General features: G+C 50.3%; 113 protein-coding genes, 3 tRNA genes, 2 pseudogenes and 1 riboswitch (2 of these 119 running past the window's edge). Of the genes and pseudogenes, 63 read left to right on the plus strand and 55 right to left on the minus strand.

Annotated elements, in window-relative coordinates:
• Both BMZ51_RS05130 and BMZ51_RS05135 read right to left on the minus strand, forming a co-directional pair.
• Positions 1-152, minus strand: the 5' end (the start) of a protein-coding gene (locus tag BMZ51_RS05130) for a DUF2794 domain-containing protein (RefSeq protein ID WP_068008091.1). 253 nt of this gene lie to the left of the window's left edge; only the first 152 of its 405 coding nucleotides appear in the window; the start codon lies at positions 150-152; the stop codon falls past the left edge of the window.
• A 470-nt stretch (positions 153-622) separates the two neighbouring features.
• A complete protein-coding gene (locus tag BMZ51_RS05135; RefSeq protein WP_068008135.1) occupies positions 623-1,219 on the minus strand; it encodes a hypothetical protein in 597 nt (198 codons plus the stop codon).
• Positions 1,220-1,356: 137 nt separating this feature from the next.
• On the opposite strand from BMZ51_RS05135, the gene ppa reads away from it, so the two are divergent.
• Positions 1,357-1,893, plus strand: coding sequence for an inorganic diphosphatase (gene ppa / locus BMZ51_RS05140; RefSeq protein ID WP_068008094.1), 537 nt, complete (start codon positions 1,357-1,359; stop codon positions 1,891-1,893).
• Between the two features lie 85 nt (positions 1,894-1,978).
• On the opposite strand, the gene BMZ51_RS05145 is transcribed toward ppa, so the two are convergent.
• Together BMZ51_RS05145 and BMZ51_RS05150 are read right to left on the minus strand one after the other, a co-directional pair.
• Positions 1,979-2,506 carry a disulfide bond formation protein B gene (locus BMZ51_RS05145; protein WP_068008098.1) on the minus strand — a complete coding sequence of 176 codons (528 nt, stop codon included), beginning with the start codon at positions 2,504-2,506 and terminating at the stop codon, positions 1,979-1,981.
• Between the two features lie 107 nt (positions 2,507-2,613).
• Positions 2,614-3,192, minus strand: a complete 579-nt coding sequence (locus BMZ51_RS05150) for a YqaA family protein (protein WP_068008100.1) — start codon at positions 3,190-3,192, stop codon at positions 2,614-2,616.
• 306 nt (positions 3,193-3,498) lie between these two features.
• Here BMZ51_RS05150 and BMZ51_RS05155 point away from each other — a divergent pair.
• A tRNA-Leu gene (locus BMZ51_RS05155) sits at positions 3,499-3,583 on the plus strand.
• A 63-nt stretch (positions 3,584-3,646) separates the two neighbouring features.
• On the opposite strand, the gene BMZ51_RS05160 is transcribed toward BMZ51_RS05155, so the two are convergent.
• Together BMZ51_RS05160 and BMZ51_RS05165 are read right to left on the minus strand one after the other, a co-directional pair.
• Entirely contained in the window at positions 3,647-4,078 is a 432-nt protein-coding gene (locus BMZ51_RS05160) for a GNAT family N-acetyltransferase (RefSeq protein ID WP_068008103.1), read from the minus strand.
• Positions 4,079-4,179: 101 nt separating this feature from the next.
• Complete coding sequence (locus tag BMZ51_RS05165; RefSeq protein ID WP_068008105.1) at positions 4,180-5,103, minus strand: site-specific tyrosine recombinase XerD; 924 nt, start codon at positions 5,101-5,103, stop codon at positions 4,180-4,182.
• A gap of 774 nt (positions 5,104-5,877) precedes the next feature.
• Between BMZ51_RS05165 and BMZ51_RS05170 the strand changes: the two genes are divergently transcribed.
• The 3 genes from BMZ51_RS05170 to BMZ51_RS05180 are packed head-to-tail and all read left to right on the plus strand — an operon-like array spanning position 5,878 to position 8,917.
• Positions 5,878-6,501, plus strand: coding sequence for a shikimate kinase (locus BMZ51_RS05170; protein ID WP_068008138.1), 624 nt, complete (start codon positions 5,878-5,880; stop codon positions 6,499-6,501).
• The gene (gene aroB / locus BMZ51_RS05175; RefSeq protein WP_068008108.1) at positions 6,498-7,622 is read left to right on the plus strand and encodes a 3-dehydroquinate synthase; all 1,125 of its coding nucleotides are present in this window, start codon (positions 6,498-6,500) and stop codon (positions 7,620-7,622) included. The genes BMZ51_RS05170 and aroB overlap by 4 nt, the downstream gene beginning before the upstream one ends.
• Positions 7,619-8,917 carry an HlyC/CorC family transporter gene (locus tag BMZ51_RS05180; RefSeq protein ID WP_068008111.1) on the plus strand — a complete coding sequence of 433 codons (1,299 nt, stop codon included), beginning with the start codon at positions 7,619-7,621 and terminating at the stop codon, positions 8,915-8,917. The genes aroB and BMZ51_RS05180 overlap by 4 nt, the downstream gene beginning before the upstream one ends.
• 171 nt (positions 8,918-9,088) lie before the next feature.
• Here BMZ51_RS05180 and BMZ51_RS05185 read toward each other — a convergent pair whose 3' ends face one another.
• Positions 9,089-9,349, minus strand: coding sequence for a BolA family protein (locus BMZ51_RS05185; protein WP_068008114.1), 261 nt, complete (start codon positions 9,347-9,349; stop codon positions 9,089-9,091).
• A gap of 131 nt (positions 9,350-9,480) precedes the next feature.
• Here BMZ51_RS05185 and BMZ51_RS05190 point away from each other — a divergent pair, with 131 nt between their 5' ends.
• The 4 genes from BMZ51_RS05190 to BMZ51_RS05205 all read left to right on the plus strand — a co-directional run bounded on the left by BMZ51_RS05190 (position 9,481) and on the right by BMZ51_RS05205 (position 14,188).
• On the plus strand, positions 9,481-10,101 hold the full coding sequence (locus BMZ51_RS05190) for a J domain-containing protein (RefSeq protein WP_068008117.1): 621 nt from the start codon (positions 9,481-9,483) through the stop codon (positions 10,099-10,101).
• A gap of 85 nt (positions 10,102-10,186) precedes the next feature.
• Complete coding sequence (gene cobS / locus BMZ51_RS05195; RefSeq protein ID WP_068008120.1) at positions 10,187-11,173, plus strand: cobaltochelatase subunit CobS; 987 nt, start codon at positions 10,187-10,189, stop codon at positions 11,171-11,173.
• A 10-nt stretch (positions 11,174-11,183) separates the two neighbouring features.
• Positions 11,184-13,070 (plus strand): cobaltochelatase subunit CobT, encoded by a 1,887-nt coding sequence (cobT, locus tag BMZ51_RS05200; RefSeq protein WP_074881848.1) that lies wholly within the window; start codon positions 11,184-11,186, stop codon positions 13,068-13,070.
• Positions 13,067-14,188, plus strand: a complete 1,122-nt coding sequence (locus BMZ51_RS05205; protein ID WP_068007807.1) for an esterase-like activity of phytase family protein — start codon at positions 13,067-13,069, stop codon at positions 14,186-14,188. Before cobT ends, BMZ51_RS05205 begins: the two co-directional genes overlap by 4 nt.
• 61 nt (positions 14,189-14,249) lie before the next feature.
• Here BMZ51_RS05205 and BMZ51_RS05210 read toward each other — a convergent pair whose 3' ends face one another.
• Together BMZ51_RS05210 and rpmB are read right to left on the minus strand one after the other, a co-directional pair.
• Positions 14,250-14,852 (minus strand): queuosine precursor transporter, encoded by a 603-nt coding sequence (locus BMZ51_RS05210; RefSeq protein ID WP_068007969.1) that lies wholly within the window; start codon positions 14,850-14,852, stop codon positions 14,250-14,252.
• A 69-nt stretch (positions 14,853-14,921) separates the two neighbouring features.
• Positions 14,922-15,209, minus strand: coding sequence for a 50S ribosomal protein L28 (gene rpmB / locus BMZ51_RS05215; RefSeq protein WP_068007810.1), 288 nt, complete (start codon positions 15,207-15,209; stop codon positions 14,922-14,924).
• Positions 15,210-15,548: 339 nt separating this feature from the next.
• Here rpmB and BMZ51_RS05220 point away from each other — a divergent pair, with 339 nt between their 5' ends.
• The 4 genes from BMZ51_RS05220 to BMZ51_RS05235 all read left to right on the plus strand — a co-directional run bounded on the left by BMZ51_RS05220 (position 15,549) and on the right by BMZ51_RS05235 (position 19,856).
• Positions 15,549-16,412 carry a DUF3108 domain-containing protein gene (locus BMZ51_RS05220; RefSeq protein WP_082825665.1) on the plus strand — a complete coding sequence of 288 codons (864 nt, stop codon included), beginning with the start codon at positions 15,549-15,551 and terminating at the stop codon, positions 16,410-16,412.
• Between the two features lie 178 nt (positions 16,413-16,590).
• Complete coding sequence (locus BMZ51_RS05225) at positions 16,591-17,547, plus strand: acetyl-CoA carboxylase carboxyltransferase subunit alpha (RefSeq protein ID WP_068007812.1); 957 nt, start codon at positions 16,591-16,593, stop codon at positions 17,545-17,547.
• Between the two features lie 404 nt (positions 17,548-17,951).
• Positions 17,952-18,956 carry a L,D-transpeptidase family protein gene (locus BMZ51_RS05230; RefSeq protein WP_208979313.1) on the plus strand — a complete coding sequence of 335 codons (1,005 nt, stop codon included), beginning with the start codon at positions 17,952-17,954 and terminating at the stop codon, positions 18,954-18,956.
• Between the two features lie 90 nt (positions 18,957-19,046).
• Entirely contained in the window at positions 19,047-19,856 is an 810-nt protein-coding gene (locus BMZ51_RS05235; RefSeq protein WP_068007817.1) for an FkbM family methyltransferase, read from the plus strand.
• A gap of 112 nt (positions 19,857-19,968) precedes the next feature.
• Here the strand turns inward: BMZ51_RS05235 and pdxY are convergent, their stop codons facing one another.
• Complete coding sequence (gene pdxY / locus BMZ51_RS05240; protein WP_082825662.1) at positions 19,969-20,886, minus strand: pyridoxal kinase; 918 nt, start codon at positions 20,884-20,886, stop codon at positions 19,969-19,971.
• Positions 20,887-22,164 (minus strand): flavodoxin-dependent (E)-4-hydroxy-3-methylbut-2-enyl-diphosphate synthase, encoded by a 1,278-nt coding sequence (gene ispG, locus BMZ51_RS05245; protein ID WP_068007976.1) that lies wholly within the window; start codon positions 22,162-22,164, stop codon positions 20,887-20,889.
• A gap of 370 nt (positions 22,165-22,534) precedes the next feature.
• Between ispG and BMZ51_RS05250 the strand changes: the two genes are divergently transcribed.
• The gene (locus tag BMZ51_RS05250; RefSeq protein WP_068007818.1) at positions 22,535-23,317 is read left to right on the plus strand and encodes a 3-hydroxybutyrate dehydrogenase; all 783 of its coding nucleotides are present in this window, start codon (positions 22,535-22,537) and stop codon (positions 23,315-23,317) included.
• Between the two features lie 51 nt (positions 23,318-23,368).
• Positions 23,369-24,409 (plus strand): patatin-like phospholipase family protein, encoded by a 1,041-nt coding sequence (locus BMZ51_RS05255; protein ID WP_068007978.1) that lies wholly within the window; start codon positions 23,369-23,371, stop codon positions 24,407-24,409.
• 562 nt (positions 24,410-24,971) lie between these two features.
• Here the strand turns inward: BMZ51_RS05255 and BMZ51_RS05265 are convergent.
• Together BMZ51_RS05265 and BMZ51_RS05270 are read right to left on the minus strand one after the other, a co-directional pair.
• Entirely contained in the window at positions 24,972-25,406 is a 435-nt protein-coding gene (locus BMZ51_RS05265) for a L,D-transpeptidase (protein ID WP_068007823.1), read from the minus strand.
• Positions 25,407-25,709: 303 nt separating this feature from the next.
• A complete protein-coding gene (locus BMZ51_RS05270) occupies positions 25,710-26,492 on the minus strand; it encodes a MipA/OmpV family protein (protein ID WP_068007826.1) in 783 nt (260 codons plus the stop codon).
• 442 nt (positions 26,493-26,934) lie between these two features.
• On the opposite strand from BMZ51_RS05270, the gene BMZ51_RS05275 reads away from it, so the two are divergent.
• Positions 26,935-28,350, plus strand: coding sequence for an L-serine ammonia-lyase (locus BMZ51_RS05275; RefSeq protein WP_068007828.1), 1,416 nt, complete (start codon positions 26,935-26,937; stop codon positions 28,348-28,350).
• A 4-nt stretch (positions 28,351-28,354) separates the two neighbouring features.
• Here BMZ51_RS05275 and mnmC2 read toward each other — a convergent pair whose 3' ends face one another.
• Positions 28,355-29,056, minus strand: a complete 702-nt coding sequence (gene mnmC2 / locus BMZ51_RS05280) for a tRNA (5-methylaminomethyl-2-thiouridine)(34)-methyltransferase MnmC2 (protein WP_068007831.1) — start codon at positions 29,054-29,056, stop codon at positions 28,355-28,357.
• Positions 29,057-29,124: 68 nt separating this feature from the next.
• On the opposite strand from mnmC2, the gene BMZ51_RS05285 reads away from it, so the two are divergent.
• The 3 genes and pseudogenes from BMZ51_RS05285 (at position 29,125) to BMZ51_RS24720 (ending at position 31,124) form a co-directional block, all read left to right on the plus strand.
• Positions 29,125-30,243 (plus strand): NAD(P)/FAD-dependent oxidoreductase, encoded by a 1,119-nt coding sequence (locus BMZ51_RS05285; RefSeq protein WP_068007834.1) that lies wholly within the window; start codon positions 29,125-29,127, stop codon positions 30,241-30,243.
• A 265-nt stretch (positions 30,244-30,508) separates the two neighbouring features.
• A complete protein-coding gene (locus BMZ51_RS05290; RefSeq protein ID WP_068007838.1) occupies positions 30,509-30,799 on the plus strand; it encodes a YggT family protein in 291 nt (96 codons plus the stop codon).
• A gap of 3 nt (positions 30,800-30,802) precedes the next feature.
• Positions 30,803-31,124, plus strand: a pseudogene (locus BMZ51_RS24720) (DUF167 family protein).
• A gap of 13 nt (positions 31,125-31,137) precedes the next feature.
• Here BMZ51_RS24720 and BMZ51_RS05300 read toward each other — a convergent pair.
• From BMZ51_RS05300 to BMZ51_RS05320, 5 genes are all read right to left on the minus strand, one after another.
• Positions 31,138-31,329 (minus strand): Trm112 family protein, encoded by a 192-nt coding sequence (locus BMZ51_RS05300; protein WP_068007839.1) that lies wholly within the window; start codon positions 31,327-31,329, stop codon positions 31,138-31,140.
• Between the two features lie 30 nt (positions 31,330-31,359).
• Positions 31,360-32,040: an LON peptidase substrate-binding domain-containing protein gene (locus tag BMZ51_RS05305; RefSeq protein WP_068007842.1), complete on the minus strand. Its 681-nt coding sequence runs from the start codon at positions 32,038-32,040 to the stop codon at positions 31,360-31,362.
• Between the two features lie 43 nt (positions 32,041-32,083).
• On the minus strand, positions 32,084-33,082 hold the full coding sequence (gene trxA, locus BMZ51_RS05310; RefSeq protein ID WP_068007846.1) for a thioredoxin: 999 nt from the start codon (positions 33,080-33,082) through the stop codon (positions 32,084-32,086).
• Between the two features lie 120 nt (positions 33,083-33,202).
• The gene (locus BMZ51_RS05315) at positions 33,203-33,730 is read right to left on the minus strand and encodes a prolyl-tRNA synthetase associated domain-containing protein (protein ID WP_068007849.1); all 528 of its coding nucleotides are present in this window, start codon (positions 33,728-33,730) and stop codon (positions 33,203-33,205) included.
• A 163-nt stretch (positions 33,731-33,893) separates the two neighbouring features.
• Entirely contained in the window at positions 33,894-34,307 is a 414-nt protein-coding gene (locus BMZ51_RS05320; RefSeq protein ID WP_068007852.1) for an NUDIX domain-containing protein, read from the minus strand.
• A 375-nt stretch (positions 34,308-34,682) separates the two neighbouring features.
• Between BMZ51_RS05320 and BMZ51_RS05325 the strand changes: the two genes are divergently transcribed.
• Positions 34,683-34,757, plus strand: a tRNA-Gly gene (locus BMZ51_RS05325).
• Positions 34,758-34,805: 48 nt separating this feature from the next.
• A tRNA-Gly gene (locus BMZ51_RS05330) sits at positions 34,806-34,880 on the plus strand.
• Between the two features lie 90 nt (positions 34,881-34,970).
• Here BMZ51_RS05330 and BMZ51_RS05335 read toward each other — a convergent pair.
• A complete protein-coding gene (locus BMZ51_RS05335) occupies positions 34,971-36,086 on the minus strand; it encodes an FAD-dependent oxidoreductase (RefSeq protein WP_068007855.1) in 1,116 nt (371 codons plus the stop codon).
• 173 nt (positions 36,087-36,259) lie between these two features.
• Here BMZ51_RS05335 and BMZ51_RS05340 point away from each other — a divergent pair, with 173 nt between their 5' ends.
• The 3 genes from BMZ51_RS05340 to BMZ51_RS05350 all read left to right on the plus strand — a co-directional run bounded on the left by BMZ51_RS05340 (position 36,260) and on the right by BMZ51_RS05350 (position 39,621).
• Positions 36,260-36,667, plus strand: coding sequence for a YchJ family protein (locus BMZ51_RS05340; RefSeq protein ID WP_068007857.1), 408 nt, complete (start codon positions 36,260-36,262; stop codon positions 36,665-36,667).
• A gap of 454 nt (positions 36,668-37,121) precedes the next feature.
• Positions 37,122-38,507: a lipopolysaccharide biosynthesis protein gene (locus tag BMZ51_RS05345; protein WP_208979315.1), complete on the plus strand. Its 1,386-nt coding sequence runs from the start codon at positions 37,122-37,124 to the stop codon at positions 38,505-38,507.
• Positions 38,494-39,621 (plus strand): GNAT family N-acetyltransferase, encoded by a 1,128-nt coding sequence (locus BMZ51_RS05350; protein ID WP_068007864.1) that lies wholly within the window; start codon positions 38,494-38,496, stop codon positions 39,619-39,621. The genes BMZ51_RS05345 and BMZ51_RS05350 overlap by 14 nt, the downstream gene beginning before the upstream one ends.
• A 3-nt stretch (positions 39,622-39,624) precedes the next feature.
• Here BMZ51_RS05350 and BMZ51_RS05355 read toward each other — a convergent pair whose 3' ends face one another.
• From BMZ51_RS05355 to ccrA, 6 genes are all read right to left on the minus strand, one after another.
• Positions 39,625-41,274: an AMP-binding protein gene (locus BMZ51_RS05355; RefSeq protein ID WP_068007866.1), complete on the minus strand. Its 1,650-nt coding sequence runs from the start codon at positions 41,272-41,274 to the stop codon at positions 39,625-39,627.
• Between the two features lie 107 nt (positions 41,275-41,381).
• Complete coding sequence (locus BMZ51_RS05360; RefSeq protein ID WP_068007868.1) at positions 41,382-41,894, minus strand: CAP domain-containing protein; 513 nt, start codon at positions 41,892-41,894, stop codon at positions 41,382-41,384.
• A gap of 149 nt (positions 41,895-42,043) precedes the next feature.
• On the minus strand, positions 42,044-43,303 hold the full coding sequence (locus BMZ51_RS05365) for a quaternary amine ABC transporter ATP-binding protein (RefSeq protein ID WP_068007871.1): 1,260 nt from the start codon (positions 43,301-43,303) through the stop codon (positions 42,044-42,046).
• Positions 43,304-43,310: 7 nt separating this feature from the next.
• On the minus strand, positions 43,311-44,180 hold the full coding sequence (locus BMZ51_RS05370) for an ABC transporter permease (protein ID WP_068007916.1): 870 nt from the start codon (positions 44,178-44,180) through the stop codon (positions 43,311-43,313).
• A gap of 73 nt (positions 44,181-44,253) precedes the next feature.
• Entirely contained in the window at positions 44,254-45,288 is a 1,035-nt protein-coding gene (locus BMZ51_RS05375) for an ABC transporter substrate-binding protein (protein ID WP_068007919.1), read from the minus strand.
• Between the two features lie 576 nt (positions 45,289-45,864).
• Positions 45,865-47,160 (minus strand): crotonyl-CoA carboxylase/reductase, encoded by a 1,296-nt coding sequence (gene ccrA, locus BMZ51_RS05380; protein WP_068007921.1) that lies wholly within the window; start codon positions 47,158-47,160, stop codon positions 45,865-45,867.
• 298 nt (positions 47,161-47,458) lie between these two features.
• Here ccrA and BMZ51_RS05385 point away from each other — a divergent pair, with 298 nt between their 5' ends.
• Positions 47,459-49,456 carry a protein meaA gene (locus BMZ51_RS05385; RefSeq protein ID WP_068007922.1) on the plus strand — a complete coding sequence of 666 codons (1,998 nt, stop codon included), beginning with the start codon at positions 47,459-47,461 and terminating at the stop codon, positions 49,454-49,456.
• A gap of 20 nt (positions 49,457-49,476) precedes the next feature.
• Here BMZ51_RS05385 and BMZ51_RS05390 read toward each other — a convergent pair whose 3' ends face one another.
• Positions 49,477-50,409, minus strand: coding sequence for a LysR family transcriptional regulator (locus BMZ51_RS05390; protein ID WP_068007925.1), 933 nt, complete (start codon positions 50,407-50,409; stop codon positions 49,477-49,479).
• Positions 50,410-50,519: 110 nt separating this feature from the next.
• Between BMZ51_RS05390 and BMZ51_RS05395 the strand changes: the two genes are divergently transcribed.
• A complete protein-coding gene (locus BMZ51_RS05395) occupies positions 50,520-51,500 on the plus strand; it encodes an MBL fold metallo-hydrolase (RefSeq protein WP_068007928.1) in 981 nt (326 codons plus the stop codon).
• Between the two features lie 35 nt (positions 51,501-51,535).
• On the opposite strand, the gene BMZ51_RS05400 is transcribed toward BMZ51_RS05395, so the two are convergent.
• Entirely contained in the window at positions 51,536-52,033 is a 498-nt protein-coding gene (locus tag BMZ51_RS05400; RefSeq protein WP_068007930.1) for an SH3 domain-containing protein, read from the minus strand.
• A gap of 659 nt (positions 52,034-52,692) precedes the next feature.
• Between BMZ51_RS05400 and xth the strand changes: the two genes are divergently transcribed.
• Positions 52,693-53,496, plus strand: coding sequence for an exodeoxyribonuclease III (xth, locus tag BMZ51_RS05405; RefSeq protein WP_074881854.1), 804 nt, complete (start codon positions 52,693-52,695; stop codon positions 53,494-53,496).
• An 82-nt stretch (positions 53,497-53,578) separates the two neighbouring features.
• Here the strand turns inward: xth and BMZ51_RS05410 are convergent, their stop codons facing one another.
• Positions 53,579-54,553 (minus strand): NADPH:quinone oxidoreductase family protein, encoded by a 975-nt coding sequence (locus BMZ51_RS05410; RefSeq protein ID WP_068007932.1) that lies wholly within the window; start codon positions 54,551-54,553, stop codon positions 53,579-53,581.
• Positions 54,554-54,724: 171 nt separating this feature from the next.
• On the opposite strand from BMZ51_RS05410, the gene BMZ51_RS05415 reads away from it, so the two are divergent.
• From BMZ51_RS05415 to BMZ51_RS05440, 6 genes are all read left to right on the plus strand, one after another.
• Positions 54,725-55,285, plus strand: a complete 561-nt coding sequence (locus tag BMZ51_RS05415; protein ID WP_068007935.1) for an RNA methyltransferase — start codon at positions 54,725-54,727, stop codon at positions 55,283-55,285.
• 581 nt (positions 55,286-55,866) lie between these two features.
• Positions 55,867-56,376, plus strand: coding sequence for an invasion associated locus B family protein (locus BMZ51_RS05420; protein ID WP_208979316.1), 510 nt, complete (start codon positions 55,867-55,869; stop codon positions 56,374-56,376).
• A gap of 301 nt (positions 56,377-56,677) precedes the next feature.
• Positions 56,678-57,934 carry a dual-specificity RNA methyltransferase RlmN gene (gene rlmN, locus BMZ51_RS05425; protein WP_068007985.1) on the plus strand — a complete coding sequence of 419 codons (1,257 nt, stop codon included), beginning with the start codon at positions 56,678-56,680 and terminating at the stop codon, positions 57,932-57,934.
• A gap of 135 nt (positions 57,935-58,069) precedes the next feature.
• Positions 58,070-59,191, plus strand: a complete 1,122-nt coding sequence (locus tag BMZ51_RS05430) for a class I SAM-dependent methyltransferase (protein WP_068007938.1) — start codon at positions 58,070-58,072, stop codon at positions 59,189-59,191.
• A gap of 139 nt (positions 59,192-59,330) precedes the next feature.
• The gene (locus tag BMZ51_RS05435; RefSeq protein ID WP_068007940.1) at positions 59,331-59,870 is read left to right on the plus strand and encodes a translation initiation factor 3; all 540 of its coding nucleotides are present in this window, start codon (positions 59,331-59,333) and stop codon (positions 59,868-59,870) included.
• 142 nt (positions 59,871-60,012) lie between these two features.
• Positions 60,013-60,324 carry a TM2 domain-containing protein gene (locus tag BMZ51_RS05440; protein ID WP_068007942.1) on the plus strand — a complete coding sequence of 104 codons (312 nt, stop codon included), beginning with the start codon at positions 60,013-60,015 and terminating at the stop codon, positions 60,322-60,324.
• A 68-nt stretch (positions 60,325-60,392) separates the two neighbouring features.
• Here the strand turns inward: BMZ51_RS05440 and BMZ51_RS05445 are convergent, their stop codons facing one another.
• Positions 60,393-62,804, minus strand: coding sequence for a heavy metal translocating P-type ATPase (locus tag BMZ51_RS05445; protein WP_208979317.1), 2,412 nt, complete (start codon positions 62,802-62,804; stop codon positions 60,393-60,395).
• 144 nt (positions 62,805-62,948) lie between these two features.
• Complete coding sequence (locus BMZ51_RS05450; RefSeq protein ID WP_068007949.1) at positions 62,949-63,395, minus strand: MarR family winged helix-turn-helix transcriptional regulator; 447 nt, start codon at positions 63,393-63,395, stop codon at positions 62,949-62,951.
• A 94-nt stretch (positions 63,396-63,489) separates the two neighbouring features.
• Here BMZ51_RS05450 and BMZ51_RS05455 point away from each other — a divergent pair, with 94 nt between their 5' ends.
• The gene (locus BMZ51_RS05455) at positions 63,490-64,011 is read left to right on the plus strand and encodes a cytochrome b (protein WP_068007953.1); all 522 of its coding nucleotides are present in this window, start codon (positions 63,490-63,492) and stop codon (positions 64,009-64,011) included.
• A 62-nt stretch (positions 64,012-64,073) separates the two neighbouring features.
• Here BMZ51_RS05455 and folK read toward each other — a convergent pair whose 3' ends face one another.
• The 5 genes from folK to BMZ51_RS05480 all read right to left on the minus strand — a co-directional run bounded on the left by folK (position 64,074) and on the right by BMZ51_RS05480 (position 68,945).
• The gene (folK, locus tag BMZ51_RS05460; RefSeq protein ID WP_068007955.1) at positions 64,074-64,565 is read right to left on the minus strand and encodes a 2-amino-4-hydroxy-6-hydroxymethyldihydropteridine diphosphokinase; all 492 of its coding nucleotides are present in this window, start codon (positions 64,563-64,565) and stop codon (positions 64,074-64,076) included.
• A gap of 54 nt (positions 64,566-64,619) precedes the next feature.
• Positions 64,620-65,255 (minus strand): hypothetical protein, encoded by a 636-nt coding sequence (locus BMZ51_RS05465; protein ID WP_068007957.1) that lies wholly within the window; start codon positions 65,253-65,255, stop codon positions 64,620-64,622.
• Between the two features lie 438 nt (positions 65,256-65,693).
• Positions 65,694-66,518: a dihydropteroate synthase gene (folP, locus tag BMZ51_RS05470; protein ID WP_068007959.1), complete on the minus strand. Its 825-nt coding sequence runs from the start codon at positions 66,516-66,518 to the stop codon at positions 65,694-65,696.
• Between the two features lie 129 nt (positions 66,519-66,647).
• The gene (locus BMZ51_RS05475) at positions 66,648-67,883 is read right to left on the minus strand and encodes a multidrug effflux MFS transporter (RefSeq protein ID WP_068007961.1); all 1,236 of its coding nucleotides are present in this window, start codon (positions 67,881-67,883) and stop codon (positions 66,648-66,650) included.
• 171 nt (positions 67,884-68,054) lie between these two features.
• Positions 68,055-68,945 (minus strand): AraC family transcriptional regulator, encoded by an 891-nt coding sequence (locus tag BMZ51_RS05480; RefSeq protein WP_208979318.1) that lies wholly within the window; start codon positions 68,943-68,945, stop codon positions 68,055-68,057.
• Positions 68,946-69,174: 229 nt separating this feature from the next.
• Here BMZ51_RS05480 and BMZ51_RS05485 point away from each other — a divergent pair, with 229 nt between their 5' ends.
• Positions 69,175-69,555: a hypothetical protein gene (locus BMZ51_RS05485; RefSeq protein ID WP_068007964.1), complete on the plus strand. Its 381-nt coding sequence runs from the start codon at positions 69,175-69,177 to the stop codon at positions 69,553-69,555.
• 307 nt (positions 69,556-69,862) lie between these two features.
• Positions 69,863-71,683 carry a translational GTPase TypA gene (gene typA / locus BMZ51_RS05490; protein WP_068007966.1) on the plus strand — a complete coding sequence of 607 codons (1,821 nt, stop codon included), beginning with the start codon at positions 69,863-69,865 and terminating at the stop codon, positions 71,681-71,683.
• A 777-nt stretch (positions 71,684-72,460) separates the two neighbouring features.
• On the opposite strand, the gene BMZ51_RS05495 is transcribed toward typA, so the two are convergent.
• The 3 genes from BMZ51_RS05495 to hisC all read right to left on the minus strand — a co-directional run bounded on the left by BMZ51_RS05495 (position 72,461) and on the right by hisC (position 75,340).
• The gene (locus tag BMZ51_RS05495; protein ID WP_068001228.1) at positions 72,461-73,066 is read right to left on the minus strand and encodes a superoxide dismutase family protein; all 606 of its coding nucleotides are present in this window, start codon (positions 73,064-73,066) and stop codon (positions 72,461-72,463) included.
• 222 nt (positions 73,067-73,288) lie between these two features.
• Positions 73,289-74,224 (minus strand): prephenate/arogenate dehydrogenase family protein, encoded by a 936-nt coding sequence (locus BMZ51_RS05500; RefSeq protein ID WP_068001231.1) that lies wholly within the window; start codon positions 74,222-74,224, stop codon positions 73,289-73,291.
• An 18-nt stretch (positions 74,225-74,242) separates the two neighbouring features.
• Positions 74,243-75,340, minus strand: a complete 1,098-nt coding sequence (gene hisC / locus BMZ51_RS05505; protein WP_068001395.1) for a histidinol-phosphate transaminase — start codon at positions 75,338-75,340, stop codon at positions 74,243-74,245.
• 806 nt (positions 75,341-76,146) lie between these two features.
• Between hisC and metX the strand changes: the two genes are divergently transcribed.
• Both metX and metW read left to right on the plus strand, forming a co-directional pair.
• The gene (gene metX / locus BMZ51_RS05510) at positions 76,147-77,403 is read left to right on the plus strand and encodes a homoserine O-acetyltransferase MetX (RefSeq protein WP_068001234.1); all 1,257 of its coding nucleotides are present in this window, start codon (positions 76,147-76,149) and stop codon (positions 77,401-77,403) included.
• Positions 77,404-77,436: 33 nt separating this feature from the next.
• Positions 77,437-78,060: a methionine biosynthesis protein MetW gene (gene metW / locus BMZ51_RS05515; RefSeq protein WP_068001237.1), complete on the plus strand. Its 624-nt coding sequence runs from the start codon at positions 77,437-77,439 to the stop codon at positions 78,058-78,060.
• A 5-nt stretch (positions 78,061-78,065) separates the two neighbouring features.
• Here metW and BMZ51_RS05520 read toward each other — a convergent pair whose 3' ends face one another.
• Complete coding sequence (locus tag BMZ51_RS05520) at positions 78,066-78,866, minus strand: class I SAM-dependent methyltransferase (RefSeq protein ID WP_068001241.1); 801 nt, start codon at positions 78,864-78,866, stop codon at positions 78,066-78,068.
• Between the two features lie 184 nt (positions 78,867-79,050).
• Between BMZ51_RS05520 and gloB the strand changes: the two genes are divergently transcribed.
• From gloB to BMZ51_RS05535, 3 genes are all read left to right on the plus strand, one after another.
• Entirely contained in the window at positions 79,051-79,824 is a 774-nt protein-coding gene (gene gloB, locus BMZ51_RS05525) for a hydroxyacylglutathione hydrolase (RefSeq protein ID WP_068001246.1), read from the plus strand.
• A complete protein-coding gene (locus BMZ51_RS05530; RefSeq protein ID WP_068001249.1) occupies positions 79,824-80,267 on the plus strand; it encodes a cupin domain-containing protein in 444 nt (147 codons plus the stop codon). Before gloB ends, BMZ51_RS05530 begins: the two co-directional genes overlap by 1 nt.
• A gap of 494 nt (positions 80,268-80,761) precedes the next feature.
• On the plus strand, positions 80,762-82,006 hold the full coding sequence (locus BMZ51_RS05535; protein WP_068001253.1) for an argininosuccinate synthase: 1,245 nt from the start codon (positions 80,762-80,764) through the stop codon (positions 82,004-82,006).
• Positions 82,007-82,147: 141 nt separating this feature from the next.
• Here BMZ51_RS05535 and BMZ51_RS05540 read toward each other — a convergent pair whose 3' ends face one another.
• Complete coding sequence (locus BMZ51_RS05540; protein ID WP_208979320.1) at positions 82,148-82,681, minus strand: MAPEG family protein; 534 nt, start codon at positions 82,679-82,681, stop codon at positions 82,148-82,150.
• 123 nt (positions 82,682-82,804) lie between these two features.
• Here BMZ51_RS05540 and BMZ51_RS05545 point away from each other — a divergent pair, with 123 nt between their 5' ends.
• Together BMZ51_RS05545 and BMZ51_RS05550 are read left to right on the plus strand one after the other, a co-directional pair.
• Positions 82,805-84,025: a winged helix-turn-helix domain-containing protein gene (locus BMZ51_RS05545; RefSeq protein ID WP_068001258.1), complete on the plus strand. Its 1,221-nt coding sequence runs from the start codon at positions 82,805-82,807 to the stop codon at positions 84,023-84,025.
• 190 nt (positions 84,026-84,215) lie between these two features.
• Positions 84,216-84,650 carry a hypothetical protein gene (locus BMZ51_RS05550; protein WP_068001260.1) on the plus strand — a complete coding sequence of 145 codons (435 nt, stop codon included), beginning with the start codon at positions 84,216-84,218 and terminating at the stop codon, positions 84,648-84,650.
• Between the two features lie 190 nt (positions 84,651-84,840).
• Here BMZ51_RS05550 and BMZ51_RS05555 read toward each other — a convergent pair whose 3' ends face one another.
• Positions 84,841-86,031 carry an O-succinylhomoserine sulfhydrylase gene (locus BMZ51_RS05555; protein ID WP_068001262.1) on the minus strand — a complete coding sequence of 397 codons (1,191 nt, stop codon included), beginning with the start codon at positions 86,029-86,031 and terminating at the stop codon, positions 84,841-84,843.
• A gap of 67 nt (positions 86,032-86,098) precedes the next feature.
• A riboswitch (SAM riboswitch) is annotated at positions 86,099-86,176 on the minus strand.
• A 122-nt stretch (positions 86,177-86,298) separates the two neighbouring features.
• Between BMZ51_RS05555 and BMZ51_RS05560 the strand changes: the two genes are divergently transcribed.
• The 3 genes from BMZ51_RS05560 to BMZ51_RS05570 all read left to right on the plus strand — a co-directional run bounded on the left by BMZ51_RS05560 (position 86,299) and on the right by BMZ51_RS05570 (position 88,525).
• Entirely contained in the window at positions 86,299-87,405 is a 1,107-nt protein-coding gene (locus BMZ51_RS05560; RefSeq protein ID WP_068001265.1) for a 2'-deoxycytidine 5'-triphosphate deaminase, read from the plus strand.
• Between the two features lie 4 nt (positions 87,406-87,409).
• A complete protein-coding gene (locus tag BMZ51_RS05565) occupies positions 87,410-87,958 on the plus strand; it encodes a YigZ family protein (protein ID WP_068001268.1) in 549 nt (182 codons plus the stop codon).
• A gap of 159 nt (positions 87,959-88,117) precedes the next feature.
• Complete coding sequence (locus BMZ51_RS05570) at positions 88,118-88,525, plus strand: hypothetical protein (protein WP_068001271.1); 408 nt, start codon at positions 88,118-88,120, stop codon at positions 88,523-88,525.
• A gap of 98 nt (positions 88,526-88,623) precedes the next feature.
• Here BMZ51_RS05570 and ggt read toward each other — a convergent pair whose 3' ends face one another.
• Positions 88,624-90,219, minus strand: coding sequence for a gamma-glutamyltransferase (gene ggt, locus BMZ51_RS05575; protein WP_068001275.1), 1,596 nt, complete (start codon positions 90,217-90,219; stop codon positions 88,624-88,626).
• 114 nt (positions 90,220-90,333) lie between these two features.
• On the opposite strand from ggt, the pseudogene BMZ51_RS05580 reads away from it, so the two are divergent.
• The 3 genes and pseudogenes from BMZ51_RS05580 (at position 90,334) to BMZ51_RS05590 (ending at position 92,279) form a co-directional block, all read left to right on the plus strand.
• Positions 90,334-90,765, plus strand: a pseudogene (locus BMZ51_RS05580) (GlcG/HbpS family heme-binding protein).
• Between the two features lie 83 nt (positions 90,766-90,848).
• Positions 90,849-91,463 (plus strand): HAD family hydrolase, encoded by a 615-nt coding sequence (locus tag BMZ51_RS05585; protein ID WP_068001278.1) that lies wholly within the window; start codon positions 90,849-90,851, stop codon positions 91,461-91,463.
• A gap of 183 nt (positions 91,464-91,646) precedes the next feature.
• Entirely contained in the window at positions 91,647-92,279 is a 633-nt protein-coding gene (locus BMZ51_RS05590; RefSeq protein WP_068001281.1) for a methyltransferase family protein, read from the plus strand.
• A 54-nt stretch (positions 92,280-92,333) separates the two neighbouring features.
• Here the strand turns inward: BMZ51_RS05590 and phaR are convergent, their stop codons facing one another.
• Positions 92,334-92,951 carry a polyhydroxyalkanoate synthesis repressor PhaR gene (gene phaR, locus BMZ51_RS05595; protein WP_068001285.1) on the minus strand — a complete coding sequence of 206 codons (618 nt, stop codon included), beginning with the start codon at positions 92,949-92,951 and terminating at the stop codon, positions 92,334-92,336.
• 352 nt (positions 92,952-93,303) lie between these two features.
• On the opposite strand from phaR, the gene BMZ51_RS05600 reads away from it, so the two are divergent.
• The 3 genes from BMZ51_RS05600 (at position 93,304) to BMZ51_RS05610 (ending at position 96,198) form a co-directional block, all read left to right on the plus strand.
• Positions 93,304-94,488: an acetyl-CoA C-acetyltransferase gene (locus BMZ51_RS05600; protein ID WP_068001288.1), complete on the plus strand. Its 1,185-nt coding sequence runs from the start codon at positions 93,304-93,306 to the stop codon at positions 94,486-94,488.
• Between the two features lie 168 nt (positions 94,489-94,656).
• Positions 94,657-95,385, plus strand: coding sequence for an acetoacetyl-CoA reductase (gene phbB, locus BMZ51_RS05605; protein ID WP_068001291.1), 729 nt, complete (start codon positions 94,657-94,659; stop codon positions 95,383-95,385).
• 180 nt (positions 95,386-95,565) lie between these two features.
• The gene (locus tag BMZ51_RS05610) at positions 95,566-96,198 is read left to right on the plus strand and encodes a LysE family translocator (RefSeq protein ID WP_068001400.1); all 633 of its coding nucleotides are present in this window, start codon (positions 95,566-95,568) and stop codon (positions 96,196-96,198) included.
• Positions 96,199-96,323: 125 nt separating this feature from the next.
• Here BMZ51_RS05610 and rpmF read toward each other — a convergent pair whose 3' ends face one another.
• The 3 genes from rpmF to BMZ51_RS05625 form a co-directional block, all read right to left on the minus strand.
• A complete protein-coding gene (gene rpmF, locus BMZ51_RS05615) occupies positions 96,324-96,509 on the minus strand; it encodes a 50S ribosomal protein L32 (RefSeq protein ID WP_068001294.1) in 186 nt (61 codons plus the stop codon).
• A 140-nt stretch (positions 96,510-96,649) separates the two neighbouring features.
• Positions 96,650-97,366 carry a monofunctional biosynthetic peptidoglycan transglycosylase gene (gene mtgA, locus BMZ51_RS05620; RefSeq protein ID WP_068001298.1) on the minus strand — a complete coding sequence of 239 codons (717 nt, stop codon included), beginning with the start codon at positions 97,364-97,366 and terminating at the stop codon, positions 96,650-96,652.
• Positions 97,363-98,307, minus strand: coding sequence for a hydrogen peroxide-inducible genes activator (locus tag BMZ51_RS05625; protein ID WP_068001301.1), 945 nt, complete (start codon positions 98,305-98,307; stop codon positions 97,363-97,365). The genes mtgA and BMZ51_RS05625 overlap by 4 nt, the downstream gene beginning before the upstream one ends.
• Before the next feature lie 246 nt (positions 98,308-98,553).
• Between BMZ51_RS05625 and BMZ51_RS05630 the strand changes: the two genes are divergently transcribed.
• Together BMZ51_RS05630 and ahpD are read left to right on the plus strand one after the other, a co-directional pair.
• Entirely contained in the window at positions 98,554-99,105 is a 552-nt protein-coding gene (locus tag BMZ51_RS05630) for a peroxiredoxin (protein ID WP_068001306.1), read from the plus strand.
• Positions 99,106-99,222: 117 nt separating this feature from the next.
• A complete protein-coding gene (gene ahpD, locus BMZ51_RS05635) occupies positions 99,223-99,765 on the plus strand; it encodes an alkylhydroperoxidase, AhpD family (RefSeq protein WP_068001311.1) in 543 nt (180 codons plus the stop codon).
• Between the two features lie 175 nt (positions 99,766-99,940).
• Here ahpD and BMZ51_RS05640 read toward each other — a convergent pair whose 3' ends face one another.
• Positions 99,941-101,182 carry an SAM-dependent methyltransferase gene (locus BMZ51_RS05640; protein WP_068001313.1) on the minus strand — a complete coding sequence of 414 codons (1,242 nt, stop codon included), beginning with the start codon at positions 101,180-101,182 and terminating at the stop codon, positions 99,941-99,943.
• A gap of 296 nt (positions 101,183-101,478) precedes the next feature.
• Between BMZ51_RS05640 and BMZ51_RS05645 the strand changes: the two genes are divergently transcribed.
• On the plus strand, positions 101,479-102,384 hold the full coding sequence (locus BMZ51_RS05645) for a polyprenyl synthetase family protein (RefSeq protein ID WP_068001316.1): 906 nt from the start codon (positions 101,479-101,481) through the stop codon (positions 102,382-102,384).
• A 54-nt stretch (positions 102,385-102,438) separates the two neighbouring features.
• Here BMZ51_RS05645 and BMZ51_RS05650 read toward each other — a convergent pair whose 3' ends face one another.
• Positions 102,439-103,107: an alpha/beta hydrolase gene (locus BMZ51_RS05650; RefSeq protein ID WP_068001320.1), complete on the minus strand. Its 669-nt coding sequence runs from the start codon at positions 103,105-103,107 to the stop codon at positions 102,439-102,441.
• A 10-nt stretch (positions 103,108-103,117) separates the two neighbouring features.
• Positions 103,118-103,759: a DNA-3-methyladenine glycosylase family protein gene (locus BMZ51_RS05655; RefSeq protein ID WP_068001402.1), complete on the minus strand. Its 642-nt coding sequence runs from the start codon at positions 103,757-103,759 to the stop codon at positions 103,118-103,120.
• A 73-nt stretch (positions 103,760-103,832) separates the two neighbouring features.
• Here BMZ51_RS05655 and gluQRS point away from each other — a divergent pair, with 73 nt between their 5' ends.
• Positions 103,833-104,690, plus strand: coding sequence for a tRNA glutamyl-Q(34) synthetase GluQRS (gene gluQRS / locus BMZ51_RS05660; RefSeq protein WP_068001323.1), 858 nt, complete (start codon positions 103,833-103,835; stop codon positions 104,688-104,690).
• Positions 104,691-104,692: 2 nt separating this feature from the next.
• Here gluQRS and BMZ51_RS05665 read toward each other — a convergent pair whose 3' ends face one another.
• Positions 104,693-105,325, minus strand: a complete 633-nt coding sequence (locus tag BMZ51_RS05665) for an HAD-IA family hydrolase (protein ID WP_068001405.1) — start codon at positions 105,323-105,325, stop codon at positions 104,693-104,695.
• A 35-nt stretch (positions 105,326-105,360) separates the two neighbouring features.
• Positions 105,361-106,323, minus strand: a complete 963-nt coding sequence (locus BMZ51_RS05670) for an AEC family transporter (RefSeq protein ID WP_068001326.1) — start codon at positions 106,321-106,323, stop codon at positions 105,361-105,363.
• A 266-nt stretch (positions 106,324-106,589) separates the two neighbouring features.
• Between BMZ51_RS05670 and BMZ51_RS05680 the strand changes: the two genes are divergently transcribed.
• On the plus strand, positions 106,590-107,711 hold the full coding sequence (locus tag BMZ51_RS05680) for a hybrid sensor histidine kinase/response regulator (protein WP_068001336.1): 1,122 nt from the start codon (positions 106,590-106,592) through the stop codon (positions 107,709-107,711).
• Between the two features lie 2 nt (positions 107,712-107,713).
• Here BMZ51_RS05680 and BMZ51_RS05685 read toward each other — a convergent pair whose 3' ends face one another.
• Positions 107,714-108,316, minus strand: coding sequence for a 2-hydroxychromene-2-carboxylate isomerase (locus BMZ51_RS05685; protein WP_068001337.1), 603 nt, complete (start codon positions 108,314-108,316; stop codon positions 107,714-107,716).
• A gap of 231 nt (positions 108,317-108,547) precedes the next feature.
• Here BMZ51_RS05685 and BMZ51_RS05690 point away from each other — a divergent pair, with 231 nt between their 5' ends.
• Positions 108,548-109,384, plus strand: coding sequence for a phosphatase PAP2 family protein (locus tag BMZ51_RS05690; protein ID WP_208979321.1), 837 nt, complete (start codon positions 108,548-108,550; stop codon positions 109,382-109,384).
• 71 nt (positions 109,385-109,455) lie between these two features.
• Here the strand turns inward: BMZ51_RS05690 and BMZ51_RS05695 are convergent, their stop codons facing one another.
• Positions 109,456-109,941, minus strand: a complete 486-nt coding sequence (locus BMZ51_RS05695) for a low molecular weight protein-tyrosine-phosphatase (RefSeq protein WP_068001343.1) — start codon at positions 109,939-109,941, stop codon at positions 109,456-109,458.
• A 153-nt stretch (positions 109,942-110,094) separates the two neighbouring features.
• Here BMZ51_RS05695 and BMZ51_RS05700 point away from each other — a divergent pair, with 153 nt between their 5' ends.
• Complete coding sequence (locus tag BMZ51_RS05700; protein ID WP_068001346.1) at positions 110,095-110,388, plus strand: 4a-hydroxytetrahydrobiopterin dehydratase; 294 nt, start codon at positions 110,095-110,097, stop codon at positions 110,386-110,388.
• Positions 110,389-110,407: 19 nt separating this feature from the next.
• Here the strand turns inward: BMZ51_RS05700 and BMZ51_RS05705 are convergent, their stop codons facing one another.
• Complete coding sequence (locus BMZ51_RS05705) at positions 110,408-110,632, minus strand: sulfurtransferase TusA family protein (protein WP_068001349.1); 225 nt, start codon at positions 110,630-110,632, stop codon at positions 110,408-110,410.
• A 92-nt stretch (positions 110,633-110,724) separates the two neighbouring features.
• On the opposite strand from BMZ51_RS05705, the gene BMZ51_RS05710 reads away from it, so the two are divergent.
• The 4 genes from BMZ51_RS05710 to BMZ51_RS05725 form a co-directional block, all read left to right on the plus strand.
• Positions 110,725-111,297: a DUF924 family protein gene (locus BMZ51_RS05710; protein ID WP_068001351.1), complete on the plus strand. Its 573-nt coding sequence runs from the start codon at positions 110,725-110,727 to the stop codon at positions 111,295-111,297.
• A gap of 364 nt (positions 111,298-111,661) precedes the next feature.
• Positions 111,662-112,000 (plus strand): P-II family nitrogen regulator, encoded by a 339-nt coding sequence (locus BMZ51_RS05715; protein WP_068001354.1) that lies wholly within the window; start codon positions 111,662-111,664, stop codon positions 111,998-112,000.
• Between the two features lie 22 nt (positions 112,001-112,022).
• Entirely contained in the window at positions 112,023-113,339 is a 1,317-nt protein-coding gene (locus tag BMZ51_RS05720; RefSeq protein WP_068001357.1) for an ammonium transporter, read from the plus strand.
• Positions 113,340-113,500: 161 nt separating this feature from the next.
• Positions 113,501-113,916 carry the 5' end (the start) of an ATP-grasp fold amidoligase family protein gene (locus tag BMZ51_RS05725; RefSeq protein ID WP_068001359.1) on the plus strand. It continues 535 nt past the right edge of the window, so only the first 416 of its 951 coding nucleotides appear in the window; its start codon is at positions 113,501-113,503; the stop codon falls past the right edge of the window.

Consider the following 113,916-nt stretch of genomic DNA (forward strand, 5'->3'; position numbering starts at 1 on the left):
TAAAGCCTGAGGATCTGATCGAGTTCCGTTCGATGAAAAGCAACTATTGGTTTCGGGAGGTTCGGTTTTCGTTTAACAGCAGCACTATTAAGGCCACCGTCAAGAGAGCGAACGCTCCCTGACTCTATTGCAATGTCATCTCCTTCACTCATGAAGGCCTCCCGCGTTAGGATCAGAGTTTCAGATCATCCGAAGTTTCAAGAGCGCACTCGTGTGGTTGGCGTCAATCAAGCGACAAGCCGCTGCATAAAACAAAAAACCTGAGCTTGCCTAACAACTGCAAAAGAACGCGACATGCTCCAGTTTAGCACACAATGAGACCATCCTGCGGCAATCCCATAATGAACGCAAGACAAGGGCGCTTTGCCCGCGCAACAAAACGCCCCCTGAGATTTCCGAGCACACGTTAAAATTGTCACATTAGTTTCTTGGTTTCGCCCCAATTGCGTCATTGGGCAGCCATGAAGCCAAGCCAGATTAGCGTTGTTGCCCAAGCTGGTTCGGTTCTATGGAGCTTAGGTGGAGTATTCTCACCCCTCCCCCCATTTGACCGCTTCATCAGAGCGCTGATATAGAACCGAACCGCTTCCATGCAACTTAACGCTGAGGCCTCCCCCTATTCTTAATCTGTCAGACCAAGCGAGAGACCGCCGCCTCCAAGCAGTTTTGGCGAAGTGGTACAATCCCAAATGCCCGCCAATAATCCGGCAGCATCACGCGCCAGCTTATTAGGGTTTTTGTTGGAACGCGCGTCCACATAACCAATATGGCACGTCCGCCCCTTGCCTAACTGCGTGATGACAAGCACCTCACCGTGGTAGACCCCGTCAGCATCTGCCTTGTCCTCCCCAGCGATATCCGCTGGAATGTCCGTATACCACCGCAAAATCGTTGCAACAGGGATCCCCTCTTCCAACACCCACTCAATGGTAGGGCCAAGCCGGTTCCATGGGCCTAACGTTTGCCCAGCAGCAGGCTCGCTCTCCGCCACCTCGCCAAAGCTGACAAAAAACCGTAAATCCCCTTCCGCCACATAAACAGGGACACCACCATACCCCTGACAGACCCAAGAGGCAGAGCCCCCTATCTCGTCGTAGGTATTTTGCACCTCACAGGTTTCACTCAAATCCAAGGTGGAATAAACGCTCTCAGCCAGCGCGACATTACAAGCAAAAATTCCGATAATTGCAGCAATGAAGGTCTCAAATTTCTTCAACATGAAGCACCCACTTTTCCCAGATTTATCCATGAGGGAGCGCTTGAACTAAATGCGCAAGGCGCTCAGGCGAAATATATCTTGCAAGACGCTGATGCCCCTGTAATACAAGCACCAAAATGAAATTGGAGTTTACATAAATGCGTATCGATCGTATTCCCGTTGGTAAGAACCCACCAGAGGACATCAATGTCATCATTGAAGTTCCAGTTGGCGGTGAGCCGATCAAATACGAAATGGAAAAAGAATCCGGCGCAATGTACGTCGATCGCTTCCTATACACGCCTATGCGTTACCCAGGTAACTACGGCTTCGTACCACACACCCTTTGCGGTGATGGTGACCCAATCGACGTGGTTGTAGTAAACCAGCGTCCAGTCGTTCCAGGCGCTGTCATGAGCTGCCGCCCGATTGGTGTTCTGGTGATGGAAGATGAGTCCGGTCAGGACGAGAAAATCATCGCAGTGCCAAGCAACAAACTGACACGCCGCTATGAGTCAGTCAAAACAATCGAAGACCTGCCTGAAATCACCATCAAGCAGATCGAGCACTTCTTTGAACACTACAAAGACCTTGAGCCAAACAAGTGGGTGAAAATCACCGGCATTCACGGCATCGAGGAAGCGCAGCGTCTCATCGTAGAGAGCATCGAGCGCCACAACAAAGAAGAAAGCTAAGTCTAAGCTGACCTCACCAAATACAAAAAAGCCCGGAGCTGTGAAGAGCTTCGGGCTTTTTTCATGTCAGATTGCAAAATACAGTCTACTTCTGGCGACGCAGCACCACACCACACAGTGTTACGAAGACCATTGCAGTGGAGTAGATTACATTCAGGCCAGCAAAGGACAGGCCGAAGAGGCGGAACTGCGCCACAGAGCAGCTAACCACCTTGGTCGTTGCAAGGCTCTGCAACATGTTGGCCGCCGAGCCCAGCTCCATACTGCCACCAGCAGCACAGTCATTCGGTCCCAACCAAAGCTCCCACTCAGCACCCGCCTGATAGAAACCAACGCCGCCGCCATATAGGAAGCCGCCAGCCGCCGCCAGCATTGCCAGAACAGCAACCCAGCGCAACTTCTCGGTTTGCGCAAAGCCTAGCGCCAGCAGACCAAGCGCGACGCCCGCGTAATACGGATTGCGTTGAAGCAAGCACAACGGACAGGGCTTAAAGCCACCGAATATCTCAAATCCCCATGCCATACTGATAGCCGTAAGGCTGCCCAGTGTTACAAGCGCTGCACCGGAAGTGAGCGGGTCTTTCAGAAGCAGCGCGAAGATGCGTCCTACCATTTCCAGTTAACCTCTCTTGCGTATTCCTCAAGCACTCTGTGTTGCATAAGTACGCACGATATCAAAATATAAAACCACTGCTTCACTCTCTCGCGAGAGCCGTAGTTTTACAGAAACTTAATCAGAGCAAAGCCGCCAATCAGCAACACCACAAAAGCGGTAAACACCAGTCCCAGTCGTTTTTCGATGAAATCCCGAATGGTCGGGCCAAACATATACACAAGACCGGCTACCACAAAGAAACGGATGCCTCGGGAGACAATGCTCGCCGCGATGAACACTGGAACATTCAGTGCAAAAACGCCACTCGCAATAGTAATTACTTTGTAGGGAAATGGCGTCAAACCAGCGATGAAGACAAACCACCAGCCCCAATCATCGAAGATCTGGGAAAACTGCTCAAACCTATCCATGTAGCCATAAAGCGTTAGAATGGGCTTTGCGACCTCTTCAAACAACAGGGCACCAATGAGGTATCCCAGCAGACCGCCCAGCACAGAAGCCACAGTGCAGAGCGCTGCATAAAACCAGGCGCGCTGACGTTTACACACACACATAGGAATGAGAAGCAGATCCGGCGGCAATGGAAAGACGGAGCTTTCTACAAACGCGACAATTCCCAGCGCATGTGGCGCACGTGGACCTGCGGACAGGGAAAGGGTCCAATCATAAAGGCGACGCAGCATAAACCTCACATGCTCCAAACAGACAACAACTCACATACGAAGAATTTGGCTCGTTCTAATTTACGGCAATATCTCGCACAAACCTTGCACCGGACTGCTACCGCAAACCACAACAGCAATCATGCTATTATGGCAACAAAAGCAACCTGTCGCTTCTTATCCCCGTAAATATAATCGTTTTCAGCGCCTGCAGACCCTCAGTAAACCACCAGCAATCCGCTTAAGTGTCCACAATTACTGTGGTTAGCTGAATCAAATTATTGACGTGCCACCCCATCTCGATATATTCCGCCCTTACCAACCGTTGCCCCCGTGGCGGAACTGGTAGACGCGTCGGATTCAAAATCCGATTTCTTCGGAAGTGCCAGTTCGAGTCTGGCCGGGGGCACCACTCATCTCCCTAAAAATTTAAAACGCTCTCTGCCAACGCTACACCTGCGTTTGCACTTCAGCGTTAAAGCGCCACATTAATCTCCATGTTTGTATGCACAATATTGGCTTCGATGTAGTCAGAGCCATATCGCCTGAAGCCAAGCTTCTCGTAAAAACCGAGAGCATGCACCTGCGCACCAAGGCGAACGCATTGGGCCCTTCCCTCATCCCTCACATGTTGAACAATGTACTTGATGATCTCCGCTCCAATGTGCTTTCCGCGAAACTCTTTCGGTACACACACTCGTTGGATTTTGGCAGAGTCACCAATGTATTGGAAACGCGCGGTCCCGACTGCAACTCCACCTTGTTTTGCAATGACGTGAATACAAGTTTGGTCTTGTCCGTCTTGCTCTACATCTAAAGGAACACCTTGCTCATCAATGAAGATCCGGCGCCGCAGCTCTATGCAGGCGTTAAAGTCAACACTGTCTTGGACTAAATTAATTTCCATAAACCACCTATAACCAAAACCATTGGTTTTACGTAGTTACAGGCTCCTCAGTTTCAAGTTTGGGTTGCCATACAAACCAAGGTGGACCAGCCTAGCCCACCTCACGCAAGCGGGTGATGGTCTTGCACCAGTTGTTGCAAGCGCTCTTCCAATACATGCGTGTAAATCTGCGTGGTTGAGATATCCGCGTGCCCAAGCAATTGCTGGACAACACGTAAATCAGCGCCGTTTTGTAACAGGTGAGAGGCAAACGCATGACGCAGTACGTGCGGGGAAACTTTGTTACGATCAATCCCGGCTTCAACAGCCAGTACTTTCAAGTCTCGGCCAAACGCTTGGCGCGTAAAGTGGCCGCTCTCTCCGTGAGAGGGAAACAGCCAGACACTGTCAGCATATGCACCCACAGCGGCCCTGAGCCGCACATATTCAATCATCGCAGTTTGAGAACGCAGTGACAGCGGAACAGCACGTTCCTTTGCACCTTTCCCTTTTACGGTAATCAAGCGGCTATCACGGATAGCAGCGGATACTGGCAAAGACACAAGCTCTGAAACACGCAGGCCCGTGGCATACAGCACCTCTAGCAATGTGTAGATACGCGCTGCCCTAATCTGTTTTGCATCACTATCATGCGTGATAGCTGCTAACTCCTCGGCCTTTCCAATCAGCCGGTCCACCTCTTCCTCGCTTAAAACCCCAGGCAAATTGGAGGCTTTGCGCGGAGATGCGACAGTGCGCGTCGGATCGTCTTCGCGGATATCCTCAGCATAACAGAACTGATAGAACTGCCTCAACGCAGACAGACGGCGTGCCTGAGACGATGCGGCAAACCCTCGATCCGTCAGATCAGACAGGTAAGCCCGCACATCACTCACCTGCACAGCAATCAGATCAACGCCCTGCGTGGAGAGAAAGCTATCAAAGTCTTCAAGGTCGGTTCGGTAGCTTTCCAGCGTATTAAACGCGCTCACACGTTCAACGCTCAACATTTCAAAAAAGCGTTCTGTCTCAAAAACTCGGCGCATAAAAAGCCTATTCGAAGCCTTCGGTTTGAATTTCTACAATTATCTCACGTGGCTCCGGCTCAATGTAACTGACGAGCAGATACATGCTCAGCACAACACCGGTAACAATTAATCCAATAATAGACAGCAATCGCGTCAAAGTCGGCATGGCAGAACCGGATGCTCCCGTATGTATCCTAGATCACACCCAAATGCTCGGGCACATCTTTATACTTCAAAATCAAAAATAGACCGTTTCATTGTGCAGGTTCAAGCCAAAGACTCACGCAATTTTTGAAATTGCATTTTTAATAGCCCACAAAGAATTCTTTCGCGAAGTATTACAGGCCCGCCTCATCAACGCTTTAAAATCAGAGACTTGCCTGAAAAAACCTCCCAAACTAAACGCAAGCATCGCCTATCCCCCCATCGACGAAAAGCCATTGGTGCGGTGAGCGAGATTTCCTTTCCCTACAACTTCCAAGCAACTGACATATTGGTCCAAGAAGCCAAACGGAAGGTAGATAGGCTGTTTGTCCAAGCATGTTTTTACGCTCACAACCCAGTAGGCCATAAAGATGCGACAACCTGTTCAACAACAGGCTGGACCTCCTGACACCCGTCAGGAAGCACTTATTTTGCAGAAGGGAAAGCCTCCAAATAGAGCGACCTAACGGTTCTATTAAAAAATAGGCGTTAAATCCTATCCAACACACTTACTCTAGCATCTTGACAGAACGCGGTGTGATAATGTCAAAGCGTAAGTATGAGTAGATGAATCGGCGAGGGCGTGGCGTGACTGCAAACGACACAAAGTCAGACAAAAAACGTCAACGACAACAGAATATTTTAGAACGCCTTGGCAATAAACCGATTGTGCTTGTTGGCATTATGGGCTGTGGCAAATCCACCGTTGGCCGCCGTTTGGCACAATATCTCGCTCTCAACTTTATTGATGCAGATTCAGAGATTGAAAAAGCTGCGGATCGTTCCATCTCAGAGATCTTCGCAGAGCATGGAGAAAGCTATTTCCGGCAGGGCGAAAAGCGCGTTATCGCCCGCCTTCTGGATGCAGGTCCTCAGGTACTGGCAACAGGCGGAGGCGCTTTCATCAACGACGAGACCCGGTCCGGTATTAAAGAAAAGGGTGTATCTGTCTGGATGAAGGCGGAACTGCCCGTCATCATGGCTCGCGTGCGCAAGCGCCCTACCCGCCCCTTGCTGCAAACAGCGGATCCAGAAGCAACCATGAAAAAGCTGATGGATGAGCGCTACCCGATCTATGAAGAAGCTGACATGACAATCTGGTCACATGATGTGACACACGAAGCGGTTATGGAAGAAATCCTGAACGCGTTGGAGGATGGACTTCCGCCACTTGCGAAGAAGGCTCCAGACGAGCAAGAGGATAAAAAGTGATCGAAGAGAGTAAAGCGACCCTTGTTAACGTAGACTTGGGCGACCGTAGCTATCCAATCATTATCGGCCGTAACCTGATTAAACGCGCAGGAGAAGAAATCTCTGCCCGTCTTCCTGGCTCTAAAACAGTCATCATCACTGATGAAGCCGTCGCAAAATTTCATTTAAAAACACTCGAAGACAGCTTCAAAGCTTCGGGCGTAGAATTCAATACGCTCATCGTACCATCAGGTGAACAGACCAAACGTTTTGAAATATTTGAGCGTTTATGTGATGACATTCTCGCCCTGCGCTTAGAGCGCGGTGATGCTGTTGTTGCACTCGGCGGCGGTGTCGTCGGCGATCTGTCAGGTTTCGTCGCTGGCGTTGTCCGTCGTGGCATGAAGTTCGTGCAAATTCCAACCACCTTGCTTGCACAGGTGGACAGCTCGGTTGGCGGTAAAACTGGCATCAATTCCCGGCATGGCAAAAACCTTCTGGGCGTATTCAACCAACCCGCACTCGTATTGGCAGATACGTCCGTTCTGGACACACTCAGCCCACGCGATTTCCGCTCAGGCTACGCTGAAGTTGCTAAATACGGCCTGATCAATGACCCGGACTTCTTTTATTGGCTGGAGCAAAACTGGGAAGGTATCTTCTCTGGTGGACCAGAGCGTGAAGAAGCGATCGCTCACTCCTGCCGCGCCAAAGCAGCCGTTGTTGCAGCTGATGAGTTTGAATCCGGCAACCGCGCCCTACTAAACCTTGGTCACACCTTTGGACACTCCCTGGAAGGCGCTGTCGCGTATGAGACAGAACGCCTGGTCCATGGCGAAGGTGTTTCTATCGGCATGGTGCTCGCCCATGAGTTTTCAGAGCAAATGGGTCTGTGTCCTCCAGAAGATACAAAACGGGTTATTGAGCACTTGAAAACCGTTGGCCTGCCAACACGGGTCGACCAGATCCCAGGCCAGCTGCCACCAATTGGCACTTTTATGGACCTGATTGCCCAGGACAAGAAAGTAAGTCGTGGTCAGCTCACTTTTGTCCTTACAAAAGGCATTGGCACTTCCTATGTCGATAAAACTGTAAACGCGGAACCCCTTCGCGCATTTCTTGAGGAGAAACTTGGCAAATGACGGACATCCCTCTCTGGGTTTCCATTGTCGCCATCCTGCTATTGCTCGTGCTTTCGGGCTTTTTTTCCGGGTCAGAAACGGCCCTGACGGCCGCATCACGAGCCCGCATGCATGCGTTGGAGAAGTCCGGCAACAAAAGAGCTATCATCGTTGCCAGGCTGATCGAATACCGCGAGCGCCTGATTGGCGCCCTATTGCTGGGCAACAATCTGGTCAACATTCTGGCATCAGCCCTCGCGACCTCACTTTTCCTGCGGAACTTTGGCGAGGTTGGCGTAGCTTATGCAACGCTGGTCATGACCTTGTTGGTTCTCATCTTTTCTGAGGTCCTGCCGAAAACCTGGGCAATAGCCAACGCAGATAAATTCGCGCTTAACGTTGCCCCGATTGTACGGGTTCTCGTGATTGTGTTCAGCCCGGTTGTTGCTGCGATTGAAGTCATCGTCCGCCTTGTACTACGTATTTTTGGCCTTAAGATTGACGAGTCGGCAGCGGTTCTCTCTGCCCATGACGAGCTGCGCGGCACACTGGACCTACAACACAAAGAAGGTGGCCTTGTTAAAGCAGACAAGGACCGGATAGGCGGCCTGCTGGACTTGGCAGAGCTCGAAGTATCCGACGTGATGGTTCACCGAACTAAGCTTTTCGCGCTGAATGCAGACCTGCCGCCAGCAAAGTTGGTGGAAGAGGTTTTGTCAAACCCGTTCACACGTATTCCGCTCTGGCGCGACGACCCCGACAACATGGTTGGAATGCTCCACGCCAAAGACGTACTGCGCGCCATCGCAACCATCAAAGGCGATATGGAGAAGTTCGAGCTGGAGAAGGTCATGAGCCCGCTCTGGTTCGTGCCGGACACCACCAGCTTGCAGAACCAGCTTAACGCGTTCCTTAAACGCAAAGCCCACTTCGCCCTTGTCGTCGACGAGTACGGTGAAGTGATGGGTCTTGTCACTTTGGAAGATATTCTGGAAGAGATCGTTGGCGAGATTGCGGACGAGCACGATATCGAACTGCCTGGTCTCAAACCACAGGCAGACGGTTCAGTCATCGTGGAAGGCTCAGTCCCGATTCGCGACCTGAACAGAGCGAGCGACTGGAATTTGCCTGATGACGAAGCAACCACCATTGCTGGTCTCGTCATTCATGAAGCCAAAATGATTCCAGAAGAGCGTCAGATCTTTACCTTCCACGGCTTCCGCTTCACCGTCCTCAGCCGCGAGAAGAACCGCATCACACGCTTGCGTATGATGGCGCTAACCCCGCTTCAGGATACTCAAAAGACCGCGAAATAAACATGGGCCCCACGGGGCCCATATCTTTTTTACACACGCATATAAAACGCAAATCTATCGCAAAACCTTCAAATCCGCGCACAAAACAACGCAAACGCGTGAAAGACGAACAACCACAACGCGCTAAGCAATTGCCGCATTGATTTCTCCGGCTAACTGAGTCACATAGAGTTAGTGAGACTTAGCAGAAATAGCGAGCGCGTGAATGCCTCCAGCGATTTCATCTGCTACACAATCGTTCACTGCACGATGCATAGCAACGCGAGACATACCCTCAAAGGCTGTGGATATGATCGTAATCCGAAAATGGGTTTCTCCACCCTCACGCCAGCCGCCATGACCACGGTGGTTCTCGGATTCGTCGGTGACTTCAAGAAGCTGCGGGTTGAACGCCGCTTCCAGTTTGGTAATCATGATGTCTCTTGTGCTCATGTTTTCTGTATCTCTCACGAAGGAAAGCGACGTCTAGGCCTTGCCTAACGGGGTCACTTTTTTCTATTTATATCGGCTACCTGCTCTTTAGCAGGTGCTAACCCAATCGCAAGGCAACTGAAAACCGAAAAATGAAGCAAACTTCCTCCATTTTCGACAGTATTCGCGTAAAACCCGGCAAAGAACGCACCACAAGCCAAAAAGGCCCAAAGTGCGAATGGGAAGGCTGCGATCAGCCTGGCACCCATAAAGCACCGAAAGGTCGCGATCGGGAAGGCCAGTACTTTCATTTTTGCGTGGACCACGTAAAAGCCTATAACAAATCATATAATTACTTTTCTGGTATGGATGATGACTCGGTTCGCAGCTATCAGCGCGACAGCATGACCGGACATCGCCCCACCTGGAAAATGGGCGTCAACTCCAAAGCCGATGCTTCCAGCGCAAGCACCGACGGCAGCGCAAAGACCGACGGAGAAGGCATCAACGACCCGCATAACTTCTTCGCAGGAGCAGCTGGTGGCCGCAGTCAACCTCAAGAACCACAACGCAAAGTGCTGGCACTTGAGAAAAGGTCATTTGAAACATTGAACCTTCGAGTAACTGCCCGTGGCGCCGAGGTGAAAACCCGTTATAAAGAGCTGGTAAAAATTCATCACCCAGATGCAAATGGTGGCGACCGCTCTTCGGAAGACCGCCTGCGCGAAATTATTCAGGCCTACAACGTGCTCAAGAAGTCAGGATACTGCTAGGTTCTACCTATCGCCCATATCCAGTTCTCTTTTGAGTTTCTAGACTTTCATTACCCCGATTTCGACGTGGGGCCGCGGAGGAAAAATGATAGACACGATACAGACCGCTCAATCCCTGCCGACCGAAACAATTTCTGTACGCGATACTTTTGGAATTGATAGCAAGATGGAAGTGCAGGCGTTTGCAGAGCCGAACGAGCATGTTCCTGAAATTGATCCAGACTACCTCTTTGATCGCCCAACCACTTTAGCAATCCTTGCAGGTTTTGCGAAAAACCGTCGTGTGATGGTTTCTGGTTACCATGGTACAGGTAAATCAACTCATATCGAACAGGTCGCTGCCCGCCTTAACTGGCCTTGTGTGCGCGTTAACCTCGATAGCCACATCTCTCGTATCGACCTCGTCGGTAAAGACGCTATTGTCGTAAAAGACGGTCATACCGTGACAGAGTTCAAGGACGGCATCCTTCCTTGGGCGCTGCAAAATAACGTCGCTCTTGTTTTCGATGAATACGATGCCGGTCGTCCTGATGTGATGTTCGTTATTCAGCGTGTTCTCGAAGTTTCCGGGCGCCTGACACTCCTTGATCAGAACCGCGTCATCAATCCACACCCAGCGTTCCGCCTGTTTGCAACAGCAAACACGGTCGGCCTTGGTGATACGTCCGGCCTCTACCACGGAACACAGCAGATCAACCAGGGTCAGATGGACCGTTGGTCAATTGTAACGACGCTAAACTACTTGCCTCATGACAATGAAGTAGAGATCGTTCTCGCCAAATCTCCGCATTACAACGGTGCAGAAGGTCGATCCATCGTTTCCAAGATGGTCCGCGTTGCAGACATGACCCGTAGCGCATTCATCAACGGTGAACTCTCTACTGTGATGAGCCCTCGTACCGTCATCACTTGGTCAGAAAACACCGCAATCTTTGGTGACATCGGCTTTGCGTTCCGCCTGACCTTCTTGAACAAGTGTGATGATACTGAGCAGGCGCTGGTCTCTGAGTTCTACCAGCGTTGTTTCGGGGAAGACCTTCCTGAATCAGCGGCAAACATTGTCATGAGTTAAGGGGAGTTTTATGGCAGGCACCAGTAACTCCTCAGTCAAGAACAAACCTGCCAGCCAGCCATTTAAGCAAGCGATGGGCTCTACTGTTAGAGCCATCGCGGGTGAACCTGAGCTGGAGGTTGTCTTTTCGCCGGATAAACCGGGAATGACCAGCGGGCGCATACGCCTGCCGGAACCTTCTCGCACGATGACAAAGGAAGAAGTCGCAGTCACCCGTGGACTGGGTGATTCCATGGCTCTTCGCTTCGCCTGTCATGACCCGGCAGTTCATTCAAAGCACATCCCGCAGGGTGAGAATGCGCGTTCCATCTTTAACGCAGTGGAACAGGCCCGAGTGGAAGCACTTGGTGCAATTCGTATGCCCGGTGCTGGCGATAACATCGACGCCATGTTGGAAGATCGGTACTTCAAAGGCAATTTCTCAGAGGTTTCCACCAAGGATGAAGCGCCGCTGCAAGACGCGATCGCTTTGCTGGTGCGCGAACGCCTAACGGGCCGGGAAATTCCTCAAAGTGCTAAACGACTGGTAGATCTATGGAAATCGTTCATTGAAGAGAAAGCGGACCACGAGCTGAACAAGCTTGTCACCCGTATGGATGATCAGGTCGCGTTCTCCAAACAGATGCGAGATGTTCTCACCTCTCTCGATATGGCCGACGAGCTGGGCGATGACCCAGAGGACGACGACGAGAGCGAAGAGAACCAGCAGGATCAGGATGATCGTTCAGACAACTCCGGCGATATGCAGGAGGATCAGGGCGAGCAAGAAGGTGCTCCTGAGGACATGGAGCTTTCCGGCGAAGAGCAGGAAACTGGCGAAACCGAAGGTGTCAACAGCGAGATGCAGGATATCTCCGAAGAGGACATGTCCGATCAGGCTGAGGAACCGGGAGAACAAGATCGTCGGGACCATCCCTTTAGCAACCACCCACCTGCTGACGAATACCGCGTTTTCACGCAGGCTTTCGACGAGATCATTGCAGCAGAGGACCTGTGCGATCAGGAAGAGCTCGACCGTCTTCGCGGTTTTCTGGACAAGCAGCTTGCATCTCTTTCCGGAGCAGTCTCCCGTCTTGCAAACCGCTTGCAGCGAAAACTCATGGCACAACAGAACCGGTCGTGGGATTTTGATCTGGAAGAAGGCATCATTGATAGTGCCCGCCTCCATCGCGTGGTCATCGATCCACTGCAACCGCTTGCGTTTAAATGGGAAAACGACACCGAGTTCCGCGATACAGTGGTAACTCTGGTCATCGATAACTCAGGTTCCATGCGCGGTCGTCCAATCACCGTTGCTGCAACATGTGCAGATATTCTCGCACGAACGCTGGAACGGTGCGGTGTGAAGGTCGAGATCCTTGGCTTTACCACGAAAGCGTGGAAGGGCGGACAATCCCGCGAAGCTTGGCTCAAGGAAGGTAAACCGGCTACACCGGGCCGCCTGAATGATCTGCGCCACATCATCTATAAATCAGCAGATGCTCCTTGGCGCAGAGCCAAGCGTAATCTTGGCTTGATGATGCGCGAAGGCCTGCTGAAAGAAAATATCGACGGAGAAGCATTGGACTGGGCTCACAAGCGACTGCTTGGACGTCCAGAGCGCCGCCGCATCCTGATGATGATTTCTGATGGTGCGCCAGTGGATGACTGCACGCTTTCAGTAAACCCTGGTAACTACCTGGAAAAGCACCTGCGTAACGTAATTGCAGAGATCGAAAACAGATCTCCTGTGGAGCTGATCGCCATCGGTATCGGACACGATGTAACGCGCTACTACAGTCGAGCCGTTACAATTGTGGATGCAGAGGAACTGGCTGGTGCAATGACCGACCAGCTTGCTGACTTGTTTGACGAAAAAAGCAGTCAGGAATACGGCAAACGTCACGGACGCCGATGAAGTTAACACGTCGAGCCTTCCTTTCAGGAGCAGCAGCTACTGCAACAGCGTCAGTTGCTGCTCCCATGTTCTTCCAGAAAGCCCTAGCTCAACAGCGTGGTTTTCAGGCGATAAAAATTCGCTCGAAAGAAATCAAATATTTCAAATTCTCAGGACGGCCATCCGAACAATACGGCTCCCTTCTGTTTCTGGGTGGCTTGGAGCTGAGCAGCTCAAGCAATCGTTTCGGCGGGTATTCCGGGCTTGTGACCCTAAACAATGGCAGCGACCTCATCGCAGTATCAGATCGAGGCCACTGGCTCAGAGCCCAACTCTCCCAAGCCGCACGCGGTAAGCCTCTAAAGCTCCTAGGCGCGGAAACAGCAAATTTGCTGGATAGTCAGGGCAGAAACCTTAAACGCACCCACAGGGCTGACACAGAAGGCCTGAGCATCGGTGGCGCAGCAAACAACCCACGCATTTTCGTCAGTCATGAAGGCAAGGGTGGCATCATGAGCTATCCGCTCCACCTTCAAACTGGAGAAGAGCGCGCAAAGCACCTGCTAATTCCAAAAGAGATAAGGGGCTTAGCTAAGAACAAGAGTCTTGAGTCAGTAGCCGTTGCCCCGCCAAGCTCCCCTCTTTCCGGCGCAATCATTACAATCGCCGAGCGCGGCAGAACTCTAAAACACAACAGACCAGCCTGGATAATTGGTGGGCCAACACCAGGGAAGTTCTGGATCGAAAAGCAAGGTAACTACGACGTTACCGACGCAGCATTTCTACCAAACGGTGACCTGCTCATACTTGAGCGTCTCTTCAACTTCTCAGAAGGCCTTGGAATGCGCATCAGGCAGCTTGATGGCTCTAACCTGCGCTCAGGTCACCTGCATACAGGAAAGCAGCTGCTGACCGCTGACTTCAGTTATCAGATAGATAATATGGAAGCGCTAAGCATACATATGAATGCTTATGGAGAGACTATCCTGTCCCTCATGTCTGATGACAACAAGTCATTCTTGCAGCGCACTGTTCTTCTGCGCTTTGTCTTGACGGACAATCAGCCATTCAGGGAACCCTTCAATCTCGCCCCCAAAGACATGAAAATAGTCCCGGCACCAACTCCAAAACCGAATTGAGCCCAACAAAAAAGGCACCGAAATAATATCGATGCCTTTAGAATTCTTATTTTTTGACAGCCTATCCGCGTTGCGGTGCCGGTACCGTGCCGATTACTCCCAACGCGATGCGGTAAGGAACAAGCATGCTCATTGCAACGAGGATCTTCACGCCGAAGTCACCAATTGCCCAGGAAACCCAACGAGGAACTTCCATCGCAAATACACCAAACAAAGGTGCGACCTCTACCGCGAATGCGTCATGATGACCCAAAAACGCCAACTGTGCAGCAAACGCGAGGCTAAAGAACAATGCGGTATCGAGCGCTGTACCAAGGGTAGAAGAAACAACGGGTGCCTTCCACCAATGACCATCACGAAGACGGTCAAACACAGTTACATCAAGCAACTGAGCAATCAGGAATGCGCTTCCTGAGGCTATAGCAATACGCGGTGTCGCAAGAACGATAGACACGACAACTGCAACAGAAAAGCCTGCAAACACGACTTTGCGCGCAGCAGCAGGGCCAAACTGTCGGTTAATCAAATCAGTTACAAGAAACGCGACCGGATAGGTAAACGCGCCCCAAGTAAGCAGGTCTGCCAAGTTAACAGCCCCGAGCGTTCCCTGAACAGGGAATTGAACGAGGTAGTTCGATGCCGCAACCACCGCAGTCATCGCCATGATGGCAATCGCGAGTGCTTTGGCATTGATCGACTTAGTCACGCTCAATCCCTCTCAAGAACGATGAGATTAAGCAGCAGCCTGACGACGCTTGATTTCGGTCTTCAGCAAACGCGCTTTTGGAGAAAGCTCTGCTTCTGCAGCTTTCATCAAGAATGCGTCCAAACCACCACGGTGCTCAACAGAACGCAGTGCGTGTGCAGAGATGCGCAGCTTGTAGGTTTCGCCGAGAGTATCGCTCATCAGGGAAACATTGCAGAGGTTTGGCAAGAACCGACGACGGCTCCTGTTTTTTGCGTGAGACACGTTATTGCCGGTCATCACGTCTTTACCGGTAAGTTCGCAGCGGCGTGCCATGAGGGTCACCCTTTATAATTGTAGGCGCCCTCATTTTTGGGCGCATTCTGTTAAAACCGGCAGGTCGCGGACATGAAAATCCGGCGGTACCACTTCCGGCCCTGTACGGAAAAGTTGGCTTGCTATAATGAGTACAGCAGATTTCGTCAAGGCTTTGCGCTCTATTTGCCATCTCGAACCGCATATTTCAATCAAAACTGTAACAAACGCACATCTCTTAACCACCGTGTTACCTTGTTTATGTACGTTCATGTTTCAACGACTTTGATTTTTTTGTTCAGTTTCCTGAGTTCTCAAGCTGTCAGGCGCGAAAGTCTGCGGCTGCGGAGGTACAGTATCGTGCGAGTATCCTTTTCAAAGATTTCCGATTTCCTCGGAAAATCCAGTGTAATAGCCATCGCAGCCCTCTCTTTTGGCACACTATCCACAGCCGCTCTGGGGAAAACAGAGCGTCTTGGTGGGATCTACAACATTTCTTATGCTGGCTTCACTGTGGGGAAAGGCTCCTTCTCGCTCATCCTGCGCGACAATGCCTATTCAGCGAAAGTTGGTATGGAACCTGCCGGTATCGGAACCCTCTTCTCCACAGGTAAAGGTGGAGCGCAGGCGACTGGCTGGCTAAAAGGCTCACGCGTCCTTCCCAGCACCTACACCATGGCCTCTCGCGCATCCAATAGAGACTTTTACGTCAATCTGGATCAAGGTTCCGGCCACGTCCGCACAACACAGGTCACCCCCCAATATAAACCGTCCAAAACGCGTATTAAGGTCGTAGGTAAGCACAAGCTGAATGCAATGGACCCGTTGAGTGCAGCGATTGTTCGCGCGCCCTCTCGTTCTAAGGTGCTTGACCCCTCAGTATGTGACCGCAAATTGCCAATCTACGATGGGTGGGCGCGGTTTAATATCAATATGAAGTTCAAAGAAGTGCGAGAAGTCTCCGGCAAAGGCTACGATGGCCCTGTTGTGGTTTGCACTGCACGTTGGGAGCCAATCGCAGGTCACCGCCCAGAACGAAGAGCAGTGCGGTACCTGGCCAATAATTCCGAGATCGAGACCTGGTTGGCGCCAATCGGAAATTCTCGCATCCTGATCCCTTATCGAGTGTCTATTCCAACAGCTACGGGAACTCTGGTTTTGGAGGCGGCTGAACTCAACATGCCGCAATCGTCAGGTTTGCGCAAAAAAACCGCTTCGCGATAAAATTTGCGCTTCTGACCCCAGTTCTTCTTGTTTGGAGCGATTCAAACACCCACATTTGTGTCGCAAAGCCTTGACAGAAGACCCAGCTGACGCCAGTGTCGCGCCAAAATTATAGCGCGGCCCAACGCCTTTTAATCGGCAGGTCCAACCCGCTGATTGTTACGAGTGAATATCCAATATGCGCAGTTACCTCGAATTTGAAAAACCAGTTGCTGACCTTGAAGGTAAAGTACAGGAATTGAAAATCCTGGCGGAAGGTGGCGAAGCAGTTAATGTGGAAGACGAGATCGCTCGCCTTCAGGAAAAAGCAGAGCAAGCGCTCCGCGACATCTACTCTCGCTTGACGCCTTGGCAAAAGACTTTGGTGGCTCGCCACCCAGATCGTCCGCACTCTCTGGACTACATCAAAACTCTGATCACAGACTTTACCCCGCTTGCCGGTGACCGAAAATTCTCTGAGGACTGCGCGATTATTGCAGGCTTTGGTCGGTTCCGTGGCCAGTCTATTGCCATTCTGGGTCAGGAAAAAGGAAACGACACAGAAAGCCGGCTGAAGCACAACTTCGGTATGGCCCGCCCTGAAGGTTATCGAAAAGCAGTTCGCATTATGGAACTCGCAAATCGCTTTAACATCCCTGTGGTGTCCTTCGTAGATACTGCTGGAGCTTATCCAGGTATCGGCGCGGAAGAACGCGGTCAGGCAGAAGCGATTGCCCGTTCAACAGATATGTGCCTCGGCCTTGGTGTTCCAAACATCTCTATCATCATTGGTGAAGGCGGTTCCGGTGGCGCTATCGCAATTGCAACCACCAACCAAGTCGTGATGCTAGAGCACTCTATTTACTCAGTGATCTCTCCTGAAGCAGGCGCTTCAATCTTGTGGCGCGACAGTACGCGTGCTCAGGATGCCGCAACCAATATGAAGATCACCGCGCAGGATCTATCAAGCTTTGGCGTGATTGATGAAATCATCAAGGAGCCAATCGGCGGTGCTCACCGCGCGAAAGAAATCGTGATCGATCGCGCTGGTAGCGCAATTGAAGCCACTCTAAGCAAGTTAGGTGGTCAATCTGCTGATGACCTGAAGAAACAGCGCAGAGAGAAATTCTTACGCATAGGTCGTGAACTCGGCTGAGTCGAACCTATGATTTATTGTGGGTAACCATATTTCTTTCTATAAGAGGCATCAGTTGTATATCTGGTGCCTTTTTTGTTTGATCCAATCAAGCATGGGACAAAGCGCATCAGGGGGAATACACATCAATCTCAAAATGAATGATCTGCGGTAACATTCGGTCAACCATAACCCAGATAGTCTAAGAGTAGAGTTCGGATTGGGGGTCAGTCAAAATAGCCCCAGCATGGTGGGTCAAGCACATGAAAAACGTGTTTCAGGGAGAAACAGGCAAGAAGTTAAAGTGCGCTGCTGCACTTTCGTTAGCTTTAGCGCTATCGGCTTGTCAAGGAACAGAATTCGGTTCGGAGAAACATCAAAAGCCCGTCAGTAGTAACCTTTCTAAAAAGATGAAATCCAAAGATATGGAGCTCAAGTCTCCGATCATGGTGCGTCTCTTTAAGCAGGAATCTGAGCTGGAAGTCTGGAAGCAAACCAAGTCCGGGCACTACGCGCTGTTGGACACCTTTGATATCTGCAAATGGTCAGGCAAACTCGGCCCTAAGATCAAAGAGGGTGACCGCCAGGCACCAGAAGGCTTTTATGAAGTCTCACCCGGCCTCATGAACCCACTTTCTTCCTACTACCTCTCATTTAACCTCGGCTTTCCCAACAAGTTTGACCGCGCATATGATCGCACTGGAAGCAACCTAATGGTGCACGGTGCCTGCTCATCTGCTGGCTGTTATGCAATGACAGACGAACAGATTGCGGACATCTACGCGATGGGACGAGATAGTTTTCTCGGTGGCCAGCGCAAGTTTCAGGTACAGGCCTTTCCATTCCGCATGACACCGGAAAACATGGCCAAGAATGCAAGCTCTGAGCATTACGAATTCTGGCGTATGCTTAAACGTGGCTACGACCACTTTGAAATAACAAAGCGTCCGCCATCCATCGAAGTCTGCGAGAAGCAGTATGTCTTTGATGCAAAAGCAGACAGACGTGGTACCAAATTCGATGCCCGCGGCGCCTGCCCTGCTTATACAGTACCAGAACATATTTCCGTTGCTGTTGCCAAGAAGCAGAACAAAGACGCTCGCAAGACCGCAGAAATCCTAGTGGCAATGGAAAGCACCAAACGCCGCAAAGAGAAAATCGCGACCTTCTTCGGCGGTGCGTCTACAACAAACGCTGCCAAAACGGTTAGCACGAAGGCAACAGCTGTAGATGTGAAAACAGCCAGGACTTTGGCGCTGGCTTCTAAGGATGCATCTCCAGCACCTCAGCAAACATCAGAAACAGAACGCGCTTTTGGCTATTTCACATCGCTATTTTCTAACAGCCGAGTTTCTGAAGAGCAGAAAGTCATCGCTGAAGCGAGCGCCCCACTACTGAACGCTCCTATCCCACGCGTCAAACCTCAATAACTACGGTTTGACGCTACATTATTGGATACCTAGGCTGCCCTACAGAACAGTCCTTACTGCACTGTGACGATTATCAGGTCAGGCTATGGAATGCTGCGCGTAAAAGATTTGTTAGAACAATATCATAGCGAAACATCAAAACTCAAACGCCGCCGCGCTAAGTCCTTATTTCGCTATTACCTAAAACACTTTCCCAGAACCATAAGTTCCTACGTCGGCCTAACGCGCGGAATCCAGACAAACTATGGGGTTTGGCTAACACCGAATATCTTCGATGCAACCTTTCGCTTATGCACCGAAGGCAGCTACGGCACGTTCTTTTCAAATTACTTGGCTAATTACAAACATCCATTCCTGTTTCTAGATATTGGCGCAAATCAGGGCCTATACAGTTTATTGGCCGCTCAAAACGCAAACTGCGTAGAAGCGTTTGCATTTGAGCCGGTCTCTCGCACATTTAAATTGCTAGAAAAGAACATATCTCTGAACCAAACAGCCGCTCGTATAGCACCTGTACAGGTTGCTATTTCAGACCAAAGCAGAACTGCAGATATTTTTTTAAAAAAGACGCACAGCGGAAGCGCATCACTCAATCGACACATGACCCAATTAGGCAAGAAGAGTGAAAAAGTTCAGCTTATTGCAGCCCCGCAATTGGATAAAATGGTCACACAAGAAACAGATATCCTCGTCAAACTAGATGTTGAAGGGCACGAAGAAACAGTGCTTCAAGAGCTAGTAAAGACCCGTTTTTTTTCACAGATCCAATCGATTTTCTACGAAGTAGATGAGCGGTGGTCAGACCCACAATTGCTCCAAGGAATTTTGAAAACTGAAGGGTTCCAGAACTTTCAAAGGATTGGAGACCACGCCCACCATGATATTTTGGCAAGCCGCTAAACAGACCTATCAAGCCCAAATCGGCATAAGAAAATCGCGCTAAATCCAAGTATCTCGCCGCTCGTCCAACTCTGGATTACAGCTGGCCCTGAAGCGATATTCGCGGCGCTTATCAAGCGCGCTCTGGTGCCTCGACCACGCGGCGACTATTCACCAACGCCATTGGCTGGATCAATGGATCTTGATGCTCAGAGTAAAGCAGATTGTCTGAGCCAACTTTAACGGACCGCGCAACCAGCTCAAATGTTGAGGCTGTCGCTTTTTTAAGTGCTTCTTCATCACTTTGGCCGCTCAAACTACGAGCAAGATAAAGCGCGGCAAGCAAATCACCCGTTCCATGCGGAGCCCCCTGCACTTCTGCATGTTCAATGGCAAGGCTACCATTTGGGCCAACCAATAAGTTAGAAATGGAATTACGCCGCATAGCAGGCGATGACGTTACAATTGTACGCTCAACACCCAAGGTACGAGCTGCCGCAACAACTTCGTTTTCCATCTCAGTTCCAAACCCGCTCAACCAGGCCAGTTCAAATCGGTTAGGTGTGATAATATCAGCCAAAGGCAAAAGCTGGTCGCGGATCGCTTCAGCAATAGACTCTCGCACATACAAGTCGCCCTTATCACCAATCACCGGATCACAGAGATAAACCGCATCGCTGTTGCGCGCTTTTACCTCCCTCACAATCTTTGCAACTTCAGGAACCTGATCAGGGTTAGCCATATATCCAGAGAGGACAGCCTTAACGTCACTCAAACCGTCATTGGAGCAGATCTGCTCAACAATACTGGTGAAGTCAGTAGCACTGGCAGAAATTCGAGTGCCCTCACCCTGCCCAGGGTGCCATGGCAACAAAATCGTTGGCAGCGTCCAGACGTTGAAGCCCATTCGTTCCAAAGCAAACACAGCACCGCGTGTTCCCACGCAACCACTCACAACCTGAGAGGAGATCACCAGGACCGAAGGCTTGGCCTTTGGAGCATCCTCTCTGATTTTATGTTCAACTTTTTTAACAAAGCGCTCAAGCGACATCTATGAAATCTCGTGTTCAGCGGAGGCGCCGGTACCGTAGCGCTTTTCGATATAATCCAAAACCATCGCCTTAAATTCATTTGCGATGTTTGGACCACGCAATGTAACAGTCTTTTCGCCATCTACAAAAACGGGTGCAGCAGGCGTCTCACCCGTACCCGGCAACGAAATACCAATGTCAGCATGTTTGGATTCGCCAGGACCATTCACGATACAGCCCATCACAGCTACATTAAGTTCCTCAACACCGGGATACTGCTCACGCCATGCAGGCATACTTTCGCGAATGTGGTTTTGAATATCCTGTGCCAGCTCTTGGAATACAGTTGACGTTGTCCGCCCACACCCCGGACATGCCGCGACAATTGGAATAAAGCTGCGGAAGCCCATTGTCTGCAAAAGCTCCTGAGAAACCTGTACTTCTCGTGTACGGTCTCCACCCGGCTCAGGCGTCAAAGAAATACGGATCGTATCTCCAATGCCCTGTTGCAGCAAAATGCCCATGGAAGCAGAAGAGGCCACAATGCCCTTCGTCCCCATGCCCGCCTCAGTTAAACCAAGATGCAGCGCATAATCACAGCGTTGCGCAAGATCTGCATAAACAGCAATCAAGTCCTGCACCTGAGAAACCTTCGCGGATAGGATAATCTTATCGCGGCCAAGCCCCAACTCTTCAGCACGCTTTGCTGAGAGCAACCCAGACTGACAAATCGCTTCCCGCATGACCTGCTGCGCAGTTAACGGAGCGCCATTTGAATGGTTCTCATCCATCAAATGCGTCAGGAGCTCTTGATCCAGAGACCCCCAGTTCACTCCAATGCGCACTGGCTTATCGTGCTTCATCGCCATTTCGATGATTTGTGAGAACTGCTTGTCTTTTTTGGACTTAAACCCAACATTACCCGGATTAATGCGGTATTTATCCAGCGCTTCAGCACAGGCTGGGTGGTCTGCCAACAGTTTGTGACCAATATAATGGAAGTCCCCAACAAGCGGGACATCAACACCAATACGCTGCAAGCGCTCTTTAATATGCGGGACTGCTGCGGCCGCCTCATCCCGGTCAACAGTAATGCGAACCAGTTCAGACCCGGCACGCGCCAATGCAGCAACCTGTGCAACTGTAGAATCTGCATCCGCAGTATCAGTGTTTGTCATAGACTGAACGACAACAGGCGCTTGTCCACCCACAGTAACCCCACCAACATCAACAGCCACGGAGTGGCGACGCGGAAATGGGGTAGAAATATAGCTTTGGCTCTTGTCAGTCATGATCATTCCACTGGCATAAATCTGTAGGCAAGCAAGTGCAGCATGCAGCACCTTGTGTCAACTTTTTAGCGCAAATTCAAATCAGTTTGATGTCATTCAGATGCATAGTCAGCCCCCTTAAATTTGAGGGTAAAAACCGTAGCAAATATGGTGTTACTTCCTGCTCATGAACAAGCAAATGAAACGCCATACAAATTCGGGTCGACTCATCTCAGCCTAACCCCGCATTAACGACAAAATGTGGTTTTGGAAAACATGGCACTCTTTATAGACTACACACATAACAACTATGCTTTTTGCTAATGCAACCAATTTAAAAAGTGACGCAAGCTCACACCAACGCTTCCTTCAACATCATTTGCTCTGGAGACTGGAAATGCTTTCAAACAAAACGGCTGTCATCACTGGCTCAACATCAGGCATAGGCCTTGCCTACGCCCGCGCAATGGCAGAGCAAGGTGCGAACATCATGATCAATGGCTTTGGGAATGCCGATGCAATTGAAAATGAACGTGCCAGCATCGAGAAAGATTTCAGCGTCAAGTGTGTTTATTCCTCCGCCGATATGACCAAACCGGACGAAATCCACGCCATGATCCATGAAGCCGAGAAAATGCTCGGCTCTGTTGATATTTTGGTCAACAACGCCGGCATTCAGCACGTAGAGGCTATCGAGCACTTTCCGGTTGAAAAGTGGGATGCAATCATCGCCATCAACCTGTCATCCGCCTTTCATACCATCCGCACTGCCGTACCATACATGCGTCAGGCAGGCTGGGGTCGCATCATCAACACAGCATCTGCACACGCCCTCGTCGCCTCTCCTTTCAAATCTGCGTACGTATCTGCAAAACACGGCATCGCAGGCCTAACGAAAACAGTCGCATTAGAAGTTGCAGAAGACAACATCACAGCCAATGCAATTTGCCCCGGTTATGTCTGGACCCCGCTCGTTGAAAAACAGATCCCAGACACGATGAAAGCACGCGATATGACTGAGGAGCAGGTGAAAAAAGAGGTTCTTCTCGCCGCACAGCCAACCAAAGAGTTTGTGACCGTAGAGCAAGTTGCCGGTCTTGCCGTATTCCTGTGTTCAGATGCAGCCGCCTCAATCACGGGCACACTTCTGCCGATGGATGGCGGCTGGACCGCACAATAACGGCCAACTAATTCTCAGAGTTTCTTTTCAAAGCGACCCATGGAGGTCCACATGGCCACAACACGGAAGACAGCAAAGAAAGAGCGCAAGAAAATCAATCTGGCCCTGCAAGGTGGGGGGGCTCACGGCGCCTTTACATGGGGCGTTTTGGATTGGCTACTGGAAAACGAAGATTGGGAGGTAACCGCCATTTCTGGCACCAGTGCAGGAGCCATGAATGCAGCAGTTATGGCCGACGGCCTTGTAGAAGGAGGGCAACAAGGCGCAAGAGATGCATTGGCCCGTTTCTGGAAGTCTGTCAGCACAGCCGCTGAATCAAGCCCATTCCAGCGTAGTCCGATGGACGTGTATTGCGGCAACTGGAGTATGGACAACTCGCCGACTTACTTAGCGTGGGATCTGTTGTCTCGCGTCATGTCCCCCTACCAGATGAACCCTATGAATTATAATCCACTCCGCGATCTCGTCGCCAAACAAATCAACTTCGAGCGGGTGCGCAATTGTAAACAGCTAGAAGTCTTCGTCGCGGCGACAAATGTACGCTCGGGCAAAATTAGAGTTTTCTCTAAAGAAGAACTGACACTCGATTCCTTGATGGCATCAGGCTGCCTTCCGCACATGTATCAAGCGGTCGAAATTGGAGATGAAGCATATTGGGATGGCGGCTTCATGGGCAACCCTCCTCTATTTCCGCTTTTTAAACACGGCGGCTCCACTGACGTGTTACTCATTCAGGTCAATCCGGTTGAAAGGGTAGAGCTTCCTCATACAGCTCAAGAAATTTCTGAGCGCATGAACGAAATCACGTTCAACTCTACTTTGTTGCGAGAGTTACGCGCGATTGATTTTGTAACCCGTTTGATTGATGAGGGAAGGTTGGACTCAAACGAATACACCCGCGTGTTTATGCATCGAATCGAAGCAACCAAAGACCTTGCACCCTTTGGCGCATCATCCAAAGTAAATGCACAGTGGGAGTTTGTAGAACTCTTGCACAACATAGGCCGACAGGCCGCAAAGAACTGGGCGCATGATAATTACGACAGCATAGGGAAACGCAGCACGTTGGATCTAAATCACGAGTTTAATTAGATCTAAACGCAGAGCTTAATGATTGCGCTACGCATTGCAAAACGCAATGCATTGAATGTAACGAAATTCTTAAATTAACCTGCATTTTGGCACCAGTCATCGCACGCACCCCAAATATGGTGGCGCTTCTATTTTTCTAAACTGGCACGTGTTTTGCGAATAAAATGGCAGCCGATATCAGAGTACTGCGTAATTGGCTTCTAAGAATATAAAGGGGGTTTTCGAGCGTATTATCGAAGCCCTCTTTTTCTTTGTGTAAATGCCCCCACAGAAATGGCACTCAGAAAAACCGATTTATCCCTAAAAATCTCTTTCAGAAAAATCAACGTACCAACCTTTTGGCAAGATTTTCGCGTTAAGAAAGGCACGCTGATTGTTGAGTTATGCGTATTCAGCGCTACAGCGGGAGAAGCAGGTGTTTTGCGACCAACTTGCTTCTTCCGCTCACAAGCTTCTTGAGCACGTCTCATACTCAAGATTTAGTCAGGAACTCCCGTTTCAGCAAGTGCTATATCTGAATAAGCGCATTACGCCATTCAGGTTCGCATTGGCGATATCTCCCTCACCGCACAATTACAATCCGCGCATTTGCTCGGCCATTTGCCTTGATCAAACTGAACAGTCTCTTGGCATTGCTTGGATGTAGCCGCACGCAACCATGCGAAGCTGGAATTCCCAATCGCTTAATTACATCGGTTCCGTGAATTGCATAGCCCTTATAAAAGAACACCGAATAAGGCATAGGAGCGCCGTTGTATTTGCGCGAAAAGTACCGCTTGTGCATCCGCGTTGGCTTGAACGTACCGATGGGCGTTCGATACCCCCGGCGGGCCGTAGAAACACGCCACGAATACTGAACTCTACCGTTCACATAAATCCGCATAGTTTGTTCGGAAAGGTCGATCTTGGCCAGAACTTTGTTGGAAGCAGCTTTCACTGGCATGGCGAGAATCAGGCTAATAAAAATTACCCAAGACATAGTAATTATAACACGCATACTGAAGCACCCTCACTAAACTCAACACTTAACGTGAATTAACACAAGCAATAACTAGAGTCTTTCACCTAGTTATTATGAGGGTATTATTTACGACTACTTCGTAAGAAATACACAAATATTAAAGTAACATAAATATCAATACCAATACTGCATACATACTTATTTCTTAAGCTATACACTGGGGTTTTTTCACCGAACACCGCTTGTTTACAGTGCTAATTGATGAAACTCTTTCCGCAAAGAAAAAACCCGGAACATGTCCCAGGCTTATCCAAGATCATATTGTAGAAATGACGGGGCCTAGAACATATCCCAGGCGAAGCGGTAAGTCGCACCAAAACCAACAGACCACATATTGTCATTCTGCGTGATCGGGCTATCTGCGGCATCGCCAATCAAACGATCATAACCGCCCTGCAAATGCAGGCCGATTGCATCGGTCAAAGCATAGCTTGCTCTAGCAACACCGCCAACGCTTTTGAACCCACCATCAGCATTGTAAGGGCCGGATGCGCCACCTCCGGCAACACTAAAATAGGTATTCATGTAAGAGCCGTTAGCCATGTCAACACGAGGGCCAATTACAAACGTCAACCGATCGGTCACTGGCATAATCAGGTCAATCCCGCCACGGCCAACAAACCCGCGGTGTCCGTTAAAGCCGTGTCGCACCTCTATGAATGCACGGAACCAATCTTTACGGAATCCGGCACCCAAACCAAGCTCTCCAGCCCACGGTACACGTGTCGTATCAGCCAGAGACTCATCATCAGAAGGCTTACGTTCCCCAACAAACCCAAAGGACGGATAAATAAATATACCTTCAGTTTCCCCTTCCTTGACCTGCCCAAAGCCCGGAAGGTAAAATCGAGAGAAACCAATCAGCGGCAGCGGGTATATGATGTACTCATCAGCTCCATCATATTTGGGATTTACAAACCCAGCCACACCAATGTCTACAACATATCGCTTACTAGCCTGCTCTTCGGTCAGATCACCAGGCGTAAAATTATCTTCTGCGAGCGCTTGACTGGAAACCGAAGCAAGCGCTAAACCTGCGAGAATACGTAATGAGGCGGTCATAGATGCAGCCTTATTCGAAAGACGAAATTACCATTTATAATATACGCTTTAGGCTGCCATGAAGACCTCTGACTTTAGGCGTTTTCTACAGACTGTTGCGCTGGAGCACCACAAAACTGGAGGACGGGTGTTTTTTAGTCCAAATTCATACTCGATGAATAAAGACAACTCTATCAACACCATACATACCAGAGTGTTTTCTTCAATTATTTCAATGATAGGACTTTTGGAAAGATATTTGAACTAACAAAAACACAATCTGCGAAATTGAAATCCGCTTCATCTGTACAAACGCAGCGGCAATTTCAAGAACTGTAAAAAATTATCCTTGTGATATCAGGGGCTATGCCAAGTATTACCAGAAAACTTAGTGACGGCAGTCTCAAATCGAACCAACACAAAACAAAAACAACGCCCTAGCCTTCCGAAAGGTTCCGACTCTATGTTCCTCAGCGTCTTTGAAATTTTTAAGATCGGCATCGGCCCATCATCCTCCCACACGATGGGACCGATGACCGCTGCTGCCCGTTTTTTGGATGAGCTGAGAGACGGCAGGCGTATTTGGCCTGGAGCTGGCGCACCGAAAAAATTGCGCTGTACCTTGCATGGATCTCTAGCTTGGACAGGCAAAGGCCACGCCACTGACAGAGCAGTTATTTTGGGGCTAGCAGGCTGCACGCCAGAAACACTGGACCCAGATGAGGCGGAAGCGCTAGAAAAAAAGGTGGCACTGGAAAAGAAGGTCACACTGTCTGGTCTCCCTGAACTGGAATTTGACCCAGCAACTGATGTCATTTTCGATTTCGAGACGAACCTGCCAGGACACGCGAATGGCATGATCATCGAAGCTTATGATGCACAGGACCGCCTTCACCTCCAGGAAACCTTTTACTCCATTGGTGGTGGCTTTGTGTTGACCGCAGATGAGCTGGAACGCCTCAAAACCGCTGAGGCTAGCGGTCAATCTGATGAAGCTGAGCTAAAAAGCACGCCATACCCATTTGCCACCGCAAAAGAAATGCTGGAGATGGGACAGAACTCCGGCAAGACCATCGCCCAGATGAAACGAGCAAACGAGGTCACCTCGCTCGACCCGCAACAGCTGGATGAAAAGCTCTGGAAAATCTGGGGCGTCATGGACGCCTGCATGGAGCGTGGCTTGAACACCGAGGGTGAATTACCGGGAGGCCTTAGCGTCAAACGACGTGCCGCAGCAATCAAAAAGCAGCTGGAAGATGAGCGCGGCAATAACATGAGCATGCCTCATGTCGCAAACGATTGGCTCTCTGTATATGCAATGGCGGTAAACGAGGAGAACGCGGCAGGCGGCAAGGTCGTCACCGCGCCAACCAACGGCGCTGCAGGTGTTATCCCAGCCACTATCAAATACTACCGCGAGCATTGTCCGGGCAGCAATGATGAAGGCATCAAGACCTTCCTGCTCACAGCAGCTGCGGTTGGCGGCATCATCAAACACAATGCATCAATTTCTGGCGCCGAGGTGGGCTGTCAGGGTGAAGTTGGCTCCGCAGCTGCCATGGCGGCAGCGGGCCTGTGCGCTGCACTTGGCGGAACCAATGAGCAAATTGAGAACGCTGCTGAGATCGCACTTGAGCATCACCTCGGCATGACTTGCGATCCGGTCGGTGGCCTTGTTCAGGTACCATGCATTGAGCGTAACGGGCTTGGCGCTATCAAAGCAGTATCAGCGGCATCCCTTGCCTTACGCGGTGATGGCTCTCACTACATGCCGCTAGACAATTGTGTAGAAGCCATGCGCCAAACAGGCGCTGAGATGAGCGACAAATACAAAGAAACCAGCAAGGGCGGCCTGGCAGTTAACCTGCCAGAATGCTGATCAATCAGGCGAGTGTGGCGGCAGGTTTCTGCCCCACCATCATCTGACGTTTTGTGCCATAGCCTTTGATGCGCTCCACATCAAAACCAGCTGTTTGCAGGTTGCGACGCACCCAACCAGCTGCCGTGTAGGTTCCAAAAGTCCCGCCAACAGTAGTTTTCTCACCAATGGCGAGCATCAGCTCCCGTTCCCATAATTCCGGATTACGTGCAGGATTGAAGCCATCAAGGAACCAAGCATCAATGGGGATAGATAGTGTTGGCAACATTTCACGTGCATCACCAACGCCCAGCAGCAGCCGCACACCATCAATCGTGATTGGGTTCCAGCCGGGTTGAGGGTTCCATACAGCTAACAGCTTGTCCGTAAGGCTCTTCAGCTCAGGCCACTGTGACAGCGCTTTCTCAATCTCAGCAACCTCCATCGGATAAAGCTCAAACGAAACGTAAGTCAGCTTTGCGCGTTCCGCTTCAGGCAAACTCAGCAGTAACTCCAACGTGACAAGAAAGTTCAGCCCGGTCCCAAATCCTAGTTCCGCAATATGAAAAGAACCTGTTCCCTTCAACCGATCTGGAAGCCGGTTACCCTGCAAAAATACGTAGCGTGCTTCGCCTAATCCACCGGCTTTGGAGTAATAAGTGTCTCCAAACTGCGACGCAAAAGGGACATTTGCATCATCCCATTCCAATTTTGGGTACTCTGTCATATGTCTAAGCCAAATCTCTAACGTAAATACAGTCAGGGCTTATACCCTAACCCGGGAAATAAAAAAATATGACCTACGATATTGTTATTGTTGGTGGGGGAATTTTCGGACTTAGCGTCGCTAAAGCCGCATTGGGCAAGGGCCTGAAAGTCGCTCTTCTGGAAAAAGACACCATCGCTTCAGGGGCAAGCGCGGGCCTCGTCGGCGCTTTAATGCCTCATGTTCCAAGTCGCTGGAATGAAAAGAAGCAGTTCCAACTGGATGCCCTGATTGAGCTTTCAGATATTGTAGCTAAACTCGAAGAGGCCACTGGCCTGTCCGTCGGCTATAGCCGCGCTGGCCGCCTCATCCCGCTCTACACCGAACATAAACTAGAGCATACTTTGGACCGTGTAGAGGAAAGCAAACAACGCTGGAACAGTGCAGAAACAGGCTTCACCTTCAATGTGGTGAAAGAAACACCATTTAACGATTGGCTCACACCAGAGGCAGCTCCCCTCGGAATCATCTGGGACACCTTGGCCGCGCGCGCAAACCCACGCCTCGTTTCAGCTGGCCTCAAAGTCTTTCTCGAACCGCGCATTGACATCATGGAGCACACTCCGTTTTTGGGGTTCGATGAAAAAACCGGTACTGTCTCTCTTGGCAATGGCGGAAGTCTGACGGCCGATCGTGTTGTGCTTTCAGCCGGCTACGAGGGCTTTACTCCTCTTAGCGAAATGGCCGGAAAAACCATTGGCATTGGCGTAAAAGGGCAGTCACTTCTGCTGGAGTACAAAGCCGACAGACCGCTTCCGGTTATCTATGACGATGGAATTTATGTCGTCTCTCATGCCAATGGCACCGTTGCTATCGGCTCAACCTCAGAACAGGAATGGGAAAGCAAAGAACCCGTTGAAGAGGACATTCAGGCCATGCTGTCCAAGGCGGTTTCATTCTGCCCTTCACTCAAGGGTGCCCCGATCCTCACGCGATGGGCTGGCATTCGGCCAAAATGTAAAAAACGAGATCCTTTGGTTGGTCTTATTCCTGGCAAAGATAAAACGTGGGTGGCAACTGGAGGCTTCAAGATTTCCTATGCAATTTCCCATCGCATCGCAGTCTGCCTGATGCAGGAAATGTTCCCAGAGCAGGGTAAACCAGTTCATTTGCCAGAAAGCTTCAAGCCAGCGCACCACTTCACCTGAAGTACAAAGACGCATTGCGGCTCATCCAAACAACAACAGTGACACCGGCTTTACAGCAGGATTCAAGAGTGCCGATCTGCTCAAACACCTATTAGTTCTTCGGCTGGTTCAAGAAATTAGCTCTAAATATAGAAAAATGAGGCATATTGGACCTTGCAGGTGTCACTGTTCAAAGTTACATGAGGAATAACTTTGTTTCCTAAGCTCTGTCTTTAAGGAAGCAACCCAGAAAATTCTCTCCGCAAACTTGGAGTTTAACCAGTCCATGCGCGCTATTCTTGATGTCGTTTTCATCATCCTAAATCTTTATACATGGGTCATTATTGCAAACGTGATCTTCTCGTGGCTCTATGCGTTCAACGTGGTGAACTCGAGCAATCAGTTCATCGCAATGATTGGGCAGACACTCTACAATCTAACAGAACCGCTTTTGCGCCCAATCCGTCGGTTCCTGCCATCAATGGGTGGGTTGGATCTTTCTCCCATTGTTCTTTTGCTCGGTATCTTCCTCATTGAGCGCGTCATCGGCCTCTACGTCTACCCCTACGTATTTTAAGTAGTGGCCGAACAAGAACCGCCTTGGAAATTGCAGGCTGACGGAATTCTCATTACCGTCCGCCTCACCCCCAAGGTCCTCAAAGGATCAAATTGAAAAGATAGGCGAACAGTCGGATGGCCGGACGCTTGTGTTGGCGCGTGTGCGCGCAGTGCCAGAAAAAGGCGCGGCAAACAAATCCGTTGCAAAGCTCTTTGCAAAAGCACTTTCTGTTCCCAAATCGTCAGCTGAAGTCATTGCAGGCTCCACCGCCCGCATTAAAACACTGCGCGTTCGAGGAGAACCGCAGGAGCTAACAAAAAGGCTAGAAGAACATCTCTCCTAGCCTTCAAAAACTTTTAGTCTTCAAGCTTACGCGCTTCTTCTTCAAGCATAATCGGAATGCCGTTTCGAATTGGGTAGGCCAACTTCGCAGCGCGAGAAACCAACTCCTGTGTTTCAGGGTTGTAATCAAGCGTCGTCTTCGTCACTGGGCAAACCAGCAGCTCCAAAAGGCGCCGGTCCAGTTGTGGCGCTTCAAATTCGCTCATAGAGCCCTCATTTCTTATCATATTCCAAGACTACTGCAGGGCGCTCCCAGAAGCATCATTGCCACGCGCCAGCTCAATCTCTGCCAGCGCAATCAGCGTATCAGCGCGCATTTTCAGGCTCTCGGTTTCCAGCAGAGCTTGCTTCTCCTTTGGTCCATAAGGGCTCATCATGCACAGCGCATTGACCAATACCTCTGAAGAAGCTGATTTAACGCTATCCCAGTCAGCTTCCAGCTCGTTCACACTTAGGTATTCTGTCAAAGTGGAGAACAACTGGTCACGGTCAACCTCATCTTCACCAAGCCCAACTTTAAGGTCGCCTGCAAAACGGGTCGCATCGACGTGGCCACGACGAAATGGCGCGCGCTCTTCAAGCTCACCACGCAGCTCAAATCGGGAAACACCGGAAATCGTGACCAGATAGCGGCCGTCGCCACTCTCTTGAAAACCGGTAATTCGCCCCATACTACCTACGGTGCAGAGCTTTGGCCTGCCTGCGAGGTCCTCATTGCTTGTATCGAACTGCGGCTGAATAACCCCAATCATGCGGTCAGTGCGTAAAGCACTGTCAATCATGGCGGTGTAACGCGGCTCAAATACATTGAGAGGCATATGGGAACGCGGGAGCAAGATGGCTCCCGGCAAAACAAACAAGGGTACAACCTGCGGCAGGTCATCCAGACTTGCGTAGGTTGCGTTTCCAACGGTCATCGAGGCCACTTAAGTGCTCTCCACTCTTATCATTAGGCCAAGATTACGAGAACAAAATTGAAGAGAGTTTACGACGGCCATATGCAGCACCTGCATCTTTGAAGCCCCAGGCTTCAAAGAACTGCAAAAGCTGCTTGCGCGCGCCATCCTCATTCCATTCACGATCACGACGAATAATTTCAATGAGCTCGTCGACAGCGCCGGTTTTATCACCCTTACCATTGAGCCCAAGTGCCAGATCAAAGCGAGCTTCGTGATCATCTGCATTTGCATCAACACGCGCACGCAGCTCAGCAAGATCATCGATATTTTCAGCCTGTTCAGCAAGCTCAAGCGCAGTTTTAGCCGCGATATAGTGCTGAGAGGTTTGCTTATCTTCCGGCACCATATCCAGCATCTGCTGTGCGTGCTCTTTTTCGCCAAGTGCCAGATAACACATAGCTAAACCGCTCAATGCCTGAACATTGCCAGCATCGAGTGAAAGCGCCCCACCGTAAAGCTGAGCAGCTTCCGGGTAGCCCTCGGCATCGCGAAGTTCATCGGCCTTTTCCAGCATCACATCAATATCGCTAGGGCCGATCCGAACGCCGATACCCTCCAAAAACTTCTTGACCTCGCCTTCGGTCTGCGCGCCCATAAATCCGTCAACAGGCTGCCCACCCTTAAATGCAAACACAGCAGGGATAGATTGAACACCCATTTGGCCCGCAACTTCGGGGTACTCCTCGATGTTCATTTTTACGAGTTGCACAGAGCCGCCAGCTTCCTTAACCACTTTTTCAAGTGTCGGAGTAAGTTGCTTACATGGCTCACACCACGGCGCCCAGAAATCCACGAGAACCACATGATCGCGCGAACCCTCGATCACATCCTTCATGAAATTCTGCGTGGTCGTGTCTTTAACCAGATCTGCCGCAGGAATTTTCGCCGCTGGAGCAGGAGTTGGTGCTGGCTGAGGCGAATTGGTTTGGTATCCACCACCATAACCACCGCCCAGAGAGCCGCCAAAGCTACCACCTACGGAATAACCGGATCCACTCATAATCTTGACCCTTTAACTGCGTTGGGAGCTGCTTTTATCAGCGCTCCTCATATAAAATCTCTAACTGCTGCCTAAAATGGTCTTAGTGGAGACCAATTACAATCGGTGAACTCTCAGTTTTTAAAGATCTTCAGTGACTTTCTGCGCTTCCGCTGACACTGCAAGCACTCTGGCCTCATGCCCGCAGGCCTTTGCAAACACCAAAAGCCCGTCAGCAGAGATCGCTGTCGTTGCGTTATTGAGCAGCGGATGGAAATTCAACACATCCTGCTCCATCATCTTAGCATCAAAAACAACAGAAACCCTTTGCGCCTCTTTATCATTGATGATCGAAAACGGCGTCACAGACCCGGGAGTAACACCCAGCACCTCTTCAAGCAGGTCAGCTTTACCAAACGATACACGACCAGAAGCGCCGATCACTGCAGATATCTTCTTCAAATCGATAGTCGCATCATGCAGTGCAACCACGAGAAAAAGGTTACCTTTTTTGTCTTTCAAGAACAAATTCTTGGTATGCCCACCTGGAATACGCTCATGCAAGACGCCCGATTCCGCAACGGTAAAGACTGGTTCGTGGTCAACAGTGGAAACTGGAATACCTAACCCTTCCAGGAACGACATGAGCTGCATACGATTGACTGGCATTGAATGGGCCTCCCCCAAAGACTTATTAGAAAAGCCAAGTACTTGATACTCAAACACCAAACTGTTTTAAGGCAGTCACAAAAAAAGGCAAGCAATCCCAAAGAACAGCCTTCAGTTGCGATATTTTGCAAAAGCCTTGGAACTCATTCACGTGCAGCCCAATTCACTGAAGGTCGCCGCGTTTTCGCAGAATTTGAAATATCTCCGTGTAGTCCGTAAATGCCAGATCAGGAAGGTTGCAGGCCTCGTGAAAACTGACCCATCGCAGTTCGGAATGCTCATCACCAAGGTTCTTTGGCGTCCCCTCCCAATCATCGACAATATAATGGTGGAATGAAACGGCCTCCGTTGTGCGAGTAGCCGTAGTTTCTGTCTTCATAAGTTTGGAATAGCCTTTAGCTATGACCCCGAGCTCCTCTTCCAGCTCTCTTCTCAAAGCACACTGCAACATTTCGTTTGGCTCTACGTGTCCTCCCGGGAAACTCCACGTCCCAGCGTAATTTCTACGAAACTTAGAGCGCGAGCCCATAAGGACACGGCCCTTTCGCAGCAAAAGCCCTGTTACTATATCGGTCACTCAGTTGTTCCCTTCAAAAATTTGCTGTCAAACCTCTGCCTCAAAGCCATTCGGAAAAATATTTTCACCGATCCCATTGAGATATATGAGTTTGCAGCGTTCGGATCTAAAAATTCTCAGACAAATAACCGTCAATCCAACTACGTTAATTTTCTCATCTGCAAATATTTCCACAGCACCAAAACAACACCTAAAAATACTCTAACCATATGATTATAATAAAACTTTCTATTCAAACATCTCATCTCTGCATCCACAAGCGGCTGGGTATCCCACAGCCATTTTCAAATTCCTTGTTGCATTCACCCCGAGCTTTTGCCATATAGCTCCCACCTCACCGACGGGGCCGCCACAAACGGCCCTAGCGAAACAGATGCGGGCGTAGCTCAGGGGTAGAGCATAACCTTGCCAAGGTTAGGGTCGAGAGTTCGAATCTCTTCGCCCGCTCCAGTTTCTTTTAGAAGCTGAGTTTTCGCAAAGTTGGACTTTTTTGGATATGCGGGCGTAGCTCAGGGGTAGAGCATAACCTTGCCAAGGTTAGGGTCGAGAGTTCGAATCTCTTCGCCCGCTCCAAAAAAACAAAAGAACCGCCTTCGGGCGGTTTTTTGTTATCCAGATGCTCTCAACCCCTCTCTCATAAAGTTTGCAGCAGCAGTTATAAACTCATTCCTCCCCTTCCAACCATGGAGGAAAAGGAGTGCTATCAGCCGAGACAATGCTCAAAAGCCTTCCCTGAAAGTATCTACTTCGTCCAAGAACGGGCAAGAACTTTTGCCGAAAAAGCCGGATCGCGGCGTTGTTTGAGGCAAGAAAGCGCGTCCCATGGTCCACGGTCTTCAAAACCTCAGCTGCAACCGGACGGCGATCCAGCATATATTGATGCGTATGCCCCGTAGACACCTGCCAGGCTAACCATGCTGCATCCTCAATACCAAGGTTCATGCCCCTTCCAGCAAATGGAGAGTGTACATGAGCTGCGTCTCCAACCAGAAAAACACGCCCTTTTTGGTACAAGTTCACCAGCCGATGAGTGATACGGAATGTCGATTTCCAGTTAACTTTATTGACCTTCAATATCGGAGGCATATCTTCTAGTGGATCTTCCTGATCGGCAATTATTCTTGCACGATTTGCCGAAATCGGGATCACGGCAAATATATAGGGGGACCGGTCAAACATCGTGGGACCATCCATAGAAAGCGTTGGCTCCAACTCCACATCAGCCAGTCCCCAATCATATGCGTACGAGCTGCCTGCAAATGTAAAACCCATCTTCGAACGCACCACGGAATGCGCACCATCCGCTCCAATGACCATTCCCGGGTGCAGCACTTCCTGGTCTCCATCAGCGTTCTGGACGACAGCGATCACTTCATCTGCCTGCTGCTCCAGCTCCACCAACTCACAGCCTCTTTCAACTTCTACGCCCTGTTCTGTCAAATGCCGTTCCATGATGGTTTCGGTTTCGTATTGTGGCAAAGACAGCATAAACTTATAGGGGCCTTTAATATCAGTAAGGGCAATCTCCATCAGTTCTCCACTCGGCCCGCGAAAGTGGACGTGCTTCAACTTCCAGCCCTTTTGTATGAGCTTATCAGCCACGCCTGATGGTTTAAGAATCTGTAATGTTCTTGGATTGACCGCAAGCGCACGAGATTGAACGTGAGGGCGCAAGTTCTTATCGATGATACGCGGCGTAAATCCACGTCGCTTCAACTCTATCGCAGCAGCTAATCCGCCGGGCCCTGCTCCAACAATAAGAATTCGTCCTCTTTGCATCACCGTCCTGCCATACCTAGGAAACGCTAGGCTGAGCTTATGCAAAAGCTTCTGTTGGAGCGTTGACCCAATAAGGCGAACTTTAATGACCCGAGGCGGACCTCGTTTGCTTTCTTGACCTGATACGAAATTTGTCGTTTAGCTGCACACTCAAATTTCAAGGAAACCAACCCATGTCAGCGTCCTGTCCATGCCAATCAGGAAAAGACTTCGCAGCCTGTTGCCAACCATTTCTGGAAAGCAGGGCACTGCCGGAAACTGCCGAGCAACTCATGCGCTCTCGCTACAGTGCCTATGCAACAAAGCAACTTGAATATCTCAAGGACACCTTGTGGCCGCGCTACCAAAAGAGCTTTAGTGCTGTCGACACTGCCGCATATCTAGAACAAACCCAATGGGTGGGTCTTGAAATTCTCTCGACTGAAAAAGGACTGGCCAGTGACGCGATTGGAAGCGTCCTGTTCTGCGCCAAATACATTGCCCAAGGAAAATTTGGGGAACAAAGAGAGTTAAGCCTGTTCAAGAAACGCAAAGGACGCTGGTACTACGTTGAGCCGCTCCAAGAAGGTTCTCGCCTCTAAGCCAGCTGCCACTCTCATTAGAACAGTTAGCGGTTGTCAGATCAAAATCAGATAGCCTCAACGCTGCCTCAGGCCCCTTCAGCAAAAAGAGTCGGCCCCTACAAAGTTTGGGCGGATGTAGGGACCGACGCGAGCTGCACGATCAAAGGGAGGCGACCCTCCAAACCGCGAGGCAGTTCAGCAAATTCACGCTCAATGTTCACTATCTGTTCCAATATTGATTCCGTCAAACCATCCCAAAGCCAAATATCAAAAACCCTCATAAATTCTCCCGCGCCATTTCAGTGGCAACTTCAAGTTGGCTAAGCCACTGTTTCCAAACGGAGACATGTCGCATCCTCAAAACCAACAGGGTCATTCCGAAAAAATTAAGTTTCATACTAGTAATAATTAATCTGAGAAAATTAGGGCTTACTGCGTGCAAGAACTCCTTCACAGATGGGCGAGAGTACTTTTGCCTCAAAGCGCCTATGCGACCCTGCTGTCGGTATTGGATAAGGTATTCAACACCATCATCAGCAAAGGCGAAGCAGGTGGCGCTCAGCGGTCAGCCCTAATTGTATTTGCACTGCGGGTTTTAAGTGCAGCGCTTGCCTATCTAATGCAGGTCATTCTGGCGCGCTGGACCGGGGCTTCAGAATATGGCGTCTTCATCGTCGTATGGACCACCATTGTTATACTCACAGTCTTTTCCGGCCTCGGATTCTCAGTTTCGCTTCTTCGCTTTATTCCAGAGTACCTGGAAAAGAAACAGTATGGCCTCCTCAACGGATTGCTCTTTAGCGCGCGCTTTCTGGTCCTGCTCAGCTCAACCCTGATCGCTATGTTTGGGGTTACGATAACCTGGCTCTTTTCTGACTACATCGGCAACGCCTATATCCTACCGCTTTATCTCATCGCAATCTGCCTGCCTATGCACACCTACACCGGCATGTTGGAAGGCATTGCAAGAGCGCAAGACTGGCAATTGAAAGCAATGGTGCCAGATTTTATTGGCCGCCCGTTGCTTGTACTTGCATATATGCTGATCGCATTGGCACTAGGCTACCCAGCCACCGCCGTTACAGCTTGCATCGTTGCAATCGCGGCGGTCTGGACCGTCGCTGTCCTCCAGACAATCATGATGGAAGTGTCTCTTAATAAGATCCACCGCCCAGCTCCCCGTAGATTTCAGCTCAGGTCCTGGTTGCTGGTGTCTCTTCCCATGCTTGCGGTGGATGGCTTTTTCCAACTTATCACGAGCTCTGATGTAATCTTGATTGGTATCTGGCTTCCATCAGATCAGGTCGGCATCTATTTTGCGGCCTCCCGCACACTCGCATTGATGCACTTTGTCTACTACGCCGTACGCGCCGCCAGTGCCCCCCGCATGGCACGTCTCTATCATGCCAATGACTTAAATGGCCTGAGAGCCTTTGTTGGAAGCGCAGCCAAGCTGACATTCTGGCCTAGCCTATTGATAGCTGGGTTCATAATGGTGGTTGGCCCCTTCCTGCTCACACTGTTCGGCGAAGGGTTTTCCCAAGGCACTCCCATACTCTACATTCTTGTCATCGGAGTTCTCGCCCGCGCAGCAATTGGGCCCGCTGACGCCTTACTGACACTGTCTGGCCACCAAAACACCTGTGCTAAAATCTATGCCACCGTGTTTGTCTTAAACTTGGCTCTCAACACGCTCTTCATACCAATGTTCGGGCTGTATGGGGCAGCTATGGCAACGACACTCGTCATCCTCTTCGAAGCAATCCTGCTTTATCGCAGCGCCTACAAACACCTCGGCCTGCACACATTTATTCTGCCGATAAAAAGCCGGGAAGCAGCCACCAATGAAGCAGGATAGCGCAACTATCAAACTGGTTGATCCCGGCAATGACGAAACCTCAGAGCTTCTGTGGAAACAGCTGTCTCAGACTGCAATAGAGCCCAATCCATTCTTTTCCAAAACCTTCATAGGACCCTTCAACACACACATGGCAGGTGGATCAGTCAAGCTCTTGCTGGCGCTTGATGCATCTGGCACCAAAGCACTTGCAGCCCTGCCAGTTGTAATGGTCCGGTGGGGACTGTTTCTTAAATTACCATGCGCGCTGGCAGGAGATTACGGCCCTCTTGGCACCCTACTCGTCTCACCAGAAGCCACAGGGACTACAGTTCACACCCTACTGCAAACCGCAGCCAATTTAAGCTGGTGCAAAGTTCTGATCCTGCCATTCCACGGAACAAATGGACCTGTCTACAAGCTTCTGCAAGAAACGCTTTGCACATCAAAGTGGACCCAATTGACATGGCTTGAGGAAGACCGTGCCTTCCAGCCTCCCGGGCAATTGGGGCAAGCCAGCTTCGATGCTCTAAAAAAACGTTCGTCATGGAAGAGTACCTTTAAAAGTCAGCGCCGTTTAGAAAAGCAAGGCACACTCACCTTTTCTATGTTGGAAAGCCAAGCGGATATAGAAGCGGGCCTTGAGGCGTTTTTGAAGCTTGAAGCAGCAGGCTGGAAAGGGAGGCAAGGTACAGCGCTCCTTTCCAAAAAATCGGCAGCAGTCTTCACACGAGAAATGCTCGCAAAGCAGAACGCAACAAAGAGCATTCGCATAGGTCAGTTGAAGCTGGATAAAAAGCTGATTGCAACCAATATACTGTTGCGCGAACAAGGGCGCATTTTTGGATGGAAAACAGCCTTTGATCAGAACTTTGCAAAGTTCTCTCCGGGACAATTGCTCATTTATTACAGCACACTAAAGCTGCTGGAAGACCCAGAGTTCAACGGTGCAGATTCCCTGTCTACACCAAACAACCAAATGGCAAACAAAACTTGGGTAGCAAGGTTTCCATATACCACCATTCTCATCGGCAAAGGGTGGCTAGCACGTATTGCGATGTGGGACGCAAAAGTTGGAGCAACCATCAAACTAGCCCTCAAAAGCACCGCGAAAAAGCTATTGGGCCGCAAATAACTCCTAGCTTTCAACAAGCTCAACTTCTTTGCGTGCTCGATCGCGTAAGATCCGACGGATGACCTTTCCACTTGTCGTCAGCGGCAACTCAGAGACAAAGTCGATCTCTCGCGGATACTCATGAGCAGAAAGGCTCACACGCACGTATTGGCGGATGTCGTTCGTTAAGGCCTCACTCGGCTCATAACCATCCTTTAAAACAATGTAGGCCTTAACGATTTCAGTGCGCACAGGGTCAGGCTTACCCACCACTGCAGCCAGACCAACAGCTTCGTGCGTAATCAAATAATCTTCAATTTCAGAAGGCCCGATGCGATACCCCGCCGAAGTAATCACATCATCATTACGGCCCACAAAGTGGATGTAGCCTTCTGCATCAGCAACGCCCTGATCGCCTGTCAGCATCCAATCGCCAAGAAATTTACTTTCGTCAGCATCTGGTCGCTGCCAATACTGCAGAAACATTACGGGAGTGCCACGACGAACTGCAATTTCCCCTTGCTCGCTCGCATCACATACAGAGCCGTCAGGGCGGATCACAGAAACTTCGTGCCCAGGCACTGGCCTGCCAATCGCACCAGCTTTAGAAACGCCCACAGCCTTGCCTGAGCCAAGCACAAGGTTACATTCTGTTTGGCCGTACATCTCGTTAGGCGTAACTCCAAGAGCTTCTTCGCTCCAGCTAAAAGCCTCAGCCCCCAGCGCTTCACCGGCAGAGCAGACGGAGCGCAATTTAAGCTTCTCTGTGTAAGGACTAGGATCAACACTTCGCATCATCTTAAGCGCTGTTGGCGGAATGAAAGCATTTCTCACGCCATGACGAACCATCAAGTCAAACGCACCCTCAGGATCAAACTTATCAATCCGAGCAGTGACAACAGGCACACCAAACTTAAGCGAGGGCAATAAGGCATTTAACAAACCACCAGCCCATGCCCAATCAGCAGGTGTCCAGAACAAGTCACCAGGTTGAGGCAACAGCTCATGCGCCATCTGTACCCCCGGCAAATGCCCAAGCAATACGCGATGAGCGAGTAACGCGCCCTTTGGCTGGCCTGTCGTGCCAGACGTGTAAATCATTAATGCAGGGTCATCCGGGCTGGTATCGCGGATCTCAAAACGATCAGCCCCCTTTTGGAGCAGACTCCAAAAATCCAAATCTCCGTGCGCTTGACCATCCCCATCAACGCAAACAATATGCTCAAGAAACGGCAGCTGCTCGCGAAGGGCAGAGAGTTTCTCAAGGCCAGAGCGGTTGGTGACCACCACGTTCGCTTCTGCATTTTCCAACCGATAGCGAAGCGCTTCAGGGCCAAACAAAGCCGCCAGAGGAACAGCGATGCCGCCTAGGCGATAAATAGCCAGATGTGAGATTGCAGTTTCAGGTGCTTGAGGTAATAGCAAAGCCACGCGATCTCGTGGAACAACCCCTAACGCGTACAGAGCGTTTGCAAGTTGGCTGGAGGAGCGTTTGAGCTGTCCATAACGCCATTCCTCGACAGAACCCGAAGGCAGCACATGCAGCAAAGCAAGGCGCTCTGGCTCTACGTTTGCCCAACGGTCACATGCATCATACGCAATGTTGTAACGCTCTGGCATATCCCAGCGAAATTCACTCCGCAGTTCCTCATATGATTTCAATGGTGACAGCACACCTATATCCCCTGGATCATTCCCGAAAGCCAGAGAGATTCTAACGCTGCAATGCAAAATGGGAAACTGGCCTTTGGTCGCCCTTTCCCCACCAACAGTGAGGAAAACTAGCGAGGGCCAGCAACCACAAGGCTCCAGAAAACCTTGTACTTTGATCCAGGTGCATAAGCGGTCGCGATCCCGATACGCGTCCCTTTAGCATCCAGCATCACCGCATTGTGTTTTGGAGAGTCACGCCAGCCCGAGAATGCTTCGGCCCACCTGCGATAACCAGCGCTTAGGTTATTGACTGCATAGACCTTACCCAGCCCCTCAGCTTGCATCAATGAAGACAGCCGGAGAGAGCCTTTTCGAGCCGCGTTCACATCTTCCGCTTTCGCCATCCCTTGGGCCTGCATTTGCGCAACCCGCATCAAATCGGGATCAATCGTGACCGCTGGCAGGTCTTTTTGAGCGCGGTAGCTGGAGATCATGACAGCCGCGACCTTTGCATCAACCTGCGCAGAATGGCTTTCTAGGTTTTGATAATAGCTTGGCGTTTCATCTTTGCTGACACAACCAGCCATAGCCAGCGCAACAACACAAAATACCGCAACTCTCTCAACACGAAACGTCTTCATTCAAAAATCACTTTTCTGAAAAACTCGAATCTCTTTGCCACACTTACTTCAAAAATAAGGCAAACCAAGTTCAAATTGAAAACACACCGATGAGTGAACACACAAAAGGCCGGGATGACCCGGCCTTTTGCTGCATAAATTAAAAGAGTTTAAGAAGCCTCTTTCAGGATGGGCTTATCTTTCTTGGCCCCACCTTCAGAAACATCTTTTTCACCTTGATCAAACTTGTCCCCATCCGGAGAAATGAGCACACTGCCCATTCCTTCAGCACTGAGAACACCTTTGAGGTGCCCGTCTTCATCCACCACAGCAACTGGACATTCAGCTTCCAGTGTCGCTGGCAGAGCAGCTTCAAGCGTACATTCCAACTCAACCGCGTTGCTGTCGTCCGCAAATGTATAAAGCGATGGACTATCACCAGGTTTGGCAATCTCTTCTTCCAAAGCCTCTTGCGTTACGACCCCGCGATACTCTTTGTTTTCGACAACATAGCCAAAGTCTTCATCGTAGCGACGCATATCCGCCAGCGCTTTTTCCATATTGTCGTGCGTGATGCGCATAACCGGTGGCTGCATCACGGTACCAACGGTCAGCACCCGCGCACGGTTTACATCACGAACAAAGGCTCGAACGTAGTCATCGGCTGGCTCAAGGAGAATTTCTGGCGGTGTACCAACTTGCGACAGCACGCCGTCCTTCAAGATAGCAATCTTGTCGCCAATACGCAGAGCTTCGTCCAGATCATGCGTAATAAAGACAATAGTCTTGTGCAGTTTTTCCTGCAACTCCACCAGCTGGTCTTGCATTTGCGAGCGAATCAATGGGTCCAGCGCCGAAAACGCTTCATCCATCAGCAGAATATCGGCATCAGTGGCAAGCGCCCTTGCTAGTCCAACACGCTGCTGCATGCCACCAGAAAGCTGACTTGGATACTGCTCTTCAAACCCGGATAGTCCGACCGTATCGATCCATTCACGGGCAACCTTTTCCCGCTCAGCTTTCGCTTTGCCCTGAACTTCTAAGCCGTATGCAACATTTTTAAGCACTGTGCGATGTGGCATCAAACCGAACCGCTGGAACACCATCGACATACGATGCCGGCGGAACTCCTCAAGTTCTTTGATTGAAAAGCCCATCACATCAACACCATCCACCAGAATGTGCCCGTCTGTCGGGTCAATCAAGCGGTTGAAGTGTCGGATTAGCGTTGACTTCCCTGAACCGGAAAGTCCCATGATCACAAAGATCTCACCCTTCTCGATGGAGAGGGACACATCATGTAAACCTAAAGTATGGCCAGTCTCAGCAAGCAGCTGTTCCTTGCCCATACCTTCTTTGACTTTCGCGAGTTGCTTCTTAGGGGCGCTACCAAAGATCTTGGTAATGTTTTGTACTTCGATTAAAGCCATCTGCGCTTTACCCTGTTACTTTGCGATGCGCCTGCATGCGCTGACCCGCAGCCTGCGTGATACGGTCAAACACGACAGCTAAAACAACAATTGCCATACCGCCAAGTAACCCGGTACCAGCATCATTACGTTGCAGACCAAGTAGAACAGTCTCACCTACACCGCGAGCACCAATCATGGAGGCAATCACAACCATCGCCAATGCCATCATCAGTGTTTGGTTAATCCCCTGCATGATGGAAGGCAACGCCAACGGAATCTGCACATCGCGCAAGATCTGGCCACGCGTCGCACCAAATGCACGACTTGCCTCAACGACTGCACTATCGACATGACGAATACCAAGATCAGTCAAGCGAATGAGCGGAGGCACGGCGTAGATAACCGTCGCGAGGATCGCAGGAACTTTACCCAGACCAAACAACATGGCAGCCGGGATAAGATAAACGAAACTTGGGATTGTTTGCATCAGGTCCAACACTGGGTTGAGCAACGCTCTAAACCGGTCGGCACGAGCGCTGATAACGCCCAACGGAATCCCGATGACAATAGAAATGAAAACTGCAACCAGCAAGATAGCGACCGTTTGCATCGCCTGGCTCCAGAGTCCTATAGCTCCGATAAACCACATCCCTGCCACAACCAATAAGCTGAGCGAGATTTTTCGGCTGGCAACATAAGCGATCAACGCAACAATAACGAGGATATAAATCGGGTCTGTTCCACGCAGCAAACGCTCCAACTTTACGAGAAAGTAGAGCAAGCTGTCGGAAAAGGCTTCCGTTGCATCACCGTAATTGACGACCAGATACTCAACGAACTGATTGACGCCGTCTTTGATAGGTTTCCCGAAGTTGGGAAACACATTGAATTCCATTGCGTCCTCTTGATCTTCCTACGCGAAAGAGGCCACAGATGTCCGCGGCCTCCAAGCATTATTCGAGATACGATTATTGTTTTTTTAGAGCTACATTCACGCGCTCTGCAACATCAGCTGGAACCCAGCCTGTCCAAAGCTCTTGATTGTTCTGCAGGAAATTGACGGCCGCATCAGCAGTGGTTCCGCCTGTATCCTGCATGAATGCCAGCGCTTTGGAAACATCACTACTTGTGGTCTCATAGGCTGTCAGGAATTTAACCAGCTTAGGCGCTGCCTCATGAAACTCAGTGTTTACAAACACATGAGTTGGAGACAGAGGGTAAGCAACTGCTTGGGTAACCTTGGACGGGTCTGTCTGAGCAGAAAGCTCATCCCAGATTTCCTTGTTGTAAGCAGGTTCTTCCAGCTTAACTACATCATCACCGAACTTACCCATCACCCATGTTGGGCTCCAGTAATAGAAGATGATTGGCTTTTTGCGGCGAATATTGGATTCGATCGCAGCTGCCATTGCAGCACCCGTACCTGGGCGGAAGTTCACGTAGCTATCGGTCAGCTTGTAGCCGTAGAGCTTTTTAGAGTTGATGACTTCACATCCCCAACCCGCAATACAGTTGTAAAAGCGACCTTTTTCTGGCTCTTCCGGATCAGAAAACACGTCTTTGTACTTCGGCAGGTCGGAAACAGACTTCAAACCTTTTGCAGGTGCATCGTCGCCTTCCACGAGGTACTTCGGAACATACCAAGCTTGGGTCGCATCAGGAAAGTTAACCCCAAGGTCCACAAACTGCTTGTTCTTGATCCCCTTAGCCAGAGCCTCGGTCACGTTATCAGGCCAGATTTCCATCGTCACGTCGATGTCACCGCGAGCCATGCCGTTCAAAAGCGGAATGGTTGAGCCTGGAATCGAGTCAGTTTCACAACCGTAGCCGTTTTGCATAATAAACTCGGCAACAGAGTTGTGGAACGAATTGGAGTCCCAGTCCAAACCGGCGAACACAATTGGGCGATCGATTTCACAAACAGGATCTGCAGCCTCTGCTGCGGACACAGCAAAAGGCAATGCAATTGCACAAGCTGCAAGGGCAGATTTGAAATTTAACACAGGGGGTCTCCCAACAATCAAAAACATCTTCGACCGGTCAGAGAGAAAAGCCGCCAAAGACAGCTTGTCGTTCTGGCCGACACACTAAGTCAAAAACCTAGCAAAACACAGGACACACTATGTTAAGCACATCAACTGACGAGATCAAAATAGTTATATTCGACCACCTGTCAACTTATACATCTGTCGCGGGTATCTTATTGAAATAAATGACGGGAGATATTCTTTGTAATTACATTCAGAAACAAGTTATAAATCTCTACAAACTCAGAAAATTAGCTAAAACAACAAAAAACAAACCCCAAAAAAATTCCAGCAAGCAAAACAACTATTTTAGACTTACTTTTACAGGTATTTAAGATCAGAAAAACAAGTAAATTTTTAGTATTTTCAAACAAAAGAAACAGATAGAAATAGCCTTCAAAATCTACATGCATATGACATATAAAAAGGCGAGGTCAGCACCTCATATTTATAAATAAACATGAGGCAAATTCAGGATAAATAGGTTGGGAACCTTACAGGAATGAAGCTGACGGTCTAACTCTGACCGTCAACTTCCTTAGAGAGTTTTACCTAGCCCTCTGTAGCCTCAATAACATCCTCAAGAGAACGTAGGCCAGTCTTTGGGGAAGAAACCAAAACTGCCATATTTCCAGGGGCATGCTGGTTCTTCCACATCTTCATATGAGCCTCCGGAATCTGGTCCCAAGAGAACACTTCACTCATACAAGGGTCGATCCGGCGATCGATCACAAACTTGTTCGCTTCACTCGCTTGCTTCAGGTGCGCAAAGTGGGACCCCTGAATACGCTTCTGACGCATCCAGACATATCGTGCGTCCATGGTGAGGTTAAAGCCAGAAGTACCCGCGCAGAACACAACCATGCCACCACGCTTGGCAACCAATGTTGAAACAGGGAACGTTGCTTCACCCGGGTGCTCAAACACCATATCAACATCGTTACCTTTGCCGGTAACGTTCCAGATCGCCTTACCGAACTTGCGCGCTTCTTTGGTCCACCGGTCATATTCAGGTGAGTTCACCGTGGGCAACTGCCCCCAGCAATCGAAGTCTTTGCGATTGATAACTGCCTTCGCACCAAGGGACATCACATACTCGCGCTTGCTCTCATCAGAGATCACGCCAATAGCATTCGCTCCTGCCGCTGCGATCAGCTGCACGCCAAACACGCCAAGTCCACCAGAAGCACCCCAAACCAGAACGTTTTGTCCCGGCTTCAGGTCATGCGGAGCATGGCCGAAGAGCATCCGGTACGCTGTAGCTAATGTCAGCGTATAACAGGCACTCTCTTCCCAGGTCAGGTGCTTAGGTCTTTGCATCAGCTGTTGAGATTGCACACGCGCAAACTGGGCAAATGACCCGTCCGGTGTTTCATAGCCCCAAATCCGTTGGGAACTAGAGAACATCGGATCGCCGCCGTTACACTCCTCATCGTCACCATCGTCTTGGTTACAATGCACAACAACTTCGTCGCCCACTTTCCAACGCGTAACTTTTGAGCCTACGGCCCAAACGATACCGGAAGCGTCAGAACCAGCAATATGGAATGGATGCTTGTGAACATCGATAACGGAAATAGGCTCACCCAGGGCAGCCCAAACGCCGTTGTAGTTCACTCCTGCGGCCATCACCAGAACCAGCACCTCATGGCTGTCGAGTTCCCAGGTCGGCACAACTTCCTTGACCATCGCCGTATCCGGTGAGCCATGCCGATCTTGCCGAATGGTCCACGCGTACATGTTCTTCGGAACATGACCAAGTGGTGGAATTTCTCCAATCTCATAAAGGTCCTTTAAGTCGGGCTCTCCCTTTGACCCGGCTTCAACAACCCGTGCTACGGAACTCATGGTATTCTCCTCCAAGCTTGCGTTGCGCCCTTCCCTCTGAGAGTGAAGTCATCTCTTAGACAAACGCTCTGCACTCACTATTTGCTGCAACGCAAAACAATACAACCTGTCAATATCGCCTATTTAGGAATTATCATTACAATAAATTGGTAAAATATATACAACTATTGCTTAACTTGCGAAGAACATTACTTCTAATGTTGCATTGCACTACACAACGAAACCTAGGCAAAGGTGTGGGAAGAATAAGGATCCTGTCCTTTATAAAATGCCGACAGGATCAAGGAGGCAATAGACTATGAGTACCGGTTCACCTAAAGGAGCAATAAAGGATCGTCCGTGGATGTTCCGGACCTACGCAGGTCACTCCAACGCAGCAGACAGTAACCGGCTCTACCGTACAAACCTTGCCAAAGGTCAGACGGGCCTTTCTGTCGCTTTCGACCTTCCAACCCAGACCGGATATGATCCGGATCATCAGCTTTCTCGCGGTGAAGTGGGCAAAGTGGGCGTCCCTGTTTCTCACCTTGGCGACATGCGCACATTGTTCGCGGAAATCCCGCTTGAGCGCATGAACACCTCGATGACAATTAATGCCACAGCCCCATGGCTCTTGGCGCTATACGTTGCAGCAGCAGATGAACAAGGCGCTGATCGGTCACTGCTTACCGGAACAACGCAAAACGACCTCATTAAGGAATACCTGTCCCGCGGTACCTACGTCTTCCCGCCAGCGCCCTCTATGCGGCTAACAACTGACGTTATTTCGTGGACCTACACCAACATGCCCAAGTGGAACCCGATGAACGTGTGTTCCTACCACTTGCAGGAAGCAGGCGCGACACCGGTACAGGAGCTTTCCTTTGCCCTTGCAACAGCAATCGCAATTTTGGACAATGTTAAAGCCTCCGGCGTTATCTCAGAGGCTGATTTTCCACGCCTTGTTGGCCGCATTTCCTTCTTCGTCAATGCAGGCATGCGCTTCATCACTGAGATGTGCAAAATGCGTGCTTTTACAGAGCTTTGGGATGAAATTTGCCGAGAACGGTATGGCGTAGAAGACGAACGCTTCCGCCGGTTCCGGTATGGCGTTCAGGTCAACTCACTGGGCCTTACAGAACAACAGCCAGAAAACAACGTTTATCGCATCCTCACCGAAATGTTGGCGGTGGTTCTGTCTAAAAATGCCCGTGCTCGTGCTGTACAGCTACCTGCATGGAACGAAGCACTTGGCTTGCCGCGCCCGTTTGACCAACAATGGTCTTTGCGCATGCAGCAAATTATGGCCTACGAAACCGACCTTTTGGAATATGCCGATATTTTCGACGGTTCAAAGGAAATTGAGGCGAAGGTTGAAGAGCTTAAAGCACAGGCACGCGAAGAGCTTGCACGCGTTGAAGAAATGGGCGGAGCAGTTGCAGCTGTTGAATCCAGCTACATGAAGCAAAAGCTCGTGGAGTCCAATTCCAAACGCCTGTCTGGCATCGAATCCGGTGATCAGATTGTTGTGGGCGTTAATAAATGGACAGAAACAGAGCCATCCCCCCTCGCCTCTGATGAAGATGGCGGCATTCTCACAGTGCCCGAGCACGTTGAAGAAGAAGCGATTAACCGCATGCAAGAATGGAGAACGCAGCGCGATGACAACGCTGTGCAAACCGCTTTGCAAACGCTTCGTGCAGCTGCCTCCTCCAACACCAACATTATGGAAGCTTCGATTGCAGCTGCAAAAGCTGGTGTCACAACAGGTGAATGGGGATCAGCATTAAGAGACGTCTTCGGAGAATATCGCGCTCCAACTGGCGTTGGTAAAGCAACCCAAGACGATAATGGCGATCTCTCAGAAGTTCAAAACAGCGTTGCAAACCTATCAGAAAAGCTAGGGCGTCGCCTAAAGTTTTTGGTGGGCAAACCCGGACTTGATGGCCACTCGAATGGCGCAGAGCAAATCGCAGTTCGCGCCAGAGATTGCGGCATGGAAGTAGTCTACGAAGGCATCCGCCTGACCCCTGCTCAAATCGTCAACGCCGCGTTAGAGGAAGGCGTCCATGTTGTCGGCCTGTCCATCCTGTCAGGTTCCCACCTGGCACTTGTCCATGATGTTTTGGACAAAATGAAAGAGGAAGGGTTGGAAGAAGTTCCGCTGATCCTTGGCGGCATAATTCCGACTGAAGATGCAGAGGCGTTAAAAAAGGCGGGAGTAGCAGCCGTTTACACGCCAAAGGATTTTCACCTGACAGATATCATGTCGGACATTATCCGAATTGTTGATGAACGCGCCAAAGAGCTGGTTTAACTGCGAGCTGAACGCTTGTTTTACTGGGCAGCGGCCAAGGTCCGCTGTCCGGCAAGCCGTACGCCTTTTATATGCCGCAGGCGCTCAATTAGAGCTTCGATGAATATTTCTGTGCGTCTGCTTAACGTGTCCCGAGAAGGATACACCAGATAAGTCGGCTTCTCCTCGCACGAATACTCCGGCAAAATCCGCACTAATGTTCCGGCTTCAAGAAGACTCTGCACCATAAATATTGGCACACGCGTGTACCCAACGCCATTGAGCAAAGCCTGCATCATCACCTGAGGGTGCCCAGCGATGAACCCGACTTGCACCGGCACCATAACTGTCCGCCCATCGCGGCTAAGCTCAAGAGATGTAACGTCATTTCCGTCCTGATACTGGATGTAATTGAACGCGCTTAATTCAAACGGTTCTTCTGGTACCCGCACTTTGGCAAGGTAATCAGGGCTCGCAACCAGGCATGTATCAATTGTTCCAATACGGCGAGAGATGCCTGCCGTGAAACCGATGTCCCCCGTACGGATAGCAAGATCAACACCGTCCTTGACAACATCAACAAACCTGTCCTCTATGCGCAAGGAAATTGCCAGATCAGGGTAGGTCTTGCGAAGCTCAAACATCAAAGGGGTGACAATTTCGGCGCCCAGCGGTTGCGATACAGAGATAACAAGAGCACCGCGCTCTGCGCCACTTAGCTCTTCCACCTCCGAATACATTTTGGTCGTTTGCAGCAAGAGCAAGCGAGCGTGCTCATAAATCAACTTTCCTGCCGGAGTAGGCTGGATGCCTTTGTTGGTTCGAAAAACCAATTCCTGCTGGAAGTGCGCCTCAAGCAGCGTCAACTGTTGGCTCATTGCCGGTTGACTGATCTTGCGCAGACGAGCCCCCGCGCTCAAAGAACCACTATCGATAACGCGAACCAGACTTTCCAGCAAATTTAATAGGTCCATCTCACCCTCATAAGAAACGCTTATATCCAAGATAAGAGGTAGGCCTCTGCACTTCTAGTCCAAGACCAACAATATTGCGCTCATCGAACATTTTTTTTAAGGAGCACAAGATGTCCATTACCCGTCGCTCATTCTTTACAAACACCGCAACAGCAGTTGGCGCAGCTGCTATGACACCGGCTTTGTCATCCCCGGTATTTGCAGCAGCCCCAAAACTGAATACTCAGGTACCCGGCATCTACCGCTTCACAGTTGGCGATATCGAAGTCTCCGCAATCTTAGATGGTTACCTCGGTCTAGACCCAGCTCTGGTCACTGGGTTTGACCAGCAAGCTGCTGAAAATACGTTGAACAGCAACTTCAGAGCGTCAAACACGCAGAAAATGGCTTTCTCCGTAAACGGCTTCATCGCGAACACTGGCGACAAGCTTGTCGTGATTGATACAGGTACCGATGACCTCCTAGGCCCAACAGCAGGGCTTTTTCATGAGAACCTAAAGCGTGCAGGTTACAACGCCGCGGATGTTGACGCCGTCGTTCTAACCCACTTGCATGTAGACCATATTGGTGGACTCGCGAACAAAGCTGGCGAGAAGCTATTCCCGAATGCAGAGTTTATCACGCATAAGGTAGAATACGATTTCTGGCATGACGATGGCGTCAGATCTCAAACACCAAAATCCCTACAGGGCTTCTTCGATCTCACACGAACCTATTCTGCGCACTACCAAAAGCAAACGACACTTCTGGAAAAGGATGGCGAGTTTCTTGAGGGATTTGATGCGATCCACCTTCCTGGTCACACACCCGGCCACATGGGGGTGCGCATTCATTCCAACAATGAAGAAGTGCTGATTTGGGGGGATATAATCCACTCCCCCGCCTTGCAGTTTGCAAACCCTGATTGGACAATTTCCTTCGATACAGATCAGGAAGTAGCACGCCAGACACGCCGCAGGATAATGGATCAAGTTTCAGCGGACCGGATCCCCGTGCTTGGCAATCATCATGATTTCCCTGGCCTTGGGCACGTGCGCCGCGTCGGCGAAGCCTACGCTTTTCATCAAGCCCCATGGCAACACACAATCTAAGAAAAAAGCTCGCGGAGACAATCCGCGAGCTTTTTCTATCGGTAAGGTCTTGGGCGCACCGGCCGACCCCGATACACCGGGCCACCACGATGAGGGTATGGCTGCCATCGCGGGTAACGTGGGTAGACTGGATAACGCCGGGCGACAAACGGTATCCCGACAAAAGGAGCAACATAGGGGATGGTGCGGGAATAGTTTGGCCCACTTCCGCCATAACGGAGAAACTTGGACGACATCCAGCCCGATGCACCACGAAACCTGATATCACACCATGAACCATTCTGCGTGCAAGAGCTGATCGAAACAACAGCACCCGCCGGTATGGTTGTCATCACGGGGTATTTGGTACCCGGCCCCGTTCTCATATTCACCGCCGTTGTGGTGTATCCAGAATGACCACCCTGCGCAAAGGCTGCATTAGCAAAGAAGAGCCCTGCAAGCATCACAAGCGCCGCAAAACAGCAGGGCAAAAGCGCTCTAAACACGCCTCCCTGACTTTGTAAAACACTACTGACCATATGTCGTACCTCCATAAGAAGGCCCTCCAGCACCGGGGCCGGATGGCGATCCCGCAGCAGGGGGAAGGCCTACAATAGGTGGCGTTGGGGGCAATGGCCCTGTAGGATTTATTGTGGTTGGAGGGGGAATAGAGCCAGGGCGCGCAGAGCCCGGAGGGTAAGCACCCGGGGGTGGATTTAACTGCGGATGGTCTGCATCACGAGATGTTGGTAAATATGGCTGTGCTTGCCCCGGCCTCAAGCTATCCCCCGGCTCGACCGGACGATCCAAAGGCTTATTGGGTGGAATTATGTTATTGCGCCCGCTCGATTGGGCCTGTTTATAGCCCGGCGTATCAACGGAGCCGGACCATTTGAACAAACCGTTGGCACTCGCAGGGTGAGCCACAGCACCTACGACAATGCAACAACCTACTAATATTGCATATTTCATCTGTCTCTGATCCCAATCGCAAGCTGACAAAAACTCGCTGTCAGCATAATCAGAAAAAGAGTGCCATTAAGGCGCTAACAAGCTGCCCTGACAAAGCATCGGGTTTTAGAAGCAATTTACGTCCCGCATTGAAGAATATAACGTGAACAAAATCCCGAATATCTGCGATTTTTCCTAGCCAGAACCTAGCCTGACCCGTAGTTTAGGGCCATGATTCTCCAGAGCAGGTAAAAATGCGCCAATGACGAACCGTCTCAAAGTTGTAACGTGGAACATTAACTCAGTCCGCCTCCGTCTTCCCATCGTGGAGAAAATGTTGCTGGACCACGCACCCGACGTTTTGTGCTTACAAGAAACAAAATGTCCAGACGGAAGCTTCCCGACCGCGGCAATCAACAAGTTGGGATATCGTCACGTAGAGGTGCATGGACAAAAAGGCTACCATGGTGTCGCGTTCCTTTCGCGCCTGCCCCTTGAAAATGTCGAACGCAAAGAGTTCTGCAACATGGGAGACACACGCCATATTGCAGCTGACGTTGCTTTCAATGGTGGTAAAGTGCGCATTCATAACTTTTATGTACCTGCAGGCGGAGACATTCCTGACCCGGAAAAGAACGAGAAGTTCGCGCATAAACTGCAATTTCTGGATGAGATGGAGGCCTACTTCAAAGACTTTGAAGGCGAGTCCATTGTCGTTGGCGACCTCAATATCGCACCCTACGAAAATGACGTCTGGTCCCATAAACAACTCATCAAGGTCGTTTCACATACCCCATTAGAGTGTCAGCGCCTTGAGGACGTTCGAGAGGCAGGCCGTTATGTCGACACCATGCGCAAACACATGCCGATGGATCAGAAAATTTACACCTGGTGGAGCTACCGTGCCAAAGACTGGTCAACCTCCAATAAAGGCCGACGTTTGGATCATGTCTGGATGACGCCTGAAACAGCGCAGCATACCAAAGACGTCCAGATTATACGCGACGCACGCGGCTGGGAAAAACCATCAGATCACGCACCTGTTATGGCCACTCTGGAAGTCTAAGTTCTTTTGCAGACAGCGAAAGGCGGCAACCACTAACTTAAAGATTGCGGGAGACACCTCCCGCTTTCACTCTATCTGCAAGTCATGGAATTAGCAGCACTTTGCCCTTGGCTTTGCGACTGGTAATATCTTCCAAACCAAGCGCGATCTCTTCCAGTGAATACTGCGCATGAATATGCGGTTTAAGCTTGCCCTGAGCGACCCACTCGAACAGCTGAGCGCAGTCTCTGTGATGCTCCTCGGGCTCGCGAACGACAGCATCCCCCCAAAACACACCTAGAATATCGCAGCCTTTCAAAAGAGCCAGGTTCGCGGGAATACGTTGGATTGTTCCAGATGCAAAGCCCACAACAAGATAGCGACCGCGCCACGCTGTCGCTCGCAATGCATTCTCTGAGTGGTCACCACCAATCGTATCGTAGACAACATCAAGCCCTTTGCCGTCAGTCAGGTCTTTAAGCTTCTGCTTGAAGCCCCCTTCAGTGTAATTAACCAGCACATCAGCGCCGCAAGCTTTGGCATGTGCAAGCTTTTCCTCACTGGAGGCACATGCGATCACCCGCGCACCCATTAATTTGGAAATTTCAACCGCAGCCTGCCCTGCCCCGCCGGAAGCTCCAAGAACAGCAACACTCTCACCACTTTGTAAATGCGCCCTGCTTCTCAATCCATGAATCGCTGTCCCATAAGTAATGAGCAGCCCGGCGGCGTGCTCAAGTGGCACCTCGTCTGGCACACGAACACAATCATGCTCACGGGCTAAAAAGAGTTCTCTGGCCGCACCCCATTTCGTATAGGAGGCAACGCGATCGCCTACTTTAAATCGCGAGACACCGTCTCCAACAGCCTCAACAACACCAGCCAGCTCTCCCCCTGGCGAAAATGGCAACTCTGGCTTGAACTGATACTTACCCTGAATAATGAGCGTGTCGAAGTAGTTGAGAGCGGCCGCTTTAACACGAACCATCACCTCTCCAGCTCCCACACTGGGGGCTTCCAGCTCACGCACAACCAGATCATTAGGCGAACCAAGTTTTTCGCAGATAACAGCTTTCATAATATGTGGCCCTCTCTCTTCAGGCCAAAATTACACAAGCACTCACAAAGCTCAAAACAGCCATTGGTGCAAGTTTCATAAAGCCAAAACACGGCCCGCCCCTCGGGACTTGCAGAAAAGCCACTGATGAGAGTATGTAACCACGAATATAAACAACGAGAACAATTGGGTATGCGCGGTTATTTTGCTATTGGCTCCGAGGGGCTTTCCAAGTCAATGAATGTTGGCACGCTTATGCGCACAGGCCACGCATTTGGAGCAAGCTACTTTTTCACAGTCGACGCCCATGTCAAAGGTCTTGGACATGCGATGAAAGCCGACACCTCCAAAAGCCCTGATCACTTGCCGTACTTTGCCTGGAACTCAGTTGACGAGATGCAGTTCCCACGCGGCTGTAAACTGGTTGGTGTTGAGCTCACGGACGACGCAATCGAGCTTCCAAGCTTCGGCCACCCCTTACAGGCAGCTTATGTGCTTGGTCCAGAACGCGGCTCCCTCTCTCAAGAGATGCAGAGCCGATGCGACTACGTGGTCAAAATCCCAACCAAGTTTTGCTTGAATGTTGGGGTGGCTGCCGCTTTGGTTTTGTATGATCGTTACATGGCTCATGGAAAGTATGCAGACCGCTCCCTAACAGCTGGCGCTCCCAAGGACCCACTCTTAGAGCATGTACATGGAGCCCCAATTTTCAGAAGCGGGCGAAAAGTTCCCGGCTTTGACGGCAACTCATGAGTGATTCGAAATTAGGTTGCTATTCTTGATATATAACGCTTGAAAGCAGCCTATATTTCTCCTCATCACAAATGCCTTGAATAAATTTTTAAGAAACTTCCCTCGTACCCACATGCGCGGTCTCAGCTTCAATTTAGTAATTCCACGACACTTACGGGACGTATTTTCTTTCAATCTGTGTACACTATGTGGAAAGCTGCCCTATTTTTTTACTAGGGAAAACGCTCTCTATTTTCTTGAGACCACCTAAGTCACACCTCCCAACACACAGAAAATAACTATTATTTTGCAGTAAGTTAAAGGAACTTGACCATCTGCACTCATATTTACTGCTGTAAAACAATTACACCAAAAATCTATTAGGACATCCACTCTTGATTTTATGTCGGCGAGTGCCACACTCCCGCCAGAATTTTAATGCCAGCATTCACCCAGCGGTTCAAAGGCAGATATTTTTTGCATCTGTTAAAACAGGGTATCAACCCTTTTGTAACCATCTTTAAAGTAACCCTAACATCAAGTTTTATGGGTTTTCGCGCGAAATCTTAGATTTTGTCGTATGCAACGCGGTTTTGGAGAAGATGCTAGTACGTATCCTGATAACTGCCATTTTGGCTCTTGGTATCTCGGGCGCGACTGCAAATGCGCAGTCTCCTGCCCTCTTGAAAGAAAACAAGGATTGGGCAACCTACGCCTTTAACACCCAGAGCGGTGGTAAAGTGTGTTACGCCATATCCGCCCCAACACAGTCGCTTCCGACTGATAGGAATCACGGCGAAGTCTTTTTCTTCGTTTCTACCCGCCCCGGCGAAGGTGTCTCGAATGAACCAAGCCTGATCGTGGGTTATCCATTTAAGGAAGGCTCTCTGGTTACAGCAAATGTTGATGGCCAGCAGTTCACCATGTTCACCAAGGGTGACGGTGCTTGGGTTCAAAATGCTGCGGAAGAAAAGCGCCTGGTCGATGCCATGAAGGCAGGCAGCTCTATGTCTCTTTCTGGCGAGTCTGCCCGCGGCACCAAAACTTCCTATAAGTTTTCCTTAAGCGGCATCACTGCTGCTGTCGGAGACGCATCGAGCGCTTGTCGATAAGACACCGTATGCTTAATTTTCTTTGAGATTACATAGATCTCTTGCCTGCGCCTGCTTGCCGCTACGCAATTTGAGATCTGGGATTTTCAAACTAAGCATTTTCGGCTATAAGCGTGTCAAATACAAAGGCGGTTGCTGCTGGCGACCGCCTCTCGTATTTTAAGTAGCAAGCAGCAGGTGCTTATAAACCTGCTATAGTTCCCGAGCGAATGCGCCCCTGAAAACAGGAGTGCAGTCTTCGGGAATACGAAAAACACAAAAGCTTCAAGCAGAGCTATCTAAGAACAACTGGTGAATGATCATGGCGGTATCGTTAGACATCGCGCACAAATCCGCTGATCCGGCGGCGACCAGCGCAGCAACACCTCCTCCTGCAACAAAACAAGTGCAGGAAGAAAAACCCTCTTTGATCGGTTTAGACCGAGAAGAGTTAGGTAATGCACTTGCTGCAGCAGGAGTCCCGCAACGTCAGATCCGCATGCGCGTTAACCAGCTGTGGCACTGGCTCTACGTTCGCGGCATTTCTGACTTTAGTAAGATGAGCAATGTCTCAAAAGACTTGCGTACAAAGCTCGAGTTCGCTTTTACCATTGCCCGTCCAGAGATCGTTACCGAACAGGTCTCCGTGGATGGCACGCGTAAATGGCTGTTCCGTTTCCCCTCTCGCGGCGCAGGTAAGCCGGTTGAGGTAGAAACCGTCTACATTCCAGAAGAAGACCGCGGAACTCTTTGTATCTCTTCACAGGTCGGCTGTACCCTCACCTGCACCTTCTGCCACACCGGCACGCAGAAAATGGTACGCAACCTCACTGCAGAGGAAATCCTAGCACAGCTAATGCTGGCAAAGGATCGTCTTAACGACTTCCCGGATGCAGATGCACCCGAAGGTGGGCTGGATACCTCTACATCCAACCGCCGCCGCATCACAAACATTGTAATGATGGGCATGGGCGAACCGCTCTACAACTTCGAGAACGTGAAAAAAGCGCTTCTGATCGCATCAGATGGTGATGGCTTGTCCCTCTCCAAGCGCCGCATCACGCTCTCAACTTCTGGCGTGACACCGGAAATCGCCCGCACTGGTGATGAAATCGGCTGCATGCTGGCAATCTCACTACATGCGGTAAACGACGAATTGCGTAATACGCTCGTCCCGATCAACAAGAAGTACAATCTGGAAACGCTTCTTGATGCTTGCCGCAATTACCCGGGCCTGTCCAACGCCAAGCGTATCACGTTCGAATACGTCATGCTCAAAGGCGTAAACGACAGCCTCACGGATGCAAAAAAGCTGGTTCAGCTGCTTAAAGGCATTCCTGCCAAGATCAACCTGCTGCCATTTAACCCTTGGCCAGGCTCTCCATATGAATGTTCCGATTGGGAGCAGATTGAAGAGTTCGCAGACGTTGTAAATCGTGCCGGTTATGCATCTCCAATCCGTACACCGCGCGGACGAGACATCTTTGCAGCGTGTGGTCAGCTCAAGTCAGCATCAGAACGTCTGCGCAAATCAGAGCGTGAAGCTCTCGAAAACGCGCAGGCCCAAGGCGAAGCCTGAACCCCATAAAACAGCATTAAACTAAGAAGGCCGGCGCTTAAGAAAGCGCCGGCCTTCGTAATTCTGCCTATATAATGTGGTGATGTTTAGTTATCACCCCTAGTCAAATAGGTGCGATTATCTGGACATTAGATCATGACCGAAACCATTCATCCCCCACAAGAAAAAGCTACTATCACTGGTATGAAGGGCCATGGCTTTTATAGCGAACACTCTGCTCCGCAGTGGTCTTCGATTGCCTATTTGCATCCCTGGTTACAAGAGGCAGCCACAACCCTGCCGATACCGAGCGCGCACACCCCTTTGTGCTTTGTCGGCATTGGCTGTTCTGAAGGCGCAAACTCCTTAAAGATCATGACTGAATTAGCGAAGGCAGCTCAACAACACTGCAAAAACCCAATTCAAACGATCTATAGTGACCTGCCAGACAACGATTATTCCTCCTTGATGCATACAATAGGAAATCACGAGCGGCCGCCTTACACACAGTCATCGGTTTTTGGCAGCATTGTTCCCGGCTCTATGTATAACCAGCTTCTGCCGCCACACTCCGTCCATATGGCCTTCTCGTTCAACTCCGTTGCCTTCTTATCGCAGCGGCCTTTGCAGCGCATGCCCGGTTATATTCTGCCCAATGGGCCAAGCCCTTTAACAATGCACGGCTCCATGTCCCTACAGGAAAGGAAAGCCTGCGATGAACAGGCGCAGCGCGATTTAGAAGCCTTCCTCAAGGCACGTGCAGAAGAGCTCGAGGCTGGCGGTAAGCTTCTACTGCAATCATTTGGGCGAAATGATCAACACTCAACCACAGATGGCCTTCTTGATTCACTCAATGATGCCTTGAGAGATCATGTTGAATCAGGAAAAGTCCCGCATGACCTATACGAGCGCTATTATCATCCTGTTTATTTGCGTAACCTTGATCAACTTTTGGAGCCTGTAACGCCGGGAATCGGTCGCCTATGCCAACTTTTCAGGGTGGAGAAGGCAGAGTGTTATGAAACGCTTGTTCCCTTCGTTGAACAGTTTAAACAAGACGGCGATGCAGCAAACTACGCCAAGCAAATGACGGGTTTCTTCAGAGCTTTTACCGAAGCAGGACTGAAAGGAGCCATAGGAGAAATGCCGAATGCCAACGCACTGCTCGAAAGCATCTACGCCCGTGCAGAAGAGCGGATAAGACAGGCACCGCACCTCTACGAATTTCACTACATTAGCGTTGCGGCTCTGCTTACAAGAACTGACAGTAAACAGTGAACTGTACCACTCGGCTTTACCTCAATGTCGGGGCGAGTCATATTCCAAAAAATTGGCATTTGGACTGTTGAGTTGTTGCAGTCTGCGCCCCACATTGTGATGCAATAACTTGCCCCCTATGTACCAAAGGAACATATTTATGATCGACGGAACCAAGCTCTTCTTTCAGCTGCTCCGCATTGCTGTTGGTTTCTCGCTCGCACTCATTGCAGCTGGCTTGTTCCTCTCATGGGGCTTTTTTCAGACCCTCAAAATTCACGACGGAGCTGAGGCAGACCTCATTCAGCTTTTAGCCATCATATGGAGCACCTTCATCTCTGCAAGCGTCATCGGCGCGCTTTCGCTCATCCCAAGCGGGTTTGCCATAGGGTTTGCCGAACTCATGAAATGGAAAAGCGTGATCTACCACGTTGCTGCAGGTGGAATCATTGCCCTGATTCTCTGGAGTATTGGCGGAACATTTCCAGCTGATTTCTTTTATGCGTCCAACGAAACCGGCAGTATCTTCACCTTTTCCGGCCCGGCAACACCTACCCCACCTGTAGATGGCCTACGACCCGGCTCTTCTGTTGCAGCTTCCGCTGGGTTTATCGCGGGTTTTGTCTACTGGGTCATTGCAGGCCGAGCATCTGGCAGCTGGTGGCTTAAAAAACCTCATGACCATGGCCCAATCAGCTGATGTTTGATCAAATTGGAATAACTATAAATTATAGGCCAAAAGTGCAATATGTAGCTTGCATGCTCTAAGAAACAAAGTGTAGTTTGCCGCCGATCGATTGAAAAGAAATTGAACACATTGATTTGCAAATAAAAGGCATACTATGAACAAAGCAAATTACTTTATGCAGCTTAAAGCCCTTCGCGACACAGTCTCAGCTGACAAGCGTGAAGAGTTTGACATGCTGTTCGCAGGTAAAGAAAAGAACCCTGTTGTTGCGCTGGTTCTTGGCCTGTTCCTTGGTAGCTTCGGCATTGATCGCTTCTACTGTAGCCAGGTTGTGCTTGGCATTTTGAAACTCATCACTTTAGGCGGTCTGGGCATCTGGACACTGATAGACTGGTTCTTGATCATGGGCGCAGCACGTCGCCGCAACCTTGTGATCGCTAGCGAAACAGCGCTCTTCGTAAAATAAAAAAAAGCCGAGGCCCGCAAAGGGCCTCGGCTTTTTTCCTAACTGTTCTTCTAAGGTGCAAACTAGCCTTACTTATCCTTCAACAGCCTCATGGCGTTCGTCACAACGATAAGCGTTGCACCGACATCACCAAGAATAGCAGCCCAAAGACTAGCAAATCCGACCATTGTCAGCAGGACCAAAATACCCTTCACAATGAACGCGAAGGCAATATTCTGATGAATAATTTTCAAGGTCCGCTTAGAGTGGTGGATCAACCAAGGCAGGCGAGAAAGATCATCTTTCATCAGCGCGATATCTGCCGTTTCAATCGCAGCATCTGAGCCAATAGCCCCCATAGCCACACCGAAGCTAGCACGCGCCATCGCAGGGGCATCGTTCACACCATCACCGATCATCCCAACAGTTTCGTATTCCTGCGAGAGCTGCTCAACCAGCGAAACCTTATCTTCCGGCAGCAACTCTGCCCGCACTTCGTCAATACCAACCGCAGCTGCAACACGTTCTGCTGTTGCTTTGTTGTCCCCGGTCAGCATCACCAGCTTTTCAACACCAGCTTCATGCAGTTGGGCGACCAGCTCCTGAGCAGTATCGCGAATGGTATCAGAAAGTGCGATCAAACCGCAGACATGATCATCAGTACCGACGGCAACAACCGTTTTACCGGCAGCTTCAAGCTCCCTTGCCTTGGCATCGGCTTCACCAATATCAAAGTCTTTTTCGTTCAAGAAACGACGAGACCCCAACCAGTAGCTCTTGCCATTGCGCTGGCCAGAGAGACCGCGACCTGGCAACAACTCTACATTCTCAGCTGTTTGGTATTCAACGCCATCTTCTTTCGCTCGCGTCAAAATCGCTTCAGCCAATGGGTGCGAGCTACGCGCTTCCAAGGATGCAGCACGCGTAAGCAGCTCTTCAACACTATGACCAGACAGCGGGTAAACATCTGTTACTGCAGGCAGGCCATTAGTGATGGTACCAGTTTTATCGAAAGCCAAGGCCTTCAGCCTGGCTGGCAATTCCAGAAATACGCCACCTTTGATGAGCACCCCATTACGGGCTGCCGAGGTAAGGCCAGCAACGATAGAGACAGGCGTGGAAATAACCAGGGCACATGGGCAGGCAATCACAAGCAACACGAGTGCTCGATAGAACCAGTCCATCCAGGCTGCACCAAATACAAGCGGAGGAACCACAGCAAGCAAGATAGCCAGTGCCATCACTGCCGGAGTGTAAACACGAGCAAACTTCTCAACCCACTGCTCTGCTGCTGCACGTCTGGCCTGCGCCTCACTCACCATCCGAATGATACGCGCAAGCATGGTATCATCTGCGCCTTTGGTTGCTTCTACCTCGAAGCTACCCTCGCCGTTGATGGTACCAGCATACACGTCATCGCCAGCTTCCTTCATCACCGGAACACTCTCACCAGTAATTGGAGCCTGATCGACGCTACCGACACCTTTGCGCACAACACCATCAAGAGGGATACGATCCCCACCCCGCACCACAAAGGTCGCGCCTGGCTTCACAGTGTCGGCTGGAACATCTTCTTCGCTCCCGTTAGGCTTAAGCAAACGCACGACACTTGGTGCAATATCCATAAGCGCGGCAACGGCCTTGCGTGCCCGCCCAACGCTCCAGCTTTCCAGATAAAGGGAGAGCGAAAACAGGAAAGCAACCGTGGCACCTTCAAACCATTCGCCAATACCAATTGCACCAGCAACGGCAACCAGCATCAAAAGGTTCATATCAGGTCGCAACGTTTTCAGCGCATACCACCCTTTAGGAGCCACGAGCCTCAAACCTGCAACGATTGCAAGCATATACAGTACTTCAACGGGTCCAGACGGGACTTTTTCAAAGATACTGAAGACATCCGCAGAGCTCGTCCCAGAAACATAATAAGCGACTTGAACGATGAGAGCGGCTGCCCAAAATAAGCCACTAGCAACGGTGAACGTTCCAAGGCGCCAGTGTTGTTTTGCACGCGCATCAGCTGCTTCCTGTTCAATAAACAACGCAGCTTTCATACCCGTAGTGTTCACGGCTTTGACGATCAAGTCATCCGCAACGCCCCGAGCAACGGGAGATACGATCATCTTTCCGTTCAAAACATCAAAGGCAAGGTATTCAGGGTCGCCAACGACTGGCCCAACCACGCGGCGAAGAATACTCATCTCTTCTGCACAGCACAGACCCTCAACGCGAAACGAACGAGAGCCTTTCCAGTTGGTTACATCAGGAATAGCCGCTTCATCCTTGCTGGCACACCCACAGCCAGTGTGCACATGAACAGCGGTTTCCTCATGTTTATCTTCAGCGGAGCAGCATTCGCTTTTGGCAGCCGTTTCATGAGAGGTGCAGCAGGAGGTCTTCTGCTCCTCTGCTTCGCTTTTGCCAGAACAGCACCCTTTGGTGTGTTGCTCCTCCAAATCATCAGGCAAAATCTGTTGGCCTCGAGTTTCTGCGTTGGACATCTTCCGCTCCATGCAATTTCTTCATTGCAAGAGAAGATAAGACCTCTAGTCGCTGTAGCTTCAAGTGCAAAAATGCCGTTTCATGAATTTTCTTTTGTGCGATAACACGACTTTGCCAAGCTCCTTTGACGAGGCCTTCATGTTTTAGGGCTTTTTGGCATGTTTGTTGGCGTACTTGAGCATTCGCTCAAGCATTGGCATCAGTTGCTTTTTCTCATCCTCGGAAAAGTCAGAGAGAAGAACCCCGTTCACGTGTTGGTACATATCGATAAGATGAGACAGTTCTTGGCCCTTAGGTGTCAGATGGATCTTAACCAGCCTTTTATCATCCTCCACCGTATTTCGGCCAACCAGTCCCTTGCTCTCCATACGGTCCAACAAACGAGAAAGCGCAGCCGTTTTCTTTCCCGAATATTCCGAGAGCGTCGATACACTCAACCCATCTTGCCTCCATAAAGCAGAAAGCACGACCCATTGCGCTAATGATAGCTCGTAGGGACGTAAGTAGTCTTCTGCCAGCGCACAAGCAGCGTCGGAAAGCGCGTGAAGCAATCGACCCATAGAAGGTAAATATGAGATCTTTTCGGTCATTGAATTCCTGAATACTTTGAATTTATTATATTATTGACTTCTAATTTACATGTAAATTAAAATCATTTCAGTCCTACCGCCAAAGGTGATTCTAATGTCTGTACCACGTAAATATACCCGCCCGACGATCATCCTTCACTGGTTGTTCGCCGTCACAATCATTGCTGTATTCGTTCTTGGGAAAGTAATGGAAGATACAGCCGCATCTCCTGAGAAGCTTAACATCTTCATGTCACACGCAGGGCTCGGGGCTCTTACTGGCCTTTTTCTGGTCTACCGCATCATTTTACTGTTTAAGCATCCGCGCCCCAAACCAGACCCAAAATGGGGAATTGTTATGATCAGCCTCTCACGACTGATCCACCTGCTTCTCTATCTGGCACCACTCGCCCTCGTCCTGTCTGGCATGAGCATGTCGTTGCTAGCAGGGCTAATGGAACTGGCAATTGCAGGAGACTGGCAGGCATGGCCGGAACACATCACGATCTCACCGGCTGCGGTTCACGGCCTTGCAGCGCCAGTGCTACTTGCCTCGTTCGCTCTACACGTGATTGGCGCGCTATATCATCAGTTCATCTTGAAAGATAATCTCGTCGCCCGAATGAAGCCCGCCTAGTGCCCATTCCCTAAACCAGGTACCGGCTCAGGCTTAAAGCGCTTTAAGCAATGTGAAGGCACCTACAATTTGTAGATGCCTTCCTTATCTATACATACTTCAAGAGCTGCTGCCGCCGTCTGTCCACCCAAAAGCGGAGCCTCAGACCAAATTTCGGTGAGCGGTATCAAAACAAAAGCCCGCTCTCCCATACGAGGATGCGGCACCTGAAGTCCCTCTTCCTCGACACTTGCATGGTCGTAGATCAACAAATCGATATCGATGGTACGAGGGCCCCAACGCACGTCACGCACGCGGCCGAGCTGCTTTTCAACGTCCAGTCCCGCATTCAAGAGTGCGCGCGGTGAAAGAACGGTCTCCACAATAATACAACAATTGCGATAATCATCTTGCGGCACAGGCCCCCAGGGGGGCGTGCGGTAGTCTGAAGATTTCTGTAGGACAGATATTCCCTCGACAGCATCCAGTGCGGCCACCGCGCTGTCGATATTCGATTTTGTGTCGCCAAGGTTTGACCCCAAACCAAGGGCTGCAACAATCTTTTCTTGTGTCATTATTCGCTGCTGTCTAGTCGTGTTTTCTGAGGAGGTTGATCACAACCCTCTGTATCAGGAGATAGCCTCAGTTATAGCAACTTCTTGCCCAATAGCTTTTGCAGAGCTAACGCTATCCTCGGAAATCAAACCCGCGACCAATATAGCAAAATAACCCATCAGCTCAAACATTTCCTCCCAAACAAGGTTGGACTGAATAGGAAGCAGCTCTTTTTCAAAAAAGTCACCAAGGAGAACGAACACAAATGAAGCGATTGCCCAGAAAAAGTTTGGAGTAGCCATAAAGCCACGGAACAATTGCCAGGAGCAGCTTATATTCCGAAGCCACTTAATAACAACAACACCTAGGATTGGAGTTACAATAACACCAGTGAGAATCATCAGCCCGAGTTCAAGGCTTCTTTCAGCCCCATAGACCTTTAAAAACGAGGTCTCCCGTCCAAGCACGACAAAACTAAGCATCGCGAAAAACACAGCGATCGTGTAATGAATGCTCTCACCTTGTACAGCCTGCTTCTTTTTGTTGATTGCCAACCTGCCCCACACCAGTGTGCTTGCAACCATCAAGAGTGCCTGTGCCAGCTCAAAAGGGCCGAGCTCCAAGAATAAGTACGGACTTGGGTTAATCGAGAAATAAGCCCCTAACAAAACCAGCGCCGCGATAAAAATCAAACCAGTTTTATTATTCACTTGAACTCACCTCACTTCTCGGGCGCAATCTGCCCTGACTTGCCAATCGGCATGTTCAGAGCGCCACAATGTGCAACCAAGAAGGCTTCACCGCTCAAAGCGGATCAGACACATAACTTGTGGGTTAACGATTGGGCCCCAATAATTAGCCAGTAAATTATAGGCCTGAGAGAAAAACTAACCAAGGAAATTCTGGGGTTTTGGCTCAAGTTTTTTAAGAGCTGCCCTATATCAACAAGGATTTTCGCTGAAGGGTTCTCTTTTAGCCCCTCTTCGAAGAGGGCTCAATATTACTAATGAGAAGCACATAAGCATAACAACTTATAGCGCTCTGTGCGTGGGGTTGAGCGAAACTCACCAGCCTTCAAGCGATACCAACTCACCAGCAGCGCGCACAAACGAGTTCCAGTTTGTGCCTCCAACCTCAAAGGCATCAGCTCAGCGCAGATCCCCGCCGAGCTCTTTCATTGCTTGGAAAATGCGTACAGCATCTACATGTGGCTTCACATCATGCACGCGCAAAATCTGTGCCCCGTTTTGAAGTGCAAGCGTGTGTACTGCAAGCGTGCCCGCCATGCGCTCTTGAGCTTCATTATTCAACACATGCCCAATCATCCGCTTGCGCGAAGCCCCTGCAAGGATAGGACAGCCAAATTTTTGCAGCTCCGTTAGTCTGCTCAAAACCTGATAGTTCTGCTGGAGAGTTTTCCCGAAGCCGAAACCTGGATCAAGAACCTGGAGTTCCTCTGGAATGCCTGCATCAGAAGCAAGCCTTAAAGACTTCTCAAAGAAGCGGTCGATATCACTCATGATATCCAGCTTCTCATCCACCTCAGTGCGGTTATGCATCATAATCACTGGCACCCCAGCATCCGCCACAGCACCAGCCATCTCAGGGTCTTTTTGCAAACCCCAAACGTCATTCACGATATGCGCTCCAGCTTTGCAAGCTTCAGCAGCAACACACGCCTTATAAGTATCAATAGAAATTAGTACGGGAAGTTCTTTGATCAGCTCTAGAACCGGAAGAACACGCTCCAGCTCGTCATGCTCCTGAACGATAGTCGCTCCGGGCCGCGTGCTTTCACCGCCAACATCAATGATATCAGCGCCCTCAGCGATCATTTCACGCGCGTGCGCCAACGCCATTGCTGGCGCATCAAACTGACCGCCATCGGAAAAGCTATCTGGAGTGACATTCAATATGCCCATGACGAGCGGACGCTGAGAGCTCTCCAGAAATCCATGATCAAACTCTGCCATAAGGGTTCCCTCCCAATTCCTGGCCCCTCATAGCCTCCCCTTGCCTTCGTTTCCAGCAAAATAAGCGCCATACCGACGACTTTGCAATAAGTGCTGGGTGTAGACTATCACTGCTTACCGCGAGCATTATTAAGGGATGAGCGACTGCTCTTCTAATGTTGGCTTTTTACGCGGCACGAATAGAAGGCACAGCGCGATTAAGGCCATGCTCGGCATAACCAGACCAAGTGCTGCAACCGAGTCTTGCACAATAACCGCGGTGACGAGGCTGCCGAAGAAACCGCCTGCCATCTGAATGAAGCCCATCAGCGCAGAAGCAGCACCGGCAATCTCAGGAAATGGATCCATTCCGCGCATAGAGAGCGCAGGCAGTGCCATCGAGGCACCAAACGCAAATACACCAATCGGGATCATGATGCTGAGGAAACTCAGCTGGTCAAACTGGGTTACACCAAACAATGCCAGCCCACCTACGGCACTCAAAACCAAAGCCGGGGCAAGCAGCTCTTCTGCATTAAACCACCTGAGCAGAAACCTGGTTGCAACCCCACCGGCAAAGAACGAGCCAGATTGAAACACCATGCCCAGACCGAACTGCAACGGCGTAAGACCAAGCCGCTCAATCAACACAAATGGCAAAATGGATGCAAGCGTATAAATAACGCCGATTGTGAACCCAAGGATGAGTGCGGGCTGCATGAATTCAAACGACCGTAGTAAGGTCCAGTAGGACGCTAACATTTTCTTGGGGCGAATAAGCGCGACATTTCGATAAGCGTTTGTTTCTGGCACAATCGTCAATGTCATCAGCAAAATAAACGAGGCATAGACAACCATCAGAATAAAGATCGCCTGCCACCCAAAAGCGTTCATTGTAAGCGCACCGATACTCGGAGACAGCGCTGGCCCGATCCCCAAAATCACGGCCATCAAATTCATGATGCGTGCGCCAACTTCTCCAGAAAACTGGTCACGAACAATTGCACGCGCAACAGCAATGCCGCTTGATGCGCCGATCCCTTGTACCAACCGGCCAAGCAGCAGCACCTCGATAGAAGGTGCCAGCCATGCCAGAATACTTCCCAGCAGATAAAGGCTAAAGAACCCAAGGATAACAGGACGCCGCCCAAACGCATCTGATAAAGGACCGCACAGCAACTGTGCGAGCGTAAAGCCCGCAAAATAAACTGTCAGAGTGAGTTTTATGACAGAAGCGGTCGTATCAAAAGTTTCAGCAAGAGTCGGCAAGGCTGGAGTATAAAGCGCCAGGGAAAGCGGGCCAATTGTCACCAGCATTGCACCAATGACGGCCGTTCTGCCTGCAGAAAGTTTAAGGCCCGAAGATGGGCCTATTGTCTTTGTCATTCCAACTTTCCAAGGCAAGGCACGCAGCTAATCTGCAAGCGCTTCACCATTTCTCTTGATGCTCATTAATATTGCGGCGACACAAGGCAGGATACTTGAAGGTACAACGCAAAACACGTGCTTCTGCTATCACAAAGCACGTGCAACAACCTTAATCGAACAAATCGTCTTTTACGCCATCGTACGGAACTTGGCAGATTCCTGTGTCGGGGAACTACCAAAAAACCGTTTGAACTCACGGCTGAACTGGGACGGGCTTGCATAACCAACACGGTATGCTGCCTGGCTGGCGCTCATATTTTGGCTCAGCATCATAGAGCGCGCTTTATGCAACCGAATTGACTTCACATATTGCAACGGAGAAAGGCCCGTCGCCACTTTAAAGCCAGCATGAAACGCCGAGATACTCATGCACGCCATCTTCGCCATTTCATCGACGCTCAAGTTTGTTGAGAAATCGTCATGCAATACTTGAAGAACTCGCGCAATACCCTGTGATTTCTCGCTGTTTTGGAACAACACTCGCAGGCTGGCACCATACTCGGACTTGAGGACATGGTACAAAAACTCGCGATAATAGTTGTCAGCCAGAATTTTCGTTTGTTCTTCGCTACTTAGCGTTTGAAGCAAACGGCAAATAGAGAATAACGCATCTTCAGGCAAGTGAGCCGGTCTACCAAGCGCTTCACCGTACTCAAATTCTACAGGCTCCTGTTCAATGAGGAGCATTAGCTCCGCTAGAACATTGATATCAATAGAAATATTTACGGCAAAGAGAGGTTTCTCTCGCGAAGCTTCTACAACTTCGACCTCAAGCGGGATCGGAGACACAAGCGCAACATAGCTCTGTTGGGAGTACAGAAAGCTTTGGCTGCCCAGGTGACCTTTAACCAAGCCCTGAAAAACGATTCTAATGCTTGGTGAAAACATAACTGCGCGGGGCTTTGTCGCCGCTGTTATGCGAATCACTTCTACACATTCATGTCTGGATGCGCTCACGCCCTCGCTTGGGGCAAGGGGGGCGAACCACTCTTCTAACCACTGTTGGGTTGCAAACTGCATTGTTTTTCCAACAACTTTTGGGATTACGCACATGAGGGCATTCTATTACTTTATAATAACCCACCACGAATAAGTTGGTGCAAATATTGGGTATTGCAATACCCAAGGTTGCGATATTGAATGCTATTAGATTGCCACATTCCTTTTTGTAGTCAAACTACTGTTTGACGATGGCTTTAGCCCATTTTTCTTGATCTAGTCAAAGGTCTTATTTTTAGAGGAGCACTGCTTGTTATTACCTGAACTGTCCGAAACAGAACAACAGATACAGGAACTACAAGCCAGTTTCCGAGAGCGCGGTTACGCCTATCATCATCAAATAGATACTCCAGGCCGGATTTGGAGAAACCTATTTGCAGAATCTGAAGAGGTCTTTGTTGCCCTGACCTCAGGCATGTTTTTAAGTATGAACGGGCAGATCATCAAGCTTGTCCCCTATGAAGAATATTACATTCCAGCAGGGCAATGCTTTGATATTATTGGGCGTTGCCCCGACAAATGCCAATGGATTCATGCATATGACCTTGCAGAAGTGAGCGTGGGCTCCCGGCTGGTACGGAAGTTTGGCCTGCTCTCTTATGATGACTATAACTTTTTGAACGAAAAGTAAGCCTAGGCCATCACTGCCCCGAAATCTTCATTTAGATCAATTTCTACGAAAATCGAGCACGCTCAGATCACCGCATTTGCGTCCATTTTTGGGCGTAACCTGCCGAACGGACCAAACTTGCCAATAAAAACGTGAGATCTAATAAATACTTAGCAGTTTTTTGGCGAGATGGTTTGAAATAACAATAAAATAGGATAGAAGAGCGCATCTTTCATTAGAGAAAAACTAGATTGAAGGACTGGCGTGGATTGGGCGTTCCCATGATCCTCCCACACGTCACGACTTCCCATGGCCAAACGGAGCCTCCATGAAACTTCGCAATATTGCGATCATCGCCCACGTTGACCACGGCAAAACGACCCTGATCGACGTCCTGTTGAAGCAGTCCGGCGTCTTCCGTGACAATCAGCGCACCGAAGAACGCATGATGGACTCCAACGATATCGAGCGTGAACGCGGCATCACCATTCTTGCCAAGAACACCTCTTTGGTCTGGAACAACACACGTATCAACATTGTAGACACCCCAGGTCACGCTGACTTTGGTGGTGAAGTAGAACGTATTCTGCACATGGTTGATGGTGTTGTTCTTCTTGTTGACGCCGCTGAAGGTCCTATGCCTCAGACAAAATTCGTGCTCGGCAAAGCCCTTAAGCTTGGCCTGAAGCCGATTGTTGCGATCAACAAAATCGACAAGCCAGAACAGCGTGCTGACGAAGTACTCGACGAAGTATTCGATCTGTTCGCATCTCTTGACGCGAACGAAGATCAGCTCGACTTCCCTGTTGTCTACGGTTCTGCAAAGCAAGAGTGGATGTCACTCGAGCCAGCTGGCCCGCAAGAATCCATGTCTCCTCTCTTCGACATGATCCTTGAGCATGTAAAAGAGCCTGAGTCCGAAGAAGGCGAGTTCCGCCTCTTGGCAACGACGATCGAATCCGACCCGTTCCTTGGCCGCATTTTGACTGGCCGCGTTGCTTCTGGCGTTGCGACACCAAACATGGCGATCAAAGCGCTTACGCGTGATGGTGAAGTCGTCGAAACCGGTCGTATCTCCAAGGTTCTTGCGTTCCGTGGTCTTGAACGTTCAGCAATCGACGAAGGCGAAGCAGGCGACATCGTTTCCATCGCTGGTCTGACCAAGGCAACTGTGGCAGACACAATCGTTGCGCCTCAGGTTACTGAGCCAATTCAGGCGCAGCCAATCGATCCACCAACATTGTCCATGATGTTCCGCGTGAACGATGGTCCACTGGCAGGCACCGAAGGTTCCAAAGTTCAGTCCCGCGTTATCCGCGAGCGTCTGATGAAGGAAGCTGAAGGTAACGTTGCGCTTAAGATCGAAGAAACTGCTGAAGCAGATGCCTTCATCGTTTCTGGCCGCGGCGAACTTCTGCTTGCTATCCTGATTGAAAACATGCGCCGTGAAGGCTTCGAGCTCTGTGTAGGTCGTCCTCGCGTTGTGTATCAGGAAGATGAAAACGGTAAGCGTCTTGAGCCTATCGAAGAAGTCATCATCGACGTTGACGAAGAGTACTCAGGTGCTGTTGTTCAAAAGCTGACAGAACGCAAAGCTGAACTGCTTGAAATGCGTCCTTCCGGCGGTGGTCGTACCCGTTTGGTGTTCAATGCTCCAACACGTGGCCTTATCGGTTACCAGGCTGAGCTGATGTCAGACACACGCGGTTCCGCAATTTTCAACCGTGTGTTCCATGAATACGCACCATACAAAGGTGCTATCCAGGGCCGTAACACGGGTGTTCTGCTGTCAAATGGTGACGGTAACGCAGTCGCATTTGCTCTGTTCAACCTTGAAGACCGTGGTCCAATGATGATCGATCCGGGCACAAAGGTTTACGCTGGCATGATCGTCGGTGAACACACACGCGGCAACGATCTGGAAGTTAACGTGTTGAAGGGCAAGCAGCTCACCAACATGCGTTCTTCCGGTAAGGATGATGCAGTTAAGCTGACAACTCCAATCAAGCTAAGCCTTGAAGGTGCACTGTCTTACATCGCAGAAGATGAGCTGGTGGAAGTAACTCCAGATTCCATCCGTCTGCGTAAAGCTCTGCTGTGCCCACACGAGCGCAAACGCGCTGAACGTGCGTCAAGCAAAGCTTCTTAAGTTCATCTTTCAGATGAAGCGCTTAAGGGAGGGCCTCGGCCCTCCCTTTTTGTATCTGCCCTCTCCAGACCGACCATTCAGCAGCCACCACCACCTGCCTCCCTGCTATCCGCCCCATCGCCATCCTTGCCCCCCCACCGGATGTCATCCCGGACAAGCGAAGCGAAGAGCCGGGATCCATAACCACCGCACGGAAAAACGAAACTCACAGCATGCAGCAATCGCTGGGTGGGTCCCGGCTCAAAGGCCGGGATGACACTGAGTTGGACGCTAGTTCATGACCTGAGTTAGCGCTAGCGCGCACCATAAGCCAGCAATTACCCACCTCTCCCCAACCAACAAGGCGGGTGAATGCGGGAAAAGTTATTCCCCTGGGCCAAAGCACCCTTATTCTAAATCCTGTGCTCACGTAAACGGGCAGCTGGCGGACCGTCCGTCAGTGCGGCGTGGGCTGGGCGGAGCTACTGGAAGAAGTAACGTATCTTTCGGCGGGTTCGTTGAAACACCCCTTGAAAGCCAACAGTGCAGAGGCCAAGCGGAAGCTGGTCAACCTGATGGGTGTCGGCACTGGCAGATGGATGTTTTTGGCACTTATCTGCTCACAATGCCTGTCGGGGATGACCTTGTTTCATACAAAAACGCCCAGGCAAGGTGATCAGCCAATGCCGAAGACTCATATTTAACCAAACTGCGCAGGTATTGCCTGCTCACCTTGCCTCCCCCGTTTTACGGGAACACATAAACCCACACTGCATGTAAACCCATGCGGTGTTAAAGCTATTTGCGGTCACTCGGCATTTCTTCAGGGTAACTCTGAAAACCATCGGCATTTTGTGTCACTGGCACAATTACACCGCATGCGATCCGCCCCCCGGCATCACCGCTCGGCTGGCTATGATAATCGTCAGCGTTTTCATGAATAACCAACGCCCGGCCAGACCCTCCGATCAAACTGTTCTTGTCATCAGGCGCCAAATGCAGCGTCTTGGAAAACACCTCAAGGATAAGCTTGCCGTTAAGCGGTACATGCAGGTTTGGCAAATCACCTGCATGTGCTCCATTTTTCACGTCAATTCCGTGGTCATGGCCTTCCGGTGCAAAATGTCCTCCCGCTGCTGCAAAAGTAGGTTCGCAGAGTCCATTTTCATGCACATGAAACCCATGCTCTCCAGGTGGCAGCCCGTCAAACATTGCCGTGATATGAAGGATGCCGCTCGGTGTTTCATTCAAAACAACCTTGCCAACCGCCTTGCCATCAACGTCCTTCATAATTGCAACCGCAGTCGGCCCACCAGGAACGCGCTCGCTCTCAGCAGCCGCCCCTGCTCCACTCACAACGACAAGACCAGCCACAACAATGGCTGCACATCCACTCAGCTTCATGGTCTTAGAACTCCTAACAAGGCCACATGAAGCAAGAGAGTATTCACCGCTCCCCAAGTCACAAAGCTTCCCTTGCAACCTCGGTAAACCAATAGCGTCCTGCCTCCCACAAAATTGAAAGGTCTCAGTTATATCTGCAAGATATCGAGGGTTTGCCCAAAAGAAAGCCCGGATCAGATTTGCTCTGACCCGGGCGGTTTTTTTGCGATGAGGAGTAAAGACCTACTCCGCTGGCTCACCTTTTTCGTTCTCACGACCGAAGTTTGGTGCCGCAGATTCCTGACCAGCTTCGACAAGTTGCTGACGAATTCCCTTGGTGCGGGTGAACAGCTTAAACAACGCATCGCCATCGCTCCAGCGAATTGCCCGTTGCAGCGCAGAAAGGTCTTCAGAGAAGCGCGACAGCATCTCTAGGATTGCCTCTTTGTTGTTAAGGCAAACGTCACGCCACATGGTTGGATCAGAAGCCGACAGACGCGTAAAGTCACGGAAACCGGAGGCTGAGTACTTGATCACTTCGGACTTGGTTACAGTTTCCAGATCATCAGCCGTGCCAACAATATTATACGCGATGATATGTGGGAGATGCGACACAACGGCGAGCACCAGATCATGGTGCTGAGCATCCATCGTGTCGACATGAGAGCCACAGCCTTCCCAGAAGGCCGTCAAACGTTCAATCGCTGCGGTGTCGGTGTCCTCGTCAGGAGTAAGGATGCACCAGCGATTTTCAAAAAGAGACGCAAACCCGGCGTCTGGGCCAGAGTATTCCGTACCTGCAACCGGGTGCCCTGCAATAAAATGGACGCCTTCGGGTATATGCGGCTTCATTGCGGACACGACAGCAGCCTTTACAGAGCCGACGTCCGTGACGATAGCGCCTCGAGCCAGGTGCGGGCCAATAGCTTGCGCCACTGCTCCACATGCGCCAACTGGCACACACACGATAACAAGGTCTGCCCCTTTAACGGCTTCTGCTGCGTCCAGATAATATCGGTCCCCAAGCCTCAGCTCTTCCGCACGCTTCAGAGTAACTTCTGAGCGTGTGGAAACAACAATTTCACCCGCCAGCTTTTCGCGGCGCATGACATGCGAAAGAGAGGAGCCGATCAGACCGATACCAATCAGTGCGACCCGGCTAAACAAGGGTTCAGACATGGAGACCTTCTACTAGGGCTACTTCAGAAATTCAGCGAGAACAGCAACAACATCTCTGTTGGCTTCTTCACTACCAATTGACATGCGAAGCGCATTGTCAAATCCATAGGCTTTCACTTGCCTTAGCACACACCCGCGCTCAAGCAAAAAGGCATCAGCATCAGCAGCTCGCTTACCCTGCTCGTCAGGGAAGTGGATCAAAATGAAATTGCCGACACTTGGCGTGACGTCAAGACCTAGTTTGGTCATTTCATCAACGACCCATGGCAACCACTCACTATTGTGACTAACCGATTGCTCAACAAACGACTGATCACGCACAGCAGCAGCACCGGCCGCAATTGCAGCCGAATTCATATTAAACGGCCCACGAATGCGGTTTAAGGCGTCGATCATGTGTTCAGGGCCATACGCCCAGCCGACACGCAGCGCAGGCAAACCATACACTTTGGAGAACGTCCGCGTCATCACGACGTTTTCTGAATTCGCAACCAACTCAATCCCGGCCTGATAATCGTTGCGGCGCACATACTCCGCATAAGCCGCGTCCAGCACCAAAATACAGGACTTCGGAAGACCAGCATGCAAACGCTTTACTTCATCGAAGGGAATATAGGTACCAGTCGGATTATTTGGGTTCGCCACAAAAACCATTTTGGTTTTCTCGGTGACCCGCTCCAGAATTGCATCGACATCGGTCGTCAGTTTTTTTTCTGGCGCGACAACAGGTGTTGCACCAGCTGCATGGATCGCAATCTTATAAACTAGAAAGCCATGCGTGGTATAAATAGCTTCGTCACCCTCGCCGAGATAAGCATAGGCAAGCAAGCTCAACACTTCGTCAGAGCCACAGCCGCAAATAATGCGCTGCGGATTCAAGCCATAGACTTCACCTATAGCTTCGCGCAGCAACGTAGCGCTGCCATCAGGATAATACTGAAGGTCAGAAATGGAGCGGTAGGCTTCCAGCGCTTTTGGGCTGGCCCCTAAAGGAGACTCGTTGGAAGAGAGTTTATGCAGTTTATGACCACCACTAGCCTTCGCCTTACCTGGGATATACGGGTCAATTGCCAACACACCAGCACGAGCGACAGGGCGCACTATCTGCTCTTCCATCATTTCAATCCTTCACTCACAAAACACGCAGTTTAACGAACTACGTCTGCTTCACTATCAAATTCATCATCTAGGTCAAGCGGCGCGCGAGATCCACCAACATGTCATATCTCACTCATCAGTGGTTCTGCTGTCTAATACAGACCAGCCGCTCTCACTCCAAAAGACCAAGCGCTCCAGTTAATAACGCATCTACACCTTCAAAACTGCGATAAAAACTCAACACTCCAGTATCTTTGCGCATTAATCAGTCAGGCATCAGGCCATTCAAGTGCACATCGCAGGCATAAATATCTAGGGCTTTGATCTCACAGTCTGGGCGCACTCACGAATACGGTCGTACCAACGGAACATTTTGTGTTCCCTCACACAGATGCCTGAGTATACTCAAAGCATCTGCCTGCTACCATATTCACCCTACGGCACGATTCGCAAAACAGAGCTCGACCTCCAACCTCCGGCACATAGTATTTGCATCACGAAACCACTGAAAAACAGCAGACCTAAAACCCTCTTCAACGTTTACCGCAACAATCTGCTCAATCAGATCTGCGCACGCTATGCAATATATCATCTTCTTCATACGGCAGCATATAATATTGAGACTAACTCATTTTTCCATCAGCACTAGATAAAGAGCCGTGCACCTTGCTAACTCATTCAAATTGTTAAACAGGACCTGTGTAAATCCGTAGAAAACAACAGGAATGGAAACAAAAGAAAACGTTGACACACTGACCATAGACACCTAGCAAAAACTCTCTTGTAATCCCCTAGAGGTACATCCACTTCGCTTATCCAACCCTTTGGAAAAAAATATGACTGAGACTGCCAGCGCAAAACCGGAGAAGACTCCGAATATCTTGCCCTCAACACAAGCCAGTGTTGCAGCGGAGCAGATGCAAATGCCTGCCAGCAAGCTCATGCGATTTGGACCAGAAAACCCTCTGCGCCTTGATGAAGGTACCGAGCTTGCCCCGTGGCAGATCGCCTATGAAACCTATGGCGAGCTCAATGAGGACAAGACCAACGCTATCTTAGTGTGCCATGCACTCACGGGTGATCAGTACGTGGCCTCGGAAAATCCGGTTACGGGCAAGCCGGGCTGGTGGTCAATGATGGTTGGTCCCGGTCGGCCTGTCGATACAGATAAGTACTTTATCATCTGCGCCAATGTCCTTGGCGGCTGTCTTGGTACAACAGGCCCTGCCTCCACAAATCCAGAAACTGGCGAAACCTACGGGCTCGACCTCCCCGTCGTGACTATCGGCGATATGGTGCGCTCACAAGCAAAGCTGGTGGAAGCTCTCGGCATCGAAACGCTGTTTGCAGTGGTTGGTGGCTCTATGGGCGGCATGCAGGTGTTGCAATGGGCTGCTGCTTATCCCGAAAAGGTGTTTGCCGCTGTTCCAATTGCATCAGGTCCACGGCACTCCAGCCAGAACATTGCCTTCCATGAAGTTGGTAGACAGGCTGTAATGGCGGATCCGGACTGGTGTCACGGCCAATATGCAAAGGAAGGCAAACGCCCAACAAAAGGCCTTTCAGTTGCGCGTATGGCAGCGCATATCACCTATATGTCTGATGCCTCGCTACACAACAAATTTGGTCGCAACCTTCAGGACCGCTCAAGGATAACCTTCGGCTTTGACGCTGACTTCCAGATTGAAAGCTACCTGCGGCACCAGGGCATGACCTTCGTGGATCGCTTTGACGCGAACTCCTATTTGTATGTCACACGGGCAATGGATTATTTCGATCTGGCAACCGCACATGGCGGAAAGCTAGCGAACGCATTTTTGCATAGCGAAACCCGTTTTTGCGTTATGTCCTTTACAACGGATTGGCTTTTCCCGACCTCTGAAAGCAAAGATGTTGTCCGCGCGCTCAATGCTGCAGCAGCAAACGTTTCCTTTGTTGAAATTGAAAGCTCTCGCGGCCACGACGCGTTCCTGCTTGATGAACCTGAACTGTTCAAAACCATGCGCGGCTTCCTGACGGGAGCGGCAAAAGCGCGGGGCATCCCTGCTCCCGGCAACGGTGAAACACACTCACCAGCATAAACGGCAGAGTTCATTCAATAAAGTAGATCCGATATGACAAAAACAGATTTGAAGAACGAACGCGGCGACCACCGAATTCTCTGCGATTTTGTAGTGCCGGGTGCCCGTGTTTTAGATATTGGGTGCGGTACCGGAAAACTTCTGGAGCTTCTGATTGAAACCAGAGGCGTGGATGGACGCGGCTTTGACACTTCCCAGCAAGGCGTGAACGAGGCCGTCTCTCGCGGGCTTTCTGTGGTTCAGGGCGATGCTGATAATGATCTGGCAGCTTATCCAGATGACGCCTTTGACTACGCCATCCTCAGCCATACACTTCAGGCCACGATGGACCCGAAACAGGTTCTTGAGCAGTTACTCCGCATAGGCAAGAAAGTTGTCGTCTCGTTCCCTAATTTCGGGCATTGGCGCAACCGCTTACAGCTCCTGTGCAACGGCAAAATGCCGGTCACCGACTATCTGCCTTACCAGTGGTACGACACACCAAACATCCATTTCTGCACGATCCGTGACTTTGTCGCTCTTTCAGAAGAGGTCAACGCCAAGGTCATCAAGGCCGAGGCTTTGGACGCAAAAGGACGACGCATTGGTTTCAATGCCCCATGGTGGGTTTGGAATCTGATTGGCGATCAGGCCGTTTTCCTACTGGAACGCAAATAAAAAAGCTACCGGTCGCTTCTGTTGCTGAGCGACCCACCTTTTTGACCGCGATGGCCACTCATAACCTGCGCCCCTGCTGTCTTGCCATTTGGCAGAAAGACAGGTCGTAAAACACGTGCCACATGACGTGCTTTGAGTGGAATGCCCCTGTACACCTGCTTCTCGGCTTCGGTGACCAACAGGCCAGCAAATGCAGGCCATGCAACAGCACCCAAACGCTCAAAGCTACGCGCATTTTTCAAGACGACTCTCGAATTGGTTGGAGGCACAAATAAAGCCTCCTCACGAGAAACAACAGACAAGTGATGATTATTCAAAAAGTTATCAAGCTGAGGCCTTGAGTAAGGGCGGCCATACCCAAAAGGAGAAACCTCTGAGCGCGCCCAGGCTCCACGGCGGTTAGGCACGATCACAATGACACGGCCACCGGGCGACAACACACGGTAGACCTCATCGAGTAAAGCGCTGGGTTCTCCCGCCATTTCTAGCGAGTGAACCAACAATATCCGGTCAATGCATGAATCTGGAAATGGGAGCTGTCCATCTTCCATAAGAAAGGCTTTATTTGGCACATCCACTTCACGCGGCCACTTCACAACCCCCTGTGCAGCGGGCATCCCTGCAAACACACGATTGGTTTTTTTCAAGTAAGGCCGCAAGTAAGGCGCAGCATATCCGATACCCAACAGCCTTTGACCACGCATTTCAGGCCACAGCATCTTTACGCGGCTCCCCACCAGCACTCGAAGCATTCGCCCAAGTGGCAGATCGTAGAACTCTTTTAAGTGAGTAACATCAAGATACAACTGGGTCTCCGCCTATTGCCTATTCTTATCATGGGGTGCCAAAGGCTCGGACGCAACGCTTCTTCGAGATGATTTGCAAGCATACATCAACCACTCTCAGAGTTTTATGAGTTTGCAGTTGAATTTAATAGCGTGTCCAACCATGATCCAATAGAGAATTTATTACGTGCTTGGGAGCCGGTTGATGATTGAAGTTGAAGTTCGACAGTTTGGTTGTCTTAAAGATAATTTCGGCGTTATCATCCACCACCCTGAAAGCGGCTGCACCGCAGCAATAGACGTGCCCGAAGCAGCGCCATACCTTGAAGTTCTTAAGGAAACTGGGTGGAACCTCACTGACATATTGATAACCCATCATCACTGGGACCATGTGGCAGGACTTACCGAGCTCGTAGAAAAAACAGGAGCGGTCGTTACTGGGCCAGAACGATCCCGCCAGCACCTATCTGGGCTCGACAAATTTGTTGAAGATGGCGACGATATTCTCGTTGGCCCAATTGCCGTAAAAGCTATCGGTACACCCGGTCATACACTGGACCACATCACTTGGTGGTTCAAGGAGGCTGGCATCGCCCACACTGGCGACACACTCTTTGCCTTGGGTTGCGGGAGGTTGTTTGAAGGTGATGCAGAAATGATGTGGGCCTCACTCAGCCATCTGGCAAACACACTCCCACCAGAGACCACCATTTACTGCGGCCATGAATATACCCTGTCAAACGCACAATTCGCCCTTACGATTGACCCGAACAATCAAGCACTCCAAGAGCGTACAAAACGTATTGAAGCCTTGCGAGAAGTTGGACGCCCAACCTTACCAACCTCTATGGCAGCCGAACTTTCAACAAATCCATTTTTGCGTGTATGTGATGCCGAAGTTCAAAAAAGCTTAAATATGCTCAACGCAGAACCTGCTGATATCTTTGCGGAAATACGCCGCCGTAAGGACAATTTTTGATGTCCCTTGATCAAATTTCCAACACTGCAACCTCTGAGGAAATCATTGCAGAATTGCAGATGCAGGAACACCCGGAAGGTGGCTTCTACACCGAAACCTTCCGCGATTCAGAAGGGCCAGAAGGACGCGGTTACTCAACAGCCATCTACTACCTTCTCAAGAGAGGCCAAAAATCACATTGGCATAGGATCGATGCAATTGAGACCTGGCACTACTACGGCGGAGCCCCTTTACGCCTATCAATCAGCACAAAAGATGGCAATCCAAGTGAGATCATACTCGGTATGGACGTATTAAACGGTCAACGACCTCAAGGGATTGTGCCAAGACAAGCTTGGCAATCAGCAGAAAGCCTTGGCGATTGGACATTGGTCGGCTGTACGGTAGCACCCGGCTTCTTGTTTGAAGGCTTTGAACTCGCTCCAAAACACTGGAGCCCATAAAGAACTTCACCGAATCAAACACCATAGCCATCGCGAAAATTGACCAAAACGTCAAAATCGGCAGCGCATAAGAGGAACCTCACTACACACAAACACTTCAGTGAAATCCTCTAAAATACAGAGACTTGTTCGTTTATTGCGAACTGTTGATTTATTTTCTGCGAATAAAATATACTGTTTTTCCATAGAAACCGTTGAGCTAAGATACAGTTGATCAACTACAAACACACACTCTAAGGGTGTACTTGAAACGCTCCGTCCTGCAGCGCATACGTCATTACCCCTACGTTTTCAGCTATTTATCTTTATATACGTTGATCTTAACAACAACATCACCTGTACGCACCACTGTGGATACCTGCAAACTTCTCAACTATCGAGATTAATAAACAGGCCCGCAACCATCAATCATCACTTGCGTTGTCCGCTACGCTCGGTAGATTGCGGCCCGTAGGCGCTTTACGCGCCCGAACACACTATTTGGATATTAATCTATGGCCCAAGGCGACATCAAAAAGGTTGTGCTTGCCTATTCTGGCGGGCTCGACACCTCGATTATTCTCAAGTGGTTGCAGGCAGAATACGGCTGCGAAGTTGTAACATTCACAGCTGACTTAGGTCAGGGTGAAGAGTTGGAGCCAGCACGACGAAAAGCTGAACTGCTTGGCATTCGAGAAATCTATGTTGATGATCTCCGAGAGGAATTCATTCGGGATTTCGTATTCCCAATGTTCCGGGCCAACGCAGTTTACGAAGGCGTTTATCTCCTCGGCACCTCTATCGCCCGTCCGCTCATTTCCAAGCGTCTCATTGAGATTGCAGAAGAAACTGGCGCTGACGCAGTTGCGCACGGCGCAACCGGTAAAGGCAACGATCAGGTACGCTTCGAGCTGGCTTGCTACGCACTGAACCCAGACATCAAGGTGATCGCACCTTGGCGAGACTGGACGCTGAAGTCCCGTACTGACCTGATCGAGTTCGCTGAACAGCATCAGATCCCAGTACCAAAGGACAAGCGCGGCGAAGCTCCGTTCTCTGTTGATGCAAACATGCTGCATTCTTCTTCCGAAGGTAAAGTTCTGGAGGACCCGAATGAAGAAGCTCCAGACTATGTTTTCCAGCGTACTGTTGACCCGCTCAGCGCACCCGACGAAGTCACCGAGATCGAAATCGGCTTTGAAAAAGGCGACGCGTGCTCCATCAATGGCGTACACATGTCTCCGGCAACCCTGTTTGCCAAGCTGAACGATTATGGCCGTGACAACGGTATTGGCCGTCTCGATCTGGTAGAAAACCGCTTCGTTGGCATGAAGTCTCGCGGCATCTACGAAACACCAGGCGGAACAATCCTCCTGTCAGCACACCGTGCGATGGAATCCATCACACTGGATCGCGATGCAGCGCATCTTAAAGACGAGTTGATGCCACGTTATGCAAAGCTCATTTACAACGGGTTCTGGTTCTCACCAGACCGTGAGATGTTGCAGGCAATGATCGACAAGTCTCAAGAGTTTGTAACAGGTACTGTTAAGCTGAAGCTCTACAAAGGCAACGTCATCGTTACAGGTCGTGCGTCCCCCTACTCTCTCTACTCAGAAGAGCTGGTGACCTTCGAAGACGACCACGGCGCTTACGACCAAAAAGATGCTGCTGGCTTCATCCGCCTCAACGCCCTGCGCCTGCGCACACTGGCAAAGCGGAACCAGATGAACAAAGCAAAAGAGCTCGCAGACGCCTGAAAGGGTAAAAGCTCAAAAGCTTAGCTAAACTCACAAACCCGCAGTGGAAACACTGCGGGTTTTGTTTTGTAAATGAACGTCTGCACAGTTGAAGCTCCTTGATTACCAAACTCAATAATCAGCAGGCTTCGGCGATCTCCCTCACAAACCCGCCATCAAGCTAACCATAATGGCCAGCAGCATGAATATAGTTGGATAGAACGTCAGCACAAAACCGGTGCCGCGCCAGGGAGCGCCTTTTTCATAGCTTGTAAAAAACAAGATACGTCCAAGAGCAAAGAACAGCGCCGCAAGTGGCGGTACGGACATTGTGCTACCTGGCATAATAGCAACCCACGCCACATAGACGAACCCTGCCAGCACAGCCTGCTCAAGGGTGTTTTGCAAGATGCTCTGCAACATTTTGGCTTCAGAACTGCCACGTGTCAGACCTCCACCATCGATGTCATCGGCATGTGTAAACCGATGCATCGCCAAACGCCCAATCCCTATCATCAGAAACAACGATGGAGACAACATAGAGACGGCGGCGACCCAAAACCGTGCCACTGCATTCCAGTCTTCGGCAAAACCAAATGGATTGAGAAGTGCCCCTAATAAAAGCACAGTCGCAGTTACGAGTGCTCCAACAACCATTCGCTGCAACACACCCCGCTGTTTCTCTACAAAATCCACTACAATCTCCATTAAAGAACAAAATAAGAACAAATCACAACTATCTGTATGTATTTGCTTGCAGCAAGGCCTCGGCTCTCATAGCCTAGGCACACATTTTCAATCTATGTGAGGCTGTTAGACATGAAGGCGCAGTTGGTTTTAAAAGTAGACAACATCGCTGCGCGCCGCCTGTTTCTGCAAAAACATGCACTTCTTGAATCTCCCAATGGGGCATCCAAAGGTGAAGACCTCCTTACACTGATCAAACGAATTGGCTTCGTACAAGTTGATAGCATCAACACAGTCGAGCGCGCGCACCACATGATCTTGTGGTCCCGTCGTCAAAACTACCGCCCCCCAAACCTTGCACAACTACTGGAGAAAGACCGCAGTCTGTTTGAACATTGGACGCACGATGCCTCCATCATTCCAACCGAATTCTTCCCTCACTGGCATTATCGCTTCAAACAAAGCGCAGAGAGTCTGCAATCCAGATGGAAGGTTTGGCGCGGTGCTGAGTATCAAGAAAAACTCAATCTGATCCTTCGACAGATTGAAGAAAATGGCCCAGCTGGCACGTCGGACGTCGGAAAAGATGAAAAGCGCAGCAAAGGGGGCTGGTGGGAATGGAACCCCTCCAAAACAGCTCTTGAATACCTATGGCGAACAGGCCACATCTCTGTATCCCGACGCGAGAAATTCCAAAAGCTATACGACCTGACAGAACGCGTCATTCCCCCAGCACATCGCTCAGTCAAACCCACAAAAGAGGACACCGTGGAATGGGCATGCAGCTCAGCACTAGAGCGCCTTGGGTTTGCAACGCCCAGCGAAATTGCTGCGTACTGGGACAAGCTCAGCCTTACCGATGTAAAGGCCTGGTGTGAACAAGCCCAAACACGCCAAGAGCTCATCCCAGTTGAGATTGAAGCAGCAAACCAAGGGAAAGCAAAACTCTGCTTCGCCCGGCCCCAGATCGAAACAGATCTGTCTGCACTCGGCAACCCGGCACAGCGGGTCCGCATCCTAAGCCCCTTTGACCCGGCCTTACGTGACCGCAAACGCGCTGAGTTCCTATTCGATTTCAACTACCGCATCGAAATCTTCGTACCTGAAGCCAAGCGACAATACGGCTATTATGTCTTCCCCGTTATGGAGGGAGATAAACTGATTGGCCGCATAGACATGAAGCGTGACAAAGCCTCAAGCGCCTTAGTGGTAAAACGTTTTTGGCCAGAACCTGGTGTTCGTATGGGGAAAGGGCGCATCAATCGTTTAACCTGTGAACTGGAACGTTGCGCACAGTTTGCAGGATGTAGCGACCAGGTAGTTTCACACACCGACCTTACCTCTGATCATTAACATGAGCCCCTTGCCTCTGCTCTTGAGTTTCCAAAACAGATCCATTTTGCCAACCCAACTAGGCTCAATGCACAGCTTTAACGCTGCGCCCCTAAAGAGCCTTGGAATCTAGGAATCGCAATTTCTGGTAGTTGTGTTAACCTTACGCAAGTTTGGTGTATCTGAACAGCCTTGCGAAGGGACCAACCTGATGAAAGCTATACCACTTACCCTTTTTCCGCTTTTGGCTTACAACGCAGTTGCATTTCGCTGGTTCGATGATCTGGAGCCAGTTCTGGACCAGGGGTATAACGTCACCCCTTGGGCAGCTGTCCTCTACAGTATCCCACTGCCTTCTGGCCTCGTGGTTCCTCTGGATATAGCAACTCTGTTGCTCGCCGCCTCTCTCGTGCTGCTGTTTATTGAGATCATCAAGGCAACCAGAACCTCAGCTATATCGCTATTAGATCACAGCCTCTCTCTGATCATACTTGTCACCTATCTGGTTGAGTTCCTCTCCGTTCAGGAGGCAGCAACGCCTTTGTTCTTCTTGCTCATGACCATCACCTTTCTAGATGTCATAGCAGGCTTTATCGTTACAATTTCCGGCGCCCGGCGAGATCTTTCAGTCAGCGCAGATGGTTAAGTACGATGCTTGCAAGGGGTAAGTGGGTAAGGCCCGAAACAAAGGCGCTTTCATAGCCTGCCGTGTTTTCCAGGGCGAGAGCACATCAGCAGCAGCGTCTTCGCGTCATATGGCATGCGCCAAGTAAAAAGGGCGCCTGAAATGGCACCCTTATTGATCTTCAAACTAAAGCTTGCTCTCACGCTTTCCGTTAGCCCTTTAAACTCTCCAACGCGCGCGAAACATCTATCAGCAAGTCCTCTGGGTCTTCCAAACCAACCGACAAACGCAGTGTCTTGTCCGTGATACCAAGCTCAATGCGCGCATCTTCCGCTACACTTTGGTGTGTTGTCGTTGCCGGATGAGTGATCAGGCTCTTCGCGTCACCAAGGTTGTTAGACAGGCTAACAATATCCAACGCATTTGAGAATTTAAACGCCGCTTCCTTGCCACCAGCCAAGTCAAACGCCAGCATGGTTGAACCACCTTGCATCTGCTTCTTAACAATGTCCGCTTGCGGATGGTCGTCTCGCCCAGGGTAAATCAGTCGGGAAACAGCAGAGTGATCTGCCAGATATTCAGCGATTTTGCCTGCGTTAGAGGTCTGGCGTTCAACGCGCAATGAAAGCGTCTCCAGCCCCTTCAGCAGCACCCATGCGTTAAACGGGCTCATAGCTGGGCCGGTGTGCTTGAACGGGTCATGGAACTCCTCCAAAATCCACTTCTCGTCCGATAGAACAATGCCACCCAAACAACGACCCTGCCCATCAATATGTTTGGTCGCAGAGTAAATAACCACATCAGCACCCAGAGCCAGCGGGCTTTGCCAGATCGCAGTTGCGAACACGTTATCGACAATAAGGCGTCCGCCAGCTTGGTGAATAATATCTGCGACCGCTGGAATATCGATCACTTCAAGGGTTGGGTTGGTAGGGCTCTCCAAAAACGCAACTGTGGTATTTGGACGAACAGCTGCTTTCCATTGCTCAATGTCAGTGCCATCAATCAACGTGGATTCCACACCGTAACGCGGCAAAAGCTTTTCAATGATGTAACGACAGGAACCGAACAACGCCTTAGGAGCAATCACATGGTCGCCAGCTTTCACACAGGCCATGATCGCAGAATTAACAGCCGCCATACCAGAAGCCGTGCCGCGTGCAGCCTCGGCCCCCTCTAGGTCACACATTCGCTGCTCAAACATTCCAACAGTTGGGTTTGCATAACGGGAATAAATATACCCCGGATTTTCGCCCAAAAAGCGTGCTTCTGCAGCTTCAGAGCTATCGTATACATACCCTTGTGTAAGGAAAATAGCTTCGGATGTTTCACCAAAGCTGGAGCGCGTTGTGCCCCCATGAACAAGCCGTGTTGCCGGCTTCCAGTTCTTTGCGTCTGTCATCGCTCATTCCTGCCCGAAGAGGTGTTATTCTACCCCTTCATTAAAAACCCCCGGCGCGGGCCGAGGTCTGTGCAAGAACCCGACCCTTTAGCTACTTGTTTAACGTGGTTGCAAGCCGGTCGACCAAATCACCACGGAATAGGTCGCGATTTTACCTTGAAAATACAGTAGGGTCAATCAATCAGCACAGGTTGCAGACTTGGCCTACGATCAAACTTACGTTAATCAGTAAACCAACGAATTGAATATGAGTGGGCGAAATCAAAAATGACAGGCATTCTTCCGGCAAAAGCGATTGAGGCCATGTTTGAGCAAGGCGTGATTTGCGCCGATAAAGCTCCTGATGAAGATCAAATCCAGCCTGCCAGCCTTGACCTGCGCCTGAGTGCCAGAGCTTGGCGCGTGCGTGCGTCTTTCTTGCCCGGTCCAAACTCCAAGCTGGAAGACAAGCTGGAAAACATCATCCTGCACGAGATCGACCTGTCCAAAGGCGCCGTGCTAGAAACAAACTGCGTTTACATCGTCCGCCTTCAGGAAACTCTCGACCTGCCTGCTGAACTGTCCGCGACAGCCAACCCGAAAAGCTCTACCGGTCGTATCGATGTGTTTACACGCGTCATTACAGATCATGGCCGTGCCTTCGACCGCGTCGAAGCTGGATACACCGGCCCGCTTTATGCAGAAATTTCTCCCAAGACATTCCCAGTTCTGGTCCGCGAAGGCTCCCGCCTCTCTCAAATCCGTTTCCGCAATGGCGAAGTCATCATCAATGATGAAGACCTGAAGGCAGTCCATGACCAGCACACACTGGTTTCTGGTGGTATGGATGAAGATGCCATCAACAACGGCGTACAGGTCTCAATCGATCTGCAAGGTGACGGCAAAGGAAGTCTCATTGGTTATCGGGCAAAGCGCCACACAGGCGTGATTGATGTCGACCGCAAAGACGCGCAGGACCCCGCAGAGTTCTGGGAACCACTTCACAATCGCGGCGATGCCACACTCATTTTGGACCCGAACGAATTCTACATCCTCGTCTCGCAGGAAGCTGTCCACGTGCCGCCGCAATACGCAGCCGAGATGGTTCCGTTTGACCCACTCGTGGGCGAGTTCCGTGTTCACTACGCTGGTTTCTTCGATCCAGGCTTCGGCCATTCAACCGTTGGCGGCACGGGCTCACGCGCTGTCCTAGAAGTGCGCTCACATGATGTGCCTTTCATCGTTGAGCACGGTCAGACTGTTGGTCGCCTTGTTTACGAGCACATGCAAGACGTACCAGAGACTCTTTACGGCGAAGGTATCGGTTCCAACTATCAGGGACAAACGCTCAAGCTCTCCAAGCACTTCAAATCCACAGAGCCGGTAGGAGCATGAATCCATGCCCCTGTTCACCGTCGAGCGTGAGTACTATGCAGAGCTAGAGGAGAAGAAGTCTCGCTTCCTCGCTTTTCTGGTCCCTCACGCTGATTTCGCTCCAACACTGGCGGATCTACGCGATGAGCACAAAAAGGCAAACCATCACGTCACCGCCTTCAGACGCATGCTGCCAGAAGGCCGCATCGATGAAGGCGGCAAGGATGATGGTGAGCCTTCAGGCACGTCAGGGATGCCAACCCTGAAAACATTGATTGGCGCTGATCTGGTCGATGTTGGCATCATTATTGTTCGCTACTTCGGCGGAACCAAACTTGGAACGGGCGGGTTGGCGCGCGCCTACTCCGGCGTGACCAACCTTGCAATTCGCGAGGCTGAGCTTGTGCCATGGTTGCGCATAAAGACCCGTAGCGTCTCAGCAAGCTTCGCCAGAAGTGCCGAACTGGAACGCCAAATCATTTTGCTACAGCTGGAAATCATAGAGCGCACGTTTACTGAGGATGGCGTCACCCTCCTCGTCTCTGGCCCCGAAGGTCAAATCGACAAACTTTAACCTACTGAAATAAAGCGGCTTTCATATTTCCACACCAGTCATAAACTAACCGAAATATTTAAAATACTAATAAAAACTTACAGCTTGGCATGAGCCTTGCGGCTTGAATATCAGGAAACTGGTATTCGTCTCATTCTGAGACAGTCGGGGAGCTAAGTCATGCGTGTCACCCGCACGGGAAAAGCGACAAACACTAATGTAGGCGCCAATAATCGCAATCGCGATAGTGTTGACCCGCGCACGGCAAATCAACGTGATCGCAAAGACGCACCTGTCTCAAACAAAGACAATCACGCCAATCCCGGTAAACAACTGACAACACAAAACGATGCGCAGGCAGCCAACCATCCTGATACGCACAGCCTTCATCTGGACCCACACCGGAAGATACACATTTTCCGCAGCAATTCAGCCTTCGTCGCACACCTGATTGCAGTAAAGGAAAACGCCCCGCATCTCAGGAAGCATCGGCGTGTAGAACCCAAAGACGGCATCACCAGCTACCTCACCACCGCCCGCGCGCCCCGCAAAATCGGCGAAGGCCGGATCATTGAGTATCATGCGTGAGTTTGGGTCGTTGATCAGCTTTGTATCCGGCAGCTTTCAATCTGAAAAGCCGACCTGTTCCCAGATCGGCATTTACTCAACCCAATTGCAACTACCGCCTAATACCCAAGCGCACAGCCGTCTTTGCGGGGGTCAGAACCGCCAATGAGACTGCTATTTGCGCGGTCGAACAAGATCGCCTGAGATCCACCAATTGGATCGCTTGACCGCACGACCTCATGTCCCAGCGCTTTTAGGCCATCCACTGTGCTTCCAGGAACAGATGTTTCCACCTGCAATGCCAAGGACGTTTCATCCATAAACACACGAGGGCAATCAATCATCTGCTGCACATCCATGCCAAAATCCAGATGGTTAGAGAGCACATGCGCATGCCCACATGGTTGATACCCACCACCCATGACACCAAATGTCATGTACGGTTTATTATCCTGCACTGCCATGGCAGGAATGATTGTATGCATTGGTCGTTTTCCGCCCGCGATCTGATTAGGGTGACCGCGCTCCAGCGTAAAACACGCACCACGGTTTTGTAAAAGAACGCCAGACTTTGGCGTTGCAATTCCAGAACCGAAACCATGATAGATAGAATTGATGAGCGAAACCGCCATTCCGCGATCATCAACCACCGTTAGATAAGTTGTGTCAGACTTAGGAGACAAAATTCTTTCTGGCTGACGAGGTAAAACAGCTTTCGGGTTGATCAACGCAGCAAGGCGATCAATCTGATCGGAGCCGAGCAACTCTTCTGGCGAGAACCGCATATGATCACGATCGGCAAGAAACCGATCCCGACCTGAATACGCAAGCTTTGCAATTTCCACCTCAAGGTGGAAGCGCTCAACTCCGACAGGGTCCATTCCCTTAAAGTCAAACCGCTTCATCAGCTCCAGCATCACCAGCGCAACAATGCCCTGCCCGTTCGGCGGCAGCTCGGCCACAGTAACACCCTGATAGTCTGTCGTAATTGGTGAAAGGTCGATCGCCTCATGCGCAGCTAAATCATCAGCAGAAAGATAACCACCCTTTGCCTGCACAACAGCAGCGATTTCTTCGGCAATAGCTCCTTCATAAAAAGCAGTAGCACCTTCTGCTGCAACAGCTTCCAGCGTCTCAGCTAAGGCAGGGAGGCGCATCACTTCACCTTGCAAAGGAGCGCGTCCATCCTTGAGGTAATACCGGCTTGCACCTGCATCTCGCTTCAGGAAGTCAACACGGCTTTGCCAGTCAAACGCGGTCCGTGGGGTCACCGCAAAACCATCACGCGCGTATCCAATTGCCCGCTTTAAAACATCGGCAAAGGTCATCTTGCCGTGGTCCCGCAGCAGCTTCTCCCACCCGCGAAGTGCACCAGGTACAGTCACAGCATGAATAGAGTCAGGCGTAATATCCTGCAAACCGCCTTCAATCAGCTTTTCTGCTGTCACTGCTTTTGCAGCACGGCCGGATGAATTCATGCCAGACAGCGAACCATCTGGTTGTGCAACGATCGTAAAACAGTCGCCACCAATACCAGTCATATGGGGCTCAACAACACTGTGCACCGCAATTGCAGCAACTGCCGCATCAGCGGCGGTTCCACCCTCTCGCAAAATCTCTAATGCAGCATGTGTTGCCAGTGGGTGGGATGTTGCAGCCATAGCTGACGGCGCAAATATCGGTGAACGACCTGGACGTTGAAAATCTCTAAACACGGAAAACCCCTCTTTTTGCTTGGCGTAGCACTTCGCTCCCCAACCGAAGAATACTCCACATCATCAACCTCTGATAAAATAAGGTGATTCAGCAAAATCTATCAGGAAATACTCATGGCGCAATTTAATCTTGACCACGCCCGAACAATCATCTCAGCAGCATAAACAAAAGCAAAAGAACTCGGCCTGAAACCACTCACCATCGCTGTTTTAGATGCAGGCGGGCACCTCGTTGCACTCGAGCGTCAAGATGGTTCATCGATTCTCCGTCCTCAAATCGCAATGGGCAAAGCCTATGGCGCAGTAGCAGTTGGCGCTGGATCCCGTTGGCTCAACGACAACGCACAAACACGCCCTCACTTCGTGCAAGCACTCAACGGCGTCGCGGGCGGCAGCAATGTACCTGTGCCTGGTGGCGTGCTTGTACGCGATGCGGACAAAACGATCATCGGCGCAGTCGGTATCACCGGCGACACATCAGAAAATGACGAAGCCGCCGCAATTGCAGGCATTGAGTCTGCTGGCTTCAAAGCAGACGCAGGCTGACACGACATGGCCGCAGTTGTTGTCCTATAGTATGTCCATCAACTGCTTCACCTTTGTAAGTTAATTAGTTTCGGGCCAGTTTTATGCAGATCAGCTTTGTCATTTTTGATATGGACAATGTTCTTTACGATTACGATCATCCCAAACGCCTCACCGCTCTTTCCAAAATGACGGGCAGGTCGAAGGAAGACATCGACAGAACTGTCTTTGCTGGCCCGGAAGAAAACACTGCTGAAGAAGGCACACCCAACACAGCAGAAGGATATTTAGCGCAATATCAAAGACTTCTGGAATATCCAATTTCACGTGAAACATGGGTAGACATCCGCCGTGATATGATGACCGAATGGCCAGACATGCTCGCCCATGTGGAGGCAATCAAGCAAAGCCACGAAGTCGCGCTGCTTACAAACAACGGCATGATGCTGCAGGATGCGCTTTACGAAATTGCTCCCGCACTTGAACCCATTTTCGGAGACCGAGGGCACGCATCTGCCGAGTTTGGCACACGCAAACCAGACCCAAATATTTATTTAACTCTCTGTGAGAAGTATGGTTTCAAGCCAGAAGAAAGCCTGTTTGTCGATGACCGGCTCGACAACGTCGAAGGCGCTCGCGAGGCTGGTTTAACAGCTTATCAATTTACAACAGAACCGGCATTTGCCAGCTACATCCGCACTCTTGGTCTGATCGACTAGCCCGCATTCTAAGGAGCGCGCTAACCCACTATTCAGCAGATAAGCATTCTATTGCCCTCAAGCGCGATTTCTCCTCGTAAGCTTTCCAATTAATCAGGCCAGCGTGCTGAGAGGGAGAGAGAACTGTATCTTCGCCTAACCAGGAGTTCTGCTGTACTCGCCGTATTCATTGCGCTTGCAATCATGCCAGCGATTGCCCTTGCCAGCTCATCTTTCGCGTGGCCGCGCGGTTGGATGGTTGTTGCATTGGTTTACTTCGCGCAGGTCGGCGTGGGCCTTTGGCTTGCCCGCATCAACCCCGTCTTGTTTAGAGAACGAACCACGATCCCAACCGCTCCCCTCAAACAAGACCAAAAAGCTACAGGCATATTGTTTGGTTCCGTCTTTATCTACTTTTTCCTAGCGGCACTTGATGCACACATCTGGCAAGTTCTACCTCAAGACGGAGAGATCACACCGATCCTCAGAGGCCTATTTCTATACATGTGTGGCATAGCGCTCATCGTCTGGACCTTCAGCAAGAGTCCTTTCGCCAGACCCACTGCACAAGTCGACTTGGCAAAGGAACAATGCGTCGATACCTGCGGTCCCTACGCTTTGATACGCCATCCAATGTATTTGGGGCTTATGATGTGCATCGCAGGCCTTTCTCTCATATTAGGGTCAAAGCTCTTCGCATTCATAGCCATTCCCCTGGTCTTCCTTGGCTTTTTACCTCTGATGAGAACTGAAGAAACCGAGCTGTGCGAAAGTGTGAAAGGGTACACCAACTACACACAAAGAGTCCGCTGCCGCCTGTTTCCTTGGATTTATTGAAGCAAAAAGCCGGAGACAATGCTCCGGCTTTCAATCAGTATCTGCATAAATGAATTAGCTGTCTTTTTTCGTTGCAGCCAAGGCAGCGATTTGTTTTTGCATTTCTGCAAGCTGCTCTTTCAAATCAGAGATATCTCCGCTACTAGCCTGCTTTTCCGCTGGCTTTTGCGCTGCGTTTGTTTCCTGCGGTTTTGGAGAAGCCGGAGCATCAGACCCATCGCCCCCCTCAAATGGCAGGAACATTTTAATCGCACGATCGAAAATATCTGCGTTTCGTTTCACCTGGTCTTCCAGAACTTCAAAGGCGGACGTTCCAAAGGACTGGTTCATCTGCGAACGAAGTTTCTCCTGTTCTCGAGTAAGAGATGACATGGAGAATTCCAGATAGCTTGGCACGAGGTTTTGCATGCTGTCGCCATAAAACCGGATAAGCTGTCGCAAGAACGCAATAGGAAGCAAGTTCTGCCCCTTGCTTTCCTGCTCAAAGATAATCTGCGTCAAGACTGATCGCGTGATGTCATCACCCGATTTCGCATCAATGACGACAAAGTCCTCTTCATCCTTCACCATCACCGCCAGGTCCTCAAGGGTCACATAGCTGCTGGTTCCGGTATTGTAGAGGCGCCGGTTGGCGTACTTCTTGATAATAGTGGCTTCGCTTGTCTTAGCCATCAGATTTGAGTACCTCAATGCGCGATTACGGCTGATCAGAAACACTATCCCAATTTGCTTCGGCCAGCTCCCCCCTTATCCCACATTTTTTAGATATGGAATTAACTAGTAAGCCGCAGAGTAAGCTAAACCCCACCTTTCGCGCTAGCCGTTTCATTAGTCTACTATGGTCTTAATTGGAATTATCGAATTCAACTGGCTTTCCCCCCTACAAATTGAATAGTCTGCCATTAGGTGTTCTACGAATTTAAAGGACCTCTTATGCTGCAATGCACCAGCACAGCTGTCTGCTCTGTTGATCTGCGTGAAACCAAAGAAGTCCCGCCTCATATATAATATTGGAGAATTGCACATGACCTCGCCTAATGATGTTGTAATTGTAAGCGCGACACGCACCCCGATTGGTTCATTTAACGGCTCCTTTGCCAACACACCGGCCTCTGAGCTGGGCACTGCCGTTATCAAATCAGCTCTCGATTTGGCAAAAGTGGAAACTGCCGACGTCAACGAAGTTATCTTTGGTCACGTGCTTACCGCTGGTCTGGGTCAAAACCCTGCACGTCAAGCCGCGATCAATGCAGGCCTTTCTGATGATTCCACCGCCGTGGTTATCAACCAAGTGTGTGGGTCAGGACTACGCGCTGTTGCAATGGGCATGCAGCAAATCCAGTCCGGAGACGCTGACATCATCGTTGCAGGTGGTCAGGAAAACATGACCCTGTCGCCTCACTGCCAGCAATTGCGCGCTGGTGTGAAGATGGGTGACTATCAGATGACAGACACCATGATGAAAGATGGCCTGATCGACGCGTTCCAGGGCTATCCAATGGGCATAACCGCAGAAAACATCGCGGAAAAATACCAGATTTCCCGCGAAGCACAGGACGCATTCGCGGTTGCCTCTCAAAACAAAGCAGAAGCAGCATTGAAGTCCGGCAAGTTCAAAGACGAGATCACTCCGATCGCCGTGAAAGAACGCAGAGCTGAGCGCATTGTTGAAGATGATGAGTATATCCGCGCTGGAGCAACCATCGAATCCATGCAAAAACTGCGCCCGGCTTTTAAAAAAGAAGGTTCGGTTACAGCTGCAAACGCCTCTGGCATCAATGATGGTGCAGCCGCACTTGTGTTGATGAGCGCTGAGGCTGCAGACAAACGCGGACTGACACCGCTGGCAACCATCAAATCATGGGCGACTGCTGGTGTTGATCCTGCATACATGGGTTTGGGCCCCATTCCTGCCTCCAAGAAAGCTCTAAAGAAAGCGGGTTGGGCCGTTGAAGACCTCGACCTTGTAGAAGCCAACGAGGCATTTGCAGCTCAGGCACTTGCAGTGGGTCAGGAACTTGGGCTCGACTCTGATAAGCTGAACGTCAACGGCGGCGCAATTGCCCTGGGCCACCCAATCGGCGCTTCTGGTGCTCGCGTACTTGTAACACTTCTGCATGAAATGAAGCGCGAAGATAAGAAAAAAGGTCTAGCAACGCTTTGCATTGGTGGCGGCATGGGTATCGCGCTGTGTGTTGAGAGAAAATAACCTCAACATTGGTACTAGTGCCACGTATTTGGAATAATTAAGCTTTATGGTCCCTGCGTAAGGTTTAAGTCAATTCCCTAACTAATGACGGAGTTGTCTTTGCTCCGTCATTATTATTACCTGTAAACGTGGTTTCCAATATTTTATTCCTAAGGCGGGGATTTATCGATGAGCAGGGTAGCAATTGTAACTGGTGGAACGCGCGGCATCGGCGCGGCAATTTCCAAAGGTCTTAAGGATGCGGGATACACAGTTGCGGCAACGTATGCAGGCAACACGCAGGCGGCTGATAAATTCAGCGCAGAAACCGGCATCAAGGTTTACAAGTGGGACGTGTCCGACCCAAAAGCTTGTGAAGCTGGCATAGCACAAGTAGCTGACGACCTCGGAGACATCGAGGTACTCGTCAACAATGCAGGCATCACGCGCGATGGCTGGTTCCACAAGATGGACTATGACCAATGGTCAGCAGTGATGAAAACCAACTTGGATTCCATGTTCACCATGAGCCGTCCAGTGCTGGATGGCATGCGCGCACGCGGTGCAGGTCGGATCATCAACATTTCTTCCATCAACGGACAGAAAGGCCAGATCGGCCAAACCAATTATTCCGCAGCAAAAGCAGGTGTTATTGGTTTCACAAAAGCCTTAGCGCAGGAAACAGCGCGCAAGGGCATCACCGTAAATTGCATTTGCCCAGGTTACATTGATACAGACATGGTCTCCGCAGTGCCAGAAAAGGTGCTGGAGGGCATTATCGGCCAGATCCCGGTCGGACGTCTTGGCAAAGCAGAAGAGATCGCAGGCATGGTCTGCTACCTCGCTTCAACTGCCGCGGCCTTCGTAACTGGCTCTGTCATGACCATCAACGGCGCACAGTATGTCGCCAACGGTTAAGCCGGAGGCAATAAGCCACCTGCTCAACCGCCCATAAGAAATAGAAAAACAAAAAATGAAGCCGCCTCATCCGGGGCGGTTTTCTTTTTTTTGATCACTTTTTTGTGCGCCCTCAATTGCTACATACACGCAATCTCTATATACACGTTCGTTTGCAAATCGAACATGAGTGGTATCGACGTGCCTGACTATTCAACCCTACTTATATTTGCAGTTGCCTCCCTCGCCCTCACTGCCACTCCCGGTCCAGATATGTTGCTGATTGCCTCGCGCAGTGCGGCTCAAGGCCGGCGGGCAGGACTTGCAACCTTCGCTGGCATTGCAATGGGAACTTATGCCCACGCGCTTGCAGCAGCCTTAGGTTTATCTCAGCTCTTTCTGGCCGTACCAATTGCCTATGATGTTGTTCGCTTTGTCGGTGCAGGTTATCTGGCATTCCTCGCTTGGAAGGCATTTACGTCTCCTCCACAGGGCGACACCCTACCGTCAAAAATTCGCAAACATTCATCATCACAGATGTTTCGGCAAGGCTTCCTGACAAACCTACTCAACCCTAAAATGGTAGTATTCGTGCTTGCACTGTTTCCTCAGTTTGTAAAACCAGAGGCTGGTAACGTAGGAATACAAATCCTAGCTCTTGCAACAGTTTTGAACGCCGTCGGGCTTATCATCAACGGGACGGTCATTATGGCTGCCAGCCGTCTCATGAAGTCATTCAGCGGCAGTGGCAAACTAAAGCACTTAGCCAATTATGTGCTCGGCACTGTATTTGCTGGGCTTGCCGCACGACTGGCGTTTGAGAGCCAACGATAGCGCAATACAAAAGGCCACCCCGCATAGTGAAGTGGCCTTTTGTTATTCAATTCGAATCGATAAACAAAAAAAAGACCGCCCAAAGGACGGTCTTTTTTAATCAACTCGCGCTGATATCTTCAGTCTTAGACGTCGTCTTTAGCCTGAAGAATCTGACGACCCCGGTACATACCAGACTTCAGGTCAACATGGTGCGGGCGACGAAGTTCGCCGGAATCCTTGTCTTCCACGTAAGTCGGTTGTGCCAGAGCGTCAGCAGAACGGCGAAAGCCGCGTTTCATACGCGATACTTTTTTCTTAGGAACAGCCATTGTAGCTCTCTCTCTCGTCACAAACGCACGCGCCACTCAAGCGCGGCGTTAACGTGCGAAATACACAATCTGTCAGATTGGCGGGGGTTATACAGGCAAAGCAAAGCATTTGCCAGCCTTTTTACGAAAATAATTTCGCACTACCTCTCCGTCGCCGAAATACAGCTAAGTACATCGCCGGCCACCTGAGCTCGGCTACGGTTTATACTGGCTAGCCTTCGATGTCCAGAGCTAGGTTTCGCAGGATTTCTCGCAACGGGATTAGGAAGCGCTGTTGCCAACAAAGCGGCCTGCGACAGCGATAGTTTTGCAGCACTTTTCCCAAAGAAAGTTTGCGAGGCAGCTTCCACACCAAAGATACCAGGACCCCACTCTGCCACGTTCAAATAAATCTCCAGAATCCGCCGTTTCGACAAGATCGCATCAAGCATAAATGCCAGCGGAACTTCCAGTGCCTTGCGCACATAATCGCGTCCATTCCAGAGGAACAGGTTCTTGGCAAGCTGCATTGTAATTGTGCTTGCCCCGCGAGGCCGTTTGCCTGCCATCAGTTTTTCAACCTGACCTTGAACAGCAGACCAATCAACGCCGAAGTTTTGACAAAACTTAGCATCCTCCGAAACAACGACAGAGCGTTGTAAATTAACGGTAATTTGCTCTAGTGGCACCCATTCACGCCAAACAGGTTGGCCAGTTACACTGCGATAAAGCATCAAACTGGAATAAGGAGGAACCACTGAATACAGCAATGTCAGCACCACTGGCAGAGCCACAATCACCCCCAGAGCACCTAACAGCCAACGCCTAATCCTGCGTTTCAATGGCTCTGGTTTCTCCTTTAAGCGCGCTTTCTTCAAGCACCATTCTCCAATAAATGTTGAGGAACAGAGGTTTCTCTTTGCGCATCAACCATAAAGTTTTCCAGCGCATTGCAAAGCAGTTTTGCGTTCCCTTCAAAAGAAGATTTCCGTCTCCACACCAAGCCAATTTCTCGGCGCGCTTTCTTATCGGCAATCCGAATGAGCTTCAAGGAGGTCCCGCGATCAATTGCAGCATCGACCGCAATGCTCGGCACCAACGTTACACCAATCCCGTTATCCACCATTTGCACAAGTGTTGATAAAGATGTGGCTTGTGCATCTTCATTTGTCGCCAGCATACGACCTCCCGTTGCGGCAAGCACATGATTTCTCAAACAATGCCCGTCCTCCAGCAATAACAGCACCTCATCTGCAAGGTCTTCCATCTTGACCTGTGTGGCCTCACACAGCCGATGCCCGTTCGGCACTGCAAGGTAGAATGCATCACTGGCGATTTCGGCCACTTCAAATCCAGATGTGTCATAGGGCAACGCCACCAACGCAGCATCAATCCGCCCTTCCCGCAATGCTGTCATCAAATTGCGAGAGACGTCTTCCCTAAGAAACAACTGTAAACCTGGATATAGCTGACGAAGGTGTGGCAAGAACCGAGGCAACAAAAACGGTGCGATGGAGGGAATCACCCCAAGGCGAAACCGACCACACAGCGGCTTACTTTGAGCACGAGCACCTTGCACAAGGTCCTCTGCATCTCGTAGCAGCAAAGAAGCTTTTTCCAGGACCCGTTCGCCGGTTTCTGTCAAAACCAGCGCGCGACCGGATCTGTCGAGCAATTCACACCCCAGCACCCCTTCCAGCTGCTTGATGGAAGCTGACAGCGTTGACTGCGTGATGAAACAAGCCGCTGCAGCCTTGGAAAAGGACAGGTGTTTAGCGAGGCTCTTAAAGTACTGAAGTTGTTTTAATGTGGGTAACATTGTGTGACCAGATGACACAGATCAAAGTCTGTAGATTAGAATTTCTCTAAGTTTGGCTGAAATCGGCCATTCCTCAGATAACATAGCATATCGTTCGATTTTATCGATAGACATCTTCGTTTTTATCGTTTTGACCGATATTGTTAATAGATGCATAAAGCCCCCAACGAAGACGCGAATTTTCAAATCTTCATTAGAACCACTAATCGGCGCTCATGAGGCGCCACGGATATTTAGGAGAGTTACATGCTCGGTATCGGCGAAAAACTTCCAGAATTTGAAGTTGTTGGCGTAAAGCCAGGCTTCAACAACCATGAAGAAAACGGCGAAAGCGCGTTTGAAGCAATCACCGAAAAAAGCTTCGATGGTAAGTGGAAAGTAATCTTCTTCTACCCAAAAGACTTTACCTTCGTATGCCCAACCGAAATCGCTGAATTCGCTCGTCTCGCTGGTGAATTTGAAGACCGCGACGCAATTGTCCTCGGTGGTTCTTCCGACAACGAATTCTGTAAGCTCGCATGGCGCCGTGATCACCCAGATCTCGACAAGCTGCCAATCTGGTCATTTGCTGACACCAACGGCTCTCTCATCGATGGCCTCGGCGTTCGCTCCCCAGACGGCGTTGCTTACCGTTACACCTTCATCGTCGACAACGAGAACACCATCCAGCACGTTTACGCAACCAACCTGAATGTTGGCCGTAACCCGAAGGATACACTGCGCGTTCTCGACGCTCTGCAGACCGACGAACTCTGCCCATGTAACCGTGAAGTTGGCGGCGAGATCATCGCAGCTTAATTCCGGATCTTCCAAGGCCGGAGCTTTTAATGCGAAACATCGCAAAGCTCCGGCCTTTTTGTTCACTAAATTACACTTTGCACAAAACACAGCGCTAAATTCATCAGGAGAAACAACATGTCCATCGATACTTTGAAGTCGCGCCTCGGCGATTTTGCTAAGGATATTCGTTTGAACCTAAGTTCAATGGCAACTGATGAATCTCTAAGCACGCAGCAGAAGTACGGCTTGATTGTTGCCTGCGCGATCACCACACGCAACGACACTGTAAAGAAGGCTTTGATCGCCGAAGCAGCTCCGCATCTGTCCGCAGAAGCAATGAGCGCTGCCAAAGCTGCTGCATCCATCATGGGCATGAACAACGTTTACTACCGCTTTGTTCACCTCTCATCGAACGAGCAGTACTCAACCATGCCTGCCAAATTGCGCATGAATGTCATTGGCAAGCCGGGTGTGGATAAAGTTGACTTCGAATTGTGGTCACTTGCCGTATCCGCAATCAATGGCTGTGGCATGTGCATAGATAGCCATGAAGCTATTTTGCGCAGAGCTGGCGTCACGGCCGAGATGGTACAAACCGCTGTACGCTTCGCGTCTATCATCCAGTCCTCTGCAATTGCTCTTGAAGCGTCAGAGCTGGAACTGGAAGCGGCTGAATAGCCACTCAACGTTTTCGTAGGTGTAGGCTAATGGCGTATCCACAGGACGCGCCCTTTTTTTGTGCCACTCTTGCCGCACGCAAAGCCTTTGAGCTGACAGTCACGAGTCTGTTCAGACGATATCACGCCCAAGCTGAGGCCGTTTCGCGCCTCAACTGCTTTTACCCGATGTCTGCCTAAGCCGATTTTCGCCGCTCATCGCGTTGCTCAATCATCGCCTCTTCATTTTCCGCAATGAAATCACGAACGATCGGCACAGCATCCCGTTTTTTCGAAAGCATGAGCTGGAACACCATCAGTCGTCCGTGAAGGAAAATCATCTCACAGCCAGACAGATAAAACTCCCACATTTTGCAGAAGCGCTCATCGTACAGCTCTTTGATTTTATCGCGGTTCGCCTCGAACTTCTTCCGCCAGTCCCGAAGCGTGTAGTAGTAGTGTAAGCGCAGAATTTCGTTATCACACACCCACAGCCCTGTTTTCTCAAGATCAATGAAGGTCTCTGAAAGGGACGGACAGTACCCTCCTGGGAAAATATACTTGCTAATAAACGGGCCTGTCACACTTGGTGGATTACAGCGTCCGATGGAGTGTATCACCGCGTAACCATCTTCCTTCAGGCAATCTCGTACTTTTGTAAAATAGGCTTCCAAGTTGCCTATTCCAACATGCTCCATCATACCGACGGAAACAACACGGTCGAACTCTCCATTAAACTCGTTATAGTCCAGGCAAACAAAGTCAACTTTGTCTTCAAGACCCGCCGCTTTTACCCGTTCCTCCGCAATCTTGATCTGCTCGGTAGAAACGTTAAGTGATGTCACCTGCGCACCAGCTTGAGCCATACGAATAGCCAAAGACCCCCAGCCGCCGCCAATTTCCAGCACGGACATGCCTGGCGAAAGATCCAGCTTCGCAACAATATGGTCCAGCTTAGCCTGTTGAGCTTCTTCAAGTGTGTCATCAGGATCACGATAATACGCGCAGCTGTAATTCAACCCTTCATCCAAAAAGAGCCGGTACAGGTCCGTTGACAGGTCATAGTGGTGTCGCACCTTCGCCTTGTTCTTTTTCAGATTCAGACCAAGGCGTCGCCGCGAGTGCCCCTCTCTCATGAACGTAAGTAAGCGGTGAATTGGATGGTCCGTGATCAAACCGTTATTCATCATAACTATGGCTGTCAGATCATTCAATTTGTAACCTGGCTCGAGGGTAATCAAACCGTCCATATAAGCTTCTGCGGTCTTAAGCTCAGGATCAATCAAGAGCGTATATGGCAGCAGCTTACTGTGAAAACGTATTGCCACCGTTGGGCCGCTTCCTTCACTGCCAAAAACATATTTTCGGCCTTTGGCATCGAAAATTATGAGTTGACCTTTCTGGAAGAACCTTTCCAGAACCTTGGAGAGTACACGCATATTTATTCCCCTATCATCTCTTATAGCTGACTTACTAGGGCGCCTTGTCGCGAGGTTCTTAATACCTACCTCAACGTAACTTTTAGTTTAACCTAATAAAAAAAAGCTACACAAGGCAACTCCGCAGGAAATCTCACCATAATATTTAATGAGCGGAAATCCGAGGTATCCTAACAGTAATATAGCATTTCACTTGACCTTTAGCAGTTTTCAGGACAAACGATCAGACTATCATTTGTTGCGTTGGTAAACGCTTTCAACCCCGCCGTACTTACTTGCTGTTAGGATAAGGTCCTGTGTCTGTTGCATTAAAAGCGGTCATCACCGACACCGCTCAGTCTCTTGAAGAAAAGCTCACATCTTTACTTGGAGAGACGCTGCTTTCTCAGGAAGTCGCACGTCCTAAGCGCCTACAAGAAGCAATGAACTATGCCGCATTATCTGGCGGCAAACGACTGCGTCCAATCCTGATGGTGGAGGCTGCGCGGCTGCTCGGGCATACACAAGAAGGAACCCTCATCGCTGCATCAGCGCTGGAGTGTATTCATTGTTACTCTCTTGCCCATGATGATCTTCCTGCAATGGATGATGATGATGTCCGCCGTGGTCGCCCAACAACCCACAAGGCCTTTGACGAAGCCACTGCCATTCTTGCGGGCGATGCTCTCCTAACAATTGCATTTGATTTCATCGCTGATGAAAGAGTGCACCCAGACCCGGCAATCCGCCTGCGTCTGTCTCAGGAGATGGCCCGTGCTTCCGGCATCGGCGGCATGGCCGGAGGTCAAATGCTCGATCTGGCTTCAGAACACCGAGACAGAACAGAAGCCGAAATCCGTCAACTCCAAGCCATGAAGACCGGCGCACTCATCCGCTTCGCATGTCGAGCAGGAGCAATCCTCGCCAGTGCTTCTGAAGATGATATCGCGCGACTCACCCGCTTTGGAGAAATTATCGGCCTGGCTTTCCAGTTAGCAGATGACTTGCTCGATTTAACCGGTGATGCGCAAGTTGTTGGCAAGGCCACAGGCAAAGACGCAGAAGCTGGGAAGGCAACTCTGGTTGGCTTGTTGGGTGAGGAGAACGCACGTCAGGAACTTGATCGCTTAATCCACGAGGCCGACGAGCTCTTGGAGCCATATGGCGACAAAGCCCAAACCCTTAAAACGCTGTCGCGCTACATCGCAGACCGCGAGAGCTGAACCAGTCAGGCCAGTTGGAATTTATGACACGTCTGGCCCAGCCGTTAGCTTTGCTTAAGAGGCGGCAGTGTCCATTCCAAATCGCCAGCGGAGGAATCTCAGCGCGAATGCTTCAGCTTTCGCGTCAATCGAATGCTCCAGTCCTTCAATCATGTGTGCCTCCACGTCGAAACCGGCTGATCGCAATACGCTTTCAGCCACATCCATAGACGTCGGATTAACAACATCATCATCGCTGCCTTGCAAAAGCATCACACGTGGGCGAACCACCATTTGTTCGATGAGGTGAGACGGCCCGGCCAAAATACCAGAAAAGCTCAGCAGACCGGCAGGTTCAACAAACCGCCTCGACCCAACATGCAATGCCACCATTGCACCTTGAGAGAAGCCACCAAGCACCATATCACGGTTGTTGAGGCCATAATGCTCCAACTCCGCATCCAACACTCGGTTGATCAGAGGAGCTGCAGCTTGAACACCATGCCAGATCTCTCGTGCATCAAAATCCATAGCCGCAAACCATTGTCTGCCCTCCACCCAATGTGCACAAGGTTCAGGGCCATTCACACACACAACAGCAGTGCCCGGCAAACCATCACGCAAAGCACGGCCAGTCGGCTCCATGTCGCCCGCATCACCGCCGTACCCATGAAGCAGAACCAGTAACTTTCGCACTGGCGCATGGCTTGGCTCTAATCGGATGCTCTCAAGCTCATGAGGCATATAAAACTCCTCAAACTGGCAGTGTCTCTCTGCCTTCTTTCATCACACGGTAATACGCCCAAAACAATCGCGCGGCGGTTCCGCGATGTGGCGACCAAACTTTAGCGATACTCTCCAAAACCTTTCCTTTGGGTCGCTCCTCCAACCCAAAAGCATGTTGAACCGCAGCTTGCAACGCCACATCTCCAACCGGGAAAACGTCTGGATGCCCAGCGCAAAACAACAAAAAAATATCCGCAGACCATGGGCCAATACCTTTGATCTCGCAGAGGCGTTTGTGTGCCACATCCCCCGGCCAAGTCACTGCTTCATCAAGTACCAACCCACCCTTTAACTCATCTGCGATAGCCTTGAGCGTGCGCAGTTTGGGCTTGGAGAGCCCGGCCCCAAGCAATTCTTCATCACTTATGGAAAGCAACACGTCCGGCTCAAACGGCACCACAAGCGCTTCCAGCCGCGCCCAGATGCTTGCAGCAGCGGCAACGGAAAGCAGCTGCGCCACAACGATATTACAAAGCCCAGCGAAATCCGCAGATCGCCTGCGTAATGGAACCTCACCGGCAACTTCACTCACATGAACAAGCCGCTCATCCAACATCAAAAGGGCAGAAAGTTCCCGCTCAATATCCTCAAGCGTATCGATGGGTCTCAACGCCCCCTCCTCAAGCTGGCAAAGATGCTCTAATAACGTATCTGTCATTATTCCAAGTAGAACCATTTCGCAAATGAGCTTGCCTGTCTATCGCTTTGCCCCCTCTCCAAATGGCCACCTACATCTGGGCCATGCCTACTCGGCCATTCTCAATTACGAGGCCGCGCAAAAATACAGCGGCAGGTTTTTGCTGCGTATAGAGGATATCGACACAGCACGCTGCACACCCAAGTTGCAGGCAAACATGCTGGAAGACCTGCAATGGCTAGGCATAAAATGGGAAACACCAGTTCGCAGGCAGTCCGGCCATTTTGAGGAATATGCAAAAGCACTGCAAAAGCTGGATACGATGGGCCTCGTCTACAAGGCGTACCTTACCCGCGCCCAGATCAAACGCTTTGTGGCTGAGCAGGATAAGCGAGGCACCCCTTGGGCCAGAGATCCAGACGGAGCGCCGCTCTACCCGGGAGATCACAACATGCTCTCACAACAAGAACAGGCAGACCTTTACAAGATAGAAGCACCTTACGCCCTGCGCCTCAATATGGCCAAGGCGATTGAAATGGTCGGTATACCTTTATTCTGGCAAGAAGCGCATGGCGGAAAAATAGAGGCCGCCCCAGCCGCCTGGGGAGATGTGGTACTCGCCCGTAAAGATACACCAACAAGCTATCATCTTTCTGTGGTCTTAGATGACGCTCTGCAAGGCGTCACTCATGTACTGCGCGGAAGGGACCTTTACGACGCCACCAGTGTCCACCGCCTGCTGCAAACCCTGCTCAACCTACCTGAGCCTTGTTACGAACATCACGATCTGATCTTAGGCGACGACGGCCGCAAACTCTCCAAATCGGCCAAAGACACCTCCCTGCGTGAACTGCGAGCAAACGGCATGACACCTTCCCAGATCAAAAAGCGACTGCATCTTTAGCGCTAGGACTGGGGCACAATGACAGATAGGAGCCCAGTTAGTTGCTTGTAAGATGAAAATGTATCTGCATTTACTTTATGGTCCGGCCCATCGCAAAATCTGAGCACCTTCATCCCTGCAGATTTTGCAGCTCTAACGCCAACATCACTATCTTCGACAACAATGCATCGCTCAGGTGCAAATTGTAGCGCTTTGGCAGCATATAAAAACAACCCCGGCTCAGGTTTCCAGCTACCGACTTCATAAGAACTAAATATTCTTGAGCCAAAGAACTGGCTCAGGTTTGTTTTTTCAAGCGCTGCTTCAATCTTCGCCCGCGGCCCACTTGAAGCAACGCACATCCTCATAGGGATATCAGAAAGAGCCTCGTGCACGCCGGGAAAGGCTTCAAGCTCTGCGTTAAACAACAACTCCACTTGTGCCCGATACGTCTTTTCGAAACCTTCTGGCAGACTGCGCCCAAGAATACACTCTAGATCTTCCAAAATCGCAGAAAGCTTGCGCCCTCTAAAGCGTCTCATTAGCTCATAAAGTGGTACGTTTATCTCTGGCAAAAGATCTAGAAAAGCCTGCGAGCATAAGGGCTCACTGTCAACCAATGTGCCATCTAGATCGAATATAAGACAAGTTTCCATCTCTAAATCTTTGCTACTCAAATTGATCTGGCCTTTCAGTATCCCAGCAAATTCAACACCCACAGCCAGAAGCTCAGCGTGATTATTGATAGGATTGTCGTCAAACTAATGGAGTTTGCACTCATGGCATGCCCTGTGCCAAATTTGCTGGCATATAGGTAAGCCACAACACCAGTGGGGCACGCCGCCGCCAAAGTTGCAACAGCCACCCAAAGCGGCTCCAATTGAAACACATAGGCACCAAGCACAAGAACCAGTGCTGGCATAACCACGATCTTCAGCATACTCAGCACACTGCCAATCGCGATGTTCCCTCGAATACCATAATTCAGCAGGGTCATGCCGACAGAAAACAACGCAACAGGGCTCGCCGCTTTCGCTAAGGGAGACAACACCCCGTCCAACAGTGTTGGTAATTCAAGCCCCGAGAAATTCCAGCTCAGTCCCAGAATGATAGCCAGAATCAACGGGCTCTTGAGCAGCGTGTTAAGCAGCCCATACACCACCTCTTTAAACGGCTTTGCTTCTTGATAACCATCCACCACCACGGCCCGTTCCATGACAAGCACAAACACCAGTGTCACCGTTGGTGTGTGAACCGAGATAATCAGGGAGATCGGAATGAGTGCATCCTGCCCGAGGGCTGATGTAATGACAGGAATGCCAACCAATGCGATATTGGAAAAGGCCGCAGAAAAACCACCGATGCATGCAGCTCTTGCTTCCCGGCCAAACAGCTTGCGAACCGTGTACCCACCCAGCAGCGCACTGGTCGCCAGCGCAGTGTAGTAAGTGCCCCAAAGCGCCCATGGATTGAGCCCGGCAAGATTAGATGTCGCCAGTGTTCGGAAAATAAGCGCCGGGATAAGTACCGAGATGCAAAAAGTGCTGAGGTTATCGCCAACTTGTTTGCCCAGAACGCCGATATACCCGAATCCGTAACCAACACCCACAGTTGCAAAAATGGGAAACAATACATGTAGCGTACTAAAAAGCATTCCGCGCCCGTTCTCTTTTACTATTAAAGTGTATTCTTGGAAAAGAACCGCCGGTTTCCGGGCAGGAATACACGATAGAAGACAACCAAAAGCAGCTCATGAAACACAAAACAAACAAGCTGCTTTAAAGCCAATACCCCAAAGCATAAGCAAACACACGTGCGATCTGCATCAATAAATTCTCGGTGGATGCTTGGCAGAATGAGGCGAACTTTTTCTGCCAGTGTTTTAAGCTCTTCTGTGAGCATTGATCAAGGAGCTATCCCATGCCTGCGTCACATCAAGACCCAAAGCAGGATACGGCAAGGCTGGTGCACGACCTGAAAACACCATTGTCCGCCATGAAGACAGTCTCTGATCTGATCGCACAAGAGCCCCTCAGTAATCAGCAGCAGCACTATCTGGAAACGCTGCAAAAAGCCCTCAGCTCCTTAAATGAACTGACAAACCAGCTCCTTTCCTCTCATTCTCACACCCAAACCCACCACGGGACTGCAAGCCGAGCTGAAACCGCGCCAAAGTCCATTTTAGAGCAGTTGGTTTATATCGTGGACCTGTTCTCGCCAGAAGCCCAAAGTTCTGGCCACACCCTCACCAAACGCTGGTCACGCGATGCAATGTCGGCATACACAACGCACTCTGATGAGCTACAACGCATTCTTGCCGTTTTGGTCGACAATGCCATTTTGTACAGCAATCCAGGAACAATCATCCTTAGCGCTCATATCAAGTTCTCTAATCACACACCTAATATTGTCGTAACGCTAAAAGACGCTGGCCCAGGCTTAAAGCCTGAACAGGCATCCCGTATGGATGCAGCACCCACGCTACAAAGGAAAGCCGATGGCCATGGCATTGGTTTGTGGAGCGCTCGTCACTTAGCATGCGAAATTGGCGGGGATCTGCGCCTCATAACCAACAGTAAGCGCGAAACCTGTTTTGAGCTGATCCTGCCTCTTCAAGAAATTCAGCGCGAGAAACAACCCGCAGCAGAGGCGACAGTAGCCACTCGCTCAGAGCTATCAGGCTCAGTGCTTCTTGTTGATGATAATACCGCAAACAGAGAGGTGCTCGCCGCAATTTTCTCATCATTCGGCCTACTGGTGCGTACAGCAAACAGCGGCAAACAGGCTTTAGAATTACAGCAGAAAACACCCGCTGACGTGATCTTTTTGGATCTGAACATGCCAGAGATGGACGGCTCACAAACTCTTAGACAGATGATTGCAAGCGGTCTTACCAAACCAAAAGCCTGCTTTGCCATCACCGCAAGCGTTGCCCAACAAGAGCGACCAAGACTTTTTCAGGAAGGCTTCACGCAAATTCTGGAAAAGCCAATCAATCCCTCAGCTCTTTACAGCCTTCTTGAAAGCACGCTCCATTCCTAGACCTAACCGATGCGAACAAAAGAAGCGTCCAGCGCTTCATCAAGCCGGTCATTGCCCCAGAATAACTCGCCTTTTTCGGTGATGAAGGTCGGGGCGCCAAACACCCCCAAAGACTCTGCCTCCGCAACAGCCGCCCGAACGCCGATTTTAACTTCAGTCGTTTCTGCTGTCCGTAAGGTTTTTTCGGCATCCAAATCCAACTCGCGCAGCAATGCAACCATCAGCTCGGGTTTGGAGATATCCTCGTCCAGCGCAAAGGCCATATGAAACACCGCCCGTGAAAATGCACCGATCCACTGCTCCTTGCGCCCTGCATAGGCAATACGTGACGCCAGCAAACTATTGGCAGGAAAGATACGCGGCTTCGTCCAGGGCAACCCGAGGTTTGCTGCCGAACGTGCAACGTCCCGCCACATATAAGCGCATTTGCGCTGGTTCTCTAGGAACGGAGAACTTTCATAGCCTTGACGCCTAAAGATCGGCCCAAGTAAGAAAGGGCGCCATTCAATCGTAACCCTTCTGTCCTTCGCAACTTGCTCAATACGCGCTGCGCTCAGGTAGGAATATGGGCTGGCAAATTCATAATAAAACGCAAGCCGAGGCATTAATTCTCTTTCTGCTTAAAGATGCCGATAAACCGCAGAGTATATGGTTAGACCTGCGCGAACCGGTATGGAAACCAATTATCTCTCTCGCATACCCGTATGTGAGTGCTTGGCAATACAAAGGTAATCTTGCTGAGCAGCAATGGAATTTCAAGCCAGCACATTGGCGCAACGCCCAAAAACAAGTATACCGCCTTGTAACCCAAAAAAGAGAGCTCAGGAATTCCCGTGGTGCAAAACGGCACAAAGTCTCCAATACTCAAGAAAATCACCAGTTTCTGCTGCGAGCGCCCAATCACAGCGGTCTCTGCATATATCCTTATTGTCTCGGCGATCTTTCTGATTTTCCCGGCGCTCGATATCTGGGTTTCCAGCTTCTTTTATAATGGCGAAGGAAGCTTCCCGGTTTCCAAAGACCCGTTTTGGCGCAGCGTTCGCTATTTTGGTATTTATATCTTCCAGTGGGTCGCTGGCCTTGCGGTGCTGGTGCTGCTCATCAAGCTCGCGCTGCCAAAACTCAAAGCCCTGATGGATCTCAGGCACCCTATCTTCGTGCTTTCCACCCTCATTCTGGGTCCGGGGATTATCGTCAACCTGCTCTTCAAAAATCAGTGGGGCCGCCCACGACCGCGCCAAACAGATATTTTCGGTGGGGATCTGCCATTTATCGGCGTATGGCAACCAACTAACACCTGTGATAGTAACTGCTCATTTGTGTCTGGAGAAGGTTCAGCATCCATCTGGCTGCTCACTTTGGTTTTCATTGCGCCAAAACCACTTCGCGCTCCGCTTGCCGCTGCCATTGGAACACTGGTGCTTGTACTTTCTGCAAACCGCGTGGCGTTTGGTGGGCACTATTTCTCAGACACATTGCTCTCTTGGGGCATCACCATGCTGGTGATCCTTGCAGTCTACCAGTATCTGTACCAGCGCACGCCCACATGGGCACAACCAGACAATCTGGAAACCTCTTTCACCAAGGCTGGCAACTGGCTTTCTACCAAAATCAGCACAACTACATGCTGGTGCGCCAAAGGCGTTAAAAGCTTCGTGCGCAAGTTCAAATAACACTTGCCTTCACAAAACAAAAAAGCTCCGCAGATCAATGCGGAGCTTCAATGAATCAGCGTGAGGAAACCTTAGATTTCCGTCGGTTCCATCACATCTCTGATTTCCTGAAGAAAATTGTAAGTCCCACCTCGCACGAGTTCGTAAACCTCGTCAAAGCCTTCATTTGCGCCATAGTAAGGGTCCGGTACATCTTTCTGCTCATCTTGCAAAAGCAGCCGCACGTTTGCCGTATGCAAATACGGAGCTTTGGCCTGAATATTGGCTAGATTGGTGGAATCCATCGCCACTATATAATGGAACTTCTCAAAGTCCTCATCCTCCAGCTGGCGCGCTTCTTGATTAGAAATATCAATACCATGTTTTTGGGCGGTCTGAATGCTACGGATATCGGGCTTCTTACCGCGATGCCAGTTCGCAGTACCCGCTGAATCAACGTAAATCTGCTCTTCCAGTCCGGCCTGTTTGACATGGTGCCGAAACACACCTTCAGCCAAGGGACTACGACAAATGTTACCAAGACATACAAAAAGAACACGACGCTGCTTCACGACCACGTCTCCCTCCCAATCTGACTACCTGAATATTTAACCCAACTAAAACTCTGTCCAGAATTTCGCAGGACCCCACCCAAATATCCGCGGATTTTACAAGCCCGAAAAACCTACTAAATCTGAGGTGATCTCCGCAATAACCCGAAAGGTGGTCTTGTGCCCGAGCTGTTGACCTCTACCGCAAAAGAATTCGCCCTTGCAGAGTTACCGCATTGGACATCTTCTGAAGATGATAACGCCATACAGCGCACCTTCACTTTCCGGTCATTTGCACGCGCGTTTGGCTTCATGTCCAGCGCTGCAATTCTGGCAGATAAAATGGACCATCACCCTACATGGACGAACACCTACAACAAAGTGGAGGTGTTACTTACCACCCATGATGCTGGTGGGATAACCGAACTTGATTTCAAGCTGGCCCGCAAACTAGACCAATTATATGACGCCTAACTTACCTTGTTAGACAACGTCAGCATTCAATCGTGAACTGACGCACATCATCCAACATCTTGCTCTCAATCAGCACATGGCCGTCTTCTTGGCACATATGTGGAATGTCGATCGCAGACATCGGGTCAGTGGCTTTCACAACCAGTTGCTCCCCCTTCGTCATGCGCTTAAGGTGCTTGCGGGTCTTCATCACCGGCAACGGACAGTTGAGACCTCTCAGGTCCAGAATTTGTGTATCTTTCACCAATATTTCACCAGCTACTCTTTATGGCAATGTGCTTGATGCTGGGCTAATGGAACTCTGAGCAACAGTAAAGTTATTATTTGGGGGGGATTATGTCGATTACAGAAGACTACGAAAAAGTAGAGACGGACAAAGCGCTTGAGATCCTAGATTTCTGGTGGTCTGCCGGCGGACCAAAGTGGTTTAACGGCGGCGAAGAGTTCGACATAGAAATTCGCGAGAAATTTGAAGCCGACGTAGAAGCAGCAGACCGTGGCGAGTACAACAGCTGGACCTCAACCCCACACGGTACTTTGGCCCTTATTTTGTTGTTCGATCAATTTCCCCGCAACATTTTTCGAGGGACACCAAAAGCGTTCGCATTCGATGCAAAGGCTTTACGCATTGCGTTGGAATCCCTGAACAAGAACTTTCATAAGGCCTTCCCCAAGGGATACCGCACATTCTTCTTCTTGCCTTTTGAGCACTCAGAGGAGATGGATATGCAGGATTTAAGCGTGGAGCTATTCAAAGGACTTGATGATCAGGACACCTACCACTACGCGCTCATCCATATGGACGTCATCCGCCGATTTGGCCGCTTCCCACATCGCAACAAAGTTCTTGGCCGCACCTCAACACCCATCGAAGTTGACTTCCTGGCTTCGGGTGGATTTAGCGCATAAATTGACTGACCTAAATTTGGGCACCTATCAGTTTTGATCACATAATAGGCAGACTTCTTTCTGAAGTTTGCCTATTTTTTGACAGGCCTCTCACCAGCCTCCAAGCCATTTCCCTTATCCCGCCAGAAAACTATATTTCAAACAAAGCGCTGAATTTTATAATTTATTTCGCGTGCTACATCGCTCTAGATAGGAAAATAATCGATATTTATGGAAACTGGCACGTTCTTTGAAAGAGAGGGGGCAAACGTGTTGACCGGGCATTTTCAGGGCAACCTGTAAAACAGGCATTTTCCCGGTCTCAAAGAGGTCTCCAGAACTCTTTACGGCACGATGGACGAAAGAGGGGAATGGGGAATCTGACATGAAAATAGTAATGGCAATTATCAAGCCTTTTAAGCTGGACGAGGTGCGCGATGCACTGACCAGCCTTGGCATTCAGGGTCTCACGGTAACCGAGGTCAAAGGATATGGTCGCCAAAAGGGCCACACTGAAATTTATCGCGGCACAGAATACGCCGTCACCTTCCTCCCAAAACTAAAGGTCGAAGTCGCAGTTGCGTCTGACATGGCAGACAAGGTGGTCGAAGCCATCAGCCAGGCAGCCCAAAGCGGCCAGATCGGAGACGGCAAGATTTTCGTTTACTCCATTGATCAAGTCGTTCGCATTCGCACCGGCGAAGCCGACGCGCAAGCAATATAATCTACTGAAGGGGATAGAGAAAATGAAACGCTCCACCACCCTTGTTGCCGCTGGATCATTCCTGGCACTTTCCACTCTTCCGGCGATGGCCCAAGAGAAATACGCACTTGCTGTCGACACGGCTTACATCTTCAACACCCTGCTCTTCCTGATCGGTGGTTTCTTGGTGATGTGGATGGCTGCTGGCTTTGCCATGCTGGAAGCAGGCCTAGTGCGCACAAAAAACGTCTCGATGCAGTGCCTGAAGAACATTGCCCTATACTCCATCGCTGGCATTATGTTCTGGATCACCGGTTACAATCTCATGTACACCGGCGTTGATGGAGGATTCATGGGGTCTTTCGGTCCCTACTCCTTCGATCCAGTGGGCGGTGATGCACTGGATGCTGGCTACTCCACAGCCTCCGACTGGTTCTTCCAGATGGTCTTTTGTGCAACAACAGCTTCCATCGTTTCAGGCACCATGGCAGAGCGCATCAAGCTCTGGGCCTTCCTGTTGTTCGTGGTTGTTCTTACCGGTGTTCTCTACCCGATCACAGGCTCCTGGCAGTGGGGTGCAGGCTGGCTCTCAGAAATGGGCTTTGCCGACTTTGCTGGCTCAACCCTTGTGCATTCAGTCGGTGGCTGGGCGGCCCTTGCAGGCGCCATCATACTCGGAGCACGAAAAGGCAAATACGGCAAGAACGGTCAGGTCTTCGTAATGCCAGGGTCCTCAATGCCTCTGGCAACACTGGGTACCTTTATCCTGTGGCTTGGCTGGTTCGGCTTTAACGGTGCATCCCAGCTCGCAATGGGCACTATTGGCGACGTAACAGACGTCTCCCGCATCTTTGCAAACACCAACATGGCTGCTGCTGGCGGTGTCGTGGTCGCAATTATGCTGACACAAGCGCTTTACAAAAAAGTCGATGTCACAATGGCTCTCAATGGCGCTCTTGCTGGTCTGGTATCCATCACTGCTGAACCTCTGGCACCAAGCGTTCTTCAGTCTGTGCTCATTGGCGGCGCTGGCGGCGCAATCGTGGTCTTCGCGGTTCCAATGCTCGACAAGCTGAAGATTGATGATGTGGTTGGGGCAATTCCGGTTCACCTGCTAGCAGGCATCTGGGGAACTCTCATCGTTCCGTTGTCCAACTCAGACGCATCTTATGTCACCCAGCTCATCGGCGTTGCTGCGATTGGCACCTTCACTTTCACCGCCTCAACCATCGTATGGTACGCGATTCAGTTGGTGATCGGCCTGCGTGTCACTGAAGAAGATGAAGCACTGGGCCTCGACAAAGCTGAAATCGGAGTGGAAGCCTATCCTGAATTCGGAACTGGCTCACAGCGCCTCTAAGTCGTGACAGAGAAAAGCGGCTCTTAAGCGGCTCACTAATCAAAAAGCAGAAAGCCCCGCACTTTATGTGGGGCTTTCTTTCATCCAACTACAACAATTAAGAATGCCGCCGTGGCGCAATACGCCTTAAAAATTAGAAATCATACTAGTGAGGTTTCTAAATGGGCGGATTTCTAAAACAAAAACTGATGAGCCGGAAAAATAAGCTTCTCAGCAAGGTCTGGCCAACCCCGTTTCGCTTCCAAAAAACACCCATAAAGAAGTCCGGCAGTGTGCCCAATATTCTAGAGCCACAAGAATACAGGGACCTACTCTTGAGGACCATGGCATTCCCGGACAATGCATCAAGGTCCATCATCTGCGATAAAATCGCGTTTCGCGGGTATGTTGAGGAAAAGCTGGGGGATGGATATCTCCCTGAAGCCCTAGATGTCCGCGACAATTTCAATGACCTCGCGCTCGAAAAATACCCAAAGCCATTCGTGTTGAAACCAAACCACGCAAGCGGCCGCGTCCACCTCATATTCACGTCAGCAGACATTGCTGAAATTGAGGAGGATACGAAGCATTGGATGGA

Origin of the sequence: Pseudovibrio axinellae, assembly GCF_900110875.1 — a bacterium.
GTDB lineage: Bacteria > Pseudomonadota > Alphaproteobacteria > Rhizobiales > Stappiaceae > Pseudovibrio > Pseudovibrio axinellae.

What these genes read in the sequence shown, in the direction of transcription:
- BMZ51_RS05265 (WP_068007823.1), bottom strand. Translation starts at nt 25,406, where the DNA reads ATGCGTGTTATAATTACTATGTCTTGGGTAATTTTTATTAGCCTGATT.
- gloB (WP_068001246.1), top strand. Translation starts at nt 79,051, where the DNA reads ATGATTGAAGTTGAAGTTCGACAGTTTGGTTGTCTTAAAGATAATTTC.
- trxA (WP_068007846.1), bottom strand. Translation starts at nt 33,082, where the DNA reads ATGAGTGGATCCGGTTATTCCGTAGGTGGTAGCTTTGGCGGCTCTCTG.
- BMZ51_RS05420 (WP_208979316.1), top strand. Translation starts at nt 55,867, where the DNA reads ATGCTAGTACGTATCCTGATAACTGCCATTTTGGCTCTTGGTATCTCG.
- mnmC2 (WP_068007831.1), bottom strand. Translation starts at nt 29,056, where the DNA reads ATGACAGAGTACCCAAAATTGGAATGGGATGATGCAAATGTCCCTTTT.
- BMZ51_RS05565 (WP_068001268.1), top strand. Translation starts at nt 87,410, where the DNA reads ATGCCCCTGTTCACCGTCGAGCGTGAGTACTATGCAGAGCTAGAGGAG.
- BMZ51_RS05535 (WP_068001253.1), top strand. Translation starts at nt 80,762, where the DNA reads ATGGCCCAAGGCGACATCAAAAAGGTTGTGCTTGCCTATTCTGGCGGG.
- BMZ51_RS05350 (WP_068007864.1), top strand. Translation starts at nt 38,494, where the DNA reads ATGAAGCAGGATAGCGCAACTATCAAACTGGTTGATCCCGGCAATGAC.
- BMZ51_RS05445 (WP_208979317.1), bottom strand. Translation starts at nt 62,804, where the DNA reads ATGTCCAACGCAGAAACTCGAGGCCAACAGATTTTGCCTGATGATTTG.
- BMZ51_RS05720 (WP_068001357.1), top strand. Translation starts at nt 112,023, where the DNA reads ATGAAACGCTCCACCACCCTTGTTGCCGCTGGATCATTCCTGGCACTT.
- gluQRS (WP_068001323.1), top strand. Translation starts at nt 103,833, where the DNA reads ATGAGCTTGCCTGTCTATCGCTTTGCCCCCTCTCCAAATGGCCACCTA.
- BMZ51_RS05395 (WP_068007928.1), top strand. Translation starts at nt 50,520, where the DNA reads ATGTCCATTACCCGTCGCTCATTCTTTACAAACACCGCAACAGCAGTT.
- BMZ51_RS05150 (WP_068008100.1), bottom strand. Translation starts at nt 3,192, where the DNA reads ATGCTGCGTCGCCTTTATGATTGGACCCTTTCCCTGTCCGCAGGTCCA.
- BMZ51_RS05550 (WP_068001260.1), top strand. Translation starts at nt 84,216, where the DNA reads ATGAAAGCTATACCACTTACCCTTTTTCCGCTTTTGGCTTACAACGCA.
- BMZ51_RS05500 (WP_068001231.1), bottom strand. Translation starts at nt 74,224, where the DNA reads ATGTCTGAACCCTTGTTTAGCCGGGTCGCACTGATTGGTATCGGTCTG.
- BMZ51_RS05630 (WP_068001306.1), top strand. Translation starts at nt 98,554, where the DNA reads ATGCTCGGTATCGGCGAAAAACTTCCAGAATTTGAAGTTGTTGGCGTA.
- BMZ51_RS05190 (WP_068008117.1), top strand. Translation starts at nt 9,481, where the DNA reads ATGAAGCAAACTTCCTCCATTTTCGACAGTATTCGCGTAAAACCCGGC.
- rpmB (WP_068007810.1), bottom strand. Translation starts at nt 15,209, where the DNA reads ATGGCACGCCGCTGCGAACTTACCGGTAAAGACGTGATGACCGGCAAT.
- BMZ51_RS05415 (WP_068007935.1), top strand. Translation starts at nt 54,725, where the DNA reads ATGCGCGGTTATTTTGCTATTGGCTCCGAGGGGCTTTCCAAGTCAATG.
- BMZ51_RS05435 (WP_068007940.1), top strand. Translation starts at nt 59,331, where the DNA reads ATGATCGACGGAACCAAGCTCTTCTTTCAGCTGCTCCGCATTGCTGTT.
- BMZ51_RS05210 (WP_068007969.1), bottom strand. Translation starts at nt 14,852, where the DNA reads ATGGCGATGACTGCGGTGGTTGCGGCATCGAACTACCTCGTTCAATTC.
- BMZ51_RS05590 (WP_068001281.1), top strand. Translation starts at nt 91,647, where the DNA reads ATGCCAGCGATTGCCCTTGCCAGCTCATCTTTCGCGTGGCCGCGCGGT.
- BMZ51_RS05390 (WP_068007925.1), bottom strand. Translation starts at nt 50,409, where the DNA reads ATGGACCTATTAAATTTGCTGGAAAGTCTGGTTCGCGTTATCGATAGT.
- BMZ51_RS05670 (WP_068001326.1), bottom strand. Translation starts at nt 106,323, where the DNA reads ATGCTTTTTAGTACGCTACATGTATTGTTTCCCATTTTTGCAACTGTG.
- metW (WP_068001237.1), top strand. Translation starts at nt 77,437, where the DNA reads ATGACAAAAACAGATTTGAAGAACGAACGCGGCGACCACCGAATTCTC.
- cobT (WP_074881848.1), top strand. Translation starts at nt 11,184, where the DNA reads ATGGCAGGCACCAGTAACTCCTCAGTCAAGAACAAACCTGCCAGCCAG.
- BMZ51_RS05710 (WP_068001351.1), top strand. Translation starts at nt 110,725, where the DNA reads ATGTCGATTACAGAAGACTACGAAAAAGTAGAGACGGACAAAGCGCTT.
- BMZ51_RS05135 (WP_068008135.1), bottom strand. Translation starts at nt 1,219, where the DNA reads ATGTTGAAGAAATTTGAGACCTTCATTGCTGCAATTATCGGAATTTTT.
- BMZ51_RS05440 (WP_068007942.1), top strand. Translation starts at nt 60,013, where the DNA reads ATGAACAAAGCAAATTACTTTATGCAGCTTAAAGCCCTTCGCGACACA.
- BMZ51_RS05560 (WP_068001265.1), top strand. Translation starts at nt 86,299, where the DNA reads ATGACAGGCATTCTTCCGGCAAAAGCGATTGAGGCCATGTTTGAGCAA.
- BMZ51_RS05235 (WP_068007817.1), top strand. Translation starts at nt 19,047, where the DNA reads ATGCTGCGCGTAAAAGATTTGTTAGAACAATATCATAGCGAAACATCA.
- hisC (WP_068001395.1), bottom strand. Translation starts at nt 75,340, where the DNA reads ATGGAAGAGCAGATAGTGCGCCCTGTCGCTCGTGCTGGTGTGTTGGCA.
- BMZ51_RS05160 (WP_068008103.1), bottom strand. Translation starts at nt 4,078, where the DNA reads ATGGAAATTAATTTAGTCCAAGACAGTGTTGACTTTAACGCCTGCATA.
- BMZ51_RS05715 (WP_068001354.1), top strand. Translation starts at nt 111,662, where the DNA reads ATGAAAATAGTAATGGCAATTATCAAGCCTTTTAAGCTGGACGAGGTG.
- rpmF (WP_068001294.1), bottom strand. Translation starts at nt 96,509, where the DNA reads ATGGCTGTTCCTAAGAAAAAAGTATCGCGTATGAAACGCGGCTTTCGC.
- BMZ51_RS05275 (WP_068007828.1), top strand. Translation starts at nt 26,935, where the DNA reads ATGTTCCTCAGCGTCTTTGAAATTTTTAAGATCGGCATCGGCCCATCA.
- BMZ51_RS05475 (WP_068007961.1), bottom strand. Translation starts at nt 67,883, where the DNA reads ATGACAAAGACAATAGGCCCATCTTCGGGCCTTAAACTTTCTGCAGGC.
- BMZ51_RS05255 (WP_068007978.1), top strand. Translation starts at nt 23,369, where the DNA reads ATGGCCACAACACGGAAGACAGCAAAGAAAGAGCGCAAGAAAATCAAT.
- BMZ51_RS05480 (WP_208979318.1), bottom strand. Translation starts at nt 68,945, where the DNA reads ATGCAGTTTGCAACCCAACAGTGGTTAGAAGAGTGGTTCGCCCCCCTT.
- BMZ51_RS05585 (WP_068001278.1), top strand. Translation starts at nt 90,849, where the DNA reads ATGCAGATCAGCTTTGTCATTTTTGATATGGACAATGTTCTTTACGAT.
- BMZ51_RS05180 (WP_068008111.1), top strand. Translation starts at nt 7,619, where the DNA reads ATGACGGACATCCCTCTCTGGGTTTCCATTGTCGCCATCCTGCTATTG.
- pdxY (WP_082825662.1), bottom strand. Translation starts at nt 20,886, where the DNA reads ATGTCGCTTGAGCGCTTTGTTAAAAAAGTTGAACATAAAATCAGAGAG.
- BMZ51_RS05370 (WP_068007916.1), bottom strand. Translation starts at nt 44,180, where the DNA reads ATGGAATTCAATGTGTTTCCCAACTTCGGGAAACCTATCAAAGACGGC.
- BMZ51_RS05650 (WP_068001320.1), bottom strand. Translation starts at nt 103,107, where the DNA reads ATGCCTCATGAGCTTGAGAGCATCCGATTAGAGCCAAGCCATGCGCCA.
- BMZ51_RS05640 (WP_068001313.1), bottom strand. Translation starts at nt 101,182, where the DNA reads ATGCGTGTACTCTCCAAGGTTCTGGAAAGGTTCTTCCAGAAAGGTCAA.
- folP (WP_068007959.1), bottom strand. Translation starts at nt 66,518, where the DNA reads ATGGCAGAGTTTGATCATGGATTTCTGGAGAGCTCTCAGCGTCCGCTC.
- BMZ51_RS05365 (WP_068007871.1), bottom strand. Translation starts at nt 43,303, where the DNA reads ATGGCTTTAATCGAAGTACAAAACATTACCAAGATCTTTGGTAGCGCC.
- BMZ51_RS05495 (WP_068001228.1), bottom strand. Translation starts at nt 73,066, where the DNA reads ATGAAGCTGAGTGGATGTGCAGCCATTGTTGTGGCTGGTCTTGTCGTT.
- BMZ51_RS05545 (WP_068001258.1), top strand. Translation starts at nt 82,805, where the DNA reads ATGAAGGCGCAGTTGGTTTTAAAAGTAGACAACATCGCTGCGCGCCGC.
- BMZ51_RS05385 (WP_068007922.1), top strand. Translation starts at nt 47,459, where the DNA reads ATGAGTACCGGTTCACCTAAAGGAGCAATAAAGGATCGTCCGTGGATG.
- phbB (WP_068001291.1), top strand. Translation starts at nt 94,657, where the DNA reads ATGAGCAGGGTAGCAATTGTAACTGGTGGAACGCGCGGCATCGGCGCG.
- BMZ51_RS05570 (WP_068001271.1), top strand. Translation starts at nt 88,118, where the DNA reads ATGCGTGTCACCCGCACGGGAAAAGCGACAAACACTAATGTAGGCGCC.
- BMZ51_RS05315 (WP_068007849.1), bottom strand. Translation starts at nt 33,730, where the DNA reads ATGCCAGTCAATCGTATGCAGCTCATGTCGTTCCTGGAAGGGTTAGGT.
- BMZ51_RS05400 (WP_068007930.1), bottom strand. Translation starts at nt 52,033, where the DNA reads ATGGAGGTACGACATATGGTCAGTAGTGTTTTACAAAGTCAGGGAGGC.
- folK (WP_068007955.1), bottom strand. Translation starts at nt 64,565, where the DNA reads ATGACACAAGAAAAGATTGTTGCAGCCCTTGGTTTGGGGTCAAACCTT.
- BMZ51_RS05600 (WP_068001288.1), top strand. Translation starts at nt 93,304, where the DNA reads ATGACCTCGCCTAATGATGTTGTAATTGTAAGCGCGACACGCACCCCG.
- BMZ51_RS05290 (WP_068007838.1), top strand. Translation starts at nt 30,509, where the DNA reads ATGCGCGCTATTCTTGATGTCGTTTTCATCATCCTAAATCTTTATACA.
- typA (WP_068007966.1), top strand. Translation starts at nt 69,863, where the DNA reads ATGAAACTTCGCAATATTGCGATCATCGCCCACGTTGACCACGGCAAA.
- BMZ51_RS05665 (WP_068001405.1), bottom strand. Translation starts at nt 105,325, where the DNA reads ATGGAAACTTGTCTTATATTCGATCTAGATGGCACATTGGTTGACAGT.
- BMZ51_RS05305 (WP_068007842.1), bottom strand. Translation starts at nt 32,040, where the DNA reads ATGACCGTTGGAAACGCAACCTACGCAAGTCTGGATGACCTGCCGCAG.
- BMZ51_RS05360 (WP_068007868.1), bottom strand. Translation starts at nt 41,894, where the DNA reads ATGAAGACGTTTCGTGTTGAGAGAGTTGCGGTATTTTGTGTTGTTGCG.
- BMZ51_RS05250 (WP_068007818.1), top strand. Translation starts at nt 22,535, where the DNA reads ATGCTTTCAAACAAAACGGCTGTCATCACTGGCTCAACATCAGGCATA.
- BMZ51_RS05455 (WP_068007953.1), top strand. Translation starts at nt 63,490, where the DNA reads ATGTCTGTACCACGTAAATATACCCGCCCGACGATCATCCTTCACTGG.
- ppa (WP_068008094.1), top strand. Translation starts at nt 1,357, where the DNA reads ATGCGTATCGATCGTATTCCCGTTGGTAAGAACCCACCAGAGGACATC.
- BMZ51_RS05555 (WP_068001262.1), bottom strand. Translation starts at nt 86,031, where the DNA reads ATGACAGACGCAAAGAACTGGAAGCCGGCAACACGGCTTGTTCATGGG.
- BMZ51_RS05340 (WP_068007857.1), top strand. Translation starts at nt 36,260, where the DNA reads ATGTCAGCGTCCTGTCCATGCCAATCAGGAAAAGACTTCGCAGCCTGT.
- BMZ51_RS05625 (WP_068001301.1), bottom strand. Translation starts at nt 98,307, where the DNA reads ATGTTACCCACATTAAAACAACTTCAGTACTTTAAGAGCCTCGCTAAA.
- BMZ51_RS05430 (WP_068007938.1), top strand. Translation starts at nt 58,070, where the DNA reads ATGACCGAAACCATTCATCCCCCACAAGAAAAAGCTACTATCACTGGT.
- BMZ51_RS05300 (WP_068007839.1), bottom strand. Translation starts at nt 31,329, where the DNA reads ATGAGCGAATTTGAAGCGCCACAACTGGACCGGCGCCTTTTGGAGCTG.
- BMZ51_RS05185 (WP_068008114.1), bottom strand. Translation starts at nt 9,349, where the DNA reads ATGAGCACAAGAGACATCATGATTACCAAACTGGAAGCGGCGTTCAAC.
- BMZ51_RS05165 (WP_068008105.1), bottom strand. Translation starts at nt 5,103, where the DNA reads ATGCGCCGAGTTTTTGAGACAGAACGCTTTTTTGAAATGTTGAGCGTT.
- BMZ51_RS05145 (WP_068008098.1), bottom strand. Translation starts at nt 2,506, where the DNA reads ATGGTAGGACGCATCTTCGCGCTGCTTCTGAAAGACCCGCTCACTTCC.
- ispG (WP_068007976.1), bottom strand. Translation starts at nt 22,164, where the DNA reads ATGATCATGACTGACAAGAGCCAAAGCTATATTTCTACCCCATTTCCG.
- ccrA (WP_068007921.1), bottom strand. Translation starts at nt 47,160, where the DNA reads ATGAGTTCCGTAGCACGGGTTGTTGAAGCCGGGTCAAAGGGAGAGCCC.
- BMZ51_RS05285 (WP_068007834.1), top strand. Translation starts at nt 29,125, where the DNA reads ATGACCTACGATATTGTTATTGTTGGTGGGGGAATTTTCGGACTTAGC.
- BMZ51_RS05410 (WP_068007932.1), bottom strand. Translation starts at nt 54,553, where the DNA reads ATGAAAGCTGTTATCTGCGAAAAACTTGGTTCGCCTAATGATCTGGTT.
- rlmN (WP_068007985.1), top strand. Translation starts at nt 56,678, where the DNA reads ATGGCGGTATCGTTAGACATCGCGCACAAATCCGCTGATCCGGCGGCG.
- ahpD (WP_068001311.1), top strand. Translation starts at nt 99,223, where the DNA reads ATGTCCATCGATACTTTGAAGTCGCGCCTCGGCGATTTTGCTAAGGAT.
- BMZ51_RS05205 (WP_068007807.1), top strand. Translation starts at nt 13,067, where the DNA reads ATGAAGTTAACACGTCGAGCCTTCCTTTCAGGAGCAGCAGCTACTGCA.
- cobS (WP_068008120.1), top strand. Translation starts at nt 10,187, where the DNA reads ATGATAGACACGATACAGACCGCTCAATCCCTGCCGACCGAAACAATT.
- BMZ51_RS05685 (WP_068001337.1), bottom strand. Translation starts at nt 108,316, where the DNA reads ATGCCTCGGCTTGCGTTTTATTATGAATTTGCCAGCCCATATTCCTAC.
- BMZ51_RS05450 (WP_068007949.1), bottom strand. Translation starts at nt 63,395, where the DNA reads ATGACCGAAAAGATCTCATATTTACCTTCTATGGGTCGATTGCTTCAC.
- BMZ51_RS05530 (WP_068001249.1), top strand. Translation starts at nt 79,824, where the DNA reads ATGTCCCTTGATCAAATTTCCAACACTGCAACCTCTGAGGAAATCATT.
- phaR (WP_068001285.1), bottom strand. Translation starts at nt 92,951, where the DNA reads ATGGCTAAGACAAGCGAAGCCACTATTATCAAGAAGTACGCCAACCGG.
- BMZ51_RS05270 (WP_068007826.1), bottom strand. Translation starts at nt 26,492, where the DNA reads ATGACCGCCTCATTACGTATTCTCGCAGGTTTAGCGCTTGCTTCGGTT.
- xth (WP_074881854.1), top strand. Translation starts at nt 52,693, where the DNA reads ATGACGAACCGTCTCAAAGTTGTAACGTGGAACATTAACTCAGTCCGC.
- BMZ51_RS05230 (WP_208979313.1), top strand. Translation starts at nt 17,952, where the DNA reads ATGGAGCTCAAGTCTCCGATCATGGTGCGTCTCTTTAAGCAGGAATCT.
- BMZ51_RS05225 (WP_068007812.1), top strand. Translation starts at nt 16,591, where the DNA reads ATGCGCAGTTACCTCGAATTTGAAAAACCAGTTGCTGACCTTGAAGGT.
- BMZ51_RS05335 (WP_068007855.1), bottom strand. Translation starts at nt 36,086, where the DNA reads ATGCAAAGAGGACGAATTCTTATTGTTGGAGCAGGGCCCGGCGGATTA.
- BMZ51_RS05680 (WP_068001336.1), top strand. Translation starts at nt 106,590, where the DNA reads ATGCCTGCGTCACATCAAGACCCAAAGCAGGATACGGCAAGGCTGGTG.